This is a genomic window from Hyphomicrobium sp. CS1BSMeth3 (genome assembly GCF_900117415.1).
Taxonomy (GTDB): Bacteria; Pseudomonadota; Alphaproteobacteria; order Rhizobiales; family Hyphomicrobiaceae.
The window spans coordinates 904408-1017590 of record NZ_FPEI01000006.1; the positions used below are offsets into that span (position 1 = coordinate 904408).

At 65.8% G+C, this 113183-nt stretch carries 99 protein-coding genes, 1 pseudogene and 1 riboswitch (2 of these 101 only partly in view); of the genes and pseudogenes, 50 read left to right on the forward strand and 50 right to left on the reverse strand.

Annotated features, from left to right (window positions below; all coding sequences use genetic code 11):
- From prmC to CS1BSM3_RS19350, 4 genes are all read right to left on the reverse strand, one after another.
- Positions 1–578, reverse strand: partial view of a peptide chain release factor N(5)-glutamine methyltransferase gene (gene prmC, locus CS1BSM3_RS19335; RefSeq protein ID WP_244540566.1) — the 5' portion only. It extends 361 nt beyond the left edge of the window; only the first 578 of its 939 coding nucleotides appear in the window; its start codon is at positions 576–578; the stop codon falls past the left edge of the window.
- A gap of 12 nt (positions 579–590) precedes the next feature.
- Positions 591–1673: a peptide chain release factor 1 gene (gene prfA, locus CS1BSM3_RS19340; protein ID WP_072389649.1), complete on the reverse strand. Its 1083-nt coding sequence runs from the start codon at positions 1671–1673 to the stop codon at positions 591–593.
- Between the two features lie 254 nt (positions 1674–1927).
- Positions 1928–2719 (reverse strand): hypothetical protein, encoded by a 792-nt coding sequence (locus CS1BSM3_RS19345; protein WP_143149286.1) that lies wholly within the window; start codon positions 2717–2719, stop codon positions 1928–1930.
- 265 nt (positions 2720–2984) lie between these two features.
- Positions 2985–3374, reverse strand: coding sequence for a cell cycle two-component system response regulator CpdR (locus tag CS1BSM3_RS19350; RefSeq protein ID WP_072389652.1), 390 nt, complete (start codon positions 3372–3374; stop codon positions 2985–2987).
- Between the two features lie 431 nt (positions 3375–3805).
- On the opposite strand from CS1BSM3_RS19350, the gene CS1BSM3_RS19355 reads away from it, so the two are divergent.
- Positions 3806–4705 (forward strand): N-formylglutamate amidohydrolase, encoded by a 900-nt coding sequence (locus CS1BSM3_RS19355; protein WP_072389654.1) that lies wholly within the window; start codon positions 3806–3808, stop codon positions 4703–4705.
- Positions 4706–4782: 77 nt separating this feature from the next.
- Positions 4783–4928: riboswitch (FMN riboswitch) on the forward strand.
- A gap of 75 nt (positions 4929–5003) precedes the next feature.
- Entirely contained in the window at positions 5004–5438 is a 435-nt protein-coding gene (locus tag CS1BSM3_RS19360; RefSeq protein ID WP_072389656.1) for a 6,7-dimethyl-8-ribityllumazine synthase, read from the forward strand.
- 400 nt (positions 5439–5838) lie between these two features.
- Here CS1BSM3_RS19360 and CS1BSM3_RS19365 read toward each other — a convergent pair whose 3' ends face one another.
- The 5 genes from CS1BSM3_RS19365 to CS1BSM3_RS19385 all read right to left on the reverse strand — a co-directional run bounded on the left by CS1BSM3_RS19365 (position 5839) and on the right by CS1BSM3_RS19385 (position 11080).
- Positions 5839–6834, reverse strand: a complete 996-nt coding sequence (locus tag CS1BSM3_RS19365) for an NAD(P)H-dependent flavin oxidoreductase (RefSeq protein ID WP_072389657.1) — start codon at positions 6832–6834, stop codon at positions 5839–5841.
- Positions 6835–6916: 82 nt separating this feature from the next.
- Complete coding sequence (locus CS1BSM3_RS19370; RefSeq protein ID WP_072389659.1) at positions 6917–7720, reverse strand: D-hexose-6-phosphate mutarotase; 804 nt, start codon at positions 7718–7720, stop codon at positions 6917–6919.
- A 24-nt stretch (positions 7721–7744) separates the two neighbouring features.
- On the reverse strand, positions 7745–7918 hold the full coding sequence (locus CS1BSM3_RS19375) for a polyhydroxyalkanoate synthesis regulator DNA-binding domain-containing protein (RefSeq protein WP_083528739.1): 174 nt from the start codon (positions 7916–7918) through the stop codon (positions 7745–7747).
- 6 nt (positions 7919–7924) lie between these two features.
- The gene (ccrA, locus tag CS1BSM3_RS19380) at positions 7925–9226 is read right to left on the reverse strand and encodes a crotonyl-CoA carboxylase/reductase (protein ID WP_072389661.1); all 1302 of its coding nucleotides are present in this window, start codon (positions 9224–9226) and stop codon (positions 7925–7927) included.
- Between the two features lie 534 nt (positions 9227–9760).
- Complete coding sequence (locus CS1BSM3_RS19385; RefSeq protein WP_072389663.1) at positions 9761–11080, reverse strand: O-acetylhomoserine aminocarboxypropyltransferase; 1320 nt, start codon at positions 11078–11080, stop codon at positions 9761–9763.
- Positions 11081–11474: 394 nt separating this feature from the next.
- On the opposite strand from CS1BSM3_RS19385, the gene CS1BSM3_RS19390 reads away from it, so the two are divergent.
- On the forward strand, positions 11475–12332 hold the full coding sequence (locus CS1BSM3_RS19390; RefSeq protein WP_143149287.1) for a tetratricopeptide repeat protein: 858 nt from the start codon (positions 11475–11477) through the stop codon (positions 12330–12332).
- A 24-nt stretch (positions 12333–12356) separates the two neighbouring features.
- Here CS1BSM3_RS19390 and CS1BSM3_RS19395 read toward each other — a convergent pair whose 3' ends face one another.
- The 5 genes from CS1BSM3_RS19395 to rpmE all read right to left on the reverse strand — a co-directional run bounded on the left by CS1BSM3_RS19395 (position 12357) and on the right by rpmE (position 19815).
- Complete coding sequence (locus CS1BSM3_RS19395; RefSeq protein WP_244540567.1) at positions 12357–14003, reverse strand: ArnT family glycosyltransferase; 1647 nt, start codon at positions 14001–14003, stop codon at positions 12357–12359.
- Positions 14004–14239: 236 nt separating this feature from the next.
- The gene (locus CS1BSM3_RS19400; protein WP_072389668.1) at positions 14240–15298 is read right to left on the reverse strand and encodes a 2-oxoacid:ferredoxin oxidoreductase subunit beta; all 1059 of its coding nucleotides are present in this window, start codon (positions 15296–15298) and stop codon (positions 14240–14242) included.
- A 173-nt stretch (positions 15299–15471) separates the two neighbouring features.
- On the reverse strand, positions 15472–17295 hold the full coding sequence (locus CS1BSM3_RS19405) for a 2-oxoacid:acceptor oxidoreductase subunit alpha (RefSeq protein WP_072389671.1): 1824 nt from the start codon (positions 17293–17295) through the stop codon (positions 15472–15474).
- A gap of 93 nt (positions 17296–17388) precedes the next feature.
- Complete coding sequence (locus CS1BSM3_RS19410) at positions 17389–19284, reverse strand: FAD-dependent oxidoreductase (RefSeq protein ID WP_072389674.1); 1896 nt, start codon at positions 19282–19284, stop codon at positions 17389–17391.
- Positions 19285–19590: 306 nt separating this feature from the next.
- Positions 19591–19815 carry a 50S ribosomal protein L31 gene (gene rpmE / locus CS1BSM3_RS19415; RefSeq protein ID WP_072389677.1) on the reverse strand — a complete coding sequence of 75 codons (225 nt, stop codon included), beginning with the start codon at positions 19813–19815 and terminating at the stop codon, positions 19591–19593.
- A 255-nt stretch (positions 19816–20070) separates the two neighbouring features.
- Between rpmE and CS1BSM3_RS19420 the strand changes: the two genes are divergently transcribed.
- From CS1BSM3_RS19420 to sdhC, 4 genes are read left to right on the forward strand one after another with little or no spacing between them, the layout of a single operon-like run.
- A complete protein-coding gene (locus CS1BSM3_RS19420; protein WP_072389679.1) occupies positions 20071–21180 on the forward strand; it encodes a sulfite oxidase in 1110 nt (369 codons plus the stop codon).
- Positions 21177–21908, forward strand: a complete 732-nt coding sequence (locus CS1BSM3_RS19425; protein ID WP_072389681.1) for a succinate dehydrogenase/fumarate reductase iron-sulfur subunit — start codon at positions 21177–21179, stop codon at positions 21906–21908. The genes CS1BSM3_RS19420 and CS1BSM3_RS19425 overlap by 4 nt, the downstream gene beginning before the upstream one ends.
- Positions 21905–22237 carry a succinate dehydrogenase/fumarate reductase transmembrane subunit gene (locus CS1BSM3_RS19430; RefSeq protein ID WP_072389683.1) on the forward strand — a complete coding sequence of 111 codons (333 nt, stop codon included), beginning with the start codon at positions 21905–21907 and terminating at the stop codon, positions 22235–22237. Before CS1BSM3_RS19425 ends, CS1BSM3_RS19430 begins: the two co-directional genes overlap by 4 nt.
- Positions 22234–22590: a succinate dehydrogenase, cytochrome b556 subunit gene (sdhC, locus tag CS1BSM3_RS19435; protein ID WP_072389685.1), complete on the forward strand. Its 357-nt coding sequence runs from the start codon at positions 22234–22236 to the stop codon at positions 22588–22590. The genes CS1BSM3_RS19430 and sdhC overlap by 4 nt, the downstream gene beginning before the upstream one ends.
- A gap of 12 nt (positions 22591–22602) precedes the next feature.
- Here the strand turns inward: sdhC and CS1BSM3_RS28110 are convergent, their stop codons facing one another.
- Together CS1BSM3_RS28110 and CS1BSM3_RS19440 are read right to left on the reverse strand one after the other, a co-directional pair.
- Positions 22603–23064 carry a hypothetical protein gene (locus CS1BSM3_RS28110; RefSeq protein ID WP_143149288.1) on the reverse strand — a complete coding sequence of 154 codons (462 nt, stop codon included), beginning with the start codon at positions 23062–23064 and terminating at the stop codon, positions 22603–22605.
- 229 nt (positions 23065–23293) lie between these two features.
- Entirely contained in the window at positions 23294–23671 is a 378-nt protein-coding gene (locus tag CS1BSM3_RS19440) for a hypothetical protein (RefSeq protein WP_072389687.1), read from the reverse strand.
- 241 nt (positions 23672–23912) lie between these two features.
- Here CS1BSM3_RS19440 and CS1BSM3_RS19445 point away from each other — a divergent pair, with 241 nt between their 5' ends.
- The 3 genes from CS1BSM3_RS19445 to CS1BSM3_RS19455 all read left to right on the forward strand — a co-directional run bounded on the left by CS1BSM3_RS19445 (position 23913) and on the right by CS1BSM3_RS19455 (position 25579).
- Positions 23913–24140: a hypothetical protein gene (locus CS1BSM3_RS19445; RefSeq protein WP_072389690.1), complete on the forward strand. Its 228-nt coding sequence runs from the start codon at positions 23913–23915 to the stop codon at positions 24138–24140.
- A 94-nt stretch (positions 24141–24234) separates the two neighbouring features.
- Positions 24235–24609, forward strand: coding sequence for a hypothetical protein (locus tag CS1BSM3_RS19450; RefSeq protein WP_072389693.1), 375 nt, complete (start codon positions 24235–24237; stop codon positions 24607–24609).
- A gap of 94 nt (positions 24610–24703) precedes the next feature.
- Complete coding sequence (locus CS1BSM3_RS19455; protein WP_072389696.1) at positions 24704–25579, forward strand: NAD(P)-dependent oxidoreductase; 876 nt, start codon at positions 24704–24706, stop codon at positions 25577–25579.
- Between the two features lie 18 nt (positions 25580–25597).
- Here the strand turns inward: CS1BSM3_RS19455 and sfsA are convergent, their stop codons facing one another.
- Complete coding sequence (sfsA, locus tag CS1BSM3_RS19460) at positions 25598–26311, reverse strand: DNA/RNA nuclease SfsA (protein WP_072389699.1); 714 nt, start codon at positions 26309–26311, stop codon at positions 25598–25600.
- A 288-nt stretch (positions 26312–26599) separates the two neighbouring features.
- Here sfsA and CS1BSM3_RS19465 point away from each other — a divergent pair, with 288 nt between their 5' ends.
- The 6 genes from CS1BSM3_RS19465 to CS1BSM3_RS19490 all read left to right on the forward strand — a co-directional run bounded on the left by CS1BSM3_RS19465 (position 26600) and on the right by CS1BSM3_RS19490 (position 33189).
- Positions 26600–26974 (forward strand): hypothetical protein, encoded by a 375-nt coding sequence (locus CS1BSM3_RS19465; RefSeq protein WP_072389701.1) that lies wholly within the window; start codon positions 26600–26602, stop codon positions 26972–26974.
- 133 nt (positions 26975–27107) lie between these two features.
- On the forward strand, positions 27108–27809 hold the full coding sequence (locus CS1BSM3_RS19470; protein ID WP_072389704.1) for a 3-oxoacid CoA-transferase subunit A: 702 nt from the start codon (positions 27108–27110) through the stop codon (positions 27807–27809).
- Positions 27810–27836: 27 nt separating this feature from the next.
- On the forward strand, positions 27837–28520 hold the full coding sequence (locus CS1BSM3_RS19475) for a 3-oxoacid CoA-transferase subunit B (protein WP_072389707.1): 684 nt from the start codon (positions 27837–27839) through the stop codon (positions 28518–28520).
- A gap of 682 nt (positions 28521–29202) precedes the next feature.
- Positions 29203–30738 (forward strand): acetyl-CoA acetyltransferase, encoded by a 1536-nt coding sequence (locus CS1BSM3_RS19480; RefSeq protein ID WP_072389710.1) that lies wholly within the window; start codon positions 29203–29205, stop codon positions 30736–30738.
- 152 nt (positions 30739–30890) lie between these two features.
- Entirely contained in the window at positions 30891–31856 is a 966-nt protein-coding gene (locus CS1BSM3_RS19485; RefSeq protein ID WP_072389713.1) for a Tim44 domain-containing protein, read from the forward strand.
- Positions 31857–32064: 208 nt separating this feature from the next.
- Entirely contained in the window at positions 32065–33189 is a 1125-nt protein-coding gene (locus CS1BSM3_RS19490) for a CaiB/BaiF CoA transferase family protein (RefSeq protein WP_072389716.1), read from the forward strand.
- A gap of 357 nt (positions 33190–33546) precedes the next feature.
- Here the strand turns inward: CS1BSM3_RS19490 and CS1BSM3_RS19500 are convergent, their stop codons facing one another.
- On the reverse strand, positions 33547–34578 hold the full coding sequence (locus CS1BSM3_RS19500; protein WP_072389722.1) for an RluA family pseudouridine synthase: 1032 nt from the start codon (positions 34576–34578) through the stop codon (positions 33547–33549).
- The gene (gene crcB, locus CS1BSM3_RS19505; RefSeq protein ID WP_072389724.1) at positions 34575–34952 is read right to left on the reverse strand and encodes a fluoride efflux transporter CrcB; all 378 of its coding nucleotides are present in this window, start codon (positions 34950–34952) and stop codon (positions 34575–34577) included. The genes CS1BSM3_RS19500 and crcB overlap by 4 nt, the downstream gene beginning before the upstream one ends.
- 256 nt (positions 34953–35208) lie before the next feature.
- Between crcB and CS1BSM3_RS19510 the strand changes: the two genes are divergently transcribed.
- Positions 35209–36162 carry an acetyl-CoA carboxylase carboxyltransferase subunit alpha gene (locus tag CS1BSM3_RS19510; protein WP_072389727.1) on the forward strand — a complete coding sequence of 318 codons (954 nt, stop codon included), beginning with the start codon at positions 35209–35211 and terminating at the stop codon, positions 36160–36162.
- A 182-nt stretch (positions 36163–36344) separates the two neighbouring features.
- Here CS1BSM3_RS19510 and CS1BSM3_RS19515 read toward each other — a convergent pair whose 3' ends face one another.
- The 6 genes from CS1BSM3_RS19515 to CS1BSM3_RS19540 all read right to left on the reverse strand — a co-directional run bounded on the left by CS1BSM3_RS19515 (position 36345) and on the right by CS1BSM3_RS19540 (position 43508).
- Entirely contained in the window at positions 36345–36806 is a 462-nt protein-coding gene (locus tag CS1BSM3_RS19515) for a MaoC family dehydratase (protein ID WP_072389730.1), read from the reverse strand.
- A gap of 57 nt (positions 36807–36863) precedes the next feature.
- Entirely contained in the window at positions 36864–38393 is a 1530-nt protein-coding gene (locus CS1BSM3_RS19520) for a YifB family Mg chelatase-like AAA ATPase (protein WP_072389733.1), read from the reverse strand.
- Positions 38394–38513: 120 nt separating this feature from the next.
- On the reverse strand, positions 38514–39602 hold the full coding sequence (locus CS1BSM3_RS19525) for an alpha-hydroxy acid oxidase (protein ID WP_072389735.1): 1089 nt from the start codon (positions 39600–39602) through the stop codon (positions 38514–38516).
- Between the two features lie 205 nt (positions 39603–39807).
- Positions 39808–40014 carry a hypothetical protein gene (locus CS1BSM3_RS19530; protein ID WP_072389738.1) on the reverse strand — a complete coding sequence of 69 codons (207 nt, stop codon included), beginning with the start codon at positions 40012–40014 and terminating at the stop codon, positions 39808–39810.
- Between the two features lie 268 nt (positions 40015–40282).
- Positions 40283–42115, reverse strand: a complete 1833-nt coding sequence (locus CS1BSM3_RS19535) for an ABC transporter ATP-binding protein/permease (RefSeq protein WP_072389741.1) — start codon at positions 42113–42115, stop codon at positions 40283–40285.
- Positions 42116–42389: 274 nt separating this feature from the next.
- A complete protein-coding gene (locus tag CS1BSM3_RS19540) occupies positions 42390–43508 on the reverse strand; it encodes an energy transducer TonB (protein ID WP_174263736.1) in 1119 nt (372 codons plus the stop codon).
- 242 nt (positions 43509–43750) lie between these two features.
- Between CS1BSM3_RS19540 and CS1BSM3_RS19545 the strand changes: the two genes are divergently transcribed.
- Positions 43751–45997: a TonB-dependent receptor gene (locus CS1BSM3_RS19545; protein ID WP_072389747.1), complete on the forward strand. Its 2247-nt coding sequence runs from the start codon at positions 43751–43753 to the stop codon at positions 45995–45997.
- Positions 45998–46109: 112 nt separating this feature from the next.
- A complete protein-coding gene (locus CS1BSM3_RS19550) occupies positions 46110–46850 on the forward strand; it encodes a hypothetical protein (protein ID WP_072389750.1) in 741 nt (246 codons plus the stop codon).
- Positions 46851–46891: 41 nt separating this feature from the next.
- Here the strand turns inward: CS1BSM3_RS19550 and CS1BSM3_RS19555 are convergent, their stop codons facing one another.
- The 7 genes from CS1BSM3_RS19555 to topA form a co-directional block, all read right to left on the reverse strand.
- Positions 46892–47275: a VOC family protein gene (locus CS1BSM3_RS19555; RefSeq protein WP_072389753.1), complete on the reverse strand. Its 384-nt coding sequence runs from the start codon at positions 47273–47275 to the stop codon at positions 46892–46894.
- 70 nt (positions 47276–47345) lie between these two features.
- Entirely contained in the window at positions 47346–47570 is a 225-nt protein-coding gene (locus tag CS1BSM3_RS19560) for a hypothetical protein (protein ID WP_072389756.1), read from the reverse strand.
- A 192-nt stretch (positions 47571–47762) separates the two neighbouring features.
- On the reverse strand, positions 47763–48377 hold the full coding sequence (locus CS1BSM3_RS27800) for a septal ring lytic transglycosylase RlpA family protein (protein WP_083528741.1): 615 nt from the start codon (positions 48375–48377) through the stop codon (positions 47763–47765).
- 415 nt (positions 48378–48792) lie between these two features.
- A complete protein-coding gene (locus CS1BSM3_RS19570) occupies positions 48793–49617 on the reverse strand; it encodes an NUDIX hydrolase (protein ID WP_083528742.1) in 825 nt (274 codons plus the stop codon).
- Positions 49614–50087 carry a DUF983 domain-containing protein gene (locus CS1BSM3_RS19575; protein WP_072394098.1) on the reverse strand — a complete coding sequence of 158 codons (474 nt, stop codon included), beginning with the start codon at positions 50085–50087 and terminating at the stop codon, positions 49614–49616. Before CS1BSM3_RS19575 ends, CS1BSM3_RS19570 begins: the two co-directional genes overlap by 4 nt.
- 158 nt (positions 50088–50245) lie before the next feature.
- Positions 50246–52579: a ribonuclease R gene (gene rnr / locus CS1BSM3_RS19580; RefSeq protein ID WP_244540568.1), complete on the reverse strand. Its 2334-nt coding sequence runs from the start codon at positions 52577–52579 to the stop codon at positions 50246–50248.
- Between the two features lie 20 nt (positions 52580–52599).
- Positions 52600–55365 (reverse strand): type I DNA topoisomerase, encoded by a 2766-nt coding sequence (topA, locus tag CS1BSM3_RS19585; RefSeq protein WP_072389761.1) that lies wholly within the window; start codon positions 55363–55365, stop codon positions 52600–52602.
- Positions 55366–55706: 341 nt separating this feature from the next.
- On the opposite strand from topA, the gene CS1BSM3_RS19590 reads away from it, so the two are divergent.
- On the forward strand, positions 55707–55919 hold the full coding sequence (locus CS1BSM3_RS19590) for a hypothetical protein (RefSeq protein WP_072389764.1): 213 nt from the start codon (positions 55707–55709) through the stop codon (positions 55917–55919).
- 14 nt (positions 55920–55933) lie between these two features.
- Here the strand turns inward: CS1BSM3_RS19590 and dprA are convergent, their stop codons facing one another.
- The 5 genes and pseudogenes from dprA to CS1BSM3_RS19610 all read right to left on the reverse strand — a co-directional run bounded on the left by dprA (position 55934) and on the right by CS1BSM3_RS19610 (position 60139).
- Positions 55934–56845 (reverse strand): DNA-processing protein DprA, encoded by a 912-nt coding sequence (gene dprA / locus CS1BSM3_RS19595; RefSeq protein WP_348532910.1) that lies wholly within the window; start codon positions 56843–56845, stop codon positions 55934–55936.
- A 70-nt stretch (positions 56846–56915) separates the two neighbouring features.
- Positions 56916–57113: pseudogene (locus CS1BSM3_RS28890) on the reverse strand (DNA-protecting protein DprA); the annotation flags it as partial.
- Complete coding sequence (gene plsY / locus CS1BSM3_RS19600; RefSeq protein ID WP_072389767.1) at positions 57100–57750, reverse strand: glycerol-3-phosphate 1-O-acyltransferase PlsY; 651 nt, start codon at positions 57748–57750, stop codon at positions 57100–57102. The gene plsY and the pseudogene CS1BSM3_RS28890, both read right to left, overlap by 14 nt.
- A 45-nt stretch (positions 57751–57795) precedes the next feature.
- Entirely contained in the window at positions 57796–59133 is a 1338-nt protein-coding gene (locus CS1BSM3_RS19605) for a dihydroorotase (RefSeq protein ID WP_083528743.1), read from the reverse strand.
- A 52-nt stretch (positions 59134–59185) separates the two neighbouring features.
- Entirely contained in the window at positions 59186–60139 is a 954-nt protein-coding gene (locus CS1BSM3_RS19610) for an aspartate carbamoyltransferase catalytic subunit (protein ID WP_072389770.1), read from the reverse strand.
- Between the two features lie 244 nt (positions 60140–60383).
- Between CS1BSM3_RS19610 and hemB the strand changes: the two genes are divergently transcribed.
- Positions 60384–61379 carry a porphobilinogen synthase gene (gene hemB / locus CS1BSM3_RS19615; protein ID WP_072394104.1) on the forward strand — a complete coding sequence of 332 codons (996 nt, stop codon included), beginning with the start codon at positions 60384–60386 and terminating at the stop codon, positions 61377–61379.
- Between the two features lie 227 nt (positions 61380–61606).
- Positions 61607–63010 carry an FAD-binding oxidoreductase gene (locus tag CS1BSM3_RS19620; RefSeq protein WP_072389773.1) on the forward strand — a complete coding sequence of 468 codons (1404 nt, stop codon included), beginning with the start codon at positions 61607–61609 and terminating at the stop codon, positions 63008–63010.
- Positions 63011–63420: 410 nt separating this feature from the next.
- Here the strand turns inward: CS1BSM3_RS19620 and murJ are convergent, their stop codons facing one another.
- Positions 63421–64995: a murein biosynthesis integral membrane protein MurJ gene (gene murJ, locus CS1BSM3_RS19625; protein ID WP_072389776.1), complete on the reverse strand. Its 1575-nt coding sequence runs from the start codon at positions 64993–64995 to the stop codon at positions 63421–63423.
- A gap of 31 nt (positions 64996–65026) precedes the next feature.
- The gene (locus tag CS1BSM3_RS19630; protein WP_072394107.1) at positions 65027–67828 is read right to left on the reverse strand and encodes a [protein-PII] uridylyltransferase; all 2802 of its coding nucleotides are present in this window, start codon (positions 67826–67828) and stop codon (positions 65027–65029) included.
- A 383-nt stretch (positions 67829–68211) separates the two neighbouring features.
- On the opposite strand from CS1BSM3_RS19630, the gene CS1BSM3_RS28830 reads away from it, so the two are divergent.
- A complete protein-coding gene (locus CS1BSM3_RS28830) occupies positions 68212–68334 on the forward strand; it encodes a hypothetical protein (protein ID WP_280174762.1) in 123 nt (40 codons plus the stop codon).
- 16 nt (positions 68335–68350) lie between these two features.
- Here CS1BSM3_RS28830 and mutS read toward each other — a convergent pair whose 3' ends face one another.
- On the reverse strand, positions 68351–71125 hold the full coding sequence (gene mutS, locus CS1BSM3_RS19635) for a DNA mismatch repair protein MutS (protein ID WP_072389779.1): 2775 nt from the start codon (positions 71123–71125) through the stop codon (positions 68351–68353).
- 222 nt (positions 71126–71347) lie between these two features.
- On the opposite strand from mutS, the gene CS1BSM3_RS19640 reads away from it, so the two are divergent.
- Both CS1BSM3_RS19640 and CS1BSM3_RS19645 read left to right on the forward strand, forming a co-directional pair.
- Entirely contained in the window at positions 71348–73618 is a 2271-nt protein-coding gene (locus CS1BSM3_RS19640; RefSeq protein ID WP_072389782.1) for an NADP-dependent malic enzyme, read from the forward strand.
- Between the two features lie 129 nt (positions 73619–73747).
- The gene (locus CS1BSM3_RS19645) at positions 73748–75373 is read left to right on the forward strand and encodes an acyl-CoA synthetase (protein ID WP_072394110.1); all 1626 of its coding nucleotides are present in this window, start codon (positions 73748–73750) and stop codon (positions 75371–75373) included.
- 357 nt (positions 75374–75730) lie between these two features.
- Here CS1BSM3_RS19645 and CS1BSM3_RS19655 read toward each other — a convergent pair whose 3' ends face one another.
- The 4 genes from CS1BSM3_RS19655 to pal form a co-directional block, all read right to left on the reverse strand.
- Positions 75731–77779, reverse strand: a complete 2049-nt coding sequence (locus CS1BSM3_RS19655; RefSeq protein ID WP_083528744.1) for a transglycosylase domain-containing protein — start codon at positions 77777–77779, stop codon at positions 75731–75733.
- Between the two features lie 87 nt (positions 77780–77866).
- Positions 77867–78763, reverse strand: coding sequence for a tol-pal system protein YbgF (gene ybgF, locus CS1BSM3_RS19660; RefSeq protein WP_072394113.1), 897 nt, complete (start codon positions 78761–78763; stop codon positions 77867–77869).
- A gap of 266 nt (positions 78764–79029) precedes the next feature.
- Positions 79030–80043 (reverse strand): OmpA family protein, encoded by a 1014-nt coding sequence (locus tag CS1BSM3_RS19665; protein ID WP_083528745.1) that lies wholly within the window; start codon positions 80041–80043, stop codon positions 79030–79032.
- A gap of 188 nt (positions 80044–80231) precedes the next feature.
- The gene (pal, locus tag CS1BSM3_RS19670; protein ID WP_072389793.1) at positions 80232–80768 is read right to left on the reverse strand and encodes a peptidoglycan-associated lipoprotein Pal; all 537 of its coding nucleotides are present in this window, start codon (positions 80766–80768) and stop codon (positions 80232–80234) included.
- A gap of 616 nt (positions 80769–81384) precedes the next feature.
- On the opposite strand from pal, the gene CS1BSM3_RS19675 reads away from it, so the two are divergent.
- The 8 genes from CS1BSM3_RS19675 to thiD all read left to right on the forward strand — a co-directional run bounded on the left by CS1BSM3_RS19675 (position 81385) and on the right by thiD (position 89846).
- Positions 81385–82977, forward strand: a complete 1593-nt coding sequence (locus CS1BSM3_RS19675) for a 2-isopropylmalate synthase (RefSeq protein WP_072389796.1) — start codon at positions 81385–81387, stop codon at positions 82975–82977.
- A gap of 198 nt (positions 82978–83175) precedes the next feature.
- The gene (locus CS1BSM3_RS19680) at positions 83176–84213 is read left to right on the forward strand and encodes a rod shape-determining protein (RefSeq protein ID WP_072389799.1); all 1038 of its coding nucleotides are present in this window, start codon (positions 83176–83178) and stop codon (positions 84211–84213) included.
- A complete protein-coding gene (locus CS1BSM3_RS19685; RefSeq protein WP_072389802.1) occupies positions 84210–84413 on the forward strand; it encodes a hypothetical protein in 204 nt (67 codons plus the stop codon). The genes CS1BSM3_RS19680 and CS1BSM3_RS19685 overlap by 4 nt, the downstream gene beginning before the upstream one ends.
- Before the next feature lie 122 nt (positions 84414–84535).
- The gene (soxA, locus tag CS1BSM3_RS19690; RefSeq protein ID WP_244540569.1) at positions 84536–85609 is read left to right on the forward strand and encodes a sulfur oxidation c-type cytochrome SoxA; all 1074 of its coding nucleotides are present in this window, start codon (positions 84536–84538) and stop codon (positions 85607–85609) included.
- A 14-nt stretch (positions 85610–85623) separates the two neighbouring features.
- A complete protein-coding gene (soxX, locus tag CS1BSM3_RS19695) occupies positions 85624–86238 on the forward strand; it encodes a sulfur oxidation c-type cytochrome SoxX (protein WP_072389805.1) in 615 nt (204 codons plus the stop codon).
- 75 nt (positions 86239–86313) lie between these two features.
- Positions 86314–88032, forward strand: coding sequence for a thiosulfohydrolase SoxB (soxB, locus tag CS1BSM3_RS19700; RefSeq protein ID WP_072389808.1), 1719 nt, complete (start codon positions 86314–86316; stop codon positions 88030–88032).
- A gap of 164 nt (positions 88033–88196) precedes the next feature.
- The gene (locus tag CS1BSM3_RS19705) at positions 88197–88997 is read left to right on the forward strand and encodes a cytochrome c biogenesis CcdA family protein (protein ID WP_072389811.1); all 801 of its coding nucleotides are present in this window, start codon (positions 88197–88199) and stop codon (positions 88995–88997) included.
- Between the two features lie 24 nt (positions 88998–89021).
- Positions 89022–89846 (forward strand): bifunctional hydroxymethylpyrimidine kinase/phosphomethylpyrimidine kinase, encoded by an 825-nt coding sequence (thiD, locus tag CS1BSM3_RS19710; protein ID WP_143149291.1) that lies wholly within the window; start codon positions 89022–89024, stop codon positions 89844–89846.
- An 8-nt stretch (positions 89847–89854) separates the two neighbouring features.
- On the opposite strand, the gene CS1BSM3_RS19715 is transcribed toward thiD, so the two are convergent.
- The gene (locus tag CS1BSM3_RS19715) at positions 89855–90337 is read right to left on the reverse strand and encodes a GNAT family N-acetyltransferase (protein WP_072389816.1); all 483 of its coding nucleotides are present in this window, start codon (positions 90335–90337) and stop codon (positions 89855–89857) included.
- Between the two features lie 108 nt (positions 90338–90445).
- Here CS1BSM3_RS19715 and CS1BSM3_RS19720 point away from each other — a divergent pair, with 108 nt between their 5' ends.
- From CS1BSM3_RS19720 to CS1BSM3_RS19770, 11 genes are all read left to right on the forward strand, one after another.
- A complete protein-coding gene (locus CS1BSM3_RS19720) occupies positions 90446–91063 on the forward strand; it encodes a LysE family translocator (protein WP_072389819.1) in 618 nt (205 codons plus the stop codon).
- A 29-nt stretch (positions 91064–91092) separates the two neighbouring features.
- Entirely contained in the window at positions 91093–91593 is a 501-nt protein-coding gene (gene coaD, locus CS1BSM3_RS19725; protein WP_072389822.1) for a pantetheine-phosphate adenylyltransferase, read from the forward strand.
- Positions 91594–91652: 59 nt separating this feature from the next.
- Positions 91653–92198: a peptidylprolyl isomerase gene (locus CS1BSM3_RS19730; protein WP_244540570.1), complete on the forward strand. Its 546-nt coding sequence runs from the start codon at positions 91653–91655 to the stop codon at positions 92196–92198.
- Between the two features lie 49 nt (positions 92199–92247).
- On the forward strand, positions 92248–92721 hold the full coding sequence (locus CS1BSM3_RS19735; protein ID WP_174263737.1) for a peptidylprolyl isomerase: 474 nt from the start codon (positions 92248–92250) through the stop codon (positions 92719–92721).
- 84 nt (positions 92722–92805) lie between these two features.
- Entirely contained in the window at positions 92806–93861 is a 1056-nt protein-coding gene (locus tag CS1BSM3_RS19740; RefSeq protein WP_072389828.1) for a type 2 periplasmic-binding domain-containing protein, read from the forward strand.
- 39 nt (positions 93862–93900) lie between these two features.
- A complete protein-coding gene (locus CS1BSM3_RS19745; protein ID WP_072389831.1) occupies positions 93901–94791 on the forward strand; it encodes an alpha/beta fold hydrolase in 891 nt (296 codons plus the stop codon).
- A gap of 217 nt (positions 94792–95008) precedes the next feature.
- Positions 95009–96490: a peptidoglycan L,D-endopeptidase MepK gene (locus CS1BSM3_RS19750; protein WP_072389834.1), complete on the forward strand. Its 1482-nt coding sequence runs from the start codon at positions 95009–95011 to the stop codon at positions 96488–96490.
- Between the two features lie 93 nt (positions 96491–96583).
- Entirely contained in the window at positions 96584–97150 is a 567-nt protein-coding gene (locus CS1BSM3_RS19755) for a LemA family protein (RefSeq protein WP_072389837.1), read from the forward strand.
- Between the two features lie 30 nt (positions 97151–97180).
- Positions 97181–98242 (forward strand): M48 family metallopeptidase, encoded by a 1062-nt coding sequence (locus CS1BSM3_RS19760; protein WP_072389840.1) that lies wholly within the window; start codon positions 97181–97183, stop codon positions 98240–98242.
- Positions 98243–98312: 70 nt separating this feature from the next.
- Entirely contained in the window at positions 98313–99401 is a 1089-nt protein-coding gene (locus tag CS1BSM3_RS19765) for a mandelate racemase/muconate lactonizing enzyme family protein (protein ID WP_072389843.1), read from the forward strand.
- Between the two features lie 206 nt (positions 99402–99607).
- Positions 99608–100360, forward strand: a complete 753-nt coding sequence (locus tag CS1BSM3_RS19770; RefSeq protein ID WP_072389846.1) for a hypothetical protein — start codon at positions 99608–99610, stop codon at positions 100358–100360.
- A gap of 203 nt (positions 100361–100563) precedes the next feature.
- Here CS1BSM3_RS19770 and CS1BSM3_RS19775 read toward each other — a convergent pair whose 3' ends face one another.
- From CS1BSM3_RS19775 to CS1BSM3_RS19790, 4 genes are all read right to left on the reverse strand, one after another.
- The gene (locus CS1BSM3_RS19775; RefSeq protein ID WP_072389849.1) at positions 100564–101010 is read right to left on the reverse strand and encodes an Hsp20 family protein; all 447 of its coding nucleotides are present in this window, start codon (positions 101008–101010) and stop codon (positions 100564–100566) included.
- Positions 101011–101339: 329 nt separating this feature from the next.
- Positions 101340–102824, reverse strand: a complete 1485-nt coding sequence (gene gatB / locus CS1BSM3_RS19780) for an Asp-tRNA(Asn)/Glu-tRNA(Gln) amidotransferase subunit GatB (protein WP_072389852.1) — start codon at positions 102822–102824, stop codon at positions 101340–101342.
- A gap of 327 nt (positions 102825–103151) precedes the next feature.
- Positions 103152–104717: a peptide chain release factor 3 gene (locus tag CS1BSM3_RS19785; RefSeq protein ID WP_072394122.1), complete on the reverse strand. Its 1566-nt coding sequence runs from the start codon at positions 104715–104717 to the stop codon at positions 103152–103154.
- Positions 104718–105204: 487 nt separating this feature from the next.
- Positions 105205–106731, reverse strand: coding sequence for a DHA2 family efflux MFS transporter permease subunit (locus CS1BSM3_RS19790; protein WP_072389855.1), 1527 nt, complete (start codon positions 106729–106731; stop codon positions 105205–105207).
- A 192-nt stretch (positions 106732–106923) separates the two neighbouring features.
- Here CS1BSM3_RS19790 and CS1BSM3_RS19795 point away from each other — a divergent pair, with 192 nt between their 5' ends.
- The 3 genes from CS1BSM3_RS19795 to CS1BSM3_RS19805 all read left to right on the forward strand — a co-directional run bounded on the left by CS1BSM3_RS19795 (position 106924) and on the right by CS1BSM3_RS19805 (position 109581).
- Positions 106924–107427 (forward strand): hypothetical protein, encoded by a 504-nt coding sequence (locus tag CS1BSM3_RS19795; RefSeq protein WP_072389858.1) that lies wholly within the window; start codon positions 106924–106926, stop codon positions 107425–107427.
- Positions 107428–107530: 103 nt separating this feature from the next.
- A complete protein-coding gene (gene hisC, locus CS1BSM3_RS19800) occupies positions 107531–108637 on the forward strand; it encodes a histidinol-phosphate transaminase (RefSeq protein ID WP_072389861.1) in 1107 nt (368 codons plus the stop codon).
- Positions 108634–109581, forward strand: a complete 948-nt coding sequence (locus CS1BSM3_RS19805) for a prephenate/arogenate dehydrogenase family protein (protein WP_072389864.1) — start codon at positions 108634–108636, stop codon at positions 109579–109581. Before hisC ends, CS1BSM3_RS19805 begins: the two co-directional genes overlap by 4 nt.
- A 49-nt stretch (positions 109582–109630) precedes the next feature.
- On the opposite strand, the gene CS1BSM3_RS19810 is transcribed toward CS1BSM3_RS19805, so the two are convergent.
- Positions 109631–111109, reverse strand: a complete 1479-nt coding sequence (locus CS1BSM3_RS19810; RefSeq protein ID WP_083528747.1) for a TolC family outer membrane protein — start codon at positions 111107–111109, stop codon at positions 109631–109633.
- 474 nt (positions 111110–111583) lie between these two features.
- Here CS1BSM3_RS19810 and CS1BSM3_RS19815 point away from each other — a divergent pair, with 474 nt between their 5' ends.
- The 3 genes in view from CS1BSM3_RS19815 to ychF are tightly spaced (at most 35 nt apart) and all read left to right on the forward strand, a layout consistent with a single transcriptional unit that may run on beyond the window.
- Positions 111584–112270, forward strand: a complete 687-nt coding sequence (locus tag CS1BSM3_RS19815) for a 50S ribosomal protein L25/general stress protein Ctc (RefSeq protein ID WP_072389867.1) — start codon at positions 111584–111586, stop codon at positions 112268–112270.
- A 35-nt stretch (positions 112271–112305) separates the two neighbouring features.
- Entirely contained in the window at positions 112306–113043 is a 738-nt protein-coding gene (gene pth, locus CS1BSM3_RS19820; RefSeq protein WP_072389870.1) for an aminoacyl-tRNA hydrolase, read from the forward strand.
- A gap of 15 nt (positions 113044–113058) precedes the next feature.
- On the forward strand, positions 113059–113183 hold the 5' portion of the coding sequence (gene ychF, locus CS1BSM3_RS19825) for a redox-regulated ATPase YchF (RefSeq protein ID WP_072389873.1). The gene runs 973 nt beyond the window's last position; only the first 125 of its 1098 coding nucleotides appear in the window; it begins with the start codon at positions 113059–113061; its stop codon lies off the right edge, out of view.

A 113183-nucleotide genomic window follows, 5' to 3' on the forward strand; every position in this document is an offset into this window, starting at 1 on the left:
ATTTCTTCAAGCCAGCGGGACTGCACGAAGCGCACGCGATCGGCGAGCCCGTGGCGTTCGGCATTCCGGCGCGCGATCGCGAGCGCCCCTGGGCTGATGTCGGTGGCCGTTGCTTGCGCGTCCGGGAGCGCGGCGAGGAGCGCGAGCGCGATGGCGCCCGTGCCGGTGCCGAGATCGAGGATCTTGAGGGGACCCTCGCCCGACGCGCGGATTTCTTCTGCGAGTGCCAGCGCGACGCTCACGATGGTCTCGGTATCCGGGCGCGGATCGAGGGTGTCGGCCCCGAGCTCGAGCGCCAGTCCATGAAACTCGCGCTCACCGATGATCCGCGAGACGGGTTCGCGCGCGGCACGGCGTGCGAGTGCGTTTGCAAGCCGGTCCCGTGCTTCATCGCTCAGAGCGAGCTCGGGCGCACGTAACAGCTCGGATCGCGCGCACTGGAGCGCGTACGCGACGAGGTGGCGCGCATCGACAGCGGCGTCGGGCACACCGGCCGCGGTTAGTTGCTCTGTCGCGGCCCGCAGCGCGTCACGGACCGTTCGACACCTGCTCATATCGATGCGTGGCGCGGTCGTCACGGTGCGTAGGCCTCAAGGCCCGCCGGCCATGGCCGCGAGCTGGTTCGCCTGGTGGTCGGCGGTGAGCGCATCGATCAGCTCATCGAGCGCAGGGCCGCCTTCGAGCAGTTCATCGAGCTTGTGGAGCGTCAGGTTGATGCGGTGATCGGTGACGCGTCCCTGCGGGAAATTGTACGTGCGAATGCGCTGGGAGCGATCGCCCGATCCGACCTGCCCCCTGCGCTCGGCGGCGCGCGCTTCATCCGATTGCTGCCGCTGCAGCTCATAAAGGCGCGAGCGCAGGACCTGCATGGCGAGCCGCCGGTTCTGGTGCTGCGACTTCTCCGCCGACACGACGATGATGCCCGTCGGGATGTGCAGGATGCGCACCGCCGACTCGGTCTTGTTGACGTGCTGGCCGCCGGCGCCGCCGGCCCGCATGGTGTCGATCCGCAGCTCCTCGGGCTTGATATCGAGATCGACCTCCTCGGGCTCGGGGAGGACGGCCACGGTCGCGGCAGATGTGTGAATGCGCCCGCTCGCCTCGGTTGCCGGCACGCGCTGGACGCGATGCACGCCGGATTCGAACTTGAGACGCGCGAAGACGCCTTTGCCCGTGATCGAGGCGATGATCTCCTTGTAGCCGCCAAGGTCGTTCTCCGACATGGAGATGATCTCGACCTTCCAGCGGTGCAGGTCCGCATAGCGGCTGTACATGCGGAAGAGATCGGCAGCAAAGAGCGCGGCTTCGTCGCCGCCCGTGCCGGCGCGCACCTCGAGGATGACGTTGCGCTCGTCGGCGGTGTCCTTGGGCAGGAGCTGGATCTTGAGCTCGTGCTCGAGCGTCTCGAGGCGGCCGTTGACGGCGCGCAGCTCCTCCTCGGCGAGGGCGGCCATCTCACGATCGGAGCTGCTCGCCTTGATCATCGCCGCCAGCTCGTCGCGTTCCTCCTCCGCCCGGCGCAGGGCCTCGATCGCCGAGACGACGGGATCGATCTCGGCAAACTCCTTCGAAAGGCGCGCGAAGTCGGCCGCACTCGGGCCGGCGTTGAGCTCGGCCTGCACGACGTGCCAGCGCTCGACCAGCCGGTCGAGCTTCTGCTGCGGAATCGACATACGTCCTTCTTAACGCTCTTTCGCGGGGAGGGGGAACGCGCTTACAAGGCCGTATGACACAAGCGGATGCCCGGGCACAACCTGCAGCCTGCTTCGTGGCCGAGCGCGCAGCACATTGGAAGAGGCGGGCTGCGCCGCGGCCTTTAGCCCGGCGGAATGCAGGCGCCTCGCGAGCAGGGGCTCGAGCGTCTTTGGATTTCAAATGCCGACTTTGCGCCTGCCCCGAACCGTAGGCGCACTCGAGGTCTGGCGCTTCAGCGCGAGCCGACCTGCAACTTGTCGGCCTTGCGGCTGCTGGGGTCGGCGACCTCGATCCAGCGCAGACCGTCGCGGCGTGGCGCGAGGCCGACGGCGAGGGCGTCGAGACCGCCCAGCACGGGCTGAGCCACCGAGGCTGGCAGCACGGAGATAGCCTCCCGGAGCGCGCGCGGTTGCGCCTGGACCGTCCAGACCGCGGCCGCAACCAGAACCATGGGGCCGGCCACGGCCATCAGGGCACGTCCTCGCCCGCGCATGGTCGGGGCTTTCCACGGCTTTTTGCGGCTTGTGGGCGTGTCCGTGCTTTGGGTAGCGCGCCGGCGCTTCGGTGGCTCGGGTGGGGCCGTCTTCGGCGCGGAGCGCCCGCCCGTCCGCTCATTGGCCCGATGGAGCGCGCTCGGTCCGCGCTCAGGCGGCGCACCGAGGTGCGTCGGATTTGTCTGCTCGTAGATGCGCTGCAGAATCGGCCGCGGATCGACGCGGTGGAGAGCGCAGAGCCCGCAGACGACGCGCTGCGTCTCTTCCCAATGCGGGAGCGCGCGAAGGCGGCCCTGCTCGAGCGTGATGACGATATCGACCGTGGAGCCGAGGCGCAGTGCAAGCTCGCCCGGTGTCATGCCGAGCGCGAGGCGCATGTCGCCGAGGAGCGAACCGAGACTCTCGTCGAGGCCGCTCGTCCGCTCGGAAAGAGCCATGATCTGCACGGGCGCCGAACCGCCCGCGCGGCCTCGCCTCGGCGTCCCTGCGTGCGCGTTGTCGCGGCTGGCCTGCTTGAAGAGTGAACGCACGATACTCGTTTCCGGTACGCTGGTGTACACGCCCTTGCCTCACGGCGGCGACGCCGTAACCGAGGCCGAGGCACTCCGACGAAACTGGAATCCAAAGCGGTGCCATTTATGGCACCCGTCAACGCCGTCCCCACGACGTTGGACCCCACCTATGACGCCCATACTGGCGCGCGTGGGGTACGTTTGTCAAAGGTTTGTCGCCGCGCGAGCACAACCGCCGCTCGGATGACGGCACTGCGGGCTCGCCTCTGCTCTCTCAGGGCAATCAGCCGCCTGCGAGCAGCTTGTCGACCTCGGCAACGAGGTCCTTCAGGTGGAACGGCTTGGAGAGGACGCGCGCGTCCTTCGGCGCCGGCTTGTCGCTGTTGAGCGTCACGGCGGCGAAGCCGGTGATGAACATGATCTTGAGCTCGGGATCCAGCTCGCTCGCCCGACGGGCCAGCTCGATGCCGTCCATGCGCGGCATGACGATGTCGGTCAGCAGCAGCGAGAAGGGCTCTTCCTTGAGCCGGTCGAAGGCCTCGGCGCCATTGGCGAAGGCAATCACTTCGTAGCCGGCCTTGGCCAGCGCGCGCGTGAGGAAGCCACGCATTGAATCGTCGTCCTCCGCGAGCAGAATGCGCTGCGCGGAAAGTGCCGATGCTTTCGCCGTCATGCCTCGTGCCCCCAATCCTTCCCCATTCAATATACGGGGTACTATGCACCGAGCGAGCTGGTGACGCCGGAATCTGACGCCAATTTGGTAAACTGCAAGTGAATGCACAGCATTTAGTCGATGGCGTGTTCTAGGTGTGACGCGGTCGCGAGAACGTGTCCAACAGAATTCGCACTCGTGTGCTAGCAGTGTGTCGGCGTCGGTCCGACTGCACCCGGAATGCGTAGAATGCTTTGAAAGTGCAGACTTCTGCGCCGCGTCGATCCTGCTCCACCACAATCTTTTCATGGCTGCGCGCTAAGGATGGACAGTGACGACTGCGCTTGGCAAAGTTATTTATGAGCTGCACGGCAGTTGGCGCGAGTCTCGACACGAGGCGAATGACGACGCGACGACTGAAGACGTGACGCAAGCGACCGCGACCAAGGGCCATGCTGGAAACAGAGCGCACCGCCATCGAGCAGCACCTGACGCCACCATATCTGCTGGCGGTGCCGCGCGTGCAGACGGTACCTTTCGTTTTCTGCTCGCCGCACTCCGGGCGCGTCTATACCGACGCTTTCCTGGCGGCCTCGCGGCTTACTGCCAGTTCTCTGCGCAAGTCGGAGGACTGCTACGTCGATGATCTCTTCGCGGGTGTCGCGGCGCTCGGCGCCCCGCTGATCGCGGCCCGCTTTCCCCGCGCCTATGTCGATGTGAACCGCGAGCCCTACGAGCTCGATCCCGAGCTTTTCGAGGAGACGCTGCCGGCGTTCGCCAACAGCCGCTCGATCCGGGTCGCGGGCGGGCTCGGCACTATCGCGCGCGTCGTTGCCGATGCCGAGGAGATCTACAAGGGCCGGCTGCCGCTCACCGTCGCGCTCGAGCGCATCGAGCGGCTCTACAAGCCGTTCCACGGCGCGCTTGCTTCGCTCATCGACGCGACGGCGCGGCGCTTCGGCGCCGCCATGCTCATCGACTGCCATTCCATGCCATCGTCGTCCACGGGATATGTCGGGCCGCAGCGGCCGGACTTCGTGCTCGGCGACCGCTTCGGTGCCTCGTGCGATGGCCGCCTCACGCGTTTCCTGCGCGAGGAACTGACGGCGCTCGGCTATACCGTGCACCTCAATCGCCCGTACGCCGGCGGCTACATCACCGAATACTACGGGCGCCCCCAGCGCGGTCTTCATGCGCTGCAGATCGAGATCAATCGGGCGCTCTATCTCAACGAGCGCACGTTCGAGAAGAAACCCGGCTTCGCCGTCGTCGAGCGCCATCTGCGCACGGTGGTCGCGCGCCTCTTCAATGAGCTGCCGGGCATGCTCGGCGGCCGCGAGGCGGCGGAGTAGGCCTCTCTCGCATTCCAGCCATCCTCCATTGGCTCGCGCCACGCGTTGCGCGTCGCCGCGGTGTGCGTCTATCCTCGCTCTGTTCTCAGGGCGGGGCGGAATTCCCCACCGGCGGTATGCAGCGCGAGCTGCGAGCCCGCGAGCGCCTTCCGTAACGGAAGGGTCAGCAGATCAGGTGCGAGGCCTGAGCCGACGGTCACAGTCCGGATGAAAGAGAACGCGCAATCCCGGCGTGCTTCGGCGCGCGGGGCTGCCCGTGATCGCCTTGGGTGACGTGTCCAAACCAAGGAGGATCACCGTGACACACACCCGCTATGCCTTCATCAAAGCTCGCTGGCACGCCGACATCGTCGATCGTGCGCTCGAGGGTTTCTGCGAGATCATTCCTGCGGAACATGTCGATGTGTTCGACGTGCCCGGCGCCTTCGAGATGCCGCTTCTTGCGCGCGACCTCGCGGCGAGCGGGCGCTATACGGCTGTGGCTGCGGCGGCCTTCGTGGTCGATGGGGGCATTTACCGCCATGAGTTCGTGGCGCAGGCCGTCGTCGATGGCCTGATGCGCGCAGGTCTCGATACGGGCGTGCCGGTGCTCTCGGTTTCTCTCACGCCGCAGCAGTACCGCGAGGACGAGCACCACAATCGCATTTTCCGCGCGCATTTCGTCGAGAAAGGACGCGAGGCCGCGCGAGCAGCGATCATGATCACCAAGACGCGGGCTGAGGTCGCCGCATAGTCGCACGCGATGCGAGCTGCTTCGCAGGCGGGGCTTTCGCCCCGCACCCCAACCGGGGAGACCCCGGACCCCCTTCTTTTTTTAAACTTGGAGTGCGCGGCAGACGCGACAGGTCCCTTCTCCCCGTCTTTCACGGGGAGAGGGGGAAGTAGGGCGCAACACGCGAGCGCTATCCGCTCGCGGGCGATGGGGCGCGATCGGCACCGGCGCACAGCAGTCATGAGCGCGCGACTGCGCGCCGGCCGGTAGGCCGTACCAGGAAGCCACAGCACCCCTTCCCAGCAGCCCGCGGCACACAAATAAAAGAAGGGGGTTCGGGGTCTCGTCGTGTCGAAGACACGCGCCTTCGGCACGATACGGGTGTGGGCGGTAGCCCGCTCGCGCTGAAAGCGCGATCCCTTTACGCCTCCGCAGCCGCCCGCGCCGGGTTCCAGGGCGCGGCACCGATGCGCGCACGCGCGGCGTGGTACTCGCGCGCAAGACGATCGACCAGCTCGGCCGCCGGCACGATGGCCTTCATGCTGCCAATACCCTGGCCGGAGCCCCAGATGTCCTTCCACACCTTGCGGCGCTCCGCACCCGAGGCGAAGTCCATCTTGGAGGGATCGCCCGACGGCAGGTTCTCGGGATCGAGGCCAGCGCGGGAGATGGACGGCTTCAGGTAGTTGCCATGTACGCCGGTGAAGAGGTTCGTGTAGACGATGTCGTCGGCGCCGCTTTCGACGATCATCTGCTTGTAGGGCTCAATGGCGTTCGCCTCCTTGGTGGCAATGAAGGCCGAGCCGATATAGGCGAGGTCCGCGCCGGCTGCTTCTGCCGCGAGGATGCCATCGCCCGACCCGATGGCGCCCGAGAGTGCGATCGGGCCGTCGAACCACTCGCGCACCTCGCGTACGAGCGCGATAGGGTTGATCCGCCCGGCGTGGCCACCAGCGCCGGCCGCGACCAGGATGAGGCCGTCGGCGCCTTTCTCGATGGCCTTCCTGGCGAAGCGGTTGTTGATGACGTCGTGGAGAACGATGCCGCCATAGGAATGCACCGCCTCGTTCACCTCCTCGCGCGCGCCGAGCGAGGTGATGACGATCGGCACTTTGTGCTTCACGCACAGCTCGACATCATGCTGGAGGCGTTCGTTCGTGCGGTGGACGATCTGGTTGACCGCGAAGGGTGCCGATGGCCGATCAGGATGCTTGGCGTCCCACGCAGCGAGCTCGTCGGTGATCCGCTTCAGCCACTCGTCGAGCAGCTCGGGTGGGCGCGCATTGAGGGCCGGGAACGAGCCGACGATGCCGGCCTTGCACTGGGCAATGACGAGATCCGGATTCGAAACAATGAAGAGCGGCGACCCGATCACGGGGATACGCAGGCGCTTCTTGAGGAAATCGGGGAGCGACATGCTGTCAGAGTATCCTGAGTAGGGGAGCAGGGCGCTCCGCGGGCGGATGACGAGGCAGCCTAGCAGGGTCGCCGGGCTGCCGTCATCGGGAAGTCGCGAAAGGCCGCAGAGTGGTGGTCAGCGTCGCTGTGGTGCCGGGGCCTAGGTGGCGGGCATCATCGCCGGCCCAGGCGGTCTCCATGCAGAGCATCCGCCGGTACTCTTCCTGTGCCATATCGGCGAGGCGGGCGGATTTCTCCACCCACGGGTTCCAGACAACAAGGCTGCGGCTCGTGCCGGCGCCATCCACGTCGATGGTGTGGGAGCCTTCGTTCAGGCGCGCGGACGTCGCCGCGTAGATCCGGTCGACCTCGCGATCGAAGATCACGGCGCCCTGCTGGACTTTGCGCGTCCATCCGTCGAGCGTATCGATATAGGCCGCGCCATCGAGCCCGCTGACGCTCACACCCGCAATGTCATCCACCGCGAGATAGGTGTGCAGCGCCGCTGAAACCGGAACGGTCGCCGAGCCCTCGTTGCGGGTCGTCAGCGACACGCGAAGTTGGTCGCTCAGATCCACATCCAAACGCGCCAGCAGCGTCTCATGCCGCAGCGTCATGGTCACATGAGCGGGAGCTTGCTCGATCAGTTCCCACGTTTTGATACGCGCGACGCCATGCGCGGGTTGGGTTCTGGCCGTCGGATGCGCACCGAACCAGGGCCAGCAGACTGGAATGCCGCCCCGTAGAGGCTTGCCGGGAAGACGGATCGTCGAGCACCACAGCATATCGCGCCCGCCATGCTGCCAGGCGACGACCTGCGCGCCCTCCAGCGCGACCAGTGCCTCATCGGCGCCGTGCGTGAGCCGCACCACGCGGCCCGCCAGGGGGTGTTCGGAAAACGGCATGCTGCGTCGCTCGCGCCCGGAGGTTCAGGCCAGGAGAACGCGCGTGACGTCCTCGCCAGTCTCGGTATCCACGACGACGAAGGCGATCCCGCGCCTCAGCCAGCCGCGGAGATCGGCGAGCGTCACATACCGGCCCCGCCCGGTTTCATAGAGGCGCGAGCGGCCATACCGTTTCACGAGGATCGGCGCCGTCACCATGATTGCCTACCCGAAGCGCGCCTTCGACACCTCGAGGGTGTCCTCGATGGTCCTGAGGCCGGTGGTCGGGGCCGAGACGAGCACCGCCATGTTGCCGGGCTTGTGCTGGTTGCGCAGCATCCGCGTGTGGGCTTTGGGGATCTGCTCCCAGGGAAAGACCTCGGACATGCAGGGATCGACGCGGCGCTCGACGACGAGCCTGTTGGCCTGCGAGGCCTGGAGGAGATTGGCGAAGTGCGAGCCCTGCACGCGTTTCTGGTGCATCCAGAGATAGCGGGCGTCCATGGTGAGGTTATAGCCCGTGGTGCCGGCGCAGATGACGACCATGCCGCCGCGCTTCACGATGAGCACTGACACGGGGAACGTCGATTCGCCTGGGTGCTCGAAGACGAAATCGACGTTGTTGCCCTTGCCCGTGATCTCCCAGATGGCGGCGCCGAACTTGCGTGCTTCCTTCATCCACGCCGCGTACTCGGGTGTGTTGACCTTGGGCATCTGGCCCCAGCAGTTGAACTTCTTGCGGTTGATGACGCCGCGCGCGCCGAGCTGCATGACGAAGTCGCGCTTGTCATCCTCGGAGACGACGCCGATCGCGTTGGCGCCCGCTGTTGCACAGAGCTGAATGGCCATGGAGCCGAGGCCGCCTGAAGCACCCCACACGAGCACGTTGTGGCCGGGACGCAGAATGTGCGGACGATGGCCGAAGAGCATGCGGTAGGCCGTCGCGAGCGTGAGCGTGTAGCAGGCCGCTTCTTCCCACGTCAGATGCTTTGGCCGCTCCATGAGCTGGCGATCCTGCACGCGGGTGAACTGCGCGAAGGATCCGTCGTGCGTCTCGTAGCCCCAGATGCGTTGTGAGGGCGAGAACATCGGATCGCCGCCGTTGCATTCCTCGTCGTCGCCGTCGTCCTGATTGCAGTGGATGACGACCTCGTCGCCGACCTTCCAGCGCTTCACCTTCGAGCCGACGGCGTAGACGATGCCGGACGCGTCGGAGCCGGCGACGTGATAGGGCTGCTTGTGGCCGTCGAAGGGCGAGATCGGCGTGCCGAGCGCGGCCCAAACGCCGTTGTAGTTCACGCCCGCGGCCATCACGAGGACCAGCACGTCGTGGCTGTCGAGCTGCCAGGTCGGCACGACCTCGACCTGCATGGCGCTCTCGGGCTCGCCGTGGCGCTCCTTTCGGATGGCCCAGGCGTACATGTTCTTGGGTACATGCCCCAGGGGTGGGATCTCCCCTACCTCATAAAGGTCTTTCAGCGGCGCTTCGGTGGGAACGGGCTGCAAAGCCTGAGCTGAACTCGCCATGGGACACCTGCTTTGGTTGCGGGTGCGAACAGCATGACAGAGTAAATACTGCGCTGCAATATCAGATTGTGGCGGTGCACTTTGTTGAGTGCCGCGAGCTTCTGGGAAGGGGCGCTTCGCAGCCCTACCGCTGTGCTATGCCGGCGGCGGTAGATTTGTTTTCTTGCCGCGGGCTGCTGGGAAGGGGTGCTTCGCAACCTCTCCGTGGTGCTATGCCCGCGGCGGCCATAGCGACAGCGCAGCGTATGACGCGCTCCACTTCTCCCTCTCCCCATTGTCTTCAATGGGGAGAGGGCCGGGGTGAGGGGCGACGGGATACTCTGACGTCGCATAAGCTCCCGCCCCTCATCCTAACCTTCTCCCCGTCAGAACGGGGAGAAGGGACATGGCGGCGCCAGCGGCGAACTCCAAATTCATAAAAGACGGGGGTGCGGGGGTGTCCGTTGTGTCGAAGACACGCGCCTTTGGGTGCAGGGGTCATGTCGGAGACATGCCTCTGGCATGATGGCCCTGCTCGCGCCGGAGGCGCGATCGTCAGGCCCGCTGCGAGGCCTTCAGGGCCTGGTCGAGATCCTCGATGATGTCGCGGGCATCCTCGAGGCCGATGGAGAGGCGCACGAGCTCCTCGCCGACGCCGGCGCGGCGCAGCTCCTCCGCGCTCATCTGCTGATGTGTGGTGCTCGCCGGATGAATGACGAGCGACTTCGCGTCACCGATGTTCGCGAGGTGCGAGAGCAGGCGCAGGCGCTCGATGAGCACTTTGCCAGCGCGGCGAGCACCGCCTTCGCCTGAGCCCTCCGGCGCCTTGAGGCCGAAGCTCATGATGGCGCCGGCGCCGCGCGGCATCTGCTTCTTCGCGAGCGCGTGATCGGGATGGCTCTCGAGGCCGGGATACTTCACCCAGGCGACGGCCGGATGCTTTTCGAGGAAGGACGATACGGCGCGGGCATTCTCGACATGGCGCGCCATGCGCACGTGCAGTGTCTCGATGCCTTGCAGGAGGTAGAAAGCGTTCGCCGGGCTCATGCAGGCACCGAAGTCGCGCAAGCCCTCGGCACGCGCGCGCGAGATGAAGGCGGCGGGGCCAAACTCTTCGGCAAACGAGAGGCCGTGATAGCCGGCATAGGGCTCAGTGATGGTCGGGAACTTGCCGGATTTCACCCAGTCGAAGCGGCCGCTATCAACGAGCACGCCGCCGATGGCGACGCCATGGCCGCCGAGGAACTTGGTCGCCGAGTGCATGACGATGTCGGCGCCGAAGTCGAAGGGCCGGCAGAGATAAGGCGTCGAGAACGTCGCATCGATCATCAGCGGAAGGCCGTGATCGTGTGCCACCTGTGCGACGGCTTCGAGGTCGAGCACTTCGAGGCCGGGATTGCCGAGCGTCTCGGCGAAGACGAGGCGCGTCTCCGGGCGGATGGCGGCCGCGAAGGCAGCGGGGTTGCGCGGATCGACCTGCGTCGTCGTGATGCCGAAGCGCGGCAGCGTGTGCACGAACATGTTGTGCGAGCCGCCGTAGATGCGGTTCGAGGCAACGATATGCCCGCCCTGGCCCATGAGCGTCGCGATGCCGAGATGGAGCGCTGCCTGTCCGCTCGCGGTTGCGACCGCGCCGACGCCGCCTTCGAGCGCCGAGATGCGCTCTTCCAGAACGGCCACCGTCGGGTTCGAGATGCGCGAGTAGATGTGGCCCGCGCGCTCGAGGTTGAACAGCTCCGCGGCGTGGTCGGCGTCGTGAAAGACGTACGACGTCGTCTGGTAGATGGGCACGGCGCGAGCGCCGGTCGTCGGATCGGGCTGCTGTCCGGCGTGCAGCGCGAGCGTGTCGAAGCGGGGATACTGGTCGTCGGCCATGCTGGTGTCCCGATGCCGAAGTTCGCCTGAGGTTGATGCTAGTGTAGCCAGCGAACTTCGGAATCAAAAGAGACACGAGATTCAGAGCCTGCAGTGTGAATCAGATCGGGAAATTCGCGCGGCGCTAACACCGGAGCTTTGGCGAATTTCTCGATCATCACACTGGGACCTCCAAAACTCGATTTATTCAGTAGCGAAGGGGTCTCTCCCCGACAACCAGCACGTTATGGTGCCTATCCAGCCCCTTCCGGCCGCTCTGGGGATTGCGGGGACGGGAAGGGCGCTGCAGGGCTTGCCGGGCCACGAATCACCTAACGCTAGGCCCAACGCGTGGGGTCGTGTGCAGCGCCCGGGTCGGCAGAACCGGGTGGCGCAGCGTCGGGGGAGAGAGGACATGGTTTTGGGTCGTGTCGGAAGGCGTGTCGCGTCGCGTCGCGTGATTGGTATGGGCAGTTGTGTTGCGACTGTTCTGGTGCTGGCCGGATGTGGCGCTAGCGATGTGCTGCAGAGCCTCGGCACACCTTCGCCCGCGCTCAACATAACGCCAAAATCCGAGGCGCCCGCCCGAGACGTGGCGCCAGGAGAAGCAAAGGCCGCTCGTGCGCGCCTCGGCGAGGCCGCGACGCTGGCTGCGGCGCGTGCCAATCCTCGCGATGTCGAGGCCACACTGGCGGCCGCCGGCATCCTGCGCCGGCAAGGCGACAGGGCCGGTGCGCTGGCGCTTCTGGATGCTTCGGCGGCTGTCGTGCCGAATGATGCGCGCCTCTTGCGCGATCGCGGTCTTCTGGCGCTCGAGCTCGGTGCCGTGCCGCGCGCCCGCGATCACCTGAGGAAGGCTATCGCGAACGGCAGCCGCGATTGGCAGACGCATTCTGCGCTTGGTACGGCGCTCGCGGCAGGCGGCGATCAGAAGGGGGCGCAGCGCCAGTTCGCGGAAGCCTTGAAGCAGATGCCGGACAACCCGGTGGTGCTGAACAATCTCGCGCTCTCGATGATGCTCGAAGGCCGGCGTGGCGAGGCCGAGCAGATGCTGCGGCGTGCGTCGGCAGGACAGGAGAAGGTGGGCGACGTGCGCGTCGCGCAGAACCTCGCGCTCGTCAGCAAGATCAGCGAGCGTGACGGCAAGGCGGCGAGCAGACCGGCAGAGACTCCGCCACAGCCAAAGCAAAGCACTGCGCCGCCGGCGCCGGCGAAGGACCTGAAGAAGGATGCCGCCGCCCCTGCGACGCTCAAGACAGCGCGCGTCGACTAGGGCGCGGGCGGGCCTCGCTCCCGATCAGGGCGAGGACTGCAGGGAAGTCACTGTGCGCCCGCGCACATCGTAGACGGTGGCGAACGGCACGCCATCGCGGGTAACCTCGGCGGCGATAGGCGCGTTGATCTCGCGGCAATAGAACTCGCGCAGCACGAGGGCAAAGTCGGCGCCGCGCGGATTGCTGGTCGTCTGGAACTTCGGGCCGAGCTCGACCTGCGCGACGCGCTGCGGTCCGCACACGGCGACGATCCAATACGTGCGGCCGGCTGGGGGCATGGCCTGCCGCGCCTCGATATTCTCGCGAAGCTGCTCGGTCGCCTGCTTGAAGGCGAGGCCCCAGTAGTCGAGCATGTACCCGCGGTCGGCGCCGCGCACGCCTCCCGCCAGGGTGTTGAAATAGGCATACTGATAGGGATGGAGCCGCACCATGTCCGCGGCTGCCGCCACGATGCCGAGCCCGAGCACGGCAATACCACCGACCAGGACGGCCCTGCCTCGTGCGTGCAGCCATTCGAGCAAGGAAGCGCCGGTCACGCCGGCAACCACGGCGATCGGCGGCACGATGAAGAGGAAGTGGCGCAATCCATTGTAGAGCGCGGGCCGCGAGATCATCGCATAGGCAACTGGAATGACTGCCGCGCCGAGCACGAGCAGCAGGCTGGCGCGCCGATTGACCGGCAAAGTCCGTCGCGTGGCCGCGAAGAGGATGCCGGCGAGGCCGGCGACGGCGAGAACGAGGACGGTCTCCGGCAGTTTGAGTGCGAGCAGGCGCGGCACGTAGCTCGACGGCATGTCCGGCACCAGCACCGGCACGCCGTCGTACATCTCGCGCCAGGGCTTCTCGAAGAAGTGCGAGAAATAGGCGATGGCGCGAACTGGATTGAGAGGCTCGAGAACCGACCACGGCCAGAGCAGCCCCATGATCGCATAGCCGAGCGGCAAGCCCGCCGACATCACCAGGACGAACCAGCCGAAGTTCCGGGCCGCCTTGTGCACGCCCACCTTGCGGATGTCGGCCCCGACGAGCAGCGCGAGCGGCGCGATGACGAACAGGACTGCGATGCCGCCGAGAATGCGCGTGCCGATCGCGAGGCCGAGGGCGCATCCGAGAAGGATCACGGCGCCGCGCGATGGCGATGGGTATTCCTCGAGCGCGCGCACCAGGGCAAAGAGCAGCACGCACATGGCCACGGCGAAGGGACCGTCCTTCGCATTCATGAACATATGGCCGTAGTACATGGGCGTCGTCGCGAGCAGGACGAGCGCGAGCAGCCCGGCGAGCGGTCCGCCGAGGCGCCGCGCGAGGCGCCACACGACGGCGAGACCGATGATCCCGACAACGGCGCCCATGAGCCGCCGGGTTTCGAAGATGCCGAACGGAAGAAACTTGGCGACGAGTGCGCTCAGCAGGTCGAAACCACCTCCGTACATGTAGAGGTTGACAAAGCTCAGTGCGCGTCGGTCGGTGAAGCCGGAGCCGTAGAACGCCAGCAGCAGGTCGCCGTATTCAGAGTGCGTGTAGTCGTCCCAGCCAAGGCCGTACTGGCGGAAGGTGAACGCCGCGAAGACGCCCACGACGAGCAGCACGGCAAGAGCCATGCGGTCGTACAGGGCCTCGGTGAAGCGCACGGGTGTTACAGCCGGCAACGGCGAGCGCGCGGTCAGCATGTTGATGTGGATGTTTCTGGCGGCGGGACGGAGGGGTGTCTGGATGGGTAGGCGCTAATCTTGAGCGCCCATCATGTACGCCAAATGAACAATTCAGGCGTGCGGCTCGGCGTCTCAGGCCTGACGCTGCCGTGGGCGTGAGGTCGTCAAAAGCAAACCGGCCCGATTTGCGCATCGGGCCGGGGTAAGATCTTTCGGCGGATCATCCGTGGGGAGGGGCGAACCTCCCGCCGCGCTCAGCGGAGCCGCGCGTTGATGCCTTCGAGCGCCTTGGACCCGGGGCAGAGCTCGCTCATCGGCAGGCCATTGAGCGGCCGCTCGTCCGTGCCGAGCACGTCGTGCAGGTCCTGCTGCTCCTCATTCACGTAGAGGAGGCCCGTGACGATCGTGCCTTTTGACGCGTTCGTGCGGATCGTGTGGATGGCCATATCGGCATCACGCGGATCATGGCCTTCGCCGACCTTGTAGAGCATGAGGTGCGAGCCGTCGTGCAGCTCGACCGAGGTCGACGTGCCCTCGTCGTATTCCGTCGTGATCTCCTCCTTCGGCTCGACGTAATCGAGCTTGTTCTCGGAGGCCATATTGTGCTGGCGGACGTACTCGTAGCTCTTGGTCGAGGCCGGGTGATTGTTGAAGGTCACGCACGGGCTGATCACGTCGATGAAGGCAAAGCCCTTGTAGCTGATCGCGGCCTGGATGAGCGGCAGGAGCTGGCGCTTGTCACCCGAGAACGAGCGCGCGACGAAGCCGGCGCCGAGCTGGATGGCCATCTGGCAGAGGTCGATGGCGTCGAAGGGATTGGCCTCGCCCTTCTTGGAGGGTGAGTTCTTGTCGTTCGTCGCCGAGAACTGGCCCTTCGTCAGGCCATAGCAGCCGTTGTTCATGACGATGTAGGTCATGTTCAGCTTGCGCCGGACGGCATGACAGAACTGGCCGAGGCCGATGGAGGCCGTGTCGCCGTCACCGGACACGCCGATGTAGACGAGATCGCGATTGGCCATGTTGGCGCCGGTCGTGACGGACGGCATGCGCCCGTGCACCGAGTTGAAGCCGTGGCTGCGCGAGAGGAAGTACGTCGGCGCCTTCGACGAGCAGCCGATGCCGGAGATCTTCGCGATCCGGTGCGCCGGCAGATCCATCTCGTAGCAGGCTTCAATGATGGCGGCGGTGATCGAGTCGTGCCCGCAGCCGGCGCAGAGCGTCGACATGGAGCCTTCGTAGTCGCGCCGCGTGAGGCCCAGCGCATTGCGCGGGAGAGCCGGATGATGGGCGGAGGGTTTGGCGATGTAGCTCATGGCTAGTGTCCCGATTCCGAAGTTCGCCAGATCTCGATGCTGGTGTCCCGAGCGAACTTCGGAATCAAAAGGGACACTAGAATCATAATCTTGCTAGTGTGATGATCGAGAAATTCGCTCCCGACCCAGCACCGTGACATGGCGAATTTCTCGATCATCACACTAGGGTCCTGCTACTCGGCGGCCGCAGCTTTTTCGGGTTGGAGATGCGCGAGCACGGTCTTGCGCACGAAGGCGGCCGTGGTCGGCATTCCGTCGTAGCTCAGCGCCGGAATGAGCTTGGTGGCGGGAATGTCGGCTTCGGTGATCAGCAGCGAGCGCATCTGCGCATCGCGGTTCTGCTCGAGCACGAAGATCTGGTCGTGCGCTGCGCAGAAGGCCTTCACATCCTCGTTGAAGGGGAAAGCCTTGAGGCGCATGGCATTGAGGCGCACGCCGGTGCGCTCCAGCTCATCGAGGCCTTCGATCACCGCAGGTCGCGTCGCGCCGAAGTAGATGATGCCGACCTTTGAATTCTTGTCGCGGGTCTCGATCTCGGGTTTCGGCACGACCGTCGCCGCCGTGTCGAACTTGCGCCGGATGCGGTCGATGACGCGCGCGTGGATGCGGCCGTCCTCGGTGTAGCGGGCGTACTCGTCGTGGCTCGTGCCGCGCGTGAAGAACGAGCCCATGGAGGGATGTGTGCCCGGCAGCGTGCGATAAGGAATCGCATCGCCGTCCACATCGAGGTAGCGGCCCCAGGGCTTGCCCTTGACGGTCTTGAAGGCCTCGAGCTGCTCGGCCGAGAGCACCTTGCCGCGGCTCTGCTCGCGCGAGTCGTCCCAGGTGAAGGGATCGGTCATCCAGTCGTTCATGCCGATGTCGAGATCGGACATGACCATGATCGGCGTCTGCAGAAGCTCGGCGAGATCGAAGGCTTCCGCACCCATCGAGAACACCTCGGTGGGGTTCGAGGGGAACAGCAACACGTGTTTCGTGTCGCCGTGGCTCGCATAGGCGCAGGAGATGATGTCCGGCTGGCCCGTGCGCGTCGGCATGCCCGTCGACGGCCCGCCGCGCTGGATGTTGAAGAGCACGACCGGCACTTCGGCGAAGTAGGCGAGGCCGAGGAACTCGCTCATGAGCGAGATGCCGGGGCCCGAGGTCGCCGTGAAGGAGCGTGCGCCGTTCCAGCCCCCGCCGATGGCGACGCCGATCGCGGCAAGCTCGTCCTCGGCCTGCACGATGCCATAGAGGCGCTTGCCTTCCTTGGTCACGCGCAGGCGCCGCGCGTACTTCTCATAGGCTTCGGCAAGCGAGGTCGATGGCGTGATCGGATACCAGGCGCAGACCGTGGCGCCGCCGTACACGGCAGCGAGACCGCCGGCGTCGTTGCCCGTGACCATGATCTTGCCTTTGGCACCCTCGGCCGGGCGGGCGTGGATCGAGAGCGGGCAGGAGAAATGCTCGCGCGCGTAGTCGCGGCCGAGCTGCACGGCCTGCAGGTTGGCCGTCATGAGCTTTTCTTTGCCCTTGAGCTGATCCGAGATCACGCCCTTGAGGGCCTCCATGTCCATGGACAGCAGCTCGACGAGCGCGCCCACGTAGACCATGTTCTTGAAGAGCTGGCGCTGGCGGGCATCCGTCCACTGCTTGGCGCAGATATGCGCGATCGGGATCGGCAGCAGCGTGATGTCGTCGCGCGGCCAGATACGCGGCATGGAGCTGTCGTAGAGCAGCCAGCCGCCGGGCACGACCTCGGCGAGGTCCTCGGCGTACGTCTGCGGGTTCATGGCGACCATGAGGTCGATGCCGTCGCGCCGCGCGAGATATCCCGCTTCGGAGACGCGCACCTCGTACCAGGTCGGCAGGCCCTGGATGTTCGAGGGGAAGATGTTCTTCGGGCTGACCGGGATGCCCATTCGGAACAGCGTCTTCGCCACCATCGTGTTGGCGGACGCGGAGCCCGATCCATTGACGGTGGCGAACTTGATGACGAAATCGTTGATCCCGCTCATGGTGTCGTCGTTGTCCTCATTCCAGCAGGGCGCCCGCCGCGATTATCCTTCGTCAGATGCGGGCCGGCCCTTTCCTCCCGTTGGGTTGGCAGATCAAGCACTGAGATAAGCATTGTGATGGGCGAGGCAGGCCGAAGAGGCCTGCGCTTCCGCATACGCGTACTTCTGCATGTCCCAGGCGCCGGTCGGACAGCGCTCCGCACAGAGCCCGCAGTGCAGACAGACGTCCTCGTCCTTGGCCATGATGCGCCCGGTCTTGAGCGGACCCGAGACGTAGATGTCCTGGGACTTGTTGAGCGCGGGGACGCGCAGCTCCTTGCGCAGATCCGCCTCGTCGTCGTTCTCCGTGAAGTTGATGCAGTCGACCGGACAGATGTCCATGCAGGCATCGCACTCGATGCAGAGATTGTCCGTGAAGACGGTCTGCACATCGCAGTTGAGGCAGCGCTCGACCTCACGCGCGGCGATCTTGTCGTCGAAGCCGAGCTCCACTTCGAGCTTGAGGTTTCTCAGCGAAACTTCGAGCGCCGCGTGCGGGACCGCCTGGCGCTTCTGCGGGTCGTAGTTGTTGGAGTACGACCACTCGTGGATGCCCATCTTCTGGCTGACGAGCGTGTGGCCGGGCTTCGGCCGGTCGACGAGGCTGCGGCCGTGGCAGTAGGCGTCGATCGAGATCGCAGCCTGATGGCCGTGCGAGACGGCCCAGATGATGTTCTCCGGGCCCCAGGCAGCATCGCCGCCGAAGAAGACGCCGGGAACGGAGCTCATGAACGTCTTGCGGTCGACGAGGGGCTGGCCCCACTCGTTGAAGGTCATGCCGATGTCGCGCTCGATCCAGGGGAAGGCGTTCTCCTGGCCGATGGCCATCAGCACGTCGTCGCAGTCGATGGTGACGAGCTCGCCCGAGGGCTCGAGCTTGGGACGGCCCTTCGCATCGACGCCCTTCTCGACCATCTTCTCGAAGGTCACGCCGGCAAGCTTGCCGTCCTTCACGACGAAGGCCTTCGGCGCATGGTTGTCGAGGATGGGGATGCCCTCGTGCAGCGCGTCCTTGATCTCCCAGTCCGAGGCCTTCATGACCTTGCGGGGTGAGCGCACGGTGACCGTCACGGCTTCGGCGCCGAGGCGGAGCGCTGTGCGGCAGCAGTCCATGGCCGTGTTGCCACCGCCGATGACGACGACACGGCGGCCGATCTTCTCGACATGTCCGAAGGCGACCGACGTCAGCCAGTCGATGCCGATGTGGATATTGGCGGCAGCTTCCTTGCGACCCGTGAGCTCGAGATCCTTGCCCTTGGGCGCGCCCGTGCCGACGAAAACGGCGTCATAGCCTTCGCCGAGCAGCTTCTTCATGCTCTTGATCTCGGCGCCGAAGTTGGCCTTCACGCCGAAGTCGAGAATGCGGCCCACTTCCTCGTCGAGGACGCTCGCCGGCAAGCGGAACGAGGGGATGTTCGTGCGCATGAGCCCGCCGGGCACCGGATCGCGCTCGTAGAGCGTGATGTCGTAGCCGAGCGGCATGAGGTCGCGCGCGACAGCGAGAGAAGCAGGGCCGGCGCCGATGAGCGCGACGCGCTTGCCGTTCTTCTGCGCGGGGATCGGGGGAAGCAGGGAGTCGATCTCGCCCTTGTAGTCGGCAGCGACGCGCTTCAGGCGGCAGATCGCGACCGGCTCGGCATTCTTCTTCGATGGATCCTTGGCATTGCCTTCATCGCCGACCTGAATGCGGCCGCGCCGGCAGGCGGGCTCGCAGGGGCGGTCACAGACGCGGCCGAGAATGCCCGGGAAGACATTCGACTCCCAATTCAACATATAGGCCGCTGTGTAGCGGCCTTGGGCAATCAGGCGGATGTATTCGGGGACGGGGGTATGCGTGGGGCAGGCCCACTGGCAATCGACGACCTTGTGAAAGTATTGCGGATCGGTGATGTCCGTTGGGGGAGTACGACCTCGCTTGCGTGCTCTGGCCGCGATTTCACTCGCCTGCATCTCGCCTTTATCCCTGGCTCGTTCCTGTGCCGGGGAGCCATCCTTGCCGAACGGTGCCGCGGGCTGCAAGTGCGCCCTCCAGCCCCGCCACAAGGATTATTGCCCCAGCCCCTTGATGCGGCCCCTTTCGAAGCGGGGCCTGCAACTTAGACTCTCTATAGCTGGTGCCATGAACCTTGGCCACAAGGCTTCACGCATTGCTGAGTGGAATGAATGGCGGGCAAAGCAGAACGGCCCCACCGTGGTCAGGTGAGGCCGTTGCAGTGCCGAATTTCTCGATGCGACCGTGCTGCGGCGCACAAATGATCAGAAGAGGCCTTCGAACTTCTTCTTGAAGCGCGAGACGCGGCCGCCGCGGTCCATGAGCTGCTGGTTGCCGCCAGTCCACGCCGGGTGCGTCGACGGATCGATGTCGAGCTGCAGCGTGTCGCCTTCCTTACCGTACGTCGAATACGTCTGGTACGTGGTACCATTGGGAAGCGCCACGGTGATCATGTGATAGTCGGGGTGGAAGTCCTCGGTATTCTTCATCTCGTCTCTCCGGGCGGGAGCGCGACCAACGCGATTGCGGCGCTAGTGGCGCCGGGCCTTGGCGGTGGTCGGGGTGAAAAGCTGGTGCGCTCTATACAGAAAGCGGGGCGCCGGCACAAGGGCACCCGGCTGGTCCCGGGCCGGCCGGACTGCCGCAGGCGAGGACCGCTCTGCGGACTTTTCGGTCCGCTATGCGGTCCGAGCAATTGACCGGCTGAGACTTTTTGCTACGGTCCGCCGGTAAAGGATCCCAAAATGACCGACCGCGAGCGCCGGGTTTCACCTTTCGATGCCGAGAAAGGCCGCCCCAATATTGAAGGCGACTACCTCCGCGAGGAGGTGCGACTTGCGAACCGCAATTCCGGTATCCTGCTCGAGGCGCTGCGCCACGACGTAACGCCGACCGGTCTCCACTACCTGCTTAACCACTTCGACGTGCCCTATGTGGCCTCGGCCGCCGACTGGACGCTGAGCGTGACCGGCCGCGTGCGCACGCCGTTGAAGCTCTCCATGGCCGAGATCCAGGCCCTGCCTGCGAAGACGCTCCGCGTGACGCTCGAATGCGCCGGCAACGGCCGGGCAAACATCGGGCTGCGCCGCCAGAGCATGCCCTGGATGTATGAAGCCGTCGGCACCTCGGAGTGGACGGGAACGCCGCTCCGCCACGTGCTCGAGCGCGCCGGGCTGCTGCCTGATGCCATGGACATTGCCTTCCTCGGCATCGACCGCGGCTTCGACAAGATCTTCCACGAGTACGGCCGCTCGCTCCCGCCGCAGCTCGCGCTCAACGATGACGTGTTGCTCGTGTGGGCCATGAATGGCGCGCCGCTGCTGCCGCAGCACGGCTTTCCGCTGCGCATGATCGTGCCGGGCTGGTACGGCATGGCAAGTGTGAAGTGGCTCGACCGCATCGAGGTGATGGACAGCCCTTACCAGGGCCACCAGCAGGTCGGCAGTTATGTTTACAAAGAAACCGCGGACGATCCCGGTGTGCCGGTCACGCATATCCGCGTGAAGTCGCTGATGGTGCCGCCGGGCATCCCGGACTGGTATACGCGCCATCGCCTCGTCGCTCCGGGGCCGGTGACGGTCATGGGGCGCGCCTGGAGCGGCAATGGCGTGCCGGTGGCGCGCGTCGAGTTCGGCGTCGACGGCAAATGGCAGGATGCCGAGCTCGGTCCGGTCGACGGCCGCTATGCCTGGCGGAGCTGGCAGGCCGTTTGGGATGCGCGCGAGGGCGAGTACGAGATTGCCTGCCGGGCGACGGACGAGAACGGCGATACGCAACCGCTCGAGGAGCGCTGGGATCGCAGCGGCTTCGGCAACAACATGGTGCACAAGATCGGGGTGACGGTGCGGGCATGAGCAGCGCGGCAGAAACAATGATCGATGTCCGCGTCTGGCGCGGCGGCGAGGAGGGCGAATACCAGTCCTTCTCGGTGCCGCGGCGAGACAGCCAGACGGTGCTCGATGTCGTCACCTGGATCCAGCGCAATGCCGATCCGACCCTCGCCTACCGCTTTGCGTGCCGCGTCGGCGTGTGTGGCTCGTGCGCGATGACCGTCAACGGGCGCCCGCGCTGGACGTGCCGCACGCACGTCTCGAAGGTCGTCGAGGACGGGCGCCTCGAGATCGGGCCGCTCGCCAATCTGCCGGTGATCCGCGATCTCGCCGCGGACATGAGCCCGTTCTTCGACAAGTGGCAGAAGGCAGAAGGCACGTTCGTTCCTTCACGCACGCGCCACGAGCCGCTGGAGACCATCAGCCCGGAGAGCGCCGAGCGCCAGGCCGCGGACGCCGCCATCGAATGCATCAATTGCGGTGTTTGCTACGCCGCCTGCGATACCGTGCGCTGGAGCCCGGAGTATTTCGGTCCCGCCGCGCTCAATCGATCATGGTCGCTCGTCAATGACGTGCGCGATGCGGGCAACCTGAAGCGTCTTGCGGCTGCGGCCAGCAACGGCGGCTGCCACAACTGCCATTCGCATCAGTCCTGCGAGCAGCTTTGCCCCAAGGGGCTCAATCCGACAGCCTCGATTGCCGGCCTCAAGCGCCGCACCATGCAGGCCTACATCCGCGGAGAGATTTCGTGAGCGCCGTCCGCCTCTACACATGGCAGCGGCTGACGGCTGTCCTGATGGTGCCGCTCATTGCCGTGCATCTCATCGTCATCATCTACGCGACCAATCGCGGGCTCAGCGCTGCCGAGATCCTCGGCCGCACGCGCGGCAGCATCGCCTGGGGGCTCTACTACAGCCTGTTCGTCGTCGCGGCCTCGATCCATGGCGCGATCGGCGTGCGCGGCGTCGCTCGCGAGTGGCTCGGCTGGCGCGAGACCGCGCTCGACCGTCTGATGTGGATCTTCGGCGTGGTCCTGCTCGTGCTGGGCCTGCGTGCGGTTATTGCAGTGGTGGCCCTATGAGCGCGCGTCCGCACACAACCGGTTATCGCGGCGACCGCCTCTGGCTCGCCGCCATGGTGCACCGCGTCTCGGGCGTGCTGCTCGCGGCGTTCCTGCCCTTGCACTTTCTCGTGCTTGGGCTTGCTATTCGCGGCGAGGCCGAGCTCGACGGCTTCCTGCAGTGGACGAAGTCACCACTGGTGAAGTTCGCCGAGATCGGGCTCGTGCTCCTGCTCGCAATCCACCTGCTCGGTGGCATCCGCGTGCTCGTGATCGAGAACATGCCCTGGCGTGATGGACAGAAGCGCATGGCGACTCTTGCCGCAGTGGCCGCTGTCGGTATCGCCGGCGTGTTCCTGGTCGCGCTGCTCTAGCTACGCATCAAATCAGCGGCGTCCGCCACCGCCGCGGCCACCACCACCCATGGCCCGGCCACCACCGCCGAAGCCTCGACCACCGTCGAAGACCCGGCCGCCACCGCGCGACCAGCCCGCGACGCGCGGGCCACCGTCCCAGCGGGACCACCGCCGCCCGCCATCCCAGCCCCAGGCGGCGACGCGCCGTCCGCCACGCCAACCCCATCCGTCACCCCAACCCCACCACCCAGCGACCCGCGGCCCGCCGTACCATCGGTCGCCGTACCAACCTGCTACTCTCGGTCCACCGTACCACCCGGCGACTCGTCCGCGGCGGCCCCAATTTCCGCAGTCGCCGCCGACGGGCTCAGCCATGCTTGTCGCGCCGGCGACGGTTGGAGGTGGTGTGATGGGCGCAGCTTGAGCAGGACCGTGCGGGATCACCAACACGGATAGTCCCATCAGAGAAACAGCAACGTAGCGTGTGTGCATTGTCATCTCCTCTGGTGCTGCCGCCGGCAGAATGTCCAGGCGGCCGAATTGCACAGAGGCTACGCCCCGCCCTAGAGGTGCTGCACCCGTTGTGTCATCGAGAAATGCGGCTGCGAACCCTGGCTCGCGGCACGCGATGGTTGCGAGATCGCGCACGCAGTCGTTGCAATCCTGCGGGATCACATTCGCGCGACGGCTTTACTGATCACGGTGCTTTAAGTGAGCACGATCAGTGGTGGTAGTGGCGACGGAAATAGGCCCGCGACTTGCCGGGATTCCACATCGACCACTGCTTGTAGCCGTAGAAGTAATAGTGGCAGCGATACCAGTCCTTGCCCTTGCAGTGGCGGTGGCTCCACTTGCCGGGAAGATGACGATGCTCCTTCAGGGGTGGAAGCCATCCCTTGCGGCACTTGCGATGCCGGTAACCGCGCTTGCCGTGGTGCCGGTGAGCGCGATGGTACGTGCGATGCCCGACCGTCTGCACGATGCCGGGCTCGGCGCTCGCGAGAGCGCGGGCCGAGAGTGGTGCGGCCATGGCCGGCCCTCCGTGCATCGCCAGAGCGGCAAGGACCATGAAGGAAAGCGCGCTGACGCAGATACGCATTGGTCAACCTCCTGAGGTGCAGCCCGTGCACTCAACGCGCGACGAGGGCTGAAAGTCTCACCGGGACTATCCGTAGACCACGGAGTGGCTGCAACCCCCCTTGGTCCGAGCCGCCGACGGGAACAACGGGCCTGCCGCTGCGGCACGAGCCTTGCACAGAATGTCGCGGGAGTGTCGCGGACCGGGAACGCCGATCCGCGACGCGCGTTGCTCGCATGGTGCAAGTGACTAGGAAAAGACCATGTCTCTGAATTCGCTCGAACATTCAAATCGCCTGATCAACGACAACCGTCGGCGCATTGAGCTGTTCCGGGCCGAGATGGCCGCGGAGTCGCTGAACGGCACGAGCGCAGCGCTTCGCCTGCGGGTGTTGCAGCAGATGGAACTGTCCCTCGCGTGCCTGGAGCGGCACCGGGATGCGCTGGCCATGCGCCTCGGAAGCGGCAGGCTCAACAGTCAGAGTGTCTGAGCGGCGCCAATATCAACCATTTGTTTACCTTAGCGACCGACTCTCCCTTCTGCCGGCGATCGCCTGAGCGCGCTGCCGGAAGGGGCGTCGCGTCATGAGGTTCATCGCCGTCATCCTGATCCTGCTTGCCGCGGGCAAGCTCGGCTATCACCAGTATCTCTATCGCGCGGCCACGGCCGACGTGATGGTCGCGACTTTTCGCGATCAGGCGGTTGCTGCGTGTCAGCGCGATGCGACAGCAACGGGCCTCGCCGATCGCGCGGCCTGGGCGACCCCAGCGCAGGTCTGGTTCGGCGTCGGCAATCCGCACGCCGATGTCTCCGTCTGGCAGGTGGATCATGCGCGCTGGGGCGAGCGCTATCGCACGCCCTTCATCTTCGTCGCGACGGCAGGCGCCTCCAGTGGTCCTGTGTGCGCCTATGACATCAGCGCACGCCGCACCATGGTGCTCCCGCTCGGGCACTCCTGAGCCGTGGCTTAATTGCCGATCCGCGACCTGACAAGGCCGCTGCCATCCGCTAGAACGGCTCCCGAACCATCGGTTTCTTCATGGGAGCAGAACAATGGCAAAGGTGGCATTTATCGGCTTGGGCGTGATGGGCTATCCCATGGCGGGGCATCTGCTCAAGAAGGGCGGCCATGAGCTGACCGTCTACAACCGCAATGCCGCCAAGGCCGAGGCCTGGGTGAAGGAGTACGGCGCCGGCAAGACCGCTGCGACGCCGGCCGAGGCCGCCAAGGATCAGGATTTCGTCTTCTCCTGCGTCGGCAATGACGAAGACCTGCGCGCCGTGACGCTCGGCAAGGACGGTGCTTTCGAGAGCGTGCGCAAGGGCGCGGTCTTCATCGACAACACGACGGTCTCGGCCAACATCGCGCGCGAGCTTTATGCAGCGGCCAAGGCAAAGGGCTTCGGTTTTCTCGATGCGCCTGTCTCGGGCGGTTCGGCCGGTGCGCAGAACGGCGTGCTGACGGTCATGGTCGGCGGTGAGGCCGATGTGTTCGCCAAGGCCGAGCCGGTGATCGCGGCGTTCGCGCGCATGGTGACGCTGATCGGTGCGCCGGGTGCGGGCCAGCTCACGAAGATGGTCAACCAGATCTGCATCGCGGGCCTCGTGCAGGGGCTCGCCGAGGGCGTTCATTTCGCGCAGAAGTCGGGCCTCGACATTTCGAAGGTCATGGAGACGATCTCCAAGGGTGCAGCCGGCTCCTGGCAGATGGACAACCGCTGGAAGACCATGTCGGAAGCCAAGTACGACTACGGCTTTGCGGTCGACTGGATGCGCAAGGATCTCTGGATCGCGCTCGAAGAGGCGCGCCAGAATGGTGCGACGCTGCCCGTCGCCGCGCTCGTCGACCAGTTCTATGCCGAGGTGCAGCGCCTCGGCGGCAAGCGCTGGGATACGTCGAGCCTGCTCGCGCGCCTCAATCAGAATTGAGGGCGCGGGCGCGGCGCTTCAGACCTTGATCGGTACGGTCTTCTCGACGCTGATGCCTTCGGGCGTCAGCGCGCACTTGAGTGCGATCGCCTCGACGCCGACCTCGAGCGCCTCGGCAAGTCCGCCGGCATAGTTCGGATCGATGTCGCGCGCGAACGTGAGGCGCGTCGCATCATTGCGCTGAATGAGGAAGACCATCACGGCGCGATGGCCCTCGCGCACCATCTGGCTCAGCTCCAGCAGGTGCTTGAGGCCCCGCGCGGTGACCGAATCCGGGAACTCGGCGATGCCCGCTTCGCGCATCATGTGCACGTTCTTGACCTCGACATAGGCGGGCGGCTTGCCGGGACTTTCGAGCAGGATGTCGATGCGGCTGTTCGTGCCGTACTTCACCTCGCGGCGCAGGCTCTCGTAGCCCTTGAGCGATGCGACGCGCTTGCCGAGGATCGCCTCGCTGACGAGCGCGTTCGGGTGGTTGGTGTTGATGCCGACCAGGCTCGGACCCTTGCCGAGGTTCACCTCGAGCATTTCCCACGTGTGCTTGTACTTCCGTGTCGGGCTGTCCGAGATCGAGACCCAGACCGGCACGCCCGGCGTCGTGAGGCCCATCATGGAGCCGGTATTGGGGCACGTCGCGGTGATCACCTCGCCGCTCTCGAGGCGGACGTCGGCGAGAAAGCGCTTGTAGCGCTGGATGAGCGTGCCGCGGAGGAGTGGCGTTTGGAACTGCATGGCAAGTACCGTTCGGAGCGTCAGCCGTTCGGTGCGTCGTAGCACAGTTCGGTGTGAAAGGAGCGGTGCAGGTGCCTCCGCGCTACACCCGGCCGGAAACGTCGTGACGGGGATGATCCGCGCACAGCCACAATGATACGCTCAGCACATTACGCTGCGCATATCTCGGCATGGAGGGGGTTGATGCGTTCCCATTGGAGGCTTGCTGCGCTGTTTGCAGTCATCGTTTCAGCCATGGCCATGGCCCCGAGTGCGATTGCACAGTCACGTGAGGATAGGGCGCGAGCAGTGAAGGGGCCGGATGCGGTGCCGGGGAACTACCGGCAGGTCATCGCACGCCATTTCGCGGCGAATCCGCCGCGGTACAAGCTTTTGAACGCGCTGATATCGCCCCCCGGCATGTGGAATTCCCCGTTGGGTGCGTCATGGTCGGCGCCCATCGCCTGCGCGCGGCTCACCGTCGAAACCTCATACTCGCCGTCAACCTACACCGTGGGCTTCCGCTTCAGGAACGGACAGATCATCGAGGCCTTCGATCCCGAGTACAACAATCCCGCGGCGGGCGGCCTATTCACGGCGATGCTGAAGAACTCCGTCACCTGTGGCCCGCTCACCTATAGGCCGTATCCAGAACTCAAGCAGACGCTGCGGACGAAGCGCTAGCAGGTTCCTGCGCGCCCCAACCGATCGGGAGGGCTGCCATCCGCTGCTTTGGGGTGGCGGACGGGCCGATTTCCGCTAGCATCGCCGCTGGCCGGGTCCCGAGAGCCCGGAATGGGGCTGGAAGCAAGGAACCATGATCGACAAGCGGGTGAAGTCCATCGCCGAGGCGATGCAGGGAATCAAGGACGGCTCGACCGTCATGTTCGGCGGCTTCGGGGCTGTGGGCCACCCGGCGCATCTGATCGATGGGCTCATCGAGCAGGGCGCCAAGGATCTGACGCTGGTCGGCAACAATGCGGGATCGGGGCGCGTCGAGCCTCTCGTGCGGCTGCTGGCGGCCGGGCGTGTGCGCAAGATCATCTGCAGTTTCCCGCGCAGTGCCGGTTCGGTCGTCTTCGACGAATTGCACAAGGCCGGCAAGCTCGAGCTCGAGCTTGTCCCGCAGGGCACGCTTGCCGAGCGGATCAGAGCCGCAGGCGCCGGCATTCCCGCCTTCTACACGCCGACGGCCTATGGCACGGCTCTGGCTGAAGGCAAGGAAGTGCGCGAGATCAACGGGCGCCACTATCTCCTCGAGCACGCCATTCGCGCCGATGTGGCGCTCGTCGAGGCCTACCAGGCGGATCGCTGGGGCAACCTGACCTACAAGCTCTCGGGCCGGAATTTCAATCCGATCATGGCCATGGCCGCGAGCCTCACCATCGTGCAGTCGCAGCATATGGTCGAGCTCGGCGACATCGGCCCCGAAGATGTGCACACGCCGGGCGTTTTCGTGCAGCGCGTCGTGCATGTGCCCTACGGCGGTCCCGCGTCCAATCTGGCGACCGCCGGCTAATCCAACACACCCGCGGAGGAATGCATCATGACAGCTACCGCAGCCCGCGCGCCGGCGACCGCCGAAGGCGTCAAGCCCTGGAGCCGGGCGCAGGCGGCCGCCCGCCTCGCGCAGGACATTCCTGAAGGCTGGTGCGTCAATCTCGGCATCGGGTTTCCGCTGCTCGTCTCGAATTTTGTGAAGGGACGCGAGGTCATCTTCCAGTCCGAGAACGGCATCATCGGCATGGGTGGACTGGCGACGGCCGAAACGATCGAGCCCTGGCTCGTCAATGCCGGCAAGCAGAACGTCAACCTCGTCAAGGGCGCCAGCATCGTCCATCACGCGGACAGCTTCGGCATGATCCGCGGTGGCCACATCGATCTCTGCGTGCTCGGCGCTTTCGAGGTTGCCGCGGATGGCGACTTCGCCAACTGGACCACGTCGCTCACGGACGGCGTGCCCGCAGTCGGCGGCGCCATGGACCTTGCGGTCGGGGCCAAGCGGCTCTGGATCATCATGGACCATACGTCGAAGGACGGTCGCCCGAAGCTCCTCGAGCGCTGCGACCTGCCCCTGACGGCGCCGAAGGCTGTCACGCGGGTCTACACCAATCTTGCGGTGCTCGATGTGGGGCCGCAGGGCTTCGAGGTCCTGGATATGGCGCCTGGGCTCACCATGGAGGAGCTGCAGGCCAAGACCGGTGCGCCCTTGCGGCGCAAGGCTTCCTGAGCGACGGCCGCATCGGCGGCGTGGGGCCGGTGTCGGGCCTGAGAATCGAGAAAGGCGCGGATGACCGCGCCTTTCTTGATTCCGATCTCGATCTCACCTCGGGTGCGGAGATCGCGTGTCGGAAGTTAGACCATTCCGAGCACAACTGCGGCGAGAAACGCAAACGACATGATCGCGGCGGCGATGTTCAGCCCGACTTTCAGCTGCATCAAACCCTCCATGACTGATCTGCTCCAGCGTCTGTGCCACGGCACTTCGGGGTGCCAATGAACAAACAGTAAGGTTCGCTAAAGACGCGTGGCAAGGGAAAACGTTCCCGCATAGCAAAATCCGTACCATTTTGCTCAAATGAATCAATGTACTTTGTGTGCTGAAACGGCAACTGCCGAGATGAGTGGTTAAATTAACCAAAGTTGTTCTCAGAATACTTGAGTATTGATCCGTGCTATCCTCGTCACATGCTCGTGGCGCACTCGCGACGCTTCGGCGAAAGAATTTTTTGAGCCCAATTCGGTGCCCAAGAGCCAAATGTGGCCATCACGTGGGCATTCGGCGATCTGCCACAGGATCGCCATAACCAAATCAGTCGGACCTCGGAGCTTGCGCCGTTGACCCGCGCGCAGAGCCGCCCCAGCATGGCCACGATTGGCGGGAGCTCCCGAGACTCTGGAGGAGGACACCGATGGATGAGGCCCGGATTCCGGTGCTGGTCGGCTGCGGTCAGATCACCCAGCGCGAGAAGGATCCAGAGCGCGCCCGATCGCCCATGGATCTGACAGCCGATGCGGCTCGGGCCGCTGCCGAGGATGCCGGCGTCGGGTCTGCGCTGCTTGCTGCGCTCGATACGGTCGTGATGATCCGCTCGTTCTCGGACACGAGCTGGCGCTTTGCCTCGCCCTTTGGCCGCTACAACAATCCGCCGCGCTCGCTCGCCAATCGGCTCGGTGCCACGTCGGCGAAGCGGCTCATCTACACCCATCCTGGCGGTAACATGCCGCAATGGTGCGTGAACCGTCTCTTCGAGATGGTCGTGCGCGGTGACGTCGAGGCGGCGTTGATTGCAGGTGGCGAGGCGCTCGCCACGCAGAAGGCCGCCGAGCGGGCGAAGCTGCAACTCGACTGGTCGGAGGATCCCGGTGGCGAACCCGAGATCTGGGGCGTCGCCAAGCGTGGATGGAGCGATATGGAGCAGCGCCACCGCATGGCCGGCGCGATCTTCGCCTATCCGCTCTTCGAGAACGGCATCCGTGGCCATCTAGGGCGCACGATCCCCGAGCACCTGGCTGCGATGGGCAAGCTGTTCGCGCACTTCGCGGCCGTCGCCAAAGCCAATCCGCTCGCCGATCGCCGTGCGGGCTACAGCGCCGAGGCCATCGCGACGGTCGGCGCCGACAATCCCTATATCGGCTTTCCCTATACGAAGCTCATGAACGCCAATGCCTACATCGATCAGGCGGCAGCGCTGGTGCTGACGTCGGTCGCCAAAGCCAAGGCGCTCGGCATTCCCGAGGAGAAATGGGTCTATCTGCACGGCTGCGCCGATGCGCACGATCACTGGTACATCTCGGACCGTCACAACTACTACTCATCGCCGGCCATGCGGACGGTTGCGCGCGAGACCTTCGAGATGGCGGAGATGTCGCTCGCCGACATCTCCCACATCGACCTCTACAGTTGCTTTCCCTCGGCGGTCGAAATCGCCTGCGCCGAGATGAGCATTCCGCTCGATGATCCCCGCGGGCTCACCATCACCGGCGGGCTCCCGTATTTCGGCGGCCCCGGCAACAACTACGTCACGCACTCCATTGCCGAGATGATGAGCCGCGTGCGCAGCAAGCCCGCCTCGTTCGGCCTCGTGACCGCGAATGGCAACTACGTCACGAAGCAGTCGGCCGGCATCTACTCGACGACGCCGGCCAGGAAGGTCTTCACGCCGCGCGATCCGATGCTCTATCAGGCGGAGATCGATGCGGACCACGGACCGGTCGTTGCCGAGGTGGCCGAGGGTCCCGCTGCGATCGAAACCTACACGGTCATGCACGATCGCAAGGGCCCGTCCTACAGCGTGCTTTTCGGCCGGCTCGGCGATGGGCGCCGCTTCATGGCCAATACGCCGGAGGACGCGACGCTCCTTGCCGACATGGCGACGCGCGACTATCTGGACGCGCGTGGTCGCGTGCAACATGCGGATGGCGTTAATATTTTCGTGCCGGATTGAAATCCGCATTCACGAACGGACATTCTTGACGCGGAAGTTCCGAGCAAACTGTGCGCCGCATGGTGGACTTCGGCCAATGCGCACCTATATACCGAAAGTCCAGAGGTGCGCCCGGATTCCGTCGGCGCGCCCCATGAGCCAGGGGAGGCAGAATGAGCAGTTTCAAACGTTGGGTTGGCAGGCTTAGCGTCATCGCGCTCGGAGCGGCGGTGGTGCTTGCGACCATGCCCACCGATGCGGACGCGCGGCGCGGTGGCGGCGGCTTCGGCAGCCGCGGCGCCAAGACCTACCAGGCGCCGCCGACGACCAATACGGCTCCGAACGCCGCAGCGCCGATCAACAAGTCCATCACCCAGCCGGGTACGCCCACGGCCGGCGCCAACCAGGCCATGCGTCCGGGCACTGCGGCCACGCAGCAGGCCTCGCGCTTTGGTGGCCTGAAGGGCCTTCTCATGGGCGGCCTCTTCGCAGCCGCGCTCGCCGGCATTTTCGGCATGGGTGCGCTCGCCTCGATCGCTGGCTTCCTGCTGCAGATGCTGCTGATCGGCGGCATCATCTACCTCGTCTTCCGTCTCTTCCGCGGCGGGTTCGGCGGCGCAAAGCCGGCCATGGCGACGGCCGGTGCCTCGCAGAATGCGTACAGCGGCCGCAACCCCGCGGACATTCTCAACCGCAGCGGCAGCGCCGGCAGCGGCCCCGTCGACGAGGTCAAGATCGGCCCTGCCGACTACGACGCCTTCGAGCGGATGCTCGGCGAAGTGCAGATGGCTTACGGCCGCAGCAACCTCGATGCGCTGGAGAAGCTCCTGACGCCGGAGATGCTCTCCTACTTCGCGGCCGAGCTCGACGATAACGCGAAGAAGGGCCTGCTCAACGTCGTCTCCGACGTGAAGCTCGAGCAGGGCGATCTCGCCGAGGCCTGGCGCGAGGAGCATGTCGAGTACGCGACCGTTGCGCTCCGCTACACGCTCATCGATGCGACCGTCGAGACGGCGAGCGGCCGCGTCGTCGAGGGCAGCCGCACCGAGCCGACCGAGCTCACGGAGATCTGGACGTTCGCCCGTCCGGTTCGCGGCACGGCGAGCCAGTGGGAGCTGTCGGCCATTCAGTCGACCTAAAGTGGACAGAACAGGCGCGCGAGGATCAGTTCTCGCGCGCTGTGGGTTTTTCGAGCGGCGTTCTCCGATCCTGGGGAGCGCCGCTCGTGCATTCAGGGCGCCGCATGGCACTCTGCCGAATATGAGGAAGACGCTGCGAGCCCGGGCCGCTAGAAAATGCGGCTGAGTGCCGGCGTTCCGCGCCGGACGATGGCAGGGAATTGAGTGCATGAAGAAGCCGCTGGAAGGCATTCTGGTCGTCTCGCTCGAGCAGGCCGTAGCCGCGCCCATGACGGGGCGGCGGCTCGCCGATGCGGGCGCGCGCGTGATCAAGCTCGAGCGGCCCGAAGGCGATTTCGCGCGCGGCTACGATCAGCTCGCCAAGGGCCAGAGCGTCTATTTCATCTGGCTCAATCGCGGCAAGGAGTCGGTCGTCGTTGATCTCGCCAATGCCGATGACAAGCGGCTCTTCGAGGCGCTGCTCGCCAAGGCCGACGTGTTCGTGCAGAACTTGAAGCCCGGCGCGCTGGCGAAGCTCGGCTATCCGATCGAGGACATCTGCGCACGCCATCCGCGCCTCGTCGCCTGCTCGATCTCGGGCTATGGCGACAGCGGGCCCTATGCCGATCGCAAGGCCTACGATCTGCTCATTCAAGCCGAGTCCGGTCTCGCCTCCGTCACAGGCAGCGCGCCCGAGCCCGCGCGCGTCGGCGTCTCCATTGTCGATGTCTCGACCGGATTGCACGCGTACGAGGCGATCCTCGAAGCGCTCCTGCGGCGCGCGACGACGGGCAAGGGCGCCGATATCCGCATCTCGATGTTCGACACGATGGCGGAGCTCATGAGCGTGCCGCTGCTGCAGGGCATTCATGGCGCGCCGCCGCATCGCATCGGCCTTTCGCACATCTCGCTCGCGCCCTACGGCGTGTTCACGACGCGCGACAGCGTGCCGATCCTCATCAGCATTCAGAATGATCGCGAGTGGCGGGCGCTCTGCACGAAGGTCTTCGAGCAGCCTGAGCACGGAACCGATCCGCGCTTTGCCACGTCGCCGGCGCGCATCGCGAATCGCCCGGAGACCGACGGGCTCGTCGCCGCATGGTTCGCCGCGCACGATGCGGAGCCTGCCATCGCGAAGCTCGATGCGGCGGACATCGCTTTCGGCCGCGTGAATGATGTCTTCGGCCTGCACGCGCATCCGCACCTGCGCATGATGACGGTCAAGACCGAGGCCGGGCCTGTCGCGCTCCCCGTGCCGCCGGCGAAGTGGATTGGCGAGGAGTTGCTGGCGGCCGAGAGCGTGCCGGCGCTTGGGGCGCACACGTGCGCCGTGCGCGAAGAGTTTCTGGGTTAGCTGCGGAGTGCCGCGGGCTGCTGGGGAGGGTGTTTCGCTTCCCGCCGCTGTGCTGTGCCCGCGGCAGTCGTGCAGACCGCGCTCGCTTGTGGCGCCCACTTCCCCTTCTCCCCGTCCTTCGTCGCGCTGGAAGCGCGCCTCTGGCGCGACGAGAAGGTCGGGATGAGGGGCGGCGCCGATTGCGGACGTCAGCGTATGCCGCTGCCCCTCACCCTAACCCTCTCCCCGCAAGGGCGGGGAGAGGGGATACTGGTGCGCTTGCGGTTCGCTCCAAATCCATAAAAGACGGGGGTTCGGGGGTGCCCCCCGAGCGGGTCATAGGGCGGCAGCCCTGTTCGCGCTGAAAGCGCGATTTCCTTACCGCTGACGACGCGGTTTTCCCGGAGCTTTGATCTCACCACGCTCGAACTGGTTCGGATCGAGGCCGATGAGCTCGAACGATCGCAGCATGTGCGGTGGCATTGGCGCGGTCACGTCGATGGGCGGCTTTCCCGCGCGCGGATGCGGCAGGACGAGACGGCGCGCATGGAGATGCAGCTTGGGCTCGAGCGCCTCCATGATCTGCGTGATGCCACCTTCGTATTTGTTGTCGCCGATGATGGGGTGGCCGATCATCGCCATGTGCGCGCGGAGCTGATGCTGGCGGCCGGTGACGGGCTTCAACGAAACCCACGCCGCACGATTGGCCACGCGATCGATGACCGAATAGTGCGTGGTCGCGTGCATGGCCGCATCCTGCTCGCCAGCCTCGGCCTTGCGCACGCGATCGCCGTCGGGGCCGGAAGCCTTCACAAGTGCCGCTTCGATCTTCCCTTGGCGCGGTGTCGGCAGGCCTTTGACGAGCGCCCAGTACGTCTTCGCCGCGGCGCGCGTCTGGAAGGTGCGGCCGAGCTTCGCCGCGATGTCGCGCTTCTTGGCGATGAGCAGTACGCCCGTCGTGTCGCGGTCGAGGCGGTGCACGAGGCGCGGACGGTCTCCGAAACGGTCGACCATGCCGGCGAGAATTCCGTCGATGTGCCGGCGCGTGCCTGTGCCGCCCTGCACGGCGATGCCGAACGGCTTGTTAAGCACGAGGATGTCGTCGTCCTCGAAGAGGATCGCACTCTCGATGAGATCGCGGTCGGCCTTGCTCGCGGGCGGGACGACCTTCGTTTCGCCGCTCGCGGCTTTCGGCGGCTGCCGCACGACGCGCGGCACGCGCACCTCTGCGCCGGCCTCGAGACGTGCATTGGCTTCGACGCGACGGCTGTCGACGCGGACCTGCCCGGAGCGCAGGAGCTTCTGCAGATAAACGTGCCCGACATCGGGAAAGTGGGCGCGGAACCAGCGGTCGAGGCGCATGCCCGCCTCGTCTCGCGTGACCTTGATAGTTTCGACGGCGCCGGTCATCGGAGCGCCCGCACGAGTGCCATGCCGGAGACGAGCGCGCCGACGGAGAGGATGACAGAAAGGGTCAGATACAAGGCGAGCGCGATGTGCTGACCGCGCTCGTAGAGGACCCATATGTCGAGCGAGAAGGCAGAGAAGGTCGTGAACCCGCCGAGGATGCCGGTGGCGAGGAACACGCGCCAAGTGTCCGCGCCGCTGCTGAAGGACATCAGGGCTTCGACGAGGGCGCCCATGAGCAGGCTGCCGAGGATGTTTACCGTAAACGTCGCCCAGGGGAAGCCGGGGCCGAACCACGCCAGAAAGGACACATTGATCAGGTGGCGGGCGCCGGCGCCAAGCGCGCCGCCGAACGCCGCGAGCAGCAGGTGCCGCATGGCGGGCTGGACCTCGTTTTCAAAGCATTGGCACCCTATTAGCCTGTTCGCACGGCCCTGTCGCGGGCGGCGGCAGGTGGGATACGGCGTTCTCGTCCATTCCTTAACTTGACTTGGGGGGCAGCGCCGGGGAATGTCCCCGGAAATTCAGAGGGGCGCGGGGCCGCGAGAGGCCGTGCGGGGCCCCGTGGCCGGGCGCTCGGGACACCAGCGTCGAGGTTAAGCGAGCTTTGGAAGCGGGATACTAGCCGAGATCATGGCGACCTATTTGGACTTCGAGAAGCCGATCGCCGAGCTCGAGAGCCGGGTGGCGGAGCTGCGCGCACTGACCCAGGACGACGAGAGCACAGGGCTCAGCGAGGAGATCAGCAAGCTCCAGGGGCGCGCTGCCCAGCTTCTCGCCGAGACGTACGGTGGTCTCAACCCTTGGCAGAAGACGACGGTCGCGCGCCATCCTGACCGGCCGCACTGCCTCGATTATATCGACCAGCTCATCGAGCGCTTCACGCCGCTGGCCGGCGATCGCTACTTCGCCGAGGATGCGGCGATCATGGGCGGCATCGGCACATTCCGTGGGCGCCCCGTCGTCGTTATCGGCCACGAGAAGGGCCACGACACGGAGACGCGTATCAAGCACAACTTCGGCATGGCGCGCCCCGAGGGTTACCGCAAGGCCGTCCGCCTCATGGATATGGCAGACCGCTTTGCCATGCCGGTCGTGACGCTCGTCGACACCGCGGGTGCTTATCCGGGCGTCGGTGCCGAGGAGCGCGGACAGGCAGAGGCCATCGCCCGCTCGACAGATCGCTGTCTCTCGCTCGGCGTGCCGATGGTGGCTGTCGTGATCGGCGAGGGCGGATCGGGTGGCGCGATTGCGATCGCGAGCGCTAACCGCATTCTCATGCTGGAGCACGCGGTCTATACGGTGGCCTCGCCGGAGGCGGCCGCGTCGATCCTGTGGCGCGACTCGACACGCGCGATCGATGCCGCGACCAGCATGAAGATCACCGCGCAAGATCTCTACGAGCTCGGCGTGATCGACGAGATCGTCGCCGAGCCGGTCGGCGGCGCGCACCGCGACAAGGAAGGTGCCGTGCGCCGCGCGGGCGACGCTATCGCCAAGGCGCTCGCCGCGTTCGACAAGATGTCTCCCGACGAAGTCCGCAAGCAGCGGCACGAGCGCTTCCTGAATATCGGGCGGAGTCTCTAGTTCTTGCCGCGGGCTGCTGGGAAGGGGTGCTATCGCATCCTTGCGTCGTGCTATGCCCGCGGCCGCCACAGCGAGAGGGCGCGTTTGGGGCACCCGCGAATAGAGACGGGAGGGTCTGGGAGGGTGTCCCTCCCAGCAGGGGTTCGGGGACCTGGTCCCCGTCGCGCTGAAGGCGCGAGCCTTCACGCCTCCGACTTGCCCGCCATCATGCGCAGCGGCGTGTAAATCAGCACCGTCTCGCCGCGCTGGTTCTTCACGGTGTTCCTCGTGCGCACGAGACCGCGACCACCTTTCGAGGCAGCGCGCTGCTCGATGACCTCGATTTCGCAATGGATGGTGTCGCCGGCGAAGGTCGGGCCTTTGACGTCGAGCTCCATGTGCAGGAAGGCGAGGCCTGTTCCCTGGATGGTGCCGAGCATGGTCATGCCCTCGGCGATCGCGTAGATGAGCGCGCCCGGCGCGACGCGGCCCTGAATGGCCGAGTGCTCCTTGACGAACTCCATGTCCGTGAAGAGCACCTCGAGAAAGCCCGTGCAGGAAATGAAATTGACGATGTCGGTCTCGGTGATCGTGCGGCCGAACGTCTTGTACTTCGCGCCGACCGGCATTTCCTGCCAGTAGAGCCCCTGTCCGAGCAGTTTCATGTTTCTTTCTCCCGTGCGCTTCCTGTGTGCGCTACTTGCCGCGCGGCGCGCCAAATCTCAAGCCGCACGCTCGGCGCGCATGACCTCTCCGCGATAGCTGAGGGCCTCCGCGACGTGCGGTCGGCCGACGCGCTCGGCGCCATCGAGGTCGGCGATCGTGCGCGCGACCTTGAGCGTGCGGTGAAAGCCGCGGGCGGAGAGACCCAGGGCGTCGGAGGCAGACCGGAGCAGGCTGAGGCCGCTCTCGTCCGGCATGGCGACGTCCTCGAGCAGGCGGCCCGAGCAGTCGGCGTTCGTGCGCACGCGCGCGGTGCCGGCAGCGGCAAAGCGGGCACGTTGCCGCGCGCGCGCCGCAGTGACCCGCGCGCGGACCTCGGCACTTCCCTCGCTCGGCGCCGGGAGGACGAGATCGGCGGCTGAGACAGGCGCCAGCTCGATCTGCATGTCGATGCGATCCAGAAAAGGGCCGGAGACGCGCGCCTGGTAGTCATCGGCGCAGCGCGGGCCGCGCTTGCACGTGGTGCCGGGGCCTCCGCCGCCGCACTTGCACGGGTTCATTGCCGCGATGAGCTGGAAGCGTGATGGGTATGTGATGCGGTGATTGGCGCGGGCGATGGCGGTCTCGCCGGTCTCCAGCGGCTGGCGCAGCGCATCGAGAACGTTCGGTTGAAACTCGGGTAGCTCGTCGAGGAAGAGAACGCCCAGATGCGCGAGCGAGACCTCACCCGGTCGCGCACGCATGCCGCCGCCGACGAGCGCAGCCATGCTCGCCGAATGGTGCGGGGCGCGGAACGGGCGCGTCTGTGCAATGCGACCCTCGCCAAGCTCGCCCGCGAGGCTCTTGATCATGGAGACCTCGAGCATTTCAGCAGGCTCGAGCGGTGGCAGGATCGAGGGGAGACGCGCGGCGAGCATCGACTTCCCCGATCCGGGTGGGCCGACCATCAGGAGATTATGCCCCCCAGCCGCGGCTATTTCGAGCGCGCGGCGTGCGCTCTCCTGGCCTTTGACATCGCTGAGATCCAACAAGGGCTCGGGGTCGGCGGGACCGCCCGGCTGTGGCCGCGCCATGACCTGCGTGCCTTTGAAGTGATTGACGAGAGAGAGAAGATGCGGCGGCGCGAGGATGGCCATGTCCTCGGCGGCCCATGCCGCCTCGGCGCCACAGGCGGCGGGACAGATGAGCCCCTTGCCGAGTGCATTGGCGCCGATCGCTGCGGGAAGCGCGCCCGGTACGGCGCGGATGGAGCCATCGAGCGCGAGTTCCCCGACAGCGGCATATCCCTCGATGGCATCGGGTGCGATGGCGCCGGTCGCGACCATCAGCGCCAGCGCTATGGCAAGGTCGAAGTGACTGCCTTCCTTGGGCAGATCCGCGGGCGCGAGATTGACCGTGATGTGCCTGAAGGGGAGCGCGAGGCCGACCGCGTGCAGGGCATTGCGGACACGCTCGCGACTCTCAGCCACGGCCTTGTCGGGCAGGCCGACGATCGCGAAGACGTGCCGGCCGCCGCTGATGCGAACCTGCACCTCGACGGGGCGCGCTTCGATACCGACAAACGCGAGCGTGGAAATCTGCCCGTACATGACCCCGCCCCGAATGCTGCGGCCCCGCCCCTGGAACAATATCCGGAAGCTAAAGCGCGCACGCACCCGAGGTCAAGAACAATATGAGAACAAATCCACCGCTAGCGCGGCCGCGCGCCCTCAGTAGCCTTCCTTGATCAGCGGGAAGGGGCTGTCGAAGCCGCGGCGTGAGAGAGGCGTCGCATGGGCCAGATAGCTGCGGTCGAGCTGACCGAAGCTCGTGACGCCGAGAAGCCCGAGCACGCGGCGGGTCTCGTCCTCCAGGAGCTCGAGCGCGCGCGTGAGCGCTTCCTCGCCACCAGCCGCGAGCGCGAGGCCCTGCAGGCGGCCGATGCCCACGATGTCGGCGCCGAGTGCGATCGCCTTCACGATGTCCGTGCCGCGGTAGATGCCGCCGTCGACGGCGATCTGGCATTTGCCCTTCACCGCATCGACGACCTCGGGGAGATCAGCGAGACTGCCGCGACCATGATCGAGCTGGCGGCCGCCGTGGTTCGAGACATAGACGACCTCGACACCATGATCGACCGCGATGCGTGCGTCCTCGGCCGTTGCAATGCCCTTGATGATCATCGGGATCGGACATTTCTTGCGAATGCGCGCGATATCGGCCCAGGTGAAAGCCTGCTGGAAAGGATCGCCCACACCCGAGCCGCCCGAGGCGCGGCGCGCCGTTGGCTTGTAGCGTTTCGCGATGTCGCGCTCGCGCCGCCCGTAGTAGTCGAGGTCGACCGTGACACAGAGGCCGGCATAGCCGTTCGCGACGGCAGCCGCGACGCGCTCGTCGACCCATGCAGCATCGCCGCGGATGTAGAGCTGGAAGAGCTTGGGGTAGGACGGCGCAGCCTTCGCGACCTCTTCGAGGCCCGGCTTGCAGACCGAGCTCAGCATGTGCAGCACGCCGAAGGCGGCCGCAGCTTTTGTCGGAGCGACGCCGCCCGGCGGGCAGAAATCCTGCAGCGAGCCGATCGGCGCGAGGATGACGGGGAGCTTCAGCGTGTGGCCGAGGAAGCGTGTCGAGAGATCGACCGTGCCGACATCGCGCAGCACGCGCGGCCGGAATGCGATCTCCTCGAGGGCGAGGCGGTTGCGCTCGAGCGTCGTCTCCGTGTCGGCGCCGCCCATGAGATAGTCCCAGGTCTCCTTCGAGAGCCGCTCGCGGGCCGGTGCGACCAGCTCGTGCAGGACTTCGATCGATGGCGTGCTCATGCTTCCTCCCCTCAGGACGATTGTTTGGTGCGGCACACGCTCGCGGGCGGCCCGGCGTCCGGTACTAGCTGGTTGATGCCGCTCGATCCAGTGGGCGCGATGGCAAGCCTGCCAGACGGAAAAAGCCGCACCAGGAGATCATCCTGATGCGGCTTTGAACGAAGCAGTCCGGTGCCGCGGCGAGCCGCGCCGGGCTGATCAATTCTTACTTCTTCTCAGGAGCCTTCTTCGGCGCCTTCTTGGTGGCCTTCTTCGCCGGCTTCTTCTTCGCGGGCTTCTTGTCCTGGACCGTGGTCACGTCGGACTGCGAGACGCCGGCGACCGACTTGAGGACAGGAGCAGACGCAGCCGGCAGCGCCGAAGCGATGGCGACGAGACCAGCCGTACCAAGAGCAGCAAGCAAACGGGTCATGTGATCCTCCAAAGGGAGCTCAGTGTGTGTGCGCGCATCCCCATGCGTGACCTAACCGCTCTACATGTGATCGCGTGGGCTCCGCAAGAAGAAATATAGGTAAATACTTGGACTGAACGCAGGAGATAATAAAAATGCATCGCAGAAATGCATATATTAAGCAAAATTCGGTGATGTTGTTGTCAAATATTCATTTTGGACGTGCGAATTGGGCTCAAAAATGAATGTCTATTTAGAATCGCAAGTAGTGCGGCGCTTGCGCACGCCCCTATGCGTCGGTCGTCAGCGGCCGCTTGGGATCATAGGGCTGCGTCGGCTGGCTGAGCACGGTGCCGCCGGACTGGCGCTCGAGCGTGAGCATGTGCCCCGCGCCCGGAAGAATGCGCGGCGACTGGCCGACATTGAGGATCGCAGCTTCCGGCACTTTTGCGCGTAGTGCCGTCAGGAGGTCCGCCCGCGCGCTTTCATCGAGGGCGGTCATGGCGTCGTCGAGAATGATCACATCGGGACGGTGCAGCAGCAGGCGCGCAATCGCGACGCGCTGGCGCTCGCCCGCGGAAAGCGACTGATCCCATCGGCCAGTATCGTCGAGCTTGTCGACAAGATGGCCAAGCCCGGCCGCGTCGAGCGCTGCAACGATCTCGCCATCTGCAAGCGGCTCGCCGGAAGCCGGATAGATCAGAGCCTCGCGCAGCGTCGCGAGCGGCAGATAGCCTTGCTGCGGGGCAATCATGATCCGCGCCTGCGTGCCGATGCGCACCGTGCCATGCCCTTCGCGCCAGAGACCGGCAATGGCGCGCACGATCGCGGTCTTGCCCGAGCTCGTGTCGCCGGAGATCGAGAGCGACGTTGCCGGCGGCACCATCAGGTCGGCGCGCGCGACGAGGGGGCGCCCGCTCGGATCATGGACGGCGAGGCCTTCGAGCACGAGGCCTTCACTCGGCGAGGGCGCGATCGCGATGCCGCGCCCGTCGGCATGGCGTCGATCGATGCCGTCGCAGGCGTCGACCATGTCCATGACGCGGCGTGCCGATGCGTACCACTCGGCAATGCGGTTAAAATTGTCGACGACCCAGGAGATGGCCATCTGCACCTGCGAGAAGGCGGCGGCGAGCTGTGTCACCTCGCCGAGCGTCAGCTCGCCCTGGAGATACTTCGGCGCGGCGAACAGCAAGGGCACGATCGGCGTCATCGGGCCGATGGAGTTCGTGATCCAGGTGAGGCGGCCGTGCTGTTGCACGATCCGCAGCCAGCGCTGAACGACCGTATCGTAGATGCGGGCCAGAATGCGCCGCTCGCTCTGCTCGCCGCCGAGCATGGCGATGCTTTCGGCGTTGTCGCGCAGGCGCATGAGCGCGAAGCGGAAATCACCCTCGGCCTCGTTCTTGCGCCCGACGTAGCCGACGAGCCGCCGGCCGATCCACATGGTGAGCAGCGAGCCGACGATGCCGTAGGCGAGGGCCAGCAGCACCATGTACGCGGGGATGGTGAAGCTGCTGCCGCCGAGCGTCAGCGTATAAGAGCCGCCGACGGACCACAGAATGGAGATGAAGGCCGCGGCCGAGATGATCGCCGTGACGAGGCCGATGCCGAGATCGACGAGCGGCTCGCTGGCCCAGCGCGAGTCGTCCGCGATGCGGTACTCGGGATTGGCGGGCTGCGTCCCGGTGTGCGCGAGATGATAGAAGCGCCGGCCGGCCAGCCAGCGCGAGACCACCTCGCCGACGATCCAGGCGCGCCAATGCACCTGAAGGCGCTCGCGCGTGAGGACGATGCCGACGCCGATCGCCGCCATTGCCGCGATGATGACGAGGAAGACCAGGACGGATTCCCAGAGCTCCAGGGCATTGCGCGCTTCGAGGGAGTCGAAGAACCAGCGCGTCCAGTGATTGAGTGCGACGGTCGCGGATGTGCTGAGAAGCAGGCAGACGGCGAGCGTGATCGTCAGTGTCCAGGCCTGGCGCGCGCCATCGCCCTTCCAGAAGCCGCCGGCGAAGCGCGCGAAGCGGCGGATCACGCGCCAGTCGAGGTCGAGGTTCGGCGCGCTTGCGGCAGGCGCAGGCTCGGATGCGTCGGGTGTCCCGGCGCCGGTGGCTGTCATCTGCGGAAATTCCGAGGGGGAATGACGAACGGGCGCGAGGACGCGTGCACCCAACTCCGCTTCGTGGGAACCGGCAGCCGACCCATGTGAGGCCTACGTGTCCTGATCTGAGCCCGGAATGCGGGCGCTCGAGTGCGCGGCGTGGTGCAATCGGTGCCCGTCGGAGGTTCACATGCCGCCTTCACGAGCTTGTGAAGTCTAACGGCCGACTTTGACAAAAGCGAGAGCGATGATTTTGCGATGCAACATAAGGTTCGAGGCGCCCGCTAGCGCTTCAGCGGAAGCGGACCGGGGCGATGTAGGAGAGGTCCGCCGTATCGATGCCGGGCGGCGGCGGGGGATACGTGGCGCGACGCGTTAGGAGCAGGGCAACCTCGTCCAACCGACGGTTACCGCTCGATTTGAAGATCTCGGCGCTCGCGAGCGTACCTTTGGCGTCGAGTACGAGCTTGATGAAGACCGTCCCCTTGAGCTTGGACGCTGAAACAATGGCCTTGGCGTCGCGCTGATCGACGGCGAGCAGTGCATCCTGGACAGCCAAGCCATAGGCCAAGCGTTTCCCTTGGGCCGCATTGGCGGCTGCTGCCTGCCGGGAATTCTCAGAGTCGTGGCCACTAGATACCTCTCCGCCCTCGGTTCGCGTGTCGGGAGCCTGCTGCGAGGTCTTCTTCTCGGCCGGGTTCTCTTCCTTTTTGGGCGTGTCCGGCTCCGGCGGGGGCTCGGCGGATGCAACCTTTGTCTCTTCGGGAGGCGGCGGCGGACTGGTCAGCCTCGGAGCTTCGTCTGGAACGGCTTCGGGCGCGGGTTGGGCTGGCGCGGCGACCTGCTCATCCGGGACAGCATCTTTTTCTGTGGCGCGCTCTTTGATCTCTTCAGGTCGGCGGGATTGCTCACGTTCAGCCACGGTATCGGCGACATCATCCCCTTGCTGCGGCGCCATGGGTGCCACGGCTGATTTGGCATTCACGTTGGCATTGGGATCGCGCGCATCGAGGGCCGACGCCGAGATGATCGAGACGCTGATGGCTTCCTGCCCGCTGCCACCGCCGCCGTACTCCGGTAGAGGCGCTGAGATGAGGGCCCCAAGCACGAACAGATGGGCGCCAACGGCCGCGAGCATCGAGGATGTATGGCGTGCCGAATGCCGCGCGGCGACGGGCGGCGCGGCTTCGGGATCCGCAGGGGCTAGCGGCGGCACCGCAGCGAGGGGGCCGTCGGCGGCGTCGGCTGCGGCCCCAGAAGCCTGATCCTCCGGCCGGAGCAGAAGCGGAGTAGCGGCCTCTCCGGACTCGGTCGGCACGTTTTCGGCACGCGTCGGCCGGTGCTCGCCGAGCGGCGGCAGCAGCGTCTGAGGGGCCTCGTCCGACATCTCGTGCAACCGTGCGCGAACCAACGTCTGCTCTCCACCACGTTCGGTGATGCCGATCAAGTGGCCGCGCAAGCCGACTCGGCACACGATGACGCGACGTGATCGGCATCGCCTTCCAGAGGCGTTGTCGCGCTGCCACACGTTCCGCCGAACTGATCTGCCGTGACTGTCTTCGGTTCATTGCCCACTTGCGGCGCCCGAAAGCCTGAGCGTAATACTATAACAGTAACGTTATAGCGTACTAGAGCTGATCAGGGAGCCGGGGCATGAAGTGGCTGGGGGATGCGGTACGGCAGGGATCTGTCGTGCTTCTGGGGGCAATTGCGGTCTTTCCGGACAGCGCCGCTGCGCAGGTCCAGCTTCCGGGGATCGTCGTGACGACACCGAGCCCGATACAGCGGCCGCGCCCAGCCCCTGCGCCGCGCCCTGCAACGGCGGCAGCGCCGACGGCACCGGAGGCACCGGCCGCGCCCCCGCCCGGCACGCTCGTCGTCGATGAGGACGCGTTCGTCCCGATCACGGTGATGAACACGCCGGAGATTACGCCACTCGCCGTCCAGAACATCGGCGATGTCACAGCCCAGCAGCCGGGCGTTGCCGCCACCACATTTGCACCCGGCGCGAGCCGCCCGATCATCCGCGGGCAGGACAGGGATCGCGTGCGCGTCCAGGAGAACGGCATCGGCTCGCATGACGTGTCGGCGCTCTCCGAAGACCATGCCGTGCCGATCGACCCCTTTGCCGCCGAGCGCATCGAGATCATTCGTGGGCCGGCGACCTTGCGCTATGGCTCGCAGGCCATTGGCGGCGTCGTCGACGTCTCGAACGGCCGCATTCCCGAGGCCATGCCGAAGGACGGCTTCAGCGCCGTCGTCAAAGGCGGCCTCAACTCGGTGGATAAGGGCCATGACGGCGGCTTCAAGGTCACGGCCGGCGCCGGCAACATCGTCCTCTACGCTGATGCCTTCCGCCGGCAGGCCGATGACTACAAGACACCACACGGCATTCAACCCAACTCCTTTGTCGAAAGCTCCGGCTATTCGCTCGGCGCTTCCATCGTGGGAGAGAGCGGCTTCATCGGCGTTTCCTATACGCGCTTCGACAGCTTTTACGGCATTCCGGGCAAGGAGGCCGAGGACCATCGCCCGCGCATCGATATGCACCAGGACAAACTGCAGTCGCGCGGCGAGTGGCGCGTGCGCGACTACGGCATCGAGACCATCCGCTTCTGGTTCGGCACGACCTGGTACAAGCACGACGAGATCGTCGCGCACGCCCACGACGATCATTTCCATGACGAGATCGAGAGCCGCTTCACCAACCGCCAGACCGAGGCCCGCCTCGAGGTGCAGCATCAGGCATGGCACGCGCCCATCGGCATTTTCCGCGGCGCTGTCGGCGTGCACTTCGACAAAAAGCGCGTCCGCGGCTTCATCTATGACGACCATCTCGCGGAAGAGATGGATGGCTTGATCGATCCTGCCGCGCGCGGAAGCAGCATTGCCGCCTTCTGGTTCGAGGAGCTCGAGCTCACGCGCCGCCTCAAGCTCCAGGCCGCGGCCCGCATCGAGAGCGTCAGGGTTCGCGGCACGGGTGTCGAGATCGAGGATCACGGCGATCACCAGCACTATCACGTCGAGGATCGCGCCCGCACATTCGCGCCCAAGAGCGCAAGTCTCGGCGTGCTCTATGAGCTCCCTCTCGGCGTGGTCGCACGTCTCTCGGGCCAGTACACCGAGCGCGCGCCCGCGCTCCCGGAGCTGTTCTCAAAGGGCCTGCACCATGCCATGGACACGTTCGAGATCGGCAATCCCAATCTGAAGATCGAAAAGGCCGAGACCATCGAGCTCGGCTTCAAGAAGGCGCGGGGCGCATTCCGCTTCGACGCGGCCGCCTTCCACACCCGCTATCGCAATTTCATCTTCAAGCGCTTCACGGGCCTTGCGTGCGACGGTACGCTCGCGACCTGCGGCGGCGATCACGACCATGAGGATGATCATGACGATCACGCCCATGCTGACGCCGATCAGGTGGTCTTCTCCCAGCGCGACGCGATCTTCAGTGGCGTCGAGCTGTCGGCGCAGTGGGATGCCTTCGCCTTCGCGCGCGGTGTGATCGGCTTCGAGGGGCAGTACGACTTCGTGAATGCGAAATTCGTCGGCGATGGCTATGTGCCACGCATTCCGCCGCATCGTCTCGGCGCCGGCATCTACTATCGGGATGCCAATTGGCTCGCGCGCGTCTTCGCACTTCATGCCTTCGATCAGAACAAGGTGGCCGGCGACGATGCCAAGGATACGCCGACGGACGGCTACACGCTGCTCAACGCCGATCTCTCCTATACGTTCGGCCTCGCGCCGGTGGACGGCCGCATATCGACGAGCATGACGATCGGGCTACGAGGCGAGAACCTGCTCGACCAGGACGTGCGCAATCACGTCTCCTTCAAGAAGGACGAGGTTCTGCAGCCCGGGCGGACGATCAGGCTCTACGGCGTGGTGAGATACAACTGAAGAAGGCACGCGGTCTGACAGCATTAAGAGGAACTTAATGGGTGCCCCATAGTCTAACGGTCGAATTGTTCATTTCGTCCGGGCGACCGGGATGCCATTGCAAACCTCTGGGATGCGTCAGTGCCGACATGTTTCAGCGGTTGCGCTTGCAGCCGCGATTGCCATCGGCTTGGCCGGATGCGCGGAGGAGCCGCCGCCCGAGCGGTACACGCAATCGGTCGAAGCTGAAGGCGAGCAGGGGGCCGTATCCCTCAAGGACACGTGGAGCAACGGCACGACAGTTCAGCGTGCTTCGCTCCCGCCGCCCACAGTGGTCTACACCTTCCGGCCGCAGACCCAGCCGCCCGTAGCCGAGCCCGTGCGGCCCCGCGTGGCAGCACCCGTTGCGCCGCGCGCGCCAGTGCCGCCGCCTGTTCCGAAGCAGAAGCCGGCGCCACCGGACCTCGCGATCTCGGCACCGCCGGTCGTGCCGCCGCGACCGCCGGCTGCTGCGCCGCAAGCACCCAAGGCGCTGACCGAGAGCGATCTCCAACAGGACACGACCCGCTGCGGCGTTGGCGTGGATTGCCTCGCCCTGCTGCGCGCGATGATTGCCGATCCCAAGCAGTCGTGGATGATGCGGGCGCCGACGCCGGCAGAGTTCGCGAACGGGACCCGCCTTTTCGCCTATCGCGCGCTGCGCAAGACGCTCGATTGCGGCAAGCTGCGCTTTGCGGGTGCCGAGCTCGAGTGGGCGATCGACACCTTCAGCCGGGACGTCGAGGGCATGGACGCTCCGCATCGCGCGCGCGTTGCAGCGCTCGCGAGGGAAGTCCGCGCCGAGCTCGAAGCCGAGATCAAGCAGCGCTGCTGAGAGCGAAGGACACTAGCGAGAGCCGCGTGCCGCAGCGGTCGTCAGCTCCGCTCGAGGAGCTCGATCGAAACGCCTTCGGGGCCGCGCAGGAACGCAATGCGCACGCCAGGGCGGATGTTGTTCGGCTCCATGGTGAACTCGGCGCCCTTCTTCTTCAGATCCGCGACGATGGCATCGATGCCTGTCACCTCGAGCCCGAAATGATCGAGCCCCTGGTAGGGCGTTTTGGGCGGAGAAGCGACGCCGTCACCGGGCGTCACGGGGGCAATGAACACGCTGCCGCCGCCGATCTTCAGGTCGATGCGCGTCTTGCCTTGCTGCACCGTGCGGATCACTTCGGCGCCGAACATGCGCTCATAGAAGGCCGCCGTCGCCTCGGGATCGGGGCTGCGCAGATGAATGTGGTCCCACTTGAATGTCGCCATGTCGTGCCTCCCGTGTGTGATGGTTCGTTCGGGAGAGCGTAGCGTGCGGTAGGGGGCGAGGCCAAGCGCCTCAACGGTCGAGCTGATCTGCAGGAACGATGCGCGGGCTTTCGCTTTCCGCGCCGATCCGGCGAAGGAAGGCCCCGGCAGCTCGGAAGGTGCCGCGCGACTGGGTGATGTCCCTCAGTTCACGCATGAGTGAGGAGAGCGCCGCCACCTCCTGCGCATCGAGCATGACGCTCGGCGCCAGCCGGCGTACCGGCGGCTGGGGATCATCGATTTCGCTCTCGTACATCGCTGCCACTCCTCTGGGCGGCGCGCCTCGGGCTCCACGGAAGGTCGTCGCTGCCTCATCCTTCGATGTTGAGACGCAGTGAACTGCGTGGAGGTTTCACGATTTTCCGGCTTTTCGGGCGCGCACGGAAAAATGAAGCGGCGCACCGATCAGGCGCGCCGCTCACAATTCAGGCTCCAGCCGTGTGGACTTTCAGCGGCCGAGAACTTCCATGCGAACCTGGGCGATGCCCTGGCCGTGCATGCCGATGACGCCGGCAGCTGCTTTCGACAGATCGATGATGCGCCCCCTGACGTAGGGCCCGCGGTCATTGATCTTGACCACCACCGAGCGGCCGTTGCCGGCATGCGTCACACGCACGCGGGTGCCGAAGGGCAGCGTCTTGTGCGCGGCCGTCATGGCATTCGGATTGAACCAGCCGCCGGAAGCCACGCGCTGGGGCTGCCAGTAGTACGAAGCAACGCCATGGTGACCACCGCCACCGCCGCCGCGGCCGCTTCTGCTCACGCCGACGTCATTGCCGAGGGACGCCACTCGCGTGCCCCGACGCGAGGAGGCCCGCCGCCGCTCGGAGCGGTCGACATCACGTACGCGGGCCGACCGGCTCTTGCGCAATGCTTTGCGCTCGGCGCGCTGGGGCTTGCGGATATCGGTGGCGCCGAGGTTGGAGCGACCGGAACGGCTCGATTGGCCGTCGCTGTAGCTGCTAGAGCTCACGAACTTGTAGACGGTATCTGCCGAAGCTGGCTGAGCCAGAGCGGCCACGGTCATGCCGACAGCAATCGGCAGAACTCGCAGGATACGCATGCAACCTCCAGATTTTGAAAGGCGACTGGGCTGCAGGATGCAGTCCCGTGGTGGAGGCTCAGCACGCGCATCGACACCTGAAGCCGGGGTAAGCCGAATGTCGGGCTACCGCGTTCTCATCGGACTTCGGTGTTGTGCTCCCTCGCTCGGACCGCCAGATGGTCCCCCGTCGCCGGCTGACAAACCGCAGCGTTGATCCCGCCGCGCTTCTGGCCCGGCCAGACAAGCAGGGGGAGGAGAGAGCGTCAACCACAACGTCTGAATTCGATTCATCAGGTGTTTGATTTTGGCCACAATTTCTGCGTCAGAAGGCCGCAATAGGAGGGGTCCGTTATTTTGAATGCGAGCATAAGCAACGGCTTAGCGTGTGGCTCGTGAGAACCACAACGGCAATGTGTCAGAAAAGTGGGCGCAATCAGGCGCTTCGCGCGGCCAGATGAAGCATCTCGCGGCGGAAGGTTCCGTGGCGATTGAAGTAGTACGGGATAGGTACGGAGGGGTCGTCGAGCGTGCGCTTTGAAATACGCTCAGCGAGGTCTTCCAGAATGACGCGCGTGATGGGCGGCAGATCGAGCTCGCGGCTCTCCGTCAGCGTCATCCAGACGAGGCCGGAAAGTTCGCCATCGTTGTGATCGGTGCTCTTGGTGATGGCAGAAGCCTCGACGCAGAAGAAGCGCGTATCGAAGCGGCGCGGCCGGCCCGGTGGCGTGATGGCGCGGGCGAGAAAAGTCAGCGGCGCGAGGTTGGGCGCGAAACCGTACGCTCGGAACTGGCGCCAGGTCTTGGCGGCAGGGCTCTCGAGAGAAGGGTTCTCGGACGGCGGCGCGATCTCCGCGGGCGCATCTGCTGCCGTGGCGCCGATGATGATGCCGGCTTCCTCGAAGGTCTCGCGGACGGCCGTCATGGCGAGGCCGCGGGCGCGGGCGGGACTGGGATGTCCCTTCATGTCGAGGAGAAGCTTCTCGGCCTCGCTCTGACGCAGCTCTCGCGCTGCCGTCATGATCTTGTCGTCGGCGTCGAGGCGCCCGCCCGGAAAGACGTACTTTCCGGGCATGAACTTGAGGTCGTCACGGCGCTTGCCGAGCAGAATGCGCGGGGCCGGTCCGTCGCTGTCGATGATGATGAGCGTCGCCGCGTCGCGGGGGCGAAGGACAGGAGTTGAGGATTTGGCGGCCGGCTTGGCGGCTTTTGCCGCGGCGCGCTCGGCAACCAGGGCCTTGAAAGACTCGTTCTCGCTCAACGCCGCCCCCCGGCATTGGCACTTTCACCAGCGGCAACCGGCGCCGGCTCCGGCGTATCCGCGACGCCGCCGAAGCCATGCATGCGCTTCGACCACTGCAGGCCGATGAGCGAACCCTTCACCGCAGGCAGCATCGTGAGACAGAGAAAGAGCGTCAGCGGCAGCCAGATGGCCATGTGAACCCACGTCTCGGGGGCCAGCCAGCGCTCGAGGATGAGGGCGCCTGCAACAACGATGTGCCCGACGATCGAGATCGTGAAGTAGGCCGGCGCATCATCGGCGCGCTGGTGGTGGAGCTCCTCGCCGCAATGATCGCACGTATCAGCAACCTTGAGGTAGGCTTTGAACATATGCCCCTCGCCGCAGGCCGGGCACTTGCCGATCAGACCGCGCCCCATGGCCTGCCACGTATCACGCGGCGCGAGCGGGTCGACTGCAGCATTCGAGGTGGGGAGATGGGTTTGGGTCATCGTCTTCGCCCTTCCAGGCGACCGGGCCTGCACCGCTGCCGGAATATTCAGCATGTCGCCGTTCGTGGAAATAATGCCTATGGGCGGCGAGGTCCATGGCGCAAACGGCATGGTGGGGTGCGTCACGAGCACACGTGCGGCCCCGCTCTATCGTGCTGTCAGCGGCGTCTATGACGGCGATTTCCCATGCGGGGACCGCGCCGGTGGGAGCCGCCGCCGCGCGCGGCATGACCCGGCATCGGTCCGGGCTCGGTGAGCATCTCGAAGCGCAGCGCGCCCGCCATGGGAATGGCCTCGACAAGGCGCACCTCGACCTGATCGCCGAGGCGGAAACCGCGCCCGCTGCGGTCGCCGATGAGCGCGTGCGCCTCCTCGGCATGGCGCCAGAATTCGCCGCCACCGAGGGTGGAGGCCGGGATGAAGCCGTCGGCGCCCGTATCCTTGAGGCGCACGAATAGTCCTGAACGCGTGACACCGGAGATGCGGCCGGCGAACTCGGCGTTCACCCGGTCCGCGAGGAAGGCACTGATCAGGCGATCGATGGTCTCGCGTTCGGCCACCATGGCGCGCCGCTCGGCTTCAGATATTGCCTTGGCCGTTTCTTTGAGCTCCGGCTTTTCCTCCGGCGCCATACCGCCGACGCCGAGCTTCATCGCCGCAATGAGCGAGCGGTGCACGAGCAGGTCGGCATAGCGACGGATCGGCGAGGTGAAGTGCGCATAGCGCAGCAGGTTCAAGCCGAAGTGGCCGAGGTTCGCCGTGTCGTACACGGCCTGGGCCTGCGAGCGCAGGATCACCTCGTTGACGAACTCCGCATAGGGCTGGTCCTTGGCGCGCGCGAGCACGCCATTGAAGTGCTTCGGGCGGATGTGGTCGCCCGGCGGCAGGCTGAGATCGAGGCCCTCGAGCAGCTCGCGCAGAGCCTTGAGCTTCTCGGTGCTCGGCCGGTCGTGCACACGATAGACGACGGGCGCGCGGGCCTGCTCCAGCGTCTCGGCGGCGGCGACGTTCGCCTGGATCATGAATTCTTCGATGAGGCGATGCGCGTCGAGCCGCTCGGGCACATGCACGCGGCGGACCATGCCATCCTCGCCGAGCTCGATCTTGCGCTCGGGAAGATCGAGATCGAGTGGCGCGCGCCGGTCGCGTGCGGCGGCAAGCGCAGCATAGGCGGCCCAGAGCGGTTTGAGCGCCTTCTCCAGCATAGGCGCGACGCGCGCGCTCGCGCTTCCGTCGATTGCCGCCTGCGCCTCCTGATAGGAGAGCCGCGCGGCTGAGCGCATGAGCGCGCGATGGAAAGTGTGGCGCCGCTTGTCGCCGTGACGGTCGAAGACCATGCGCGCCGCGAGACAGGGGCGCACCTCGCCCTCGCGCAGCGAGCAGAGGTCATTGGAGATGCGCTCCGGCAGCATCGGCACGACGCGGTCGGGAAAATAAACCGAGTTGCCGCGCGTCTTCGCCTCGCGATCGAGGCGCGAGCCTGGGCGCACGTAGTGCGCGACGTCGGCAATGGCGACGGTGACGATGAAACCGCCCTCGTTGGCCGGATCGGCATCGGGCTCGGCGAGCACGGCGTCGTCGTGGTCGCGCGCATCGACCGGATCGATGGTCACGAGCGGCAACTGAGTGAGATCGAGGCGGCCGTGCGTCTCGATTTCCGGGAGATCTTCCGCTTCGGCCAGCACAGGATCGGGGAAGCCGTCCGGCAAACCGTGAGTGTGGATGGCAATGAGGCTGATGCGGCGCTGGTCCTGCGGATTGCCGAGCCGCTCGGCGACGCGCGCCTCTGGCACGCCTTCGCGATGCCGGCGCACGATGTCGAAGCGCACGAGCTCACCGTCATCGGCATCGCTCTCATTGCCGGCGCGGACCGGCCACTCCTTGAGATCTTTGCGGTCGATCGGATCGATCATGCCGCCGCCACCGCGCTTCGAGGCACGGAAAATGCCGAGCAGGCGCTTTCTTTCGCGCGGCAGACGCTTGATGGGCTCGGCTTCGTGCGCATAGCCGAAGGGATCGGTATCGCGGACGCGGGCAATGCGCGCGAGAATGCGGTCGCCGATCGCGAGTGCGCCGTCGCCATCCGGGCCGATGCCGCGGCGCGCGGCCTGCACGAGGATCTTCGGCCGCTCGCCTTCGGAGGCCTCCCAGTTCGTCGGCACGGCGATGAGCTCGCCTTCGTCATCGCGCGCGATGATCTCGAGCACGCCGACGGGCGGGAGCTTGCCGCGCGGTTTGACGGCCTTGCGGTTGCCGACGATTGCCCCTTGTGTCGCCAGCTCCGAGAGGAGCGCCTTCAGAGCGATGCGATCCTCGCCGCGGATGTTGAAGGCGCGGGCGATCTCGCGCTTCCCGACCTTCTCCGTGGTGCTGGACAGATACTCGAGCAACTGCTCGCGTGTCGGCAATGGCGCCTTCTTGCGCTCTGAATGCGGCTTGCCCGACCGGCTCGGCCGATCGGGCTTCTCGCGGCGCTTCTGCTTCTTCGGCACGCGCGCTCTTTCAGTTGAACCTATTCAGCGGCATCACGGCGCCGCGGGGAAGGGCTCTTCGCTGCAGCCTTGGACTTGCCTTTGGCCGGCGCCGCCTTGCCTGCGGGCTTCTCGGCAGAAGGAGCGGCTTTCTTCGCAGCAGCCTTCTTCGGCTTGGCGGCCGCTTTCTTTGCGGGCTTGGCCTCGGCCGATTTCTCTGCCGCAGCCTTGGCGGGCTTCGCCGCTTTGCGCCCTTTGGCGGTCTTGCCGCCGCCCTTGGCCGCGCGCTCGGCGAGAAGGGCAATCGCCTCTTCGACCGTCACGGCCGTCGGCTCTTTGCCCTTGGGTACGTTGGCGTTGATCTTGGCGTAGTTGATGTAGGGGCCATAGCGCCCCGAGAGCACCTGGATATTGCCGCCGCCATCCGGGTGCGCGCCGAGATCCTTGAGCACGGTCGGCTTGCCGCGCTGGAATCGGCTCTTGCCGCCACCCGCTGCCTTCTCGGCGAGGATGGTCACGGCGCGATTGAGGCCGATCGTGAAGACGTCCTCGACGGACTCGAGATTGGCGTACATGCCATCGTGCAGGATGAAAGGCCCGTAGCGGCCGAGCCCGGCGACGATCGGCTTCTGCGTCTCCGGGTGCAGTCCGACCTCGCGCGGCAGGCTCAGGAGCTGCAACGCCTTCTCGAGATCGACGCTCGCCGCATCGACGCCCTTGGGGATCGAGCTGCGCTTGGGCTTGTCTTCCTTGTCCTTGCCCTGTTCGCCGAGCTGCACATAAGCGCCGAAGCGGCCCGTCCGCAGCGTCACGGCAAGGCCTGTATCGGGATCATAGCCGAGCAGCTTGCCATCGGGGTTCGCCGCTTCCTCGCCATTGTTGTTGGTGTCGGCGAGCTGGCGCGTGAAGCGGCACTCGGGATAGTTCGAGCAACCGATGAAGGCGCCGAATTTGCCGGTCTTGAGCGAGAGGCGGCCTTCGCCGCAGCTCGGGCAGGCGCGCGGGTCCGAGCCATCGCCCTTGTCGGGGAAGATGTGGGGGCCCAGCAGCTCGTTCAGCGCTTCGAGGACATCGCTGACGCGCAGCTCCTTGGTCTCATCGACGGCGCCCGTGAAATCCTTCCAGAAATCGCGCAGGACCTGCTTCCAGTCGAGCTGGTGATCCGAGATGAGATCGAGCTTCTCCTCGAGATCGGCCGTGAAATCGTATTCGACATAGCGCTTGAAGAAGGCTTCGAGGAAGGCCGTGACGAGGCGGCCCTTGTCCTCGGGGATGAGTCGCTTTCGGTCGATGCGCACGTAGCCGCGATCTTCGAGCACGGCGAGCGTCGAGGCGTACGTCGAAGGCCGGCCGATGCCGAGCTCTTCCATCTTCTTGACGAGCGTCGCTTCCGTGTAGCGCGGCGGCGGCTCGGTGAAGTGCTGCTTGGCGTCGATGCCGCGGTCCTTGAGGTGATCGCCTTGGGCGAGCGGCGGCAGGCGGCGGCTCTCCTCGTCCTCCTCGTCGCGGCCCTCCTCGTAGAGTTTGAGGAAGCCATCGAAGAGCACGACGGAGCCGGTCGCGCGCAGGCCGTAGACCTTGCCGTCGCGCCCCTTGACCTCGATCTCGGCCGTCGTCTGCTCGAGCTCGGCGGACGCCATCTGGCTCGCGACCGCGCGCTTCCAGATCAGCTCATACAAGCGCGCCTGGTCGCGCTGGAGGTGACGCGCGACATGCTCGGGGCGGCGCGAGACGTCCGTCGGGCGGACGGCCTCGTGCGCCTCTTGGGCGTTCTTCGCCTTGGTCTTGTACTCGCGGATGAAGGGCGCGACGTAGCGCTTGCCGAGCGTGTCCTCGATCGAGCGGCGGATCGGCCCGATCGCCTCGGGAATGATCTGCACGCCGTCCGTTCGCATGTAGGTGATGAGGCCGACGGTCTCGCCGTCGATGTCGACACCTTCATACAGGCGCTGGGCGATGTTCATGGTCTGCTTGGCGGAGAAGCCGAGCTTGCGCGAGGCCTCCTGCTGCAGCGTCGAGGTCGTGAAGGGGGGCGCCGGATTGCGCCGCGTCGCCTTCTTGTCGACGGACGTGATGACGAAGTCGCCGTTCTCTATGGCGGCCTTGATCGCGTTCGCGGAGACGCCGTCCTTGATATCGAGCTTCTTGAGCGCCGTGCCGGCAATGGCGGTCAGGCGTGCGCGGACGTCCTCGCCCTTGGCCGTCGCGAGCAGGGCCTCGATCGTCCAGTATTCTTCTGTCTTGAAAGCCTCGATCTCGCGCTCGCGGTCGCATACGAGGCGCAGGGCCACGGACTGCACGCGGCCGGCCGAGCGCGAACCCGGCAGCTTGCGCCAGAGCACCGGCGAGAGCGTGAAGCCGACCAGGTAATCGAGGGCGCGGCGGGCGAGATAAGCCTCGACCAGCGGCGCGTCGATGGCGCGCGGGGCCTTCATGGCGTCCAGCACGGACTGCTTCGTCACGGCGTTGAAGGTCACACGCTCGATCGGCAGGCCCTTCTTGAGCGCCTTCTTCTCCTCCAGCACCTTCAGAATGTGCCAGGAGATGGCCTCGCCCTCGCGATCGGGGTCGGTGGCGAGAATGAGCTTGTCGGCGCCTTTCACGGCCGCGGCGATCTCGCGCACGACCTTCGCGGCGCGGCCATCCACGTCCCAATGCATCTCGAAGTCCTTATCCGGCTCGACCGAGCCGTCCTTGGACGGCAGGTCGCGGATATGGCCGTAGCTGGCGATGACCTTGAAGGCGGAGCCAAGGTACTTGTTGATCGCTTTGGCCTTGGCGGCCGACTCGACAATGACGATGTTCATTAGGTCCCAATGCCGCTTTTCGGGGTCCAACTGCCCGGGGGAACTCTCCGCGCCTCGGGCAGGACTGAGGCCGGTGATTGCGCGAGAACATGGGTGATGGCGCGGGGCCTGTCAAACTGTCCGGGCCGTTCCGGTCGGCTTCTCTCGCAATTAAGTATTATAAATCAATATATTAAATAAGTGCATCTGCGCGGCCGTCACATCGCCGCCCGGATGTGGACAATTCTTCGGAGGGAGCGATCTGCCTACTATTGGGATTGCTGAACAACCTTAGATTGTATAATATTCTCACTGCAACCAATATTGCGGTTGCCAGCCAGCCAAGGGGAGCAGCATCCGCTATGTCAGGTACATTGCATCACTTTTCGCCTGCAAACACGGCGCAGAACGATGCCGAGGCATCGGCTAAGCTCTCACGAGCCGATCAGCTCGAGTATCTGGCGGACCTCACCCTAGAGCTGAAGGAGATCGCAGACAATCTCGGCTGCGCCACCCTGGCCGGTGTCCTCGTCGTGGCTTACCGGGAAGCCGTGATCCAGGCCCAGCGCCGCTGAGCCCTCGGCGCGGCTCAGTCGGGCTTGAGGGCAACGAGCTGCGCACCCTGCTGCTCGATCCGCCCCGCGAGCGCCAGCTCCAGGAGCACGCCCCTGAGCGCGCGAACGGCGAGCCCCGTCGCCCGGGCGAGCTCGTCGATGGAGACAGGGGCCGGGCCGAGCGCCTGCAGCACCACGAGCTGGGCGGCCTCGTGAGGCAGAGAGGAGGGCAGATCCGCATCCTCGGCCGGCATGTGCTCCAGGATCGAGGCGCCGCCAGCTTCCATGCCCCGCGGCGCCAACCCCATTTGCGGTCGCAGGGCCTCCAGGACGTCCCCGGCCGACGTGACCAGCGTCGCCCCCTGCTTGAGGAGCATATTCGTGCCCTCGGCGCGCGGGTCGAGCGGATGGCCCGGCACGGCAAAGACCTCGCGCCCCTGGTCGGCGGCCCGCCGTGCCGTGATGAGCGAGCCGGAACGCGTCGCCGCCTCGACGACGACCACGCCCAGCGATAGCCCCGAGACAATGCGATTGCGCCGCGGGAAATCATTGCCCCGCGCCTTGAAGCCCGGCGGCTGCTCGCTGACGAGGCAGCCTTGGGCGGCGATCTCGGCGTGCAGCTTTTCGTGCTCGGGTGGGTAGATGTGATCGATGCCGCCCGCGAGGACGGCAATCGTGCCGGTCGCCAGGGCCGCTTCATGGGCGACGCCATCGATTCCGCGCGCGAGCCCGGAGACGACCAGCATGCCGGCCGCGCCGATGCCCGCCGCGAGCTGGCGCGCCATGGCACGTCCCGCAGCGGACGCATTGCGCGCGCCGACAATGGCGACAGTCGGTCCCGCCAGAAGCTCGGTGCGGCCCTTCACGTAGATCATCGGCGGTGGCACGCCTGCGTGCGCCAGTGCGGCGGGATAGCCCGGCTCGATCGTGAAGAGCGCGCGCGCCAATCTTGCGGGCAGCTTCCAGCTCGGCTTCGGCCTTGTCGCGCGGATAGACCTGCACGGGCAGTCTGCGCCCGCCGCGGCGCGAGAGATCGGGGAGGGCTGCGAGGGCCTTCTCGGCGCCGCCGCAGTGGTTGATGAGCTCGCGAAAGGTGACGGGGCCGACGTTTTCCGTGCGGATCAGGCGCAGGCAGGCGAGACGCTCGGCCTCTCCGAGCGCTGCGACCGGGAGAGGTGCCTTGCTTCCACCTGTTGGCCCGCTAGCCCTTCGCACCAATGCGGCTCTCCTCTCCCGCGAGGAGCCGCCGAATGTTCTCTCGGTGCTTCCAGAAAATCAGCGCGGAAATGATGGCGACGATCGGCACCACGAGCTGGCCGCCGACGACAGTGAAATAAATGAAGACGACGAATGTGCCGACCAGCGAGGAGAGCGACGAGTAGCGCGTGACGACCGCTACCGCGAGCCACGCCGCACAGAACACGAGCGCAGCGGGCCAGTAGGCGCCGAGCAACACACCGATGTACGTCGCGATGCCCTTGCCGCCTTTGAAACTTAGCCACACGGGAAACAAGTGCCCGATGACGGCGCCGAGCCCCGCTACCCAAGGCACGAGCAGAACTCCCAGCAAGCCGCTCGTGCCCTGGCCGGAGGACACGCCGTACGACGCGGCTATCCAGGCCGCGAGCACAACGGCGACCGTCCCCTTCAGCCCGTCGAACAGCAGCGTCAGAGCCGCAAGTTTCTTGTTGCCGGTTCTGAGGACGTTGGTCGCGCCGATACTCTTCGAACCGATCTCGCGCACATCACCAAGGCCGGCCGCGCGCGTCAGGATGAGCCCGAAAGGAATTGAGCCCAGCACATAGCCGAGCGCGAGCGCCGCCAGCGCGGGCAGGATGAGCGATGAGGACATCTCGGGCAGATCCGGTCAGTGAAGACAGCGTTGCGATGCAGGCTGTCAGGAACCGTACTGGTAGACCATGCGCCCGGCAACCATGGTTTTGAGCACGCGGCCCTGGAGCTTCTGCTCGTCGAACGGCGAGTTCTTCGAGCGCGAGCGGAGCTGCTCGCGATCGACGACCCAGGGCTGGCCGAGATCAAATAACAGGATATCGGCCGGCGCACCCTTCTCGAGGCGGCCACCCGGCAGACCCAGTAGCTTCGCCGGATTGATGGTCATGGCGCGCAGCAGGGGAAGGAGGCCGATCTCGTCGGAATGATAGAGGCGAAGCGCGGCAGCGAGCAGCGTCTCGAGGCCGATGGCGCCGTCGGCCGCTTCCGCGAACGGGCGGCGCTTCACGTCCGCATCCTGCGGGTCGTGGCTCGACACGATGACATCGATATCGCCGGCCGCCAGCGCGCGCACCATGGCGACGCGATCCTCCTCGGAACGCAATGGCGGGCGCACCTTGAAGAACGTGCGGTAGGAGCCGATGTCGTTCTCGTTGAGCGTCAGGTGATTGATCGAGACGCCGCAGCTCACGGGGAGCCCGCGCGACTTCGCAGCACGTACGACCGCGAGGCTTTCCGCGCATGAGATGGTCGATGCGTGATAGCGCCCACCCGTGATGCCGACGAGGCGCACGTCGCGTTCCAGCACGATCGTCTCGGCGGCCTTGTTTACGCCCTTGAGGCCGAGGCGCGTCGAGACCTCGCCCGAGTTCATGGCACCGCCCTCGGTGAGGTACGGATCCTCGGTATGGTGCATGATCAGCGCTTCGAAATCCTTCGAGTAGTTGAGCGCATTGCGCATCACGCTCGTATTCGCGATCGAGGATTTTCCATTCGAGAAGGCGACGGCGCCGGCGCGCTGCAGGAGCCCGATCTCGGCGAGCTCCTGGCCCTTGAGGCCCTTGGTCAGCGCGGCAATGATGTGGACATTGACGATCGCACGCTCGCGGGCGCGCCGCTGCACGTAGTCGACGAGCGCGACCTGATCGATGACCGGCTCGGTATCCGGCATGCACGCGATGGTCGTTACGCCTCCCGCAGCCGCGGCAAAGCTCGCGGTCTTGAGGGTCTCGCGATGCTCCTGGCCGGGGTCGCCGGTGTAGACTTGCGCGTCGATGAGGCCGGGGCAGAGAATGTGGCCGACGCAATCAATCACCGTTGCGCCTGGCGGCGCATTGCGTCGCAGATGCCCGCCGAGGTCGGCGATAACGCCATCCGATACGAGCAGCCCGCCCGGCTCGTCGCGTCCCGAGGCGGGGTCGATGATGCGGGCATTGATGAATACGGTGCTGGTGGCGGCTTCCGCGCCTGCCTTAGCACCATCCCTGCCAGTCGGCGACCTCACACTTGTACCTCGTCTTGCAAAATGGTCTGCAGTGCGGGCGCGTTAGCGCGCCTCAATGGTTCGGCAGATGGCGCGCCAGGGCTTCCAGCACGGCCATGCGCACGGCGACGCCCATCTCGACCTGCTCGCGAATGACGCTGCGCGAATGATCGGCGATCGTCGAGGCGATCTCGACACCGCGGTTCATCGGCCCCGGATGCATGATGAGCGCATCGGGCTTAGCGCAGTCGAGCTTTTCCTGGTCGAGCCCGAAGAAGTGATAGTACTCGCGCGAGGTCGGCACATAGTTACCTTCCATGCGCTCGCGCTGGAGGCGCAGCATCATGACGATGTCGCAGCCCTCGAGCCCCTTCCACATATCCGTGTAGACCTCGGCGCCGAGCCGCTCGATGCCGGGCGGCAGCAGGGTCGAGGGGGCGACGAGGCGGACCCGCGCGCCCATGGCGTTCAGCACGTGGATGTTCGAGCGGGCGACGCGCGAGTGAAGGATATCGCCGCAGATGGCGACCGTCAGTCCGGCGATCCGGCCCTTGGCGCGGCGGATGGTCAGCGCGTCGAGGAGTGCCTGCGTCGGATGCTCGTGCGCGCCGTCGCCGGCATTGATGACCGAGCAGTCGACCTTCTGTGCGAGCAGCTCGACGGCGCCCGCCGCGTGGTGGCGCACGACCAGCAGGTCGGGGCGCATGGCGTTGAGCGTCATCGCTGTATCGATCAGCGATTCGCCCTTCTGCACCGAGGACGTCGCGACGTGCATGTTCATGACGTCGGCGCCGAGGCGCTTTCCCGCGAGCTCGAATGACGCCTGCGTGCGCGTCGAGACCTCGAAGAACAGGTTGATGAGCGTGCGTCCGCGCAGGACGTCACGCTTTTTGCTCACCTGTCGATTGGTCTCGGCGGCCCGGTCGGCGAGATCGAGAAGGGAATTGATCTCTTGGGCGCTCAAACCCTCGCAAGTGAGGAGGTGGCGCCCGGGGAAGTAGAAAGACGCGTGTGCCTGTGTGTTCATTAAAGCCGGTCTTCTACGCCCCTCCCTCCAAGGGCGCAAGAGCCCCGCCCGCGACACGATCGCGAGACCCGTGGACAGCCGGGCATCATCGCGCGAGAATGCGCCGGATTTCGACCATTTAGGTGCCGGCGGGCCACACGCGGCCCCTACAACACACCCTGGAGCTGCATTCATGAAGCCGTTTAAGCTGGAGCGCGCCGAGTCGCAACGGCCCGCAGCCGCTGGCACATCTGCTGTTCCGGCGATGCTGGGTGCCTATCCTGCGGTCCGGATGCGGCGCAACCGCAAGAGCCATTGGTCGCGACGGCTCGTGGCCGAAAATGTGCTGACCACGGCGGATCTCATATGGCCGATCTTTCTCATGGACAGCGCCGAGGCGCGCACGCCCGTCGCGCACATGCCCGGTGTGGACCGGCTCAATATTGCCGAGGCCCAGCGGGCTGCCGAGGAGGCGGCCAAGCTCGGCATTCCGGCCGTTGCGCCCTTCCCCTATGTCGACCGGGCGCTCCGGGATCCGCGCGGCAGCGAGGCCGAGCGCGCCAACAATCTCATGTGCCGGGCCGTCCGCGCCATCAAGGAGGCCGTCCCCGAGATCGGCGTGATCACGGACGTCGCGCTCGACCCGTACACGAGCCACGGCCACGACGGGGTGCTCGACGACCGCGGCGTGATCCTCAATGACGAGACGGTCGGCATCCTCTGCCGCCAGGCGCTGGCGCTCGCTCATGCCGGCGTCGACTGCGTTGCCCCCTCGGACATGATGGACGGCCGCATTGGCGCCATCCGCACCGCGCTCGACGCTGCGGGCCACGACGAGGTGCAGATTCTCTCGTACGCGGCCAAATATGCCTCGGGCTTTTACGGGCCGTTCCGCGATGCGATCGGCACGAATGCGACGCTGATCGGCGACAAGCGCACCTACCAGATGGACCCCGCCAATTCGGACGAGGCCCTGCGCGAGGTTGGCCTCGATATTGCCGAGGGCGCCGACATGGTCATGGTCAAGCCGGGCATGCCCTACCTGGATATCGTGCGCCGCGTGAAGGATGCCTTCGGGGTGCCGACGTACGCCTATCAGGTGTCCGGCGAGTACGCGATGCTGAAGGCGGCGGCCCTCAATGGCTGGCTCGATGGTGACCGCGTCATGATGGAGGCGCTGCTCGCCTTCAAGCGCGCGGGCGCCGACGGCATCCTGACCTACTTCGCGCCCGAGGCGGCGCGAGCCCTCGCCGGGAAGTAATTTCGCCGCTCGACGGCCAATGAATGAGCGCGCCTAGTGTGATGATCGAGAAATTCGCCAGATCTCGCGGTACGGTATGGAGCGAATTTCTCGATCTGAATCACACTAGCAAGATTATGTTTCTAGTGTCCCTTTTGATTCCGAAGTTCGCTCGAGACACTAGCATCGAGGTATGGCGAACTTCGGAATCGGGACACTAGCGCCGTCAAATCGAGGAAACGCCCACGATGTCCGAGACCCAGTCTTCCGGCGCCAGCGATGTTGCGACCGCGCTCGCCATACTCCGCCAGCGCTTCGGCGAGCGTTTCCAGACGGGCGAAGCCGTGCGGCGTCAGCACGCCCACACACTCACATGGCTGCCGAACCAGCCGCCTGATGCGGTGGTCTGGCCGGACAACACCGAGGAAGTGCAGGACGTCGTGCGGATCGCCGGGACCCATCGCGTGCCGATCATTCCGTTCGGCGCCGGCACCTCGCTCGAAGGTCACTTGAATGCGCCGCGCGGCGGCATCTCGCTCGACTTCTCGCGCATGAACCGCATTCTCACGGTCAACGATCGTGATCTCGACGCGACCGTCGAAGCAGGCGTGTCGAGGAAGCAGCTCAATGATCACCTGCGCGACATGGGTCTCTTCTTCCCCGTCGATCCGGGCGCCGAGGAAGCGACCATCGGCGGCATGAGCGCGACCCGCGCCTCGGGCACGACCGCCGTGCGCTACGGCACCATGCGCGAGAACGTGCTGAACGTGACCGCGGTGATGGCGGACGGCTCCGTGATCCGCACGGCGCGCCGTGCGCGAAAGTCCTCGGCCGGCTATGACCTCACCAAGCTGTTCGTCGGCTCGGAGGGCACGCTCGGCATCATGACTGAGGTGACCGTCAAGCTCTACGGCATCCCGGAAAGCATCCTCTCCGCCGTTTGTCCCTTCGAGAGCGTCGAAGGTGCATGCAATTCCGTGATCATGGCCATCCAGCTCGGCCTCGGCCTTGCACGCATGGAGCTGATCGACGAGGCGACCGTTCGCATCCTCAATGAGCAGGCCAAGCTGAACCTGCCCGTGAAGCCCATGCTCTTCCTCGAGTTCCACGGCACGGAAGCCGGCACGCGCGATCAGGTGCGCATCTTCGAGGAGATCGCACGCGGCGAAGGCGCCATTGGCTTCGACTGGGCCGAGAAGGAAGAGGACCGTCGCCGCCTCTGGAAGGCGCGCCACGAGAGCTACTGGTCGGTGAAGACCGCGCACCCGGGCCGCGAAGCCATCGCGACGGACGTGTGCGTGCCCATCTCGCGGCTCGCCGAGTGCGTGGCCGAGACGCTCGATGACATTCGCGCGTCAGGTCTCAGCGCGCCGATCGTCGGGCACGTGGGTGATGGCAATTTTCACACCATGCCCATGGTCGACATGTCGAACCCGAAGGAGATCGCGGCCGCGGAGGTCCTGATCGAGAAGATGGCCAAGCGCGCCATCGCCATGGACGGTACATGCACCGGCGAGCACGGCGTCGGCCAGGGCAAGATCAAGTATCTCAAGGCCGAGCACGGCCCTGCGCTGGCTGCCATGCGTGCGGTCAAGCAGGCGCTCGATCCGCAGAACATTCTCAATCCCGGCAAGATCCTGCCGGCGGCATAATCGCACCTCCGGTGCGAGCGGGGCCTTGGCCCCGCACCCCAACCGGGGGACACCGCCGGACCCCCGTCTTTTATGAATTGGAGGGAGCGGCGAGCGCCCCCCTGTCCCTTCTCCCCGTCCTTTACGGGGAGAAGGTTAGGATGAGGGGCGGAAGCTTGTTCAAACCTCGACGTTTGCCGCCGCCCCTCACCCCGACCCTCTCCCCATTGAAGACAATGGGGAGAGGGGGAAGTGGGCGCGTCATACACTGCGCTGTCGCTCTGACCGCCGCGGGCATAGCGTTACGGCAGGAGGCGACAGCGCCTCTTCCCGGCAGCCCGCGGCACTAAAGCAAACCGCCGCCGCGGGCATAGCACCACTGGGGAATGCGAAGCACCCCTTCCCAGCAGCCTGCGGCACTAAAACAAAAGCTATCGCCGCACTTTCCGCTTGAGCTGCGCCGGGGTCATGACGCCCGTCGCGAGAATGACGGTGGCAAACAGCACGACGCCGAACGTGACGAGCGCCGCAAGCCCGCTCGCCTGAACCATGAGGCCCGCGCCAGTCCGCATCCACGGCTCGAGCACGATACCCGCGACGATGACGCCCGCGCCCATGAGCACGCTCGCGAGCGCGATCAGCGGCACGTTCCGTGCGAGGCGGTTGTCGATGATGAAATGTCCACGATGCTTGAGCGTGCCCCAAAGCATGACGGCGTTGACCCACGCGGCGATCGACGTCGCGAGCGCGATGCCGACGTGCGGCATGAAACCCGCAGCCTTGAAGCCGAAGAACAGAATGATGGAGCCCGCGGCATTGAGCACGAGGTTCACGCCCGCATAGCGCATGGGCGTTTTGGTGTCCTCATGCGCGAAGAAGCCCGGCTGCAAAACTTTGATGAGCACGAAGGCCGGCAGCCCGATGGCAAAGGCGGCGAGCGCCCACGCTGTGGCCTGCGTATCGTCGTGCGTGAAGGCGCCACGCTCGAAGAGCACGCGGATGATCGGCTCGGCGGCGACGAGCAGCGCCACTGCGGCCGGCAGCGTGAGCAGGAGCGCGAGCTCCATGCTGCGGTTCTGGCTGTCCATGGCGGCGGTGTGATTGCCAGCGCCGAGATGGCGCGAGAGATCAGGGAGCAGCACCACGCCGATCGCAACGCCGACAATGCCGAGCGGGAGCTGATAGAGGCGGTCGGCATAGTAGAGATAGGAGACGGCACTCGCTTCGAGCGAGGCGATGATCGTGCCGACCACGATGTTGATCTGCGTGATGCCGCCGGCAATCAACCCCGGAATGCCGAGCGCGAGGAGGCGCCGTACGCCTTCGGTCATGCGCGGAAGCCGCAGACGGAGCGCGAAGCCGGCGCGCTTCGCCGCAATCCAGAGCATGGCGAGTTGGAGGATACCAGCGGCGAACACGCCCCAGACGAGCAGATAGCCGGCGGCTGGATCATTGTGATAGCCGCGCCAGTGCGCGATCAGCATGACGGCGACGAGCACGGCATTGAGCACGATCGGCGCCGCGGCGGCGGCCATGTAGCGGTGCAGTGAATTGAGCAGGCCCGAGAGCAGCGCGACGAGCGACATGCACATGAGATAAGGGAAGGCGATCCGCGTCAGCGCTGTCGCCAGATCGAGTTTCTCAGGCTCGGTGGCGAATCCCGGCGCGAGGCCGAGCACGAGCCAGGGCATGGCGATCTGGGCGATCGCGGTCACCAGCAGCAACACGGCGAAGAGCCCTGCGAGAGCTTCCTCGGCAAAAGCGTGCGCGGATCCATTGCCGTCGGCTTCGAGGCGCTTGGCAAAGAGCGGCACGAAGGCGGCATTGAATGCACCCTCCGCGAAGAGCCGCCGGAAGAGGTTCGGCATTCGGAAGGCGACGACGAAGGCGTCGGCGATCATGCCGGTGCCGAGCACGGCGGCGATCAGGATGTCGCGCAGGAAGCCGAGGACACGGCTCACCATGCTGAGCCCGCCGACCGTCGCGAAGGCGCTGTAGAGTCTCATGGGGCGCTGGATTGATCCGGTGGGGGTGCTCTCAGGCCGGTTGCTCGCCTGCAAGCACATGAATCAGTCGCGCCCGGATGGCTTCCTGGCGCTGGGGAGAGGTGATCTTCCTCCTGGTGAGATCAGTCACGTAGAATGTATCCACGGCCTTCTCGCCGAAGGTTGTGATGTGCGCCGAGTTGATGTCGAGATTGAGGTCGGAAAGCGCCGTCGTGACGTCATAGAGCAGGCCCGGCCGGTCGAGGCCGGACACCTCGATGACGGTGAAATGATCGGAGACGACATTGTCGATGACGACCTCGGGCTCGACGGTGAACGTGTTGATGATCGACGGCGCCGCCATCTTCTTCGCCATGAGCGCGCTGAGGCGCACCTCGCCACGCAGCAGCTTTTCGATGGTATCTGCGATGCGGGTCGCGCGCCGGCGCTCGTCATCCTCGTGCTCGAAGGCGCGCTGGAGAAGGAATGTATCGAGGGCGAAACCGTCCCGCGTCGAGGCAATATAGGCGCCGACGATGTTTGCGCCGGCTGCCGCGCAGGCTCCTGCGAAGAGCGAGAGCACGCGGGGATGGTTCGGCGCGAGCAGCGAGAGCTCGGATACGGCCGTGAAGGCATTGGTCGTGAAGTTCGTGCCGAACTTCTTTCCCGCGGCCTCGGTCTGCGCCATGAGCTGCATGTGCTCGACCTGCTTCGGCAGCGAGGTCTTGACCCAGTAGTCACCGTACTGGCGCTCGACGAAGGCCTGCACGCGATCTGCAGGCTCGTTACTGGCCTCTTTGCGGAAGGCTGCAATGGCGGTGTCCACCCGCTCGCTGAGCGCGACGGGTTGATAGGCGCCCGACAAGAGCGGCTCGGTCGCATAGTAGAGCGAGCGCAGGAGCTGACCCTTCCAGCCATTCCACGTGCTCGGACCCACGGCGCGGATGTCGGCGACCGTCAGCAGCAGCAGCAGGCGCAGGCGTTCGACGCTCTGCATGGTCTCGGCAAAATCGCGGATCGTCTTCGGGTCGGCAATGTCGCGGCTCTGCGCGATGTTGCTCATGAGGAGGTGGTTCTCGATGAGCCAGGCGACGAGCTCGGTCTCGGCGTCACTGAGGCCGAGGCGCGGACAAATTTTGCGCGCGATGCGGGCGCCGACGATCGAGTGATCCTCGTCGCGGCCCTTGCCGATGTCGTGGAGAAAGGCAGCCACGTAGAGCACGCGACGGTTGACGACGGTCTTGAAGATGTTGTGCGAGAGCGGGTGCTTGTCCGCGCTCTCGCCGCGCTCGATCTCCGAGACGACGCCGACCGTGCGGATGAGATGCTCGTCCACCGTGTAATGGTGGTAGAGGTTGAACTGCATCATCGCGACAACGCGGCCGAACTCGGGGATCATGCGGCCGAGCACGCCCGCCTCGTTCATGCGCCGCAGTGTCACCTCGGGCGTGCCGCGCGCTGTCATGAGCCCGAGCAGGATGCGGTTGGCTTCCGGATCATTGCGCAGCTTGTCGTCGATGAGGCGCAGCGACTGACGAATGAGGCGGATGGCCTGCGGGTGCAGCAGCGAGCCCGTTTCCTCGACTTGCGCGAAGTAGCGGATCAGATTGACCGGGTCGCGGCGGAAGACTTCCGGGTCAGCGACGTTCAGGCGGCCGTTGTCGATGCGAAAGGCGGTCGTGCGGCGCACGCGGCGGCGCATGCGCCAGCCCATGGGATCGAGGAGCGCATCGAGCCGCGGCGAGAGCTTGAGCTGCTGCACCTCGAGCCACGCGCACAGGATCGTCGTCAGGTCGCCGACGTCCTTGGCGACCATGAAGTAGTGCTTCATGAAGCGCTCGACGGCTTTGAGGCCGAGGCGGCTCGCGTAGCCGAGAATGGCGGCGAGCTGCGGCTGGTACTCGAAGGTCAGCCGCTCCTCGGGCCGGCCCGTGAGAAAGTGCAGGTGACAGCGCACGGTCCAGAGGAAATCTTCGCAGCGCCGGAAAGTCGCCTGCTCCTCGGCCGTGAAGATCGGCTGGACGATCGGATCGCCGACGCCGGGGCCGCCGGCAAGATACTTCGCCAGCCAGTACAGCGTGTGCAGGTCGCGCAGGCCGCCCTTGCCGTCCTTGATGTTCGGCTCGACGCGGTAGCGCGAGGCGCCCGCGCGCTGATGGCGGGTCGCCCGCTCGGCGAGCTTGGCTTCGATGAAGGCGCGCTCGCCGCCCTTGACGACCTCGTCGCTGAAGCGGCGCACGAGCTCATCGAACAGCGGCCGGTCGCCGAGGATGTAGCGAGCATCGAGCAGCGCCGTGCAGATGGTCACGTCCGCGCGCGCGAGCTGCAGGCATTGGTCGACGGTGCGCGTCGCGTGGCCGACCTTCAGGCGCAGATCCCAGAGAATGTAGAGAATGTATTCGACGACGCTCTCGCCCCAGGGCGTCTGCTTGTAGGGCAGCAGGAACAGGAGATCGATGTCGGAGCCCGGCGCCAGCATGGCGCGGCCATAGCCGCCGGTCGCGACGATGGTGAGCCGCTCCGTATCCGCGGGATTGTTGCTGCGATAGACGTGCGCGCGTGTGTAGTCGAAGATGAGCGCGATGAGCTCGCCCATGAACGTGGACAGGCCCTCGGCACAGCGGCGACCCTTGCCGTCGTGCAGGAGCTGCGCGCGGGCGCTCTCGCGTGCGCCGACCATGAGCTCGCGCAGACGCTCGACAACGGCCGCCCGCGCCAGCTCGGCGCTCTCGTCATGGGCGCGGAAGATGGCCGTCAGCTCGTGGCGGAGCGCGGTGGGGTCGAAATAGGGCGGATCGGGCAGCCGGTGGGCTTCCCGCTCTGGGGCCAGCGCATCCTTGACCAGAGTATCCATGCGGTCCGCTCTTGCGGCCCGATCGCGTACAGAGCCGTGCACCACGACCGCGCCAGCCGCGCCCGAATCGCTCAGGCGCCGTTCATCATACAACTCATGGGCGGGCATAGCGTATTTCAGCCCGCGCGGGAATAGGCAGGGCTGACAGGTTTAGGGGGCTTACGGATGATCGCGCGGGGGAGTGCGTGCGGATCGCTCCGGGCCCGGAGCGCGCGAAAAGGAAACAGAGGTTGAATTGAGGCCAGCAAAAACTGGGCTGTGGATTGTCCTGTTCCCGCGGAAACAGCCAGACGGGCTACGCGTTGGCACAACAGAACCAAGCCCGGAGGTGTGCACGAGTCCTGGGCGAGCCACCGACCCCGTAAAGCCCCCCGGAGGAGGCCATGCGCAAGCCCGCCCGTGCCATCACTGCCGACGAATACATCCGCCGTATTGATCGCTTGCTCCTGATCACAAGCACCGTGGTCGTCGTGCTCGCGGCCAGCCTCTTTGCTCAGATGACGTGACCTCGCCGTGTGGTGCTCAGCGGCCTGCCATCTGCCTGAGGCGATAGAGGGCCTCCAGCGCTTCCTTGGGGCTCATATCATCGGGATTGAGAGCGGCCACGGCTTCCGCGACCGGGTTTGCTCCCGCGGGCTGTGAAGCCGGTGATGTCGGGCGAGCGGCAGCAAAGAGCGGGAGGTCGTCGAGCGCCGGCGCGGCCCCCTCTGATCGGCGGTCATTCTTTTCCAGAAGCGCGAGCACCTCGCCCGCGCGCGAGATCACCGGGCTTGGAAGGCCAGCAAGCTTGGCAACCTGGATGCCATAGCTGCGGTCGGCGGCGCCCGCGCGGACCTTGTGCAGGAAGACGATCTCGTCATTCCACTCCTTGACCTCGATCGTGGCATTCGCCACCTCGGCGAGGCGGCCGGAGAGCGCCGTCAGCTCGTGATAGTGCGTCGCGAACAGCGCGCGGCAGCGGCAGACATCATGCAGGTACTCGACGGTCGCCCAGGCAATGGAGAGGCCGTCGAAGGTTGCCGTTCCGCGGCCGATCTCGTCCAGAATGACGAGGCTTCGTTCGCCGGCCTGATTGAGAATGGCTGCCGTCTCGATCATCTCGACCATGAAGGTCGAGCGACCGCGCGCAAGATCATCGGCGGCGCCAACGCGCGAGAAGAGGCGGTCGACAATGCCGATGCGCACGCGCCGCGCCGGCACGAATGATCCCATCTGCGCGAGGACGGTGATCAGCGCATTCTGGCGCAGGAAGGTCGACTTGCCGGCCATGTTCGGCCCGGTGACGAGCCAGATGCGCCCTGTCGCAGCATCCTCGAGGCCCGTGCCGTCATTGCCGAGCACGCAGTCGTTCTCGACGAACGGGCCGGTCTTCGCCGCGCGGAGCGCCTGCTCGACCACGGGATGACGGCCGCCCTCGATCACGAGGGAGGTGCTCTCGTCCAGCTCCGGGCGGACGTAGTTGTCTTCCTCTGCCAGCTCCGCGAGGCCTGCCGCGACATCGATCTCGGCGAGAGCCTCGGCGAGCCTCGCGAGCGCCTGCTCCTCGGCGGCAATGGCGCGGGCGAGATCGTTGAAAACTTCCTGCTCGATAGCGAGCGCGCGCTCGGCGGCCCCTGCGATGCGGCCCTCGACCTCGACCAGCTCGGCAGTCGTGAAGCGGACGGCGTTCGCCATGGTCTGGCGATGGTTGAAGGTCTCGGAAAGAGGCTCCGCAAGCATGGGCCGCGCGCTCTGCGCGCCGACCTCGATATAGAAGCCGAGAATATTGTTGTGGCGGACTTTGAGCGTCTTGATGCCGGTTTGCTCGACGTATTTGGCTTCAAGCGAAGTCATGACGCGGCGGCTGTCGTCGCGGAGCGCCTGCGCCTCGTCGAGATCGGCGCGAAAGCCCGCACGGACAAAACCGCCATCGCGGCGCTGATGCCCCGGCGTATCGACGAGCGCGCGCGTGAGCAGATCGGCGAGCGTTTCCTGCCCACTGCCGAGACTTTCAACGGCGCGCGCCAGTTCTGCGGGGAGCCCGATGGCGCCCGCCGCCGTCCCGAGAATGGCGCCGCACTGCTTTGCAGCTCCGAGCGCGTCGCGCACGGCGGCGAGATCGCGCGGATCGCCGCGACCTAGTGCCAGGCGCGATGCGGCGCGTGCGACATCGGGCGCACCCTTGAGAGCTTCGCGCAGGGTCTCCCGCGCTTGCGGCTCCGCGATCAGAAAGGCAATGGCATCGAGCCGCGCACCGATCTTGGCGGCATCGCGCAGCGGGCTTGCGAGGCGATTGGCGAGCTCCCGCGCACCGGGGCCTGTCACCGTCCGGTCGATGGCGGAGAGGAGACTTCCCTCGCGCTCGCCGCGCGTCGAGCGCAGCAATTCGAGACTGTTCCGCGTCGCGGCGTCGATGACCAGCGTCGTCGCTGGTCCCGTGCGCCGTGGCGGCCGCAGCACCGGCCGCGCGCCGATCTGCGTGAGGTCGACATACTTGAGAAGTGCGCCGACAGCCGCCAACTCGGTGCGTGAGAACGTGCCGAACCCATCGAGCTCGGCCACGCCGAGGCGCTCGCGCAAGGTCCGCTCGCCGCCCATGCTGTCGAAGAACGACGTCGCCAGCGGCGTCAGTGCTGTTCCCGTGTGATCGGCGCAGGCGACGATCGTCTTGTCGTCCATGAGCCGGTCGGGGAGCAGGATCTCGCCGGACGCGAGACGCACCAGCTCGCCCGCGAGATCCGCAGCCGGCACGCTCGCGATCTCGAACTCGCCTGTCGAGATATCGAGCGAGGCAAGGGCGTGGCCGCTGTCGGCACCAGCAGATGCGAACAGCGCCGTCAGGTAATTGCGCGCACGCGCATCGAGGAGCGTGTCCTCGGTCAGCGTGCCTGGAGTCACGAGGCGCACGACATCGCGCTTCACGACAGCCTTCGAGCCGCGCTTCCTGGCTTCAGCCGGATCCTCGAGCTGCTCGCAGACGGCGACGCGGTAGCCCTTGCGAATGAGCTTCTGCAGATAGTCGTCGGCGCGATGCACGGGCACGCCGCACATGGGAATGTCCTGGCCGAGGTGCTTGCCACGCTTGGTCAGGACGATGCCCAGCGCCTGCGAGGCGACGACCGCATCATCGAAGAACAGCTCGTAGAAGTCGCCCATCCGGTACCAGAGGATGCTGTCCGGATTGGCCGCCTTGATCTCCAGGAACTGCGCCATGGACGGCGTGACGTCGCCGACGGGCGCGCGCACCTCCTCGGTGTTCGGCGGTGCGGCATCCTGCCCGTCGTCCTCGCTGCTGCCGCTTTTCGCGCGTCGTGCCATCCCGTTGCCGCCCCCGGCTGCTCCCCGTCCCGACCACATGGCGCCCTGGTCGTCCCGACCACATGGCGCATGGTGCAGTGCGAGGCAAGTGGCGAGTTGTGCACAGCCTGTGCGCGGCTTATCGTCCAAGGGAAATTTAGCGATCAACTGCGCCGCATTGCTCGGGGGCTACCGGCCCTCGAGGCAATCACGTGGGCGCACAAGAGACGGGGAAATGCCCTCATGGCCGCCGACACGCCCGCGATCAAATTTACCGCCGACGACGCGCTCCGTTTCCACTCCGAGGGCAAGCCCGGCAAGCTCGAGATCACGCCGACCAAGCCGCTCACGACCCAGCGCGACCTCTCGCTCGCCTATTCGCCGGGCGTCGCCGTGCCGGTGCTCGCGATCGCCGAGGACAAGACGCGTGCCTACGACTACACGAACAAGGGCAATCTCGTGGCGGTGGTCTCGAACGGGACCGCCATCCTCGGCCTCGGCAATCTCGGTGCACAGGCCTCGAAGCCGGTCATGGAAGGCAAGGGCGCGCTCTTCAAACGCTTTGCCGATATCGACGCCATGGATCTGCTCGTCGACACGCAGGATGTCGACGCTTTCATCAATGCCGTGCGCTATCTGGGACCGAGCTTCGGCGGCATCAATCTCGAGGACATCAAGGCGCCGGACTGCTTCGTGATCGAGGAGCGGCTCAAGGAGCTGCTCGACATTCCTGTCTTCCACGACGACCAGCACGGCACGGCGATCATCGCGGCCGCCGGTCTCATCAACGCCCTCGAATTGACCGGCCGCAATATCTCGACCTTCAAGCTCGTCGTGAACGGTGCCGGCTCGGCGGGTATTGCCTGTCTCGACCTGCTCGTCGCCATGGGCATGCCGCGCGAGAACATCCTGCTCTGCGATACCAAGGGGGTCATCTACCAGGGCCGCAAGGATGGCATGAACCAGTGGAAGTCCACTTATGCCGTCAAGACATCGGCGCGCACGCTCGACGACGCCATGAAGGGGGCTGACGCCTTCTTCGGACTCTCGGCGAAGGGCGCGGTGACGCAAGCGATGGTACAGAGCATGGCGCCGCAACCGATCATCTTCGCCATGGCCAATCCCGATCCCGAGATCACGCCGGAGGAGATCCACGCCGTGCGTTCCGATGCGATCATCGCGACGGGCCGCTCGGACTATCCGAACCAGATCAACAACGTTCTCGGCTTTCCCTTCATCTTCCGTGGCGCGCTCGACGTCAGGGCGCGCGAGATCAACACCGAGATGAAGATCGCGGCGGCGCGCGCTCTCGCGGAGCTCGCACGCGAGGAAGTGCCCGATCAGGTGGCTGCCGCGCTCTACGGCCGCCGGCCGACCTTCGGGCCCGAGTACATCATTCCAGCCCCGTTTGACCCGCGCCTCATTACGTCGGTGCCGCCGGCCGTGGCGCGCGCGGCTGTGGAAAGTGGCGTCGCGCGCACGACGCTCGCCGATGGCAGCGCCTATGTTTCACGGCTCAGGGGCCGCCTCGATCCCATGGCGGGCTGGCTCACCGCGACGCTCGAAAAGGCGCGCAACAACCCCAAGCGCATCATCTTCGCCGAGGGCGAGGAGCCGGCTGTCATCCGCGCCGCCAATGCTTACCTCAATCAGGGCTACGGCACGCCGCTCCTCGTCGGCACCACCGACACGGTGAAGGCAAACTTCAAAGAGCTCGGTGTGCGCCTCAAGGACGAGTTCCAGCTCTTCGATACGCGCCGTTCACCCTACACGGCGCAGTTCACCGACTACCTCTACGCGCGCCTGCAGCGCCACGGGTATCTGAGGCGCGACTGCGAGCGTCTCGTGCTCAACGAGCGCAATGTCTTCGCCGCCCTGATGGTCGTGCACGGCCATGCCGATGCCATGGTCTCGGGCGTCACGCGCAACTGGAGCAGCGTCTTCCAGGATGTGCAGCGCGTGATCGATCCGAAGCCGGGCCGCCGGGTCGTCGGCGTATCGCTGGCCCTCTGCCGCGGACGCGCGGTGCTCGTTGCGGACACGAGCGTCACGGATATGCCGACAGGCGAGCAGGTTGCCTACATCGCCATCGAGGCCGCGCGTGCAGCCCGCAGCTTCGGCATGGAGCCGCGCGTCGCCATGATCGCCTACTCGAACTTCGGCCAGCCGCGCGGCGAGCGCTCGGATCAGATGATCGAGGCTGTGCGCATTCTCGACGAGCGTGGCGTCGATTTCGAGTACGACGGTGAAATGTCGGCCGACGTGGCGCTCAATCCCGAGCTGCGCCGGCTCTATCCCTTCTGCCGGCTCACGGACACGGCCAACGTGCTGGTCATGCCTGCCTTCCACGCGGCGTCCATTTCCACCAGAATGCTCAAGGAGCTTGGCGGCGCGACGGTGCTCGGTCCGATCCTGACAGGTCTCTCGCATCCCGTGCAGATCTGTCAGCTCGGGGCCATGGACAACGACATCCTGCCCATTGCGGCGCTTGCGGCCTGCAACATCGGGGCGTGATCGGGCTCGCGCAGGCCCTGGTCGTTATGACAATCGCCAATCCGCGCCCGAGCCAGTATAGGGGGCGTGGCGCCCGCCTGAAGACGGGCCACGGCGAATTGATCGCGTGAACGGGGCATGGAGGCGAAAATGAAGGTGGACGGGCCCGAGCTCGAGAAATGCGCGGCGAACTTTGTGCCGCTGAGCCCGATCAGCTTCCTGAAACGCGCCGACGCCTTCTTCGGTGAGCGCACGGCGGTCGTGCACGGCGCGCGGCGCCTCTCCTATCACGAGCTCTATGCCCGCTCGCGCCGCCTTGCGCACGCACTGACCAAGGCCGGTATCGGACGCGGTGACACGGTCGCGATCCTGGCGCCGAACATCCCGGCCATGCTTGAAGCACACTACGCCGTGCCCATGATCGGCGCGGTGCTGAACCCGATCAACATCCGCCTCGATCCGGCCGCCATTGCCTTCTGCCTCGAGCACGGCGAGGCCAAGATCTTCCTCGCCGATCGCGAGTTCCATTCGACGATCGCACCGGCGCTGGATCTCATGGGTGCCAAGCGGCCGATCGTCATCGACATCGCCGATACCGAGACCGCCGATGCGCCCTCGTTCGGCGGCATCGAGTACGAGAGCTTCATCGCGGCGGGTGAGCCTGATTTCGTCTACTCGGGTCCGAAGGACGAGTGGGACGCCGTGTGCCTGCTTTATACCTCGGGGACGACCGGCAACCCGAAAGGCGTCGTGTTCTCGCACCGCGGCTGCTATCTCGGCGCGCTCGCCAATGCGCTCACTTTCAAGCTCGACAACGAGAGCCGCTATCTCTGGACGCTTCCGATGTTCCACTGCTCCGGGTGGACGTACACCTGGGCCGTGACGGCGGCGGGTGGCACGCACGTCTGCCTCCGCCGCGTCGAGCCCCAGCGCATTTTCGAGCTGATCGCCGCCGAGCGTGTCACGCATATGTGCGGCGCGCCGATCGTCCTCAACATGCTCATCCACGCGCCCGACGCCGTGAAGAAGCCGCTTCCCGTGCGCACGAAAGTCGCGACGGGCGGCGCCGCGCCGCCCGCCATTGTCATCCAACGCATGGAAGCCATGGGTTTCGAGGTGCTGCACCTCTACGGCACGACCGAGAGCTATGGCCCCTCGACCTTCTGCGCGCCCTATACAGAATGGAACGGTTTCGAGGAGGACGAGCGTTACCGCCTCATGGCGCGTCAGGGCATTCCCGTCGTGCTCGTCGAGGACATGATCGTCGCCAACCCGGATACCATGGAGCCCGTACCCCGCGACGGCGAGACGATCGGCGAGATCATGCTGCGCGGAAATACGATCATGCGCGGCTATCTGAAAAACCCGGCAGCGACGGCGGAAGCCTTTGCAGGCGACTACTATCACTCGGGCGATCTCGCTGTCTGGCACGCGGACGGCTACATCGAGGTCAAGGATCGCTCGAAGGACATCATCATCTCGGGTGGCGAGAACATCTCCTCGCTGGAGGTCGAGGAAGTGCTCTTCCGCCACCCGAAGATCATGGAAGCTGCCGTCGTCGCGCGGCCCGACGAGAAGTGGGGCGAGACGCCGTGCGCCTTCGTCACGCTGAGGCCGGATGCCGGCGCCGTCACGGCGGACGAGATCATCGCCTACTGCCGCGCGAGCATGGCGCACTACAAGACGCCGCGGACCATCGTGTTCGGCCCGCTGCCCAAGACATCGACCGGCAAGATCCAGAAGTTCGTCCTGCGCGATACGGCGGGGAAGCTGTAGCGTCCGTTGCGCTCGCGCCTCTGGCGCGAGTGGGGCCTTGGCCCCACACCCCAATCGGGGGGCACCCCCGAACCCCCGTTTTTTAAGGACTTGGAGCTAGCCGCTGGCGCCGCCATGTCCCTTCTCCCCGTCCTTCACGGGGAGAAGGTTAGGATGAGGGGCGGCGGCATACGCCAACGTACGAACAAGCTGCCGCCTCTCACCCCGGCCCTCTCCCCATTGAAGACAATGGGGAGAGGGGGAAGAACGGCGCAACACACAATCGCCATCCGCATGGCTGCCGCGGGCATAGCGTCACGACTGGAGGCGATAGCCCCCCTTCCCAGCAGCCCGCGGCACTAAACAGAAGCGCGAAGCTCACTCCGATTTCAAGAGCGCCTCGAGGCGACGTGTATCGAGCCCAGACGGCTCTTTCGGTGTTGCAAAGAGCGCCGGGTCGATGGGCGCCGACGGACGGAGTGCGGGGCGTGGCGCGACACGAACCGGCTCGCGGGCTGATGCAACTGGTGTTTCAGCGGGAGCGGGTGGCGCGATCGTATCACTCACGCCCGGGAGCGCTGCGGGCTCGAGCCCGCGATGGGCGGCCTGCATGATGTCGCGCCAGATGAGCGCGGGAAGTCCGCTGCCGCTAACGCCGCGCATGGGGCTGTTGTCGTCGTTGCCGACCCACACGCCGGCCGTCAGGTGCCCGGTGAAGCCGACGAACCAGGCATCGCGATTGTCCTGCGTGGTGCCGGTCTTGCCGGCTGCGTCATGGCCTGCGAGGACGGCGCGTCGTCCGGTGCCGGCGACCATTGCCGTATGCAACATGTCATTGACCTTGCCGACGTGCGCCGATGCGGCGGCGACGAGGGGCGGCGCCTTGCCCCGCGCATAGAGGACCATGCCGCGGTCGGTCCTCACGCGGCGGATCACGTGCGGCGAGAGGTTGACGCCGCCGTTCGCGAGCGCGCCATAGGCGCCGGTCAGCTCGAGCAGTGTGACTTCGGAGGTGCCGAGCGCGAGCGAGGCGTCCGCGCGCAGTGTGCTCGTGATGCCGAGCCTGCGCGCCATCGCGACGACCCGCTCGGTGCCGATGTCCCGCTGGAGAAGCACCGCCACCGTATTGACTGAATGCGCCAGCGCGTGGCGCAGCGTCATGGCGCCGGCATACGAGCCGCTGTCGTTGCGCGGGCTCCAGCTACCGATGGTGATCGGCCGGTCCTGAACCGTGCTCTCCGGCGTCAGGCCTGCTTCGATCGCCGCGAGATAAAGAACGGGTTTGAAGGCCGAGCCCGGCTGGCGGCGGGCGCGGATGGCGCGATTGAACTGGCTCCGCGACCAGGCGCGCCCGCCGACCATGGCGCGAATGCCGCCTTCATGATCGAGCACGACCACTGCAGCCTCGGCGGTGTCGGCGATCGAAGGCGCGGACGCGAGGCGACGGGCGATTGCCGCCTGAGCGCGGCGCTGGAGATCGGCGTCGAGCGTCGTCTCGACCGTGATGGACGATTGGCCGTGGCCGGCGAGCGGCGGCAGTCGCTCCAGCGCATAGTCGACGGCAAATTCGAGACCGGTTTCCTCGCGAGTGGTGTCGCTCGCAGCCAAGGTCACCTGCTGATGCAGGGCCTCGTTGAAACCCGCTTCGCTGATGAAGCCTTCATCCCGCATGGCCGCGAGCACGAGCACGGCGCGGGAGGCCGCAAGCTCCGGTCGGCTTGCAGGCGAGAGGCGCGAGGGGGCTTTCAAGAGGCCCGCGATGATGGCGGCCTCGGGCACTGTCAGGGTGCGCGCCGACTTGCCGAAGTAGCGCTGGGCGGCGGCCTCGACGCCGTAGACGCCCGCGCCGAAGTACACGCGGTTGAGATAGAGCTCCATGATGCCGGGCTTGCCGAGGCGCAATTCGAGCCAGAGCGCGAGAATGATTTCCTCGAGCTTGCGCTCCATCGTGCGATCGGAGGTCAGGAAGAGGTTCTTGGCGAGCTGCTGTGTGAGTGTGGAGCCGCCCTGGGCGTAACGTGCCGCGCGCAGGTTCGCGAGCATGGCGCGGGCAAAGCCGCGGAAGTCCAGGCCGATGTGCGAGAAGAAACGCCGGTCCTCGATGGCAACCACGGCGTGAATCACATGGGGCGGCAACTCGGCGAGCGGCACGGGGCGCGCCGCGCTGCCGCGTTCGACGAGGACGGTGCCGTCGCGTGCCAGCACGCGGACGACCGGCGCCTGCTCGCGCTGACGCAGCGCCGAAGGATCGGGAAAGCGGATCGTGTAGCGCACCATGGCGGTGGCGATCAGGATCGCGGCGAGGATGCTGAGGAGCACGGCGCCACGGACGAGGAGCCGCAGGCGCCAGCGACGCAGCCGGAGGCGGCCAGGGTGCACGTCAGGTGCGCCCGGCATTTCGCCGCCGTGCTCTGGTCCCCCATTCATAGCTCAGCCGCCCGCGTCTGCCGCACGCGGGGGCATTGAGCCACAACAAGGATAATGTTTGGTTAGAAGCTGACTAAAGCACCGGTCTCAGCAGCCGACGCGCTGCTTCACGATGCGGGCGCGGGCCTTGATCTCCTGCGGCGCATTGGGGTGCTTGCTCTCGAGCTCGGTGAAGAGCGCGCAGTCCTTCTGGCCGAGCTGCTCGAGCGTCATTGCCAGCATGAGGAGGCTGTTTGGCGCCTTGGCGCTCTGGCGGTGATTCTGCACGACGCGCAGGAAGGCCTGGCCGGCGGGCTTGTAGCGCCGCTGTACGAAGAGCGTCTCGCCGAGCCAGTACTGGGCGTCTGCCGTCAGGTGATCATTCGGATAGCGGCTCAGGAACTCGTCGAAGGCCGCTTCGGCCGCCGCGTAGTCCTGCTGGAGGAGATAGCCGTAAGCCGTCTCGTAGAGCTCCTTGGCGCTGCCGGTATCACGCACGGCCGGCGGAAGACGCCCGCTCTCGACCATGCCCGGCGTTGCGCTGATCATCTGGCCGATGCGATCGCCGCCACCGCCACCCTGCGGCGTCACGGTGACCGAGCCAAAGCCGGGGACTGGGCCTGGTGCCGCGGCCTGGGTCTGGCTGCCGAATGGCTGCAGCGAGCCTTCGCGAACCGGCGGGGCCGGCTCGTCGCTCCGTCCCTGGCGCTGGCGAAGCTGGCGGCTCAGATCCTCGATCTGCATGGTCATGGCGCGGACCTGCGTCTCGAGTGCGTCAATGCGGGCGGCCTCGCTGGCGCCGGAGCCACCGCCGCCGGCAGCGCGCGCCGGTGCGCCACCACCGCGCGCGAGCGATTCGAGCGTGCCGACGAGCACCTGCATGTCGACGAGCTGCTCCTCGAGCTGCTCGACCCGCTGGCGGAGTTGGGCATCGGAGGCCGGCGCGCCTGAAGGGGCCGCCTTGGTCGCGGCCTTGGGCTGGGCGCGCGGTGCTGTGGGCGCCATGGGGGCCGGCTGCTGCTGAGCAAGCGCCCACGATGAGGCCAGCACGATGGCGCTCGCGCACAGGACGGCCGGGAGCCCGGCTCGCGCAATGCCGCTGATCCCACGTGCTCCGGTGCTGTTCGTCCCGAGGGGGGAGGAAGATGTCACGGCAAGCATTCGGCGCGTACGCCGCTCCCTTCTTGCTCGAATTCCTGTTGTCACGGCCCGTGGCGCCCACCGTGGGCGGCGATCACGCGCTTCCTGAGCCCACCTTATCGCGACGAGCCCTACCTGTCTCGGCGCACGGGCGTGTCAGGACGTCCCTGTCGCTCGCTCTGCCCCGCGATCGCGCCGACGTTGGTCGACTGCGGGGCGGGTTCTGAAAGTCGCGTGCCACGCGCATCTGTCAGGATCAGCACCGCCCGGCGGTTCTGTGCCGCACAACCTGGGGCCAAGCAAGGCGAGATTCGATGCTCCCGACCGAAGGCCGCAATGTGCATCCGCGTCGCGGCCACACCGGCGTCGACCAGCAGGTCGCGAACCGTCTCGGCGCGCCGCAGAGCCAAGGCGCCATTGATGTCGTCGCCGCCGAGGTCATCGGCGTGGCCCTCGATACGCACGAAAACCTGGTTGTTGCGCTTCAGCCATGCAGCCTTCTCGCGCAGGATGCGCAGCCCGCGTCCGCCAACCTCCTCGCTGCCCTCGGCAAAGAAGAGCCGGTCGCCGCCGCTCGCACTGAAGTCCGCCTCGACGAGGCTCGTGCCGGGGGCGCGCGCGGTGAGGGATCCGCCGTCGCCCTGGGTTGCCCGCGCGGCCTCGATCTGAGGGGCGCCCTTGGGCATGGGCGGCATGGGATAGCCGTCGATCATCGCGAGCTGCTCGAGCATGCGCCGGGCGCGCTGGGCGACGGCGGTCGAGGCAAAGCGCGTCACGAGGATCTCGAGGCACCGGCGGGCGCTGCGCAGCTCTCCAAGTTCAAGCTCCTCGCGCGCCTCCGCAATCAGGAAGGCGGCAATGCGCTCGTTGGCGGCCTCCTGGCGGGCCGCGTCGGCATCCGGCTCGGGTGTTGCGAGCTGGGTCACGGCCGGTCGTTGCTGGGCGCTGAACTGGGCCTCGGCACGATCTGGTGTGGACAGCAACAGCATAGCTGTGAGCAGCAACCCGATGGGCCAGCCGGCGCGCGGCCAAGCCTCCGGATACCGCTTGCAGTAAGCGGACCGTTGCATTGGACGCACGCGGCCCAAGGCCAGCGTGCTCGGCACGTCGCTCGATTCCATGGCGTGATATGACCCCGCAGTCATCTCGCCCTCAGCAATGAGCGAAACAATAGGGCCGTTTTGGGGAGGGTGCGCGAATTGGTTAACGGCAGCGCGCAATGGGCTTCAGAGCGTTGCCGATGTGTCACGGTTGACGCCAGCCAGCCACAGGCCGTGCACGGCAGGTCCGTGCGCGGCAGATGACGTTGATGCTTGTGGGACTTAGGCTTCGGCTAGGTGCCGGGGCGCGTGTTGCTGGCCATGCCGCGATTGTTGAGCACGGTCTGAGCGCGACGATTCTGCGACCAGCAGGAGATGTCGTTGCAGACGGCGACGGGCCGCTCCTTACCGTACGAAATCGTGCGGATGCGTGCCGGGCTGACGCCGCTGCGCGCCAGGAAATCCCGCACGGCCTGAGCACGGCGGGCGCCCAGCGCGATATTGTACTCGCGCGTGCCGCGCTCGTCGGCGTGCCCTTCAATGGTGATGGTGTACTGCGAATACTGCTGCAGCCAGCGCGCTTGCTGCGAGAGCGTCTGCTGCGCCTCCGGCGAGATATCCGTGCTGTCCGTCGAGAAGTAGACGATGTCGCCGACGTTCTGGCTGAAGTCGCGCATCGAGCCGGGCGTCGCCGGTCCGCCCTTGCCATAGGGCGCAAGGCCGACGTCCTCAGGCCGCGGGTTCTGCGAGCAGGCGGCCAACATCACAGCGAGCGAAACCGCCACCATCAGGCGCACGACGCGCGCTGTCCCCGCATGGATTACGGACATTTTCTATCGTCCTCGTTTCTGTTTCCCGGCTCGCGCGTCAGTACTGGGTGCATTCGCCGCGTCATCGCTTTTGAAGTGCACCGTGCCCTGCGTGGCCTGCCCCGATCCTTCCCGGCGGACGCTTTCACCGGATCTCATAGTTGAACCGGCGAGCGGAAATATGACCATTCGGCGATCTACCCCAGTTCGCTACCGAAAAGTGGCGAACTCCTTACTAACCCCCAGCTTTATTGCCGCATCCCCTCCGCCGCCACGCGCTTCAGGGGCAAAACAGCCTTCCATTTCAGCTTGCAATCGGCGACCGCATGCGGCTTATATGCCGACGAGCTGCCGCGCCGGCATCATTCCGGTGGTCCGCGCAGCTACGTGACCGGCGAGAGATTCGCGACAATGGCGGGCATTAGCCAGGGCTGGATTGAGGAGGCGATCCCCACGCGGGACGGCGCCCCTTCATCGGCTGCGCGCCTGCTTCGGTCCATCCTGCTCCTTACCAGCCCCTGAGCCGTGAGAGGTCTCGGATCCATCCGGGACGGGCGCTCAGGGGACCGAATCAGCCACAAGAGAGCAGAACTTGCCGCGCCAGTGAGCGCTGGCCCCGACCCAAGGACCATATGCCATGAACGACGCCGCCCAGAAGCCGTCATCGGAATCGCCTTCCCGTAACGAGGCCGACCGCGTTCTCATCTTCGACACCACGCTGCGTGACGGCGAGCAGTCGCCGGGCGCCGCCATGACGCTCGAGGACAAGCTCAAGGTGGCCGCAGTTCTCGACGAGATGGGCATCGACATCATCGAGGCGGGCTTCCCGATCTCCTCGAACGGCGATTTCGAGGCGGTCTGCGAGATCGCGAAGATCGTGAAGAATTCGGTCGTCTGCGGTCTCTCGCGCTCGAGCTTCGCCGACATCGACCGGGCCGGCGAGGCGGTCAAGTTCGCCAAGCGTCCGCGCATTCATACCTTCATCTCGACGAGCCCCGTCCATCGCAAGTGGAAGCTGCAGATGGATGCCGAGCAGGTGATCGCCGCTGCCGGCGCCAGCGTCGCCCGCGCGCGCAACTACACCGACAATGTGGAGTGGAGCGCGGAGGACGCGACGCGCACCGAGCGCGACGTGCTGCTCCGCTGCTGCGAGATCGCCATCAAGCAGGGCGCGACGACGATCAACATCCCCGACACCGTCGGCTACTCGGTGCCGGAGGAGTACTACGCGCTCATCAAGATGCTGCGCGAGACGGTCCCCGGCGGCGACAAGGTCGTGTGGTCGACGCACTGCCACAACGATCTCGGCATGGCAGTCGCGAACTCGCTCGCCGGCGTGCGCGCCGGTGCCCGCCAGATCGAGTGCACGATCAACGGCCTCGGCGAGCGCGCCGGCAATGCCGCGCTCGAGGAAATCGTGATGGCCATGAAGGTGCGCAATGACGTGCTGCCGTACTGGACGGACGTCGATGCGACGCACTTCACGCGCGCGTCCAAGCTCGTCGCGTCGGTCTCGGCCTTCCCCGTGCAGTACAACAAGGCCATCGTCGGCCGGAACGCTTTCGCGCACGAGAGCGGCATCCACCAGGATGGCATGCTGAAGAACACCGAGACCTACGAGATCATGACGCCGGAAAGCGTCGGCCTCTCGAAGTCGACGCTGAGCCTCGGCAAGCTGTCCGGGCGTGCGGCCTTTCGCGATAAGCTGAAGCAACTCGGCTATGAACACCTCGGCGACAATGCCTTCCAGGATGCGTTCCGCCGGTTCAAGGATCTGGCTGACAAGAAGAAGCTCGTGTTCGACGAGGACATCGAGGCGCTCGTCGACCAGGAGGTCGCGACGCAGACCAACCGGATCAAGGTCATCGCGCTCGAGGTCGTTGCCGGCACGGGCGGGCCGCAGAAGGCCAAGATCACGCTCGAGGTCGACGGCCGGAACGAGACGCGCGAGGCGACCGGCGATGGTCCCGTCGACGCCACGTTCAAGGCCATCAAGGCCATCGTGCCGCACGAGGCGCGCCTGCCCCTCTACCAGGTCATGGCCGTCACCGAGGGCACGGATGCCCAGGCCGAGGTCATGGTGCGGCTCGAGGAGGATGGGCGCCAGGTGACGGGCCGCGGCTCGGATACCGACACTATGGTCGCCTCGGCCCGCGCCTATGTCGTGGCGCTGAACAAGCTCATGATGAAGCGCCAGCGCGGGCCCGCAGCGCAGATGATGGTGAGCTGAACAGGAACCTCCCCTCCCTGCACGCGCAGGGAGGGGAGAAGGCCTGCAGAGTAAGGCCGAGCGCGGAAGAAGCTGCTGCAACTGCTGATTTTCGCGCGCATCTCTTGGAGTTCGCTCTCGGCTCGATTATCGTGCACGAAAGTCGAACGCGCTGGCGGCGAGGCAGCGCGTGGTTTGTCGAGGGCTGGCTGAAGCGCCATGCGGAAGAAGGTCGGCGGCGTTTTCTCGGATGATATTGCGATCGATCTCGGGACCGCCAACACGCTGGTCCACGTGGCCGGGCGCGGCATCATCATCGATGAGCCGTCCGTCGTCGCGGTGCGCGCGAAAGACAACCCACGCCATGTGATTGCCGTCGGCGAAGCGGCGCTGACGCTCAAGACGCGCAGCCCCGACCCAATCGAGCTCGTCCGTCCGCTGCGCGATGGCGTCATCGCCGACTTCGTCGCGACAGAAGAGATGCTGCGCTCCTTCATTACCCGAGCGAAGTCGAAATACGGCTTCCGCCGCCCGCGCATCCTCATCTGCGTGCCGGCCGCCGCGACGCCTGTCGAGCGTCGCGCGGTCTACGAGACGGCGCGGGCCGCGGGGGCTCGGCGCGTCTATCTCGTCGAGGAGCCGGTCGCCGCCGCGATCGGTGCTGGCATCGAGGTCGACAAAGAAGAAGTGACGATGATCCTCGACATTGGCGGCGGCACGAGCGACATCGCCGTGCTGTCCAATGGCGAGATCGTGCATACGGCGTCGCTGAAGGTGGCCGGCAATGCCTTCGATGAGGCCATCCGGCGCTATGTGCGCCGCGCCCATCAGCTCGCGATCGGACTTACCAGTGCCGAGCGCATCAAGATCGAGGCTGGCGCTGCGGGCGCCCGCGCCAATGGCCGCGCAGCCGAGGCACACATTCGCGGCCGCGATGTCGTGCAGCGCCGCATGAAGTCGGTCGTGCTGCGGCCGCATGATGTCGGAATCGCCCTCGAAGCCCCCATTGCGAATATGGCCGAGCTCGTCCGTCGCGCACTGGAGGATCTCTCGGCGGAGCTGCGCGCCGCGGTTGGAAAGCGGGGCGTCGTGCTGACGGGCGGCGGCGCGCTGCTGCACGGTCTGGATACGGAGCTCACGCGTTTGCTCGGCATCCCTTTCAGTGTGGCGCCGAACCCGATGCAGTGTGTCGTCGGCGGTACGGCCATCATCCTCGCCACGCTTGGCGACCGCGAGCAACTTCTCGTCCACGCATGAGCCTGCTGCGCCTCTGGCTGATCGGAACGGCGGTCTTTCTCGTCAGCGTGATGGTATGGGCCTTTGTGCCGATCCTGGTGCCGCTCTTCATTGTGTTTGTCGGCCTCGGTGGCCTTGTCACATTGATCGTGCGGGCGGCCCGCGCCTATGAGCGTCACCGCGCCAGGGGGCGCCAGGACCCTGACGACCCGACTTCATGACGGTTGCACAACGCGCCTGCTGCAAATACCGTGATATTCGAATATCAGCGCATCCCGATCGTCCGTTTGGCGGCCGGGCAAGGATCTGCTGACGAACTGAGGGAATTTTAGGGAGGCAGGAAATGCTTGGGTGGCGACTGCGAACCCCGGCCGCGGCGATCGCCGGCATCGGCCTGGGGATTGGGCTCATGACCACGGTGCTCGTGCCGCGGGTCGAGGCTCAGACCCCGGCCCAGCGCGAGCAGGCCGCGCGCAAGGCGTACGAAGAGCATATGCGGCGCATGGACGAAGCCGAGAAGGCTGCCGCTGCCAAGCCGGCTACGCCGCCCGCTGCGACCACGCCGCCACCTGCTGCCGCCGCTCCTCCCGCAAATCCACCGGCGGCCCCGAAGGTGGCTGCGCCGGCCACCCCGGCCGCTGGGATGTCGCAGGCCGATCAGGATGCGGCGACCGAGCGTGGCCTCGAGCAGTACCGCCGCATGATGAAGGAGGATCCCTGGAGCAATCCGGCGCTTCTCGATGCCGATCGCGGTGAGGCGCTCTGGGCCGCCAAGAAAGGCCCGCGGAATGTTTCGCTCGCCGAGACGTGTGACCTCGGCAAGGGCGTCGGCAAGGTCGATGGCGCCTTCGCCGAGCTGCCACGCTACTTCGAGGATGCGGACCGCGTCATGGATGCCGAGACGCGCATCCTCTGGTGCATGGAGAACTTCCAGGGCTTCGACAGCACGGCCTTCCGCAAGAACCCGCATCCCGGCGGCGGTCAGCCGGTCAAGGACATTGGCGCCATCGCGACCTTCGTCTCGCACAAGTCCTCGGGCATGAAGCTCGCCTCGAAGAAGGATCATGAAAAGGAGAAGGAGGCGATCGCCCTCGGCGAGGCGCTCTTCTTCCGCCGCCAGGGGCCGTTTGATTTCTCGTGCGCCACCTGCCACGCCGAATCCGGCAAGCGCATCCGCCTCCAGCCGCTGCCTTTCCTTTCGGATCCGAAGGAGGCCAAGGTGGTCGTCGGCGAGTGGCCTGCCTACCGTGTCTCGAGCACGCACGTCATGACCATGCAGCACCGTCTGCTCGACTGTTACTGGCAGATGCGCCTGCATCGTCTCGATTTTGGTTCCGACGTGAGCGTGGCGCTTTCGGCGTACCTCTATGATCGCGCGCGCGACGGCGACATCGCCGCGCCCGGCCTGAAGCGCTGAGGGAGGGTGGTTCCATGAAGAAGCATTTCATCCTTGCCGCCCTCGCCGCCGTGCTGGCCGCGCCCGTATCGGCGCAAGAGACGAAGATCGATCCGCTGCACGCCGATGTGGTGATGAAGTTCGCGTTCTCGCAGGCGCCCAAGGACTGGGCCGGCCGCGTCGATCAGGACGAGACGCTGAAGGTGTGCAGCGCGGCGCGCAACGCGCCCTCGGCTGCCGACGCGGAAAAGATCATGGCGCGCGAAAAGGCCAAGATCAAATATCCCGACGACGGCAAGCTGATGGGCGATTGGAAGCAGGGAGAGCGCTGGGCGCAAAGTGGCTATGGCATGCGCTTTACCGACTATCCGCCGCGCAATCCGAATGGCGGCAACTGCTATGCCTGTCATCAGATGACGCAGGCCGAGGTGAGCTACGGCACGGTCGGTCCGAGCCTGCGCGAGTACGGCAAAATCAGGAAGTACGCCGAAGCAGACGTGAAGGCGGTGTACGAGAAGATTTACAACGCGCACGCGGCCTTCCCTTGCTCGCTCATGCCGCGCTTCGGGTCGAATGCCGTGCTGACCATCGACCAGATCAAGGACCTCGTCGCGCTCGTCATGAGCCCGGAGAGCCCAGTCAACAAGTAAGAGTAAGAGGGGCGGTGGCCGGTTGAACGTGGCGCCGCCCTTCGTACGTCCGACGGCAAGGAGACTTACCGGACCATGCACTCCCGTCGCGAGTTTTTGCAGGTTGCTCTGGCGGCAGGCGCACTCACGGGCCTTGCCGGCACTTCCGCGCTCGGGCAGGCACTGCGCCGCGGTCTCAGCCAGGAGGACATTCTCCGCTTCGAGGCCAAGGGGCAGGTGACCATCCTGCATTTCTCGGACTGCCACGCGCAGATCCGCCCGGTCTATTTCCGCGAGCCCTCGGTCAATCTCGGCGTCGGCGAGGCGCGCGGGCTTCCGCCGCATCTCACGGACCGCGAGTTCCTCACCCACTTCGGTATCGCGCCGGGCTCGGCCCAGGCCTACATGCTCTCCTCGGCCGACTTCGAGGTGCTTGCAAAGGACTATGGTCGCGTCGGCGGCATGGATCGGCTGGCGACGCTCGTGAAGGCTGTCCGCGCCGAGCGGGGTGCCGAGCGCACGCTGCTCCTCGATGGCGGCGATACGCTGCACGGTTCCTACACGGCGCTGCAGACCAAGGGCGGCGACATGGTGCGCATTGCCGAGGCGCTCGGCGTCGATGCGATGACGGCGCACTGGGAATTCACGCTCGGCCATGAGCGCGTCAGTGCGCTTTTCGGCGGAAAGGACGGGCGCGGCTCGGCGAAGATCGACTTCCTCGCCGGCAACATCATGGACACCGAATTCGAGGAGCCGGTCTTCAGGCCCTGGCGCATCTACGAGAAGGGCGGCGTGCGCATCGGCGTCATCGGCCAGGCCTTCCCCTATACGCCGATTGCCAATCCGCGTTGGATGATACCCGGGTGGTCATTCGGCATTCGCGAGGAGGAAGTGCGCCGCAATGTGGCCGCCGTGCGTGCCGCCGGCGCCGAGATCGTCGTGCTCAACTCGCACAATGGCTTCGACGTCGACCGCAAGCTCGCCGGCCGCGTCGAGGGCATCGACATCATTCTCACGGCACACACGCACGATGCCATTCCGCGCCCCGAGCGCGTCGGCTCGACGCTGCTGGTGGCGTCCGGATCGAACACGAAGTTCCTCTCGCGCCTCGATCTCGACGTGAAGGGCGGTCGCATTGCCGACTACAGCTATTCGCTTATGCCGGTGCTCGCCGATGCCATCACGCCCGATCCCGAGATGGCTCGCCTCATCGACGAGATCCGCGCCCCCCACGAGACCATGCTCTCGACGGAGATCGCGCGCGCGGACAGGCTGCTCTACCGGCGCGGCAATGTCGCCGGTACGCTCGACGATCTCATCTGCGAGGCGCTGCTCGCGGAGCGCGATGCCGAGATCTGCTTCTCGCCGGGCTTCCGCTGGGGCACGTCGCTCATTCCGGGCCAACCCATCACCTGGGATGACGTCTACAACGCTACCGCCATGACCTACCCAAACGTCTATCGCCTCCCGTTCCGCGGCGAGATGATCAAGGCGATCCTGGAGGACGTGGCCGACAATCTCTTCAATCCCGATCCCTACTACCAGCAGGGCGGCGACATGGTCCGCGTCGGCGGCATGAGCTTCACGATCGACGTCGATGCACCCATGGGGCAGCGCATCTCCGACATGCGGCTTTTGAGGACCGGCGAGCCGATCGAAGCAGGTTTCGTCTACACGGTCGCCGGCTGGGCCTCGATCAACGAGGGCACCGAAGGCCCGCCGATCTGGGATCTTTTTGCGAGCCATCTGCGCAAACGCCAGGTGATCGCCGACGTGCCGAGCGCGCCGGTCCGCATTGTGCGCCGCGCCATGTGATCGTGTCGCGCCTGCAGGGATTGACTTGGCGCGATCGATCGTCTTGCTGTCCGCGAAGGGCAACGCCTAGGCGTCGGACCTCGAATGCGACCCGTGGCCTGTATCGGGTTCGTAGTCGGATTTGAGGCCGAGACACCCTGGATCCATAGAGTTCGGAGCGCGCCGTGCTGGCGGATCTCTACATCTACTTTGGCATTGCCCTCGCCGGGCTCCTGAGCTTCCTCTCGCCCTGCGTGCTGCCGCTCGTGCCGCCCTATCTCAGCTATCTCGGCGGCATGTCCATCGAGGAGCTGACGAGCGAAGAGAAGATCGATCGCCGGTCATGGCGCCGCGTGGTCCTGGCCTCTTTCTGCTTTGTCCTCGGTTTCACGACCGTGTTCGTTGGCCTCGGTGCCGGCGCCTCCATGTTCGGCCAGCTCATTCAGATCTACAAGTACGAGCTGTCCATGGTCGCGGGCGTCGTGATCATCCTCTTTGGCTTGCACTTCCTCGGCATCCTGCACATTCCGCAGCTCCACGCCGACAAGCGCTATCGCCATGACATGCACGGCGCGAGCTACCTCGGCGCCTACATCATCGGGCTCGCATTCGCCTTTGGCTGGACGCCCTGTATCGGGCCGATCCTCGCGGCCGTGCTGACGCTCGCGGCAAGCGAAGGGAGCCTCGGCACCGGCGTGCGGATGCTTGCCGTCTACTCGCTCGGCCTCGGCATTCCGTTCGTGCTCGCAGCCGTGGCCATACGACCGTTCCTCGGCTTCATGCAGCGCTTTCGCCGCCATCTCGGCAAGGTCGAGAAGGTCATGGGCGTGCTGCTGATCCTCACCGGCATTGCCTTTCTCACGGGCTCGATCACGTGGATCGGCCAATGGCTGATCGATCACGTGCCCTTCCTGGCCGACATCGAGGCCTGGGGCACGCCCGAGACATTGCAGAGAGAAATCCTGAAAAAGGGCGCGGGCCGCTGAGCCCAGCGCCGAACGAGGCTTCGTATCATGGTCCCGATTGCGCTCACCATCGCTGGCTCGGACAGCTCCGGCGGCGCCGGCATCCAGGCTGATCTCAAGACGTTCACAGCGCTCGGCGTCTATGGTGCGAGCGTGCTGACCGCGCTCACGGCGCAGAACACTCAGGGCGTGCAGGGCGTACTGCCCGTCGAGCCGTCGTTCGTTACCGAGCAGATCCGTTCGGTGATGAGCGATCTCGAGGTCGGCGCGGCCAAGACGGGGATGCTCGCGACCGCGGCAGTGATCAATGCGGTCGTGACGACGCTCAAGGAGTTTCCCGAGATTCCGCTGGTCGTCGATCCGGTCATGGTGGCGACGAGCGGTGATGTGCTCCTCCAGGCGGACGCGATCGATGCCGTGCGCCATGTGCTGCTCCCGCGGGCGCGGCTGGTCACACCCAATCTGCCCGAGGCGGCGCGTTTGCTTGATGCCACCCTTGCCGAGACCGAGGCCGCCGTCGAAGAGCAGGGCCGCGAGATCTGCAGCCGCTTTGGCTGCAAGGCCGTGCTCATGAAGGGTGGCCATGGCACGAGCGTCGATGCGGTCGATCTGCTGATCGAAGGTTCCGGCAAGACACTGCGGCTTTCGACACCGCGGATCGACACGCGCCACACGCACGGTACGGGCTGTACGCTCTCAGCCGCAATTGCCGCGCTGCTGGCAACAGGCGCCGACCTCGAGACGGCCGTGCAACGCGCCAAGGCGTTCATACAGGACGCCATCGAGCACGGTGCGCGCAATCCGATCGGCAAGGGCAATGGGCCTGTCGATCACCTCTATGCAATCCGCCGGCACGGGCCGCCGGTGTAGCCAGAAGATCAAAGCGCACGCGCCATGAAGACCGTGCCGATGATCGGCGTGTCGTAATAGGGCGCGATCCGCGCGAAGCCCAGACGTTCGTAGAGTGCTTGCGCCTCGATCATGTCGGGCAACGTATCTAGCCGTATCTCGCGATAGCCTTTTCCCTTCGCCGCTTCGATGACCGCCTCGACCAGGACCCGGCCGAGGCCCAGCCCGCGCGCTTCGGGCGAGACGTAGAGGCGCTTCATCTCGCAGCAGCCGTCGGGCGCGACGGCGCGCAGCGCAACACACCCGATCGGCGCGTCGCCGGCCCCACGCGCGAGCAACAGCTCGCCCTGCGGCGGGGCGTACTTTCCGGGCATCCCGGCGAGCTCCGCCTCGAAATCCTGGTAGGCGAGATCGATCCCGAGGGAGGCCGCGTAGGCGCGGAAAAGTCCGACCGTCGCCGAGAGATCCTCGGCATTTCGGACGGGCCGGATCTGGAATTGCGCTTTTGGCATGGTGGTTTGGCGCCCGAATGTTCAGCAGCCCGTGACAGCCGCCGCCGCCGTCTATATAGCAGGGCGTCGGCCGCACTGGCGCGGCCTTGCGCCTGGGTCTGTACAGACATGAGCATGGGCATTCTCGCGGCGTTTGTCGTCGCCTGCATCTTCCTGGCGATCACGCCGGGCCCGAACATGAGTCTCATCATCGCCAATACGACCGCGCATGGCCTCAAGGGTGGCCTCTGGACGCTTGCCGGCTCGACGACCGGGTTCTCCACGCTCGTGGCTATTGCCGCGCTGGGCATGAACTCGGTCATGGTTCTCATGTCCGATTGGTTCGACGTGATCCGTTGGCTGGGTGCGGCCTATCTCATCTATCTCGGAGCGCGGCAGGTCTACGGGTCGCTCTCGACATCGCCCATTCAGGCCGTGCGCACGCGGCACGGCGGCTCTCTTTATTTGAACGGCTTAGTCGTCAGCCTCTCGAATCCGAAGGTGCTGCTCTTCCTCGGCGCCTTCCTCCCGCAGTTTCTCGATCCGGCGCAGGCGCCAGGACCGCAGCTCGTAGTGCTCGCTGCGATCTTCGTTCTCACGCTTGCCACCGTCGACATCACGTACACCTTTCTGGTGGCGAAGGTGCGCACTGCGTTCGCGGATCGCCACACGCGCACGCTCAACGGCGTGTCCGGCGGCCTGCTGCTTGCCGGCGGCGCGCTACTCGCCACGCTGCGTCGGCCGTGACGTAGATCATTCTGAAACCCGAGGATCGCATGCCCCGCATCGGTTTCTATTCAGGCTCCTTTGATCCCGTCACGCTCGGCCACGTCGATGTCATGCGCCGCGCGCTGGCGCTGGTCGACAAGCTCGTGATCGGCATCGGCGTTCATCCCGGCAAGACGCCGCTCTTCTCGGTCGCCGAGCGCACGGCCATGCTCAAGGCCGAGACACGTGCGGCGGCCAAGGAATTCGGCGCGACGATCGAGGTCGTCACGTTCGACGGCCTTGTGGTCAATGCCGCGCACGAGGCCGGCGCGCGCGCGATCTTCCGCGGCCTGCGCGATGCGACGGACTTCGACTACGAGATGCAAATGGCGGGCATGAACGGCGAAATGGCGCCGGATATCGACACGGTCTTCCTGCCGGCGAGCCCGGGCGTGCGCCACATCACGGCCACGCTCGTGCGCCAGATCGCACTCATGGGCGGCGACGTCAAACCCTTCGTCTCGCGTGATGTCGCCCGCGCCTTGAAGGCCAAGGCCGCAGGCAAATGAGCGGCATCCCACCCGCCATACGCACCAATCGAACCTGCTCATCAAGGAGTGTCATTGTCGTGAGAACGCTATTTGCGAGCCTCATCGTCGCTCTCGTCGCGGCCCTGAGCCCGGCCTACGCGCAAGCTCCCAAGCTCGATCCGCAAAATACGCTGGTCATTGAGCTCAAGGACGGCCCCGTGGTGATCCGCCTGCGACCGGATCTCGCACCGAAGCACGTCGAGCGCGTCAAAACACTTGCGCGCCAGGGCTTCTACAACAATATCAAGTTCCATCGGGTCATTCCGGGCTTCATGGCCCAGACGGGCGATCCGACCGGCACCGGCATGGGTGGCTCCAAGCTCGGCAACCTGCCGGCGGAGTTCAACCAGGAAATCTACAAGCGCGGCAGTGTCGGCGCTGCGCGCACGAACGACCCGAACACGGCGAACAGCCAGTTCTTCATCTGCTTCGGCTCGAAGTGCCAGGGGCTCACGGGCCAGTATACGCTTTGGGGTGAGGTCGTCGAAGGCATGGAGAACGTCGACAAGATCGCCAAGGGCGAGCCGCCAGCCAAGCCGGACGTGATGCAGAAGGTCTACATCCTCGGCGACGTGAAGCGCTGAGCGCGCGCCGCCTCCCGCAACTCGAAACGGAACGCAAAAGGAGCCAGCTATGGCCATCAAAGATCCCGAGAACACCATCATCATGGACACGACCAAAGGTCAGGTCGTCATCCAGCTCCGCCCGGATCTCGCGCCGAAGCACGTCGAGCGCATCAAGACGCTCGCGCGCGAGGGCTTCTATGACGGCATCGTCTTCCATCGCGTGATCGATGGCTTCATGGCGCAGGTCGGCTGCCCGCACGGGACCGGGACCGGCGGCTCGAAGCACCCGAACCTGAAGGCCGAGTTCAATGCCGAGCCGCACGTGCGCGGCATCTGCTCGATGGCGCGGGCGCAGAACCCGGACAGCGCCAACAGCCAGTTCTTCATCGTGTTCGACGACGCGACGTTCCTCGACCGCCAGTACACGGTCTGGGGTCAGGTCATCGAGGGCATGGACAACGTCGACAAGATTAAGCGCGGCGAGCCCGTCCAGAACCCGGACAAGATCACGTCCATGAAGGTTGCGGCCGACGTGAAGTAAGCACGGACCAGCTCCTGCTGCCCAAGTCTTGAGTGCGGCGATCGGCTATGGTCATCTCTCCGGGGTAGGTTCCTGGGGATGGCCATGATCGATCGCCGCATTTTTCTTCGGCTGACGGGTGGGGTTGCGGCGGGGGCTGCGGGGCTGGCTGCCTCGTCGCATACCGAAGCCGGCGTTGTTGCTGCGCCTCCGGGCCCGCCGTCTTTCGTGCACGTCGGCGAGGGCGTGGTCTCTTCACTCGCCGATCCAATGCGGCTGTTGGGCGACCGTCTCGCGCTGGCGAGCGGCGGCCGCCTCCATCTCGAAGCGCTGAGCGGGGCGAACGGCTCGCCATTCGCGCCGAACAGCTCGGTCGTGCTGGCGAGCGAGGAGGAATTCGCTGAAAGCGAGCCGACATCGCTGCTGCTTGCCGGTTATCCGATGGGGCCCGGCGCGCGCGAGCTCGACGTCACGACTTGGCTGAGAGGCGCAGGCGGGCAAGGCCTCTGGGATATGGCTGCGGCGCGCCGTGGCTGGAAGCCCGTAATGGTGAGCATGACGGGCGGCGCAGAAGCGCACCTATGGTCGCGCGTGCATCTCGATGGGCCACGTGATCTCGAGGGACTGCGGATCGCCGCATCGCGCATTTTGGACGCGCCGTTAGAGGCCTTGGATGCCGTGCCGGTCCGCGCGGATGATATGTTGGCGGCTTTCGAGGCAGGCGCGATCGACGTTTTCGAGACGGACGATCCGGCAGTCACACTCGCGGCCTCAGAGCAGTTCCGCGATCGTGCTCACTGGTACGCCGGCACCCTTGCCGGAACGAGCCGTGTGATCTCGCTCCGCATCCCACTCGCGCAATGGCAGAGCCTCTCTCCTGCCGATCAGGCCCTCATCGAAGCCGTCGCGCAGGAAACGGCAACGACGCTTCAGGCCGTCCGGCGTGCACATGGGCGGATGCTCACCAATCAGATCGCGGAAGCGCGCCAGCAGCGGCCGGCATCAATCCCTGCGCAAATCCGCGATGCCCTCGCCCGCGAGGCGCAGCAGTTCTTGCCGCAGTCCGTGCGAGACGAGCCGCTATTTGCGAGTATGCTCGCGACCATGAGGGCGCTCGTCGCAGCGCCCATGGACAACGGCGGCGAGCGGCCCCTGGCCTGACCTCGAACCGCGCCGCGCGAACCTGCTTAAGGAGCTCCCATGTTCTTCGACGGCTTCACGCTGACCAACGTGCGCGTCCGCGATGGCGTCATGCGATTGCGCCATGGTGGGAGCGGCCCGCCGCTGCTCCTGCTTCACGGCAATCCGCAGACGCACGCTATGTGGCACAAGGTGGCACCTGTGCTCGCACGCCGCTTCACGGTTGTCTGCCCGGATCTCCGCGGCTATGGCGGCTCGCACAAGCCGCCCGCCACGCCGGACCACGCGCCCTATGCCAAGCGCGAGATGGCGCGCGATATGGTGGAGCTCATGGCCGAACTCGGCTTCGAGCGCTTTCAGGTCGTCGCGCATGATCGCGGCGCGCGCGTTGCGCATCGCCTCGCGCTCGACCATCCGCAGGCCGTCCAGCGCCTCGCGCTCCTCGACATCATCCCGACCATCGAGCACTTCGAGCGCGCCGATATGGCTTTCGGCCTCGGCTACTACCATTGGTTCTGGTTCGCCCAGCCGCACCCCTTTCCCGAGACATTGATCAGCAAGGCGCCCGACGACTGGTTCTTCGCGCACACGGCCCGCGAGCCCAAGGGCCGCGATTTCTTCGCCCCTGAGGCGCTCGCCGACTACCTCGAGCACGCGCGCAATCCCGAGATGATCCGCGGCATGTGCGAGGACTACCGCGCCGCTGCCACGATCGATCTCGTTCACGATCGGGCGAGCCGCGAGGCCGGAGCCAAGATCGCCTGCCCGCTGCTCGTCCTCTGGGGTGCCAAGGGCAAGATCGGCGCTTGGTACGATGCCGTTGCCATCTGGGGGCAGTATGCTTCAGGCACGGTCACAGGCCATGCCCTTCCGAGCGGGCACTACCTGGCCGAGGAGGCCCCGGAAGCGGTCCTTTCGGCCCTGGATGGCTTCCTCGAGCCAGGAAATTGAAGCCTTTAGCTTCACCACGTCACGAATTTGCCGCACGAGTGCCGTGGGATTGCCCGGTGCACGCATCATTGTTGGTTAATCGGGTTGGGTTAACGCTTTGATCCGTGGTGCCGGCATGGGGCACATGCCGGCCTTGAAGTGAAGGTGCGATCCCGGGGGATCGGCTGCCGCGCCAGCGGAGGGCCGAAAGGAGGGATGCACATTCGGGGGAAGGTTCTTGCGCGGTACGCTTTCACGGCTTCTGACCGGCATTGCGCTCTGCTCGGCCGCCGCTGCCATCGGCGCGAGCACGGTCGACGCGAACCGCAGCGCCGAGCGCACGATCTCGCTCTACAACATTCACACCAAGGAAACCGTCACCGTCACCTACAAGCGTGACGGCAAGTTCGTGCCGGCCGCCATGGAGCGGGTCAACTGGGTCCTGCGCGACTGGCGCAAGAACGAGCCGACGACCATGGATCCCGAGCTCGTCGATCTGCTCTGGGAAATACACACCGAGCTCGGCTCGAAGGCGCCCATCCATGTGATCTCGGGCTTCCGCTCGCGCGGCACGAACAGCATGCTCAAGAAGACGCGCGGTGGGCAGGCAGAGAACAGCCAGCACATCAACGGCAAGGCCGCCGACGTCCATTTCCCGGATGTGCCGATCCAGCGCCTGCGCTACTCGGCGCTCGTGCGCGAGCGCGGCGGCGTCGGCTACTATCCGCTTTCGGCAATTCCCTTCGTGCATGTGGATACGGCGCGTGTGCGTGCATGGCCACGCGTGCCGCGCCAGGAGCTGGCGCTCCTTTTCCCGAGCGGGCGCACGCAGCACATGCCGGCAGATGGTGGCCCACTGACCGCCGAGGATGGGCGAGCCGCCCGCACCCGTCTGGCGAGCGCTGGCGGCGAGATGGGGGCTTTCCTCAATCTGCGTCGTGGCGGTGGTGCGCCATCGGCCATCGCGGAAGCGCGCCCCGCTGCTCCAATGCAGCAGGTGAGCCTCGCGAGCCCCGAGAGCGTCCGTCCGCCCGCAAGTTCAGCGTGGCAGCAGTCGGCCCCGCCGCGAGCGCCGACGCCGCCCCCAGTGCGCGCGCTGGCTGAGCCGCCCGCCCACGTGGCCGCGGGACCGAGCACGCGGGATCGCGCGCAGCTCCACAATCTGGCACGTCATGCGAGCATGATGCCCGAGCCGCGTCTGCTGGCCGCGCCTAAGCCCGCTGCACGCCCGGCGTCGATTGCGAGCCTCGCTGCCGAGGCCCTCGGCGAGCAGCGCCATGCCTCCGCCCCAGGCCATCAGGTTGCGGCACTCGATGCAGCCGGCTGGACGACGCCGCTCGATGCGATGCCGAAGCCGCGCGGCCGCTTCGGCTGGGGTGAGACGGGCCATGAGCTTCGCTGGGTCGCGCCGACAGAGTTCGACGACGAGCACCCCGACGAGTTGAGCTACCGGCCCTTCCCGATCGCGCCGCTTCTGACCGATCGCGCCGACGAGCCCCTGCTGGCCGAGTTCATGCTGCCGGATGTCGGCCGGTCACTGGAGATGATCGACCAGCCGGTCTCGCGTCTGCCTCTCCACTTCCGCCCGACGGCACATGTTGCGGCCCTCATGTGGTCGCAGCAGTTCACCGGCAGCGCTGTCGGCCTCGACCGTCTGAGCCGGCCGGCCGAGCAAGGCACCAGCGTGCGGCCACGCCCTGTGCAGACGAGCGCCCGCTGACGTGCTCAACTGTCGTTAAACAGGTGTACGGAACCTCTCTACACCCGTGGTGTTCTTGGCTATAGTCCGACGCCCACGTAAAGGGAGGCCCTCATGAGTACGACTGCCTGGGTACTGCTCGGCATTGTCGCAGCCGTCGTGCTGGCGGCGATCGCGACCTACAATGGCCTCGTCGGGTTGCGCCAGCGCGTGCGCCAGGCCTTCGCCGACGTCGATGTGCAACTCAAGCAGCGTCACGACCTCGTGCCGAACCTCGTCGAGACCGTGAAGGGCTATGCGAGCCACGAGCGCGAGACGCTGGAAAACGTCATCAAGGCGCGCAATGCGGCGGTCGCTGCCAGCGGACCGGCAGCCCAGGCGCAAGCCGAGAACATGCTGAGCGGGATGCTCCGCCAGCTCTTCGCGCTCGCCGAGGCCTATCCCGACCTCAAGGCCAATGCCAACTTCCAGCAGCTCCAGACCGAGCTTGGCGATATCGAGAACAAGATTGCGGCCGCCCGCCGCTTCTTCAACAATGTCGTCGCCGAGTACAATACCAAGCGCGAGAGTTTTCCGGCCGTGCTGTTCGCCAACATGCTCGGCTTCATGCGCGAGGACTTCTTCAATCTCGACGAGGGCGAGCGCGCGGCGACGCGGGACGCACCGAAAGTGCAGTTCTAGGCGCCGGCTCTGCGCGGGTAGGATCGAGTGATGGGCGCCTACGGCCTCTACACGCACATCCGCGCGAACCGCATCCGGTCCGTGATCCTGCTCTGCGGCTTCATCGTCCTCCTGCAGGCCTTGCAGTTCTCGATCCTGCTGATCGTGAATGCCTTCAACGGCGGCGACCTCGAGTACATCTTCCGGGCCGCCGCCAGCCAGTTCTGGTCGACGTGGCCGCTCGCCACGCTGATCGCTCTTGTCTGGTTCGTAATCGCCTTCTTCGGCTATCGCGTCATGATCCGCTCGGCGACTGGCGCGCGGGGCGTCACGCGCAAAGAGGAACCCGAGCTCTACAACATGCTCGAGAACCTCTGCATCTCGCGCGGCATCACCATGCCGCGGCTCGAGATCATGGAGACGCCGGCGCTCAATGCCTACGCCGCGGGCCTGCGCGACGGTGACTACACGATTGCCGTGACACGGGGGCTCATCGAGCGCCTCGAGCCCGCCGAGATCGAGGCTGTGCTCGCGCACGAGCTCACGCACATCCGCAATCGCGATACGCAGCTCATGGTGATCGCGGTCATCTTCGCGGGCATCTTCGGCTTCATCGGCGACCTGCTCATCCGGCGCTGGGATTTTCCCTACGGCTGGTCGCCGACGCCGCGCCCGATGCCCGATCGCGACGATCGCAGCCCCTGGCAGGGAATGCCGACGAGCACGGGAGGCGACGACAGGGACCGCGGTCGCGGCGGGGGTGGCGGCGGTGGAGGCGCTGCCATCATCGCAATTCTGATCGCCGTCGCGATCATCCTCATTTCCTGGGGTATCTCGACGCTCATACGCTTTGCGCTCTCCCGTTCGCGCGAGTATCTGGCCGATGCCGGATCGGTCGAGCTTACGAAGAACCCCGACGCGATGATCTCGGCCCTCCGCAAGATCGAGCGCAACGCCTCCTTCGACGTGCCCTCGCGCATGGAGGCCTTCTTCATCGAGAACCCGCTGCAGAGCCGGATCACCGGTCTGCTCGCGACGCACCCCTCGGTCAACGAGCGCATCGAGGCTCTCGTGCGCTACGCCGCAGGGCGCGATCTGGTCGCCGGCCCATGAACAGTGGCGTGACAGCTTGGCGCTGTTGATGCTGTAATCCCGGCAACGAACAGCAGTGGGAGGGCGCCACATGTCCCGCATCACGTCCGTCGAGCCGATCGTGCTCAAGATCCCGTTCTCGGATGGCAGCTCCGGCGTCGGGCTCATGCCGACCAAATGGACGAGCCTCGAGATCGTGCTCGTGAAGGTCGTCACGGACGACGGTCTCGTCGGCTGGGGCGAGGCCTTCGGCTATTTCTGCGCGAACGCCGTCGCCGCAGCCGTTCGCGACATGGTGGCGCCCGTCGTCGTCGGGCAGGAGGCCGACGATCCAGCCGCGCTCAACCTCGCCCTGCAACGCCGTCTGCATCTGCACGGCCGCTATGGCATCACGATCTTTGCCATCTCGGGGCTCGACATCGCGCTCTGGGATCTGGCGGGCAAGCGCGCCGGCGTGTCCGTCGCTCGGCTTATCGGCGGCCGCAAACGTGAGAGCGTTCCCGCCTATGCGAGCTTGATGCGTTACGGCGATGCGGCGCTCGTCGAGACGTTCTCGCAGAAAGCAGCCGGCGAGGGCTACACCGATATCAAGCTGCACGAGATCACGCGCGAGACGATCGGCGCGGGCCGCAGGGGTGCCGGACCGAAGGTGCGCCTCACGACCGATATCAATTGCAACTGGAGTCTCGCCGAGACGATCGCGATCATGCCCTTCCTTCAGGAGATCGATCTTTTCTGGCTCGAGGAGCCGATCTTCCCGCCCGAGGACTGGGAAGCGTTGAAGTCGCTCGGGCGTTTCGGCATTGCCATCTCGGCCGGCGAGAATGCATGCACGGCCGTGGAGTTCTCGCGCCTCGTGGATGCCGTCACCTATCCGCAGCCGAGCGTGACGAAAGTCGGCGGCATCAGCGAGACAATCAAGATCTGCGACATCGCTGCACGCGCCGGCAAGACCGTGATGCCCCACTCGCCCTACTTCGGGCCGGGATACTGGGCGACCCTACAACTCGCTGCGGCGCGCTCGGAGATTGGTCTTTTCGAGTACCTCTATGTCAGCGCGGAAGCCGTGATCGACGAAAGCATGCCGCGCCCGCGGAACAGCCGGCTCGCCATCCCCGACTTGCCGGGGATTGGCTGCACGCCTGATCCGAAGATCATCGAGCGCTATCGCGTGGGCTGACCCGTCGCGCGGATGGGAAAGGGAATCTTCGTGAGGTTGTGCTGCAGGCGCAACTGCAGCCCGATCGTGCAGGCGGAAGTGCCACGCAGCTGAATAAAACCTACTACGGTTCAATGAAGGCGTTGGCAGTTTGGCGGCCGACATACATTCCGGCCCCGAATCAACTATTTATCGGTGCGTTAAGAACTGACCACCGGTACCTCGGAATGCACTGCCGCAGGCAAGATCTGGATCCGCGCCTCTACTGGCTCGTCGAGCATCTCGACGCGGCCCTTGCGGCTGGTGAGCAGCTCATGTCGCTGTCGCTCGAGATGACCGAGCCGACGCCTCAGATGGGCCCGCGCCGGCTGCGCACGCGTGTGGCGCGGTTCATCCGCTTCGTCACACAGGTGCGGGGCCTCGAGGCATCGCTTATTGCGCACATCCTGCAGGCGCGCCGCCGCGTGGCGGAGCTTCCGCGCGGGCGGGCGCCACTGCGGCTCCTTCTCGATCCATTCACCAGCGGAACAACCGTTCTCCTGGATGCTGTTGCCGAATACGGTGATCCTGCCGGCTTCGCCTTCAATACAGGTGCCGATCGGCTTGCCTATCTGCGCGCGCGCGGTCTCATTGCCGGGGACAGCGGCGCTCTCATGCCGGTGACCACCTTCGAGATCGGCGAGAGCTTTCTCGTGGCGGGCCGTATCGAGCTTGGGCCACTGCTGGATCTCGTCGAGGCCTTCCTGCACGCGCTGAATACCGAGTTCGGCCTCTGGAATGATGCGTCTGAGGAGATTGCGGCAGACAACGACATGGAGGCAGAGGATACGGCCTCGCTCGGCGATCAGATCGCCAGTGTGCGCGCGCTCCTCGTCGGCAACAGGCCGGCCTCGGCGTCATCGTTGGAGTCCGCGCCAAAGCCGGGCTCTCTTGCTGCCGCGCTCGCCGAGATCCGCGCGAGCCGCACGCCAGCGGAATAAAGTTTCAAAAGACGGGGGCTCGGGGGTGTTCCGTCGTGTCGGAGACACGCGCCTTCGGCACGATGCGGGTGCAGGGCCTGCGGCCCTGCTCGCGCCAAAGGCGCGATCAGGCACGCGCTGCAAATGAAAACTCCCCCTCCCGGGGCAGTGGGAGGGGGAGCACGTCACTCACGCTTACATATTACCTGACACGAGGCCTGACTTTAGACGTGGGCCTCGATCTGCTTCGTGGCGCCATTGCCGATCTGTACAGACCGCGGCTTCAGCCGCTCCGGCACGTTGCGCACGAGGTCGACATGGAGCAGGCCGTCCTGAAGGTCGGCGCCCGTCACCTCGACATGATCGGCGAGCTGGAACCGGCGCTCGAAAGCGCGGGTCGCGATGCCGCGATGGAGGAACTGACGCTCTTTGTCGTCGGCCTTCTTCTCACCCTTCACAGTGAGGGACTGCTCTTTCACCTGGATGTCGATCTCGTCCTTGGTGAAGCCGGCGACGGCCATGGTGATTCGATAGGCGTTATCGGCCTTACGCTCGATATTGTACGGGGGGTAGGTGCTCGCCTCGCCCTCGACGCCGCCATCCAGAAGCTGGAACAGGCGGTCAAAACCAACGGTCGAACGGTAGAGGGGGGCAAAATCGAAGGGTCGCATAGGGTTAGTCCTCCATAGGAAGCGACTGTCCGGCGCGCCTGCCCAACAGGGCCAGGCACTGCTTCGTGCACCCGCGCTGCGGCGTGCACACCCAGGATTTAGGGTGCGTGCGGGGGCTTTCAAGGCCCCCGAAGTGTCTGGAAATGTACGAGAGGCCGCTAGTGTCCCGATTCCGAAGTTCGCCCTACCTCGATGCTGGGGGCCAGCGCGAACTTCGGAATCAAAAGGGACACTAGAATCATAATGTTTCTAGTGTGATTCAGATCGAGAAATTCGCTTGGTACAGTGCGGCGAGATGTGGCGAATTTCTCGATCTGAATCACACTAGCTCAGATGCCGAGCTTGGCCTTCAGGATATCGTTCACGGCCTGCGGATTGGCCTTCCCGCCGGACTGCTTCATGACCTGGCCGACGAACCAGCCGAGCATGGAGGGTTTGGCTTTGACCTGCTCGACCTTGTCGGGATTGGCGGCGATGATCGCGTCGACCGCCGCTTCAATGGCGCCCGTGTCCGTGACCTGACGCATACCGCGCTTTTCGACGATCTCGGCCGGGTCACCGCCTTCGGTCCAGAGGATCTCGAAGAGGTCCTTCGCGATCTTGCCCGAGATCGTGCCGTCCTGGACGAGGCGCACGAGCCCGCCGAGCTGAGCCGCCGCGATCGGCGAGGTCGCGATCTCCTTGCCTTCCTTGTTCAGGCGGCCGAACAGCTCGTTGATCACCCAATTGGCGGCGAGCTTGCCGTCCGTTCCCTTGGCAACAGCCTCGAAGAAATCGGCACTCTCGCGCTCGGCGACGAGCACGCTCGCATCGTACGCCGAGAGCCCGTAGACCTTCATGAAGCGCGCACGCTTCTCGTCCGGCAGCTCGGGAAGATCCTTGGCGAGTCCGTCCACCCAGCTCTGCTGGAGCTCCAGCGGCAGCAGGTCGGGATCGGGGAAGTAGCGGTAGTCGTGCGCCTCTTCCTTCGAGCGCATGGAACGCGTCTCGCCCTTCGCGGCATCGAAGAGGCGCGTCTCCTGGTCGATCTTGCCGCCATCCTCGAGAATGCCGATCTGACGGCGCGCTTCGGCTTCGACGGACTGACCAATGAAGCGGATCGAGTTGACGTTCTTGATCTCGCAGCGCGTACCGAGCGGCTCGCCCGGCCGCCGCACGGAGACGTTCACGTCCGCGCGCAGATTGCCCTTTTCCATGTCGCCGTCGCACGTGCCGAGATAGCGCAGAATCGTACGCAGCTTCGTCACGTAAGCCTGCGCCTCCTTCGACGAACGCAGATCCGGCCGCGACACGATCTCCATGAGCGCGACGCCGGAGCGGTTGAGATCGACGTAGGAATAGTCAGGGTGCTGGTCGTGGATGGACTTGCCCGCGTCCTGCTCCAGATGCAGGCGCTCGATGCCGACAGTCTTGCTCTCGCCATCGACGTCGATCTCGACTTCGCCCTCGCCGACGATCGGGCTCTTGTACTGGCTGATCTGATAGCCCTGCGGCAGGTCGGGATAGAAGTAGTTCTTGCGGTCGAACACGCTGTCGAGATTGATCTTCGCCTTGAGCCCGAGGCCCGTGCGCACAGCCTGCGCGATGCATTCCTCGTTGATCACCGGCAGCATACCGGGCATCGCCGCATCGACGAGGCTCACATGATCGTTCGGCTCGCCACCGAAAGCCGTCGAGGCGCCCGAAAACAGCTTGGCCTTGCTCGCCACCTGGGCGTGGACCTCCATGCCCACGATCACCTCCCAGTCACCCGTCGCGCCCGCGATCAGGTTGGAGGCCTTGCCCTTGGCTTTCTCTTTGACCGTGTCCTGCATAGTCGTCGTCCGTCGGCTAAATCTAGGCCCCTGCATGGCAGGTGCGGGCGGCAGATGCAAGGTCTGGCGGCGTCCCGGCTCGCGCCTGCGGCGCGTGTGGGGCCGCATGCCTCTGGCATGCCTTCGGCATGACCCCACGCCCCAATCGGGGGACACCCCCAAACCCCCGTCTTTTATGGACTTGGAGCGAGCCGAAAGCTCAACACAATCCCCTCTCCCCGCGTGCGGGGAGAGGGCTAGGGTGAGGGGCGGCGGCATACACCAACGTCCCACAAGCTCCCGCCCCTCATCCCGACCTTCTCCCCGCATGCGGGGAGAAGGGGAAGGCTAAACCGTCGTCACCTTCAGATCCGAGAATTTGACCTCAGGCGAGCGCTCCTCGATCCAGTTCAGCGTGAACGACGATTGCGCCATGAACACCGGGTCCTCGTCGAGATCACGCGCAATCTGCAACTTGTTGCGCTCGATGAACTTGTCCAGATCCGTCCGATTCTCCGCCGAGATCCAGCGGACCGTATCGCACGGTGCCGGATCGAAGCCGACCGGGAGGCCGTACTCGTTCGCGAGGCGGTCCGAGAGCACGTCGAGCTGCAGCGCGCCGATGACGCCCACAATGGGCTGCGAGCCATCCACCGGCAGGAAGAGCTGAACCACGCCTTCCTCGGCCATCTCCTGCAAGGCTTCGCGCAGCTTCTTCGCGCGGATCGCATCCTCGAGCCGGATGCGGCGCAGGATTTCCGGCGCGAAGCTCGGAATGCCGAGGAACTTCAGGTCCTCGCCTTCCGTCAGCGCATCGCCGATGCGCAGCGTGCCGCGGTTCGGAATGCCGACCACGTCGCCTGCGTAAGCCTCTTCAGCGATCGAACGATCCTGCGCAAAGAAGAACTGCGGCGAGGTGATCGCCATGGTCTTGCCCGTGCGCACGATCTTCACGCGCATGTTGCGCGAGAGCTTGCCCGAGCACACGCGCATGAACGCAATGCGATCGCGGTGGTTCGGATCCATGTTCGCCTGGATCTTGAACACCACGCCGGTCATGGTGGGCTCGGTGGCTTCGACCGTGCGCGTCGAGGCTTTCTGCGCGCGCGGCGGCGGCGCATACGCGACAAGCGCGTCGAGCAAATTGCGCACGCCGAAATTCTTGAGCGCACTGCCGAAGTAGACGGGCGTCAGCGTGCCGAGCTGGAAAGCTTCGAGATCGAATTGCCCGCAGGCGCCCTCGACCAGATCCATCTCCTCGCGCCAGCGCGCGGCCGTATCGCTGTCGACGAGCGTGTCGATGATGGGATCGGCAGGACCGGACGTCTCGATGCCATCGGGATCTTCATCGAGCCGCGTGATGCGCTTGCTGAGAAGATCGTAGGTGCCGCGGAAATCACGCCCGCGTCCGATCGGCCAGACCATCGGCGCTGTGTCGAGCGCCAGCGTCTTCTCGATCTCGTCGAGCAGCTCGAGCGGCTCCTGGCTCTCGCGGTCCATCTTGTTGATGAACGTGATGATCGGGATATCGCGCAGGCGGCAGATCTCGAACAGCTTGCGCGTGCGCGCCTCGATGCCGCGTGCGGCGTCGATCACCATGATCGCGGCATCGACCGCGGTCAGCGTGCGGTACGTATGATCCGAGAAGTCTTCGTGGCCCGGCGTATCGAGCAGGTTGAAGACCGTGTCGCGGTATTCGAACGTCATGACCGAGGTCACGACCGAGATGCCGCGCGCGCGCTCGATGGCCATCCAGTCCGAGCGCGTGCGCCGGCGGTCGCCTTTCGCGCGTACCTGACCGGCGAGCTGGATCGCGCCGCCGAACAGCAGCAGCTTTTCGGTGAGCGTGGTCTTACCGGCGTCAGGGTGCGAGATGATCGCGAACGTGCGCCGCCGCGCGACTTCGCGCGCAATCTCGTCGCCCGGGCGGGCGCGGGTCTCCTGCGGCGCCGCGACCGCGGTCGGGCTTTCGTCGTTCACTGAATTCGGCCTCCTCGTGGGAATCGTGCGTGCCTATACCACTATATGGGGGCCGGGGTCGATTTTCTGAGTGCCACGGGCTGCTGGGAAGAGGTGCTGTCGCGCTCCGATGTCGTGCGTCGCGCCAGACGCGCGCCAAGAAAGTCCCCCGCGGTGGCGATACGGATAGCGCTGCGTGTAGCACCATTCTTCTCCCTCTCCCCATGGTCTTGAATGGGGAGAGGGTCGGGGTGAGGGGCGGCGGCAAACGTCGAGGTTTGAACAAGCTCCCGCCCCTCATCCTAACCTTCTCCCCGTATAGGACGGGGAGAAGGGACCTGTCGTGCCAGCGGCTCGCTCCAAGTCCATAAATGACGGGGGTTCGGGGGTGTTCCCCCGATTGGGGTGTGGGGCGAAAGCCCCGCTCGCGCGAAACGCGCGATCAGTCCGTCCGGTCGCGCGGCACGTCGCGCATGAGGAACGCGACCGGCACCGACAGCGCCGCCGTAATGGCGAACAGATAGAATGCATTGATATAGCCGATCATGGCGGCCTGTCGCTGCAACTCGCCGGCGAGCGCGAGCAGCCCGCCCTGGCTCTCAAAATTCCAGAGCCCCACGGAGCCGGGATACGCGAGCACCCTGTTGAAGGGCGATATGTGCTCGGTGAAAGTCGAGTAGCTGGCGGCGGTCGATCGCACGAGCAGGACGATCGAGAGCGAGATGAAGAGGCTCGATCCGAAGTTGCGCACGAGATGGAAGACGGACATGCCGTCGGTGATCCGGCCCTTGTCGAGTGTGGCGAAGGCGAGCACCGACATCGGTGTGAAAGCGAGACCGAAGCCGAAGCCCTGCAGCGCGTTCGTCCAGAAGACGTCGAAGTCCGTGAGATTGATGTCGAGATTGGCCATGCCCCAGCCGGCAATGGCCTGGCAGGCGAGACCGGCTGCGAGCGTCGTGCGCGGATAGAGGCGCGTCATCGGCACGATAATGAGGAACGAGGCCCAGTTCCCGAGGCCGCGCGCGGCGAGCAGAAGGCCGATCGCGCTGTCGGGATAGCCGCGCAGGTCGTGCAGCAATCCAGGGAAGAGCGCGATGGCCGTGAAGCTCAGCGCGCCCATGACGAAGGCGACGATGAGGCCCAGCGCGAAGTTGCGGTCGAGCAGGAGCGTCGGATCGAGAAAGGGCTTCTTGGCGCTGAACGTATGGACGATGAAGATCCAGAATGCGCCGACGGCGATCAGCAGCTCGATCCAGATCTCGGTCGACTCGAACCAGTCGAGGCGGTTGCCGCGGTCCATGATGAGCTGAGCCGAGGCAATGGCGACCGACAGCGCGATGAAGCCCGTCCAGTCGAAGTGACGGTCGGTGCGGGACGTGTGCTCGGAGAGGGCGAACCAGGCGCAGACCGTGGCGAGAATGCCCGGCGGCACGATCATGAGGAACGATGCGCGCCAGCCATAAAGCTCGCTGATGAAACTGCCGATGAGCGGGCCGGACACGGGCCCGATGACCCCGCCGATGCCCCAGATCATCATCATCAGCGCGTGCTGGCTTCGGGGAAACGTCGCGAGGATGATCGCCTGCCCCATGGGCATGATTGGCGCGCCGAACAGACCCTGCCCGACACGGAACAGAACCAGCGCCTCGAGATTTGCCGCGAACGCGCAGAGCAGCGTCGAGATCGTGAAGCCGAGCGCCGATCCGAACATGACCGTGCGCCAGCCGAGCCGGTTCGCGAGCCAGCCGACGAGCGGCGTGCCGATGGCTGTCGCGATGAGATTGAAGGTGATGACCCAGGCAATCTGGTCCTGGGTCGCGGACATCGCGCCTTTGATCTGCGGCAGGACCACGTTCGCGAGCGTGATCGTCATGCCGAAGAGCAGCGTGCAAAGCTGCACCATCAACAGGATGAGCCATTGCCGCGCTGTGACGCTTCCGAGGCCGGACGATGCGGTCTGCGTGGTCATGTCTTCAATGGCTGGAGAGAAGTCCGCGCGGCGGCGGCAACGCGCGCCGTGACGGCATAAGATCAGCTAACTGCGCGACTGTCATCCGCGGCACTTCGCATCTGCGCTCTGGATCAGGGGAACAGGATCTTCGCACCAGCGTTCTATGCCTGTCAGTATATTGTCGTGGGAGATCAGGCTGGAGCCGTCGTCATGGCCATCGAGAGGCTGCACTTCGCATCGGATGGGTTAATTCCGAACAATCCTGTTCTGCCGCTTGCCTGCTATGTGCAGGCGCTCGATGTCGCTGGGCCATCGCCCGAGCAGAAAATTATCGAACATCTCGCGGCCAATGGCTGGGTGGATGCATGGATCAACGGCATTTATCCCTTCCAGCACTATCACGCGACGGCGCACGAGGTGCTCGGCATCGCCAAAGGGCGGGCGCTCGTGCAGTTCGGCGGCCCGAATGGGCCTGTGATCGAGGTCGTTGCCGGAGATGTCGTGCTCATCCCGGCCGGAGTGGGCCACTGCCGGCTCGATATGAGCGGAGGCCTGTCGGTGGTGGGGGCCTATCCGGAAGGCCAGACGGCCGACCTCAGGCGCGAGAACGCCCGTGATTTCAGTGATGCCGCTGAATGCATTGCCAGGGTCGGGCTGCCGCGGCTCGATCCGGTGACGGGGGCGCCATTTACCGTGGTGCCGCCACCGGGCTGAGCTGACGGCGCCGCGGGTTTAGAGTTTTCATCCTCCAGGCACTCGACTATGTATCTGCCCCGGCGGTGGGCCACCTCGCCCGCCCATGCTGGAGTGCGCCGATATGACTGCCAAAGCGCCCGTGCCGAAGCCGGGCATTCTCGACATTCAGGCCTATGTGCCGGGCGAGAGCACGGTCCCGGGCGGCCTGAAACCGATCAAGCTCTCCTCCAACGAGACGCCACTGGGGGCGAGTCCGAAGGCTGTGGCGGCCTACAAGGCGCTCGCCGATGAGCTGGCGCTCTATCCCGACGGTGCCGCGACGGCGCTGCGCGGTGCCATTGGCCGGACATACGGCCTCGATCCGGCGCGCATTGTCTGCGGCTGCGGGTCCGATGAACTCCTGCACCTCCTCACGCACGCCTACGCAGGCCCGGGCGACGAGGTGCTGTTCACCGTCCACGGCTTCCTCGTCTACAAGATCGCGACGCTCGCCAATGGCGCAACGCCGGTCATCGCACCCGAGAAGGACTTCCGCACGGACGTCGACGCGCTGCTTGCGCGTGTGACGCCGCGCACGAGGATCGTTTTCCTGGCCAACCCGAACAATCCGACGGGGACGTATATCCCTATCGACGAGGTGCGCCGCCTGCACGCCGGTTTGCGCCCGGACACGCTGCTTGTGCTGGATGCGGCCTACGCCGAGTACGTCCGGCGCAACGACTACGAGGCGGGCATCGAGCTCGTCGCGACGACGCAGAACGTCGTGATGACGCGTACATTCTCCAAGATCTACGGCCTCGCAGGCCTGCGGCTCGGCTGGGCCTACTGCCCGGCGGCGATCGCCGATGTGCTCAATCGCATTCGCGGTCCGTTCAATGTCACGTCCGCGGCCATCGCTGCCGGCGTCGCCGCGATCGAGGATACGGCCCATATCGAGCGGTCGGTTGCGCACAACGACAAATGGCTGCCCTGGGTGAGCGACGAGATCGGCAAGCTCGGCCTCAAGGTCACGCCGAGCGTCGGCAACTTCATTCTCATCCACTGCGATGCCGAGGGGGCACGCAGCGCACAAGCCGCCGACGAGTTCCTCAAGAGCCGCGGCATCATCATGCGCCGCGTCGGTGGCTATGCGCTGCCGCACGCGCTGCGCATGACCATCGGCACGGAAGAGGACAACCGCGCAGTTGTCGCCGCGCTCGCGGAGTTCGTGAAAGGCAGCGCGCGATGAGCCAGCTTTTCGATACGGTGGCGCTGATCGGCATCGGCCTGATCGGCTCGTCGATCAGCCACGCCACGCGGCGCGCTGGGCTCGCACGCCGCATTGTCGGTGCCGCCAAGACGGAGGCAACGCGGGCGACGGCATTGCGGCTCGGGCTCGTCGACGAGGTGTTCGCAAATCCCGCCGATGCCGTGAAAGAGGCCGATCTCGTGATCCTGTGCGTGCCCGTGCGCGCGTGCGGGCCGGTCGCCGCCGAGATCTCGAAAAGTTTGAAGCCCGGCGCGATTCTGACCGATGTCGGCTCCGTCAAAGGCTCCGTCGTCGCAGATGTGGGGCCGCATGTGCCTGCGGGCGTGCATTTCGTGCCCGGTCATCCGATTGCCGGCACCGAGCACTCCGGCCCCGAGGCGGGATTTGCAGAGCTCTTCGACGGCCGCTGGTGCGTCCTGACGCCGCCACCGGGCGCGGACAACGCCGCCGTCGATCGCCTCAGGTCATACTGGAAGGGGCTCGGCAGCAATGTCGAGATCATGGCGCCCGATCACCATGACATGGTGCTGGCGATCACGAGCCATGTGCCGCATCTCATCGCCTTCAACATCGTCAACACGGCTGCTCACCTCGAGCGGGTGACCGAGAGCGAGGTCATCAAGTTCTCGGCTGGCGGCTTCCGCGACTTCACGCGTATCGCTGCGTCCGATCCGACGATGTGGCGGGACGTGTTCCTCACGAACCGGACGGCGATGATCGAAATGCTCGGCCGCTTTACGGAGGATCTCCTCCACCTGCAGCGCGCCATGCGCTTCGGTGACGGCGAGACCCTGTTCCGCATGATCACTGAGGCGCGCCACATACGCCGCGGCATCATCGAGGCGGGGCAGGACACAGCGGCACCTGACTTCGGCCGCCATCAAGGCGGAAGCGCTGCCCCGGCTACCGGTCAAAAGAGCTGATCGGGTTCAGGTCGATAAATCTCAGGACTGCAACGGCGGCACTCCGCTCCTACTTGGAGGAGGAGTGCTTCTTACCGTGCTTGTCCCAAAGATCCTGCTTCTCGTTGCGGCCGTCCTGATGGGTGATGCTGATGCCCCACCACTTACGACGAACCTCCTGGTAGTAGACGTCCGTGTCGTAGACGAGCTTGGTCAGGCCCATGTACTCCGAGCTCAGGCGGCCCACGGACTGCAGCACCAGATAGGACGTGACGACAAGATTGCGCCGCGTCGTCTCGAGCTGAACCTGAGAGGTCAGATATTCCTGCTCGGCGTTGAGCACGTCGAGGATGGTGCGCTGGCCCACCTTCTGCTCTTCGCGGACACCCGTCAGAGCGATGCGCGAGGCATTGACGGCAGCCTCATCGGATTCGAGCTGAGCGCGCGCTGCTGTGAGCTGTGCCCATGCGGACAGTACGCCCTGCCGTGCAACCGTGCGCGCCTGCTCGATATCCTGCAGACGGCCGATGTGGAGCTGCTTTGCCTGCCGGACGCGCGCCTGGATGGTGCCGCCATCGTAAAGGGGAACGTTGACCCGGCCGACAACCGATGCGCCCTGGCGCTCATCCAGCGTAGGTGCCGGATCCCAGCGCTGGGAGTAGCCTGCATCGAGGCGCACTTCCGGCAAGAGCTCGCCGTAGATCCGATCGACAGCGAAGCGGGCCGCCTGCTCGAGGTAGAGCGCGTTGACGACAAGCGGGCTCTCGCGGGTCGCGATCCCGATGGCCTCGTCCTGGGTCTTCGGAATGCCGCTGTACGGGCCGGGCGGCGCCACGAGGCGGCTCGCCGGATGGCCGATCACGCGCTCGAAGGTGGCGCGGGAAATCTTCAGGTTCGAGCGCGCGGTGTCGAGCGCCGAAATGGCCGAGGCCCGGCGCGCCTCTGACTGAGCGACGTCCGTGCGGGTGACTTCGCCGACCGCAAAGCGATCACGGGTGGCCTGCAGTTCGCGAGAGAGAACGTTGACGTTGTTCTCACGCAGGCGAACGATCTCCTGGTCGCGGATGACGTCCATAAAGGCGGTCGCGGCGTCGAGCAGCACACCCTGCTCGGTGGTGCGGAGCGATTCGCGCCCGGCCCGGACGTTGGCCTCGGCTTCATTCACCGCGTTGACCGTACGGAAGCCGCGGAAGATCGGCTGCGTGAGATTGACGGCGTAACCCTTCGAGGTGTCGCCACCATCGCCCGTGGCCGGCGGGCGCGTGCGCTGCCACGAATGCGTGACGTCGGCGCTGCCTGTGACGACTGGCCGATAGCCGGAGTTCGCGATCGAGACGTCCTCGTCGGTCGCTCTGAGACGAGCGCGGGCGCCATCGAGGGATGGATTGTATTTGTAGGCAGCCGCGAGGGCTTGCTGCAGCGTTTCCGCGCTGGCCTCCGATGCCGCCATGAGGCTGCCCGAGGCGAACAAGCCCGCCACAAACACCGTTCTCAGCACATTGCTGGCGGTATCGCGCGATGCCGTTTGAGTATCACCGGTAAATGCCATTCGCCCTGCCACTCGAAATCATGAGCTGCCGTAGATTTCCGCATTAACGCGACTACCCACACACCACTCACGACTCGTCCGAAGCTACTCATACTCGGCCGCGCTTCGCACGGAGGCCGACTCACCCCTCTGCGAGGTCATTAGTGCTCCCCGGGTAGCTAAAGGGAAGGGAAAATTTACAGTTTGCGAGGAAGAGGCGGGAAACCGTGTCCGGGAGACTACACTGCGGCGCACCCAGGCAACGGCATTTACTATATTTTTGACAACTCGCGCTGCGGATATCGTCAGGCGCCTGATTTATTACTCCGGATCATCCTCTCCGGGCACGCAAGATTGCGCTCGATTGGCGGTGCGGTTATAAGCGGCGCATCTCATCGTTCTGAGAACCTGCGCGGCACCCTTGGAGGCCGGCAGGCAGAGGCAGACGCCCCGGTCAGCCATGGTCGGGGCTGGTTTTGTTTGGAGACAGCGAAAATGGCCCAGGCCAATGTGATCAAGGCTTCGGGGCGCGCGGCGAGCGGCAAGGGGGCCGCACGAGCCGTCAGGCGCACCGGCAACGTTCCGGCCGTCGTCTATGGTGGCGACGAAGGGAGCACGGACACTATCCAGATCGACGCCAACGATCTGTTTATTCTCATCAAACGCGGACGCTTTCTTTCGACGGTGTTCGACATCCAGGTCGACGGCCGGACGCTCAGGGCGATCCCCCGCGACGTCCAGCTCGATCCCGTGAAGGACTTCCCCCTCCACGTGGACTTCCAGCGGATCGGCTCGGACAACCGGGTGCGCGTCGGCGTGCCGGTGCGCTTCATCAATGAGGCGCTCTCGCCCGGTCTCAAGCGGGGCGGCGTCCTGAATATCGTGCGCCACGAGGTCGAGGTGTGGTGCCCGGCCGACAAGATTCCGAGCCACTTCGAGATCGACCTGACCGGTCTCGCGATCGGGCGCTCCATCCACATTTCGGCGGTCGCGCTGCCGGAAGGCGTCAAGCCGACGATCACCGATCGCGATTTCACCGTCGCGACGATCGCCGGCACGGGCGGCAAGGATGAGGAGGAGACGCCGGCTGCTGGTGCGGCTGCACCTGCTGCAGAAGCCGGCAAGGCTGCTGCTGCAGCTCCGGCCGCCGCCGCCAAGGAGGCCCCGAAGGGCAAGAAGTGATCCCGTCCCCGGGCGGCAATTCGCGCGAGTGAGCCATGAAGCTCTTCGTCGGTCTCGGGAATCCCGGGGCGAAATACGCCCGGCATCGCCACAACGTCGGCTTCATGGCCGTCGAGCGGGTCGCCGAGCGCCATGGCTTCGGGCCGTGGCGCCGGCGCTTCCAGGGCTATGCGGCCGACGGCGAGCTCGATGGCACCAAGGTCCTCCTGCTCAAGCCGGAGACCTACATGAACGAGAGCGGCCGGGCCGTCGGCGAGGCGGCACGGTTTCTCAAGCTCGGGACCAGCGACATCGTGGTCTTCCACGACGAGCTGGACCTTCTGCCGGGCAAGCTCAAGGTGAAAACCGGCGGGGGCAACGCGGGGCACAATGGGTTGCGCTCCATCACAGCGCATCTCGACAATGAATATGCGCGGGTTCGCATCGGCATTGGTCATCCCGGTGCGAAAGAACTCGTCCAGGCTTGGGTGCTGCACGATTTCAGCCGCGCCGATCAGGACTGGCTCGAGCCGATGCTCGATGCGATTGCCGACGCGGCGCCGCGGCTTGCCGCAAATGACGCGGCGCGATTTCTGACGGACGTCGCGCGGGCGCTGTCGAACGACGATGACGAGGCTGAGAAGTCGAAGCGGCGAAAGACTGCGGAGGACACCGTGCCTCGTGAACCGCGCCCGCGCGGATCTCACCCGGCAGGGGAGCGCGCTTCCAAGCGTGCCACCGCACTCGCCGAGAACCTGAAGAACTGGCTGGCCAAGCGCCGCCCAAAAGACTGACTTAAGGACCGATTCATGGGCTTCAAATGCGGCATTGTCGGCTTGCCCAATGTGGGCAAGTCCACTCTCTTCAATGCGCTCACACAGACCGCAGCCGCCGAGGCGGCGAACTATCCCTTCTGCACGATCGAGCCCAACGT

Excerpts from the sequence above, each read along its gene's own strand:
- pal (WP_072389793.1), bottom strand. The coding sequence starts at position 80,768 with ATGTCCGTAATCCATGCGGGGACAGCGCGCGTCGTGCGCCTGATGGTG.
- CS1BSM3_RS19720 (WP_072389819.1), top strand. The coding sequence starts at position 90,446 with ATGAGCATGGGCATTCTCGCGGCGTTTGTCGTCGCCTGCATCTTCCTG.
- CS1BSM3_RS19745 (WP_072389831.1), top strand. The coding sequence starts at position 93,901 with ATGTTCTTCGACGGCTTCACGCTGACCAACGTGCGCGTCCGCGATGGC.
- CS1BSM3_RS19400 (WP_072389668.1), bottom strand. The coding sequence starts at position 15,298 with ATGAGCTACATCGCCAAACCCTCCGCCCATCATCCGGCTCTCCCGCGC.
- prfA (WP_072389649.1), bottom strand. The coding sequence starts at position 1,673 with ATGTCGATTCCGCAGCAGAAGCTCGACCGGCTGGTCGAGCGCTGGCAC.
- hemB (WP_072394104.1), top strand. The coding sequence starts at position 60,384 with ATGCTGGGTGCCTATCCTGCGGTCCGGATGCGGCGCAACCGCAAGAGC.
- topA (WP_072389761.1), bottom strand. The coding sequence starts at position 55,365 with ATGAACATCGTCATTGTCGAGTCGGCCGCCAAGGCCAAAGCGATCAAC.
- CS1BSM3_RS19735 (WP_174263737.1), top strand. The coding sequence starts at position 92,248 with ATGGCCATCAAAGATCCCGAGAACACCATCATCATGGACACGACCAAA.
- CS1BSM3_RS19365 (WP_072389657.1), bottom strand. The coding sequence starts at position 6,834 with ATGTCGCTCCCCGATTTCCTCAAGAAGCGCCTGCGTATCCCCGTGATC.
- mutS (WP_072389779.1), bottom strand. The coding sequence starts at position 71,125 with ATGGCACGACGCGCGAAAAGCGGCAGCAGCGAGGACGACGGGCAGGAT.
- CS1BSM3_RS19550 (WP_072389750.1), top strand. The coding sequence starts at position 46,110 with ATGCGTCAGTGCCGACATGTTTCAGCGGTTGCGCTTGCAGCCGCGATT.
- CS1BSM3_RS19775 (WP_072389849.1), bottom strand. The coding sequence starts at position 101,010 with ATGCGACCCTTCGATTTTGCCCCCCTCTACCGTTCGACCGTTGGTTTT.
- CS1BSM3_RS19795 (WP_072389858.1), top strand. The coding sequence starts at position 106,924 with ATGGCCATCGAGAGGCTGCACTTCGCATCGGATGGGTTAATTCCGAAC.
- CS1BSM3_RS19620 (WP_072389773.1), top strand. The coding sequence starts at position 61,607 with ATGTCCGAGACCCAGTCTTCCGGCGCCAGCGATGTTGCGACCGCGCTC.
- CS1BSM3_RS19470 (WP_072389704.1), top strand. The coding sequence starts at position 27,108 with ATGATCGACAAGCGGGTGAAGTCCATCGCCGAGGCGATGCAGGGAATC.
- CS1BSM3_RS19655 (WP_083528744.1), bottom strand. The coding sequence starts at position 77,779 with ATGAATGGGGGACCAGAGCACGGCGGCGAAATGCCGGGCGCACCTGAC.
- CS1BSM3_RS19590 (WP_072389764.1), top strand. The coding sequence starts at position 55,707 with ATGTCAGGTACATTGCATCACTTTTCGCCTGCAAACACGGCGCAGAAC.
- CS1BSM3_RS19405 (WP_072389671.1), bottom strand. The coding sequence starts at position 17,295 with ATGAGCGGGATCAACGATTTCGTCATCAAGTTCGCCACCGTCAATGGA.
- CS1BSM3_RS19455 (WP_072389696.1), top strand. The coding sequence starts at position 24,704 with ATGGCAAAGGTGGCATTTATCGGCTTGGGCGTGATGGGCTATCCCATG.
- CS1BSM3_RS19755 (WP_072389837.1), top strand. The coding sequence starts at position 96,584 with ATGAGTACGACTGCCTGGGTACTGCTCGGCATTGTCGCAGCCGTCGTG.
- CS1BSM3_RS19675 (WP_072389796.1), top strand. The coding sequence starts at position 81,385 with ATGAACGACGCCGCCCAGAAGCCGTCATCGGAATCGCCTTCCCGTAAC.
- CS1BSM3_RS19770 (WP_072389846.1), top strand. The coding sequence starts at position 99,608 with ATGCACTGCCGCAGGCAAGATCTGGATCCGCGCCTCTACTGGCTCGTC.
- gatB (WP_072389852.1), bottom strand. The coding sequence starts at position 102,824 with ATGCAGGACACGGTCAAAGAGAAAGCCAAGGGCAAGGCCTCCAACCTG.
- ccrA (WP_072389661.1), bottom strand. The coding sequence starts at position 9,226 with ATGGCGAGTTCAGCTCAGGCTTTGCAGCCCGTTCCCACCGAAGCGCCG.
- CS1BSM3_RS19645 (WP_072394110.1), top strand. The coding sequence starts at position 73,748 with ATGAAGGTGGACGGGCCCGAGCTCGAGAAATGCGCGGCGAACTTTGTG.
- sdhC (WP_072389685.1), top strand. The coding sequence starts at position 22,234 with ATGAGCGCGCGTCCGCACACAACCGGTTATCGCGGCGACCGCCTCTGG.
- CS1BSM3_RS19815 (WP_072389867.1), top strand. The coding sequence starts at position 111,584 with ATGGCCCAGGCCAATGTGATCAAGGCTTCGGGGCGCGCGGCGAGCGGC.
- CS1BSM3_RS19440 (WP_072389687.1), bottom strand. The coding sequence starts at position 23,671 with ATGCGTATCTGCGTCAGCGCGCTTTCCTTCATGGTCCTTGCCGCTCTG.
- CS1BSM3_RS19680 (WP_072389799.1), top strand. The coding sequence starts at position 83,176 with ATGCGGAAGAAGGTCGGCGGCGTTTTCTCGGATGATATTGCGATCGAT.
- CS1BSM3_RS19375 (WP_083528739.1), bottom strand. The coding sequence starts at position 7,918 with ATGGTGACGGCGCCGATCCTCGTGAAACGGTATGGCCGCTCGCGCCTC.
- CS1BSM3_RS19355 (WP_072389654.1), top strand. The coding sequence starts at position 3,806 with ATGCTGGAAACAGAGCGCACCGCCATCGAGCAGCACCTGACGCCACCA.
- CS1BSM3_RS19445 (WP_072389690.1), top strand. The coding sequence starts at position 23,913 with ATGTCTCTGAATTCGCTCGAACATTCAAATCGCCTGATCAACGACAAC.
- CS1BSM3_RS19385 (WP_072389663.1), bottom strand. The coding sequence starts at position 11,080 with ATGGCCGACGACCAGTATCCCCGCTTCGACACGCTCGCGCTGCACGCC.
- hisC (WP_072389861.1), top strand. The coding sequence starts at position 107,531 with ATGACTGCCAAAGCGCCCGTGCCGAAGCCGGGCATTCTCGACATTCAG.
- CS1BSM3_RS19575 (WP_072394098.1), bottom strand. The coding sequence starts at position 50,087 with ATGACCCAAACCCATCTCCCCACCTCGAATGCTGCAGTCGACCCGCTC.
- CS1BSM3_RS19520 (WP_072389733.1), bottom strand. The coding sequence starts at position 38,393 with ATGTACGGGCAGATTTCCACGCTCGCGTTTGTCGGTATCGAAGCGCGC.
- CS1BSM3_RS19490 (WP_072389716.1), top strand. The coding sequence starts at position 32,065 with ATGAAGAAGCCGCTGGAAGGCATTCTGGTCGTCTCGCTCGAGCAGGCC.
- CS1BSM3_RS19805 (WP_072389864.1), top strand. The coding sequence starts at position 108,634 with ATGAGCCAGCTTTTCGATACGGTGGCGCTGATCGGCATCGGCCTGATC.
- CS1BSM3_RS19500 (WP_072389722.1), bottom strand. The coding sequence starts at position 34,578 with ATGACCGGCGCCGTCGAAACTATCAAGGTCACGCGAGACGAGGCGGGC.
- CS1BSM3_RS19765 (WP_072389843.1), top strand. The coding sequence starts at position 98,313 with ATGTCCCGCATCACGTCCGTCGAGCCGATCGTGCTCAAGATCCCGTTC.
- CS1BSM3_RS19475 (WP_072389707.1), top strand. The coding sequence starts at position 27,837 with ATGACAGCTACCGCAGCCCGCGCGCCGGCGACCGCCGAAGGCGTCAAG.
- CS1BSM3_RS19450 (WP_072389693.1), top strand. The coding sequence starts at position 24,235 with ATGAGGTTCATCGCCGTCATCCTGATCCTGCTTGCCGCGGGCAAGCTC.
- CS1BSM3_RS19790 (WP_072389855.1), bottom strand. The coding sequence starts at position 106,731 with ATGACCACGCAGACCGCATCGTCCGGCCTCGGAAGCGTCACAGCGCGG.
- soxA (WP_244540569.1), top strand. The coding sequence starts at position 84,536 with ATGCTTGGGTGGCGACTGCGAACCCCGGCCGCGGCGATCGCCGGCATC.
- CS1BSM3_RS19685 (WP_072389802.1), top strand. The coding sequence starts at position 84,210 with ATGAGCCTGCTGCGCCTCTGGCTGATCGGAACGGCGGTCTTTCTCGTC.
- CS1BSM3_RS19510 (WP_072389727.1), top strand. The coding sequence starts at position 35,209 with ATGGCGACCTATTTGGACTTCGAGAAGCCGATCGCCGAGCTCGAGAGC.
- CS1BSM3_RS27800 (WP_083528741.1), bottom strand. The coding sequence starts at position 48,377 with ATGCGTATCCTGCGAGTTCTGCCGATTGCTGTCGGCATGACCGTGGCC.
- sfsA (WP_072389699.1), bottom strand. The coding sequence starts at position 26,311 with ATGCAGTTCCAAACGCCACTCCTCCGCGGCACGCTCATCCAGCGCTAC.
- CS1BSM3_RS19640 (WP_072389782.1), top strand. The coding sequence starts at position 71,348 with ATGGCCGCCGACACGCCCGCGATCAAATTTACCGCCGACGACGCGCTC.
- CS1BSM3_RS19810 (WP_083528747.1), bottom strand. The coding sequence starts at position 111,109 with ATGGCATTTACCGGTGATACTCAAACGGCATCGCGCGATACCGCCAGC.
- CS1BSM3_RS19485 (WP_072389713.1), top strand. The coding sequence starts at position 30,891 with ATGAGCAGTTTCAAACGTTGGGTTGGCAGGCTTAGCGTCATCGCGCTC.
- CS1BSM3_RS19350 (WP_072389652.1), bottom strand. The coding sequence starts at position 3,374 with ATGACGGCGAAAGCATCGGCACTTTCCGCGCAGCGCATTCTGCTCGCG.
- crcB (WP_072389724.1), bottom strand. The coding sequence starts at position 34,952 with ATGCGGCACCTGCTGCTCGCGGCGTTCGGCGGCGCGCTTGGCGCCGGC.
- CS1BSM3_RS19740 (WP_072389828.1), top strand. The coding sequence starts at position 92,806 with ATGATCGATCGCCGCATTTTTCTTCGGCTGACGGGTGGGGTTGCGGCG.
- CS1BSM3_RS19760 (WP_072389840.1), top strand. The coding sequence starts at position 97,181 with ATGGGCGCCTACGGCCTCTACACGCACATCCGCGCGAACCGCATCCGG.
- CS1BSM3_RS19610 (WP_072389770.1), bottom strand. The coding sequence starts at position 60,139 with ATGAACACACAGGCACACGCGTCTTTCTACTTCCCCGGGCGCCACCTC.
- CS1BSM3_RS19395 (WP_244540567.1), bottom strand. The coding sequence starts at position 14,003 with ATGCTGACCGCGCGCTCGCCGTTGCCGGCTGTAACACCCGTGCGCTTC.
- plsY (WP_072389767.1), bottom strand. The coding sequence starts at position 57,750 with ATGTCCTCATCGCTCATCCTGCCCGCGCTGGCGGCGCTCGCGCTCGGC.
- CS1BSM3_RS19545 (WP_072389747.1), top strand. The coding sequence starts at position 43,751 with ATGAAGTGGCTGGGGGATGCGGTACGGCAGGGATCTGTCGTGCTTCTG.
- rpmE (WP_072389677.1), bottom strand. The coding sequence starts at position 19,815 with ATGAAGAATACCGAGGACTTCCACCCCGACTATCACATGATCACCGTG.
- coaD (WP_072389822.1), top strand. The coding sequence starts at position 91,093 with ATGCCCCGCATCGGTTTCTATTCAGGCTCCTTTGATCCCGTCACGCTC.
- CS1BSM3_RS19390 (WP_143149287.1), top strand. The coding sequence starts at position 11,475 with ATGGTTTTGGGTCGTGTCGGAAGGCGTGTCGCGTCGCGTCGCGTGATT.
- CS1BSM3_RS19555 (WP_072389753.1), bottom strand. The coding sequence starts at position 47,275 with ATGGCGACATTCAAGTGGGACCACATTCATCTGCGCAGCCCCGATCCC.
- murJ (WP_072389776.1), bottom strand. The coding sequence starts at position 64,995 with ATGAGACTCTACAGCGCCTTCGCGACGGTCGGCGGGCTCAGCATGGTG.
- CS1BSM3_RS19665 (WP_083528745.1), bottom strand. The coding sequence starts at position 80,043 with ATGACTGCGGGGTCATATCACGCCATGGAATCGAGCGACGTGCCGAGC.
- CS1BSM3_RS19535 (WP_072389741.1), bottom strand. The coding sequence starts at position 42,115 with ATGACAGCCACCGGCGCCGGGACACCCGACGCATCCGAGCCTGCGCCT.
- CS1BSM3_RS28110 (WP_143149288.1), bottom strand. The coding sequence starts at position 23,064 with ATGCACACACGCTACGTTGCTGTTTCTCTGATGGGACTATCCGTGTTG.
- CS1BSM3_RS19715 (WP_072389816.1), bottom strand. The coding sequence starts at position 90,337 with ATGCCAAAAGCGCAATTCCAGATCCGGCCCGTCCGAAATGCCGAGGAT.
- pth (WP_072389870.1), top strand. The coding sequence starts at position 112,306 with ATGAAGCTCTTCGTCGGTCTCGGGAATCCCGGGGCGAAATACGCCCGG.
- CS1BSM3_RS19370 (WP_072389659.1), bottom strand. The coding sequence starts at position 7,720 with ATGCCGTTTTCCGAACACCCCCTGGCGGGCCGCGTGGTGCGGCTCACG.
- CS1BSM3_RS28830 (WP_280174762.1), top strand. The coding sequence starts at position 68,212 with ATGCGCAAGCCCGCCCGTGCCATCACTGCCGACGAATACATCCGCCGT.
- CS1BSM3_RS19630 (WP_072394107.1), bottom strand. The coding sequence starts at position 67,828 with ATGGATACTCTGGTCAAGGATGCGCTGGCCCCAGAGCGGGAAGCCCAC.
- CS1BSM3_RS19515 (WP_072389730.1), bottom strand. The coding sequence starts at position 36,806 with ATGAAACTGCTCGGACAGGGGCTCTACTGGCAGGAAATGCCGGTCGGC.
- CS1BSM3_RS19425 (WP_072389681.1), top strand. The coding sequence starts at position 21,177 with ATGAGCAGCGCGGCAGAAACAATGATCGATGTCCGCGTCTGGCGCGGC.
- CS1BSM3_RS19560 (WP_072389756.1), bottom strand. The coding sequence starts at position 47,570 with ATGTACGAGAGCGAAATCGATGATCCCCAGCCGCCGGTACGCCGGCTG.
- soxX (WP_072389805.1), top strand. The coding sequence starts at position 85,624 with ATGAAGAAGCATTTCATCCTTGCCGCCCTCGCCGCCGTGCTGGCCGCG.
- CS1BSM3_RS19480 (WP_072389710.1), top strand. The coding sequence starts at position 29,203 with ATGGATGAGGCCCGGATTCCGGTGCTGGTCGGCTGCGGTCAGATCACC.
- ybgF (WP_072394113.1), bottom strand. The coding sequence starts at position 78,763 with ATGGCGCCCACAGCACCGCGCGCCCAGCCCAAGGCCGCGACCAAGGCG.
- CS1BSM3_RS19525 (WP_072389735.1), bottom strand. The coding sequence starts at position 39,602 with ATGAGCACGCCATCGATCGAAGTCCTGCACGAGCTGGTCGCACCGGCC.
- CS1BSM3_RS19420 (WP_072389679.1), top strand. The coding sequence starts at position 20,071 with ATGACCGACCGCGAGCGCCGGGTTTCACCTTTCGATGCCGAGAAAGGC.
- CS1BSM3_RS19410 (WP_072389674.1), bottom strand. The coding sequence starts at position 19,284 with ATGCAGGCGAGTGAAATCGCGGCCAGAGCACGCAAGCGAGGTCGTACT.
- soxB (WP_072389808.1), top strand. The coding sequence starts at position 86,314 with ATGCACTCCCGTCGCGAGTTTTTGCAGGTTGCTCTGGCGGCAGGCGCA.
- CS1BSM3_RS19530 (WP_072389738.1), bottom strand. The coding sequence starts at position 40,014 with ATGACCCGTTTGCTTGCTGCTCTTGGTACGGCTGGTCTCGTCGCCATC.